Here is a 113,269-nt window from a genome sequence, read left to right as displayed (position 1 = left end):
ACGACGGTCGGCGGACTCAATACGCCGGCCTGGTCGCTGGCCGCGGAGAGTGGGAAAGTAGTAGCCGAACTGCTATACCACTGACCGTTTCGGACTGTTGACCGGCTCAGGCAGTGACACCGAGCCGAGCGGCCAGCGCCCGCGACTCGCGCTCGTTGAGCCGCCCGCCGTGCGTGACCAAGTCGGCCGCCAGCGCGCGCGCCAGCGGATGGCACCTCATAGACTCTTCGCTCACGGCAGTGCCGGTGCGTAGTGCACCGAGCGTGCCGAGCCAATCCCGTTGTTGCGCATACGCGCGGGACAGTTCCAGCCACAGCCGCGACCGGCGGTCGACCGACGGCACCGCATCGGGGTCGACGGCGCTTGCCGCGTCCAACGCGCTGCCGGACTTGCGTAGGTCGACCTGTACCGAAACGGCGCTGATTTCGGTGTTCGCTACACCGAAAAGCGTCCAAGGATGGGCCGATCCGGCGGGCAGTGCGCGCGCCATCCCCATCGCCTGGTCTATGCCGCGTAGCGCGTCACCTTCGCGGCCGATACGGGCGGCTGTGATCGCGCCGTGCAGTTGGCAGGCACCCCAGAGCGCTTGTGCGTCCCGGCCGCCGTCCAGGTGCGGTTCCAGCAGCGCCACCGCATCGCCCGCAAGGCGGTAGGCGTCATCCTCGCGGCCCGTCGAGCGCCAGACGTTGCCCAGTACCCAGGACGCCGACGCGAGCGTTACCGGGTCGTCGGCGACCTCGGCGGCCGACATGCACCGGTCGGCGGCGAGCCACAACAGCGGAGCGTCGGCGACCCAGGCAAGGACTTGTTCGGACAGCGCGTAGGCGCCCGACAGTGCCGCTGCCGCGGCGCGGCGTTCCTGTCCGTCGAGAGTGCGCAGCGCCCGGCGGCCGTCGCGGATCAGTTCGGGCAGCATCGCGCCCGCATCGGCGCGCGGTGTCGCCGATGTGTGCCACATCCGCCAAGCGCGGTCGACCCGCGCGGCGAGTTCGGCGGTGTCGACCGGTGACGGTGCCGGGGTGAGGTCGACACCTTCTATCGCTTCGCGGATGGCGGGCACGACAGGGTGCCCGGCGCGGCGCGAGATGCCGACCAGCAACTCATGGTCACCGGTTATCTCGGTCAGATCCCGTATGCCGAGCGCCTGCCCGATCCGTAGCAACATATCCAGCGCCGGCGGGTGCTGTAGCCGGCCTTTCTCGACATCCCGTAGCCAGTCCTCGGACCGGCCGACCAGACCGGCGACAACGGCACGTGTGCGGCCGGTACGCGTGCGGATGTTCTGGATGCGCTCGCCTATCGCGCGTGTGGCGAGTTCGTCAGGGGTCGGCATAGCGGCCTGCCTTCTTCGCGGAATGGTCCACTTCGCGGATACCCCCGGCCCGTCGGCCGGGGGAGATGTCCTCCGCGAAGAGGTAAACCCAGGATAGGGCCGCCAGTGCGGTCTCACCAGCGTCTCGAGTAGGGGGAATCCCCCTACTCGGCAGAGTGGTTCGCACTCACTGGTCGCGGTCGGGCTGCCGCTGATAATGCTGGTCTGGGCGATCGTCTGGCCGGAACCCACGGACCGCCGCGCGGTCGCGCGGCGCTTACAGATAGGTAAGTACCCCACTGATTAGTGCGTACTTGTCTCAGGGGCAGCGCCCCCGAAGAATCGATCTCGGCGTGTCGCGACGCCACCCGAACAAGAGCAGACGACACAGGAGCACACGCAGTGACAGCCTCTACGCATACGACGGTGACCGTGCTCGGCTTGGGGGCGATGGGCCGGGCGCTGGCTGCGGCGTTCGTCGCCGCCGGACACCCGACCACCATATGGAACCGCAGTCCGGGGAAGGACGCCGAGCTCGTCGCACAGGGCGCTGTCAGCGTCGCGACGGTGGAGGAGGCTGTGCGAGCGAGTGCTCTCGTCGTCGCGTGCCTGTTCGACCACGAGTCGGTGCACGAGGTCCTGGACCCGGTGGGCGGGTTGCTGGCCGATCGTGCGTTGGTGAATCTCACGAGTACGGAACCGGCCGGAGCCAGGGAACTGGCCGAATGGGCGGCAGCGCAAGACATTCCATATCTCGATGGTGGCATCATGGCGGTTCCCGCGATGATCGGGCAGCCGGGGTCGGCACTGCTCTACAGTGGCTCGTCCACCGTCTTCGAGGCTCATCGCGAAGCGCTCGAAACGCTCGGTACCGCCGAATATTTCGGCGCTGACGCTGGTCGCGCCTCGCTGATCGACTTCGCCCTGCTCTCGGGCATGTACGTGATGTTCGCCGGCTATTACCACGGTGCGGCCATGGTCCGCGATATCGGGATGTCGGCCGAGGAGTTCGGCAACCGTTCCGCTTCCTTGCTCGCCGCCATGCTCCCGTCGCTGCCCGCGGCCGGGGCACAGATCGATACCGGGGACTACTCCGAGGTGTTTCAGCCGCTGACGTTCACCAAAGCCGCCTTGGACGCCATTGTCTCGGCCAGCCGTGACGCCGGAGTCGATCTCGATATCATCGGTCCGGTCCGAAATCTCGTGGACCGTCAGATCGCGGCCGGGCACGGCGCGCAAAGCTCCGAACGGGCCTTCGAGAGTCTGAATCCGCGTCCACGTACCGCTATCTGACAGTCGCCACCATCCGGCCGGTAGAAGGAACCGCCCCATGCCGGCGTGGCCGCGCCGGAGTCCGCCGTAGGGGAGACCGGCGGGGCGAAGAACGGTGCGAGTGTGGTGGACGAGGCAGTGCCGGGGCCACCGGCCGCGAGATACTCGGCTTCGGCCCGGTACATACCTTTGAGAACCTGCATGGGTTCAGGAGCCGAAACCGGCGATCGCGTCGAGGATGGCCGCCTGTAGTGCGGGGCTGCCGGTATGCCCCGAATCCTCGATGATCCGTAGTTCGGCGGCCGGCCAGGCACGGGCGAGCTCCCAGGCAGTGCGCAGGGGCGCGGAGAGGTCGAGGCGGCCGTGGATCAACACACCGGGAATCTCCGCGAGGCGGTGTGCGTCCCGCAGGAGTTGTCCGTCGTCGAGCCAGGCGGCGTGGGCGAAATAGTGGGTGCAGATCCGTACCAAGGCCAGGCGATCCGCGTCCGGCTGCGCGCTGTACTGGCCCGGTGCGCCGAGGTTTTCGTGCGCGATCACCGCGTCTTCCCATGCGCACCACTCCCGCGTGGCCGTCTCGCGAATCTCGGGTGCCGGGTCCTCCATCAGCAGCCGGTACGCCTCGACCAGGTTCTTGTCCCGGTGCGCGGTGGGGACGCTGTCGCGGAAACGCTCCCATTCGACCGGCAACAGCGATCGCACGCCGTGGTACAGCCAGGCGATCTCCGCCGGGCGGGTCATGGTGACACCGGCGAGTACGACTCCGGCGACCCGCTCGGGATGGCGCTGCGCGTAGGCGAGGACCAGGGTCGAACCCCACGAGCCGCCGTAGAGGAGCCACTGCTCGATACCGAGATGCTCGCGCAGCGATTCCATATCCGCGAGTAGATGCTCGGTGGTGTTGGTGCGCATATCGACGGCCGGATCGGCGGCGTGTGGCCGGCTCGCACCGCATCCGCGCTGATCGAAGAGCACGATCCGGAACATGTCCGGGTCGAACAGGGTGCGCGCGCCGCGGCGGCCGCCACCACCCGGGCCGCCGTGGACGACCAGGGCGGGCTTGCCGCGTGGGTTACCACTGGTTTCCCAGTAGATCAGGTTGTCATCGCTCACTTCGAGCAGACCCGAATCGTAGGGCTCGATTTCGGGAAACGGTCGCGGTCGGTCAGCGGGGATCACGCGCGCCAAGGGTAATCAGCGGAGCTCGCTGCCGCGAGACCGGATGGCGCGGACCGGCGGCCTGATCGGCTCGATTTCCGTGACCGAAGTCAGCCGATACCGAAGACGATGATTCCGGCGACCCGGTTACCCAGGCGCGCGAGATGCGGCACATCGGTGGTGGCCCGGCGCGGCTCGACGATGCACGGATTACGCACGGCGATCGTGCCGCCGCGACAGTGGATCCGGGCGTACCCCGCGGCGTCCACATTTCTGGCCCAGTCGGTTTCGCCGTGCAGTAGAACGCCGCGAACTGTTCGTCACTGCGGAAAATGGTGGTTGCGACGGTCGTCCGCGCAGGCGCTTCTTGACGGGGCTCTTCCGGCTTAATGTTGAACGATGGTACAAATAGTACAAACGTTCAACTAGATCGGAGAGTGAGATGGGTGCAGAACCGTCGTCGCGTCCCGGGTGGCGGCCGTGGGCCGGCCTCGCGGTGCTGGCGTTGCCGACCGTGCTGTTGGGTCTCGATGTCACGGCGCTCTACCTCGTCGTCCCGAGCCTCGCCGTGGACCTGCATCCCACCGCGACGGAGACGTTGTGGATCATGGACGCCTACGGATTCCTCATCGCGGGGTTCCTGATCACGATGGGAACGCTGGGCGACCGGATCGGCCGCCGGCGTCTGCTGATGATCGGGATGGCGGCATTCGGCGCGGCGTCGGTCCTTGCGGCGTTCGCTCCCAGCGCCCTCTGGCTGATCGCGGCGCGGGCACTGCTCGGCGTGGCCGGAGCGACGCTGATGCCCTCCACCCTGTCCCTGATCAGCAACATGTTCGCCGACGCCCGGCAGCGGGCGTCGGCGATCGGTGTGTGGGCCACGATGTTCGCGCTCGGAATGGCGGCGGGACCCGTCGTGGGCGGAGTCCTGACCGCTCACTTCTGGTGGGGCGCAGTCTTTCTGATCGCGGTACCGATCAGTGTGGTGGTCCTGGTCGCGGCACCAGCGCTACTGCCGGAGTATCGGAGCGATGCCCCGCGGCTCGATCTGCGGAGCGTCGCGCTGTCGCTGGCCGCGATGCTCCCGATCATCTATGCGATCAAGCACGTCGCCACCCACGGTATCGATGCCCAGGCGCTGGCCGCCGTCCTTCTCGGCGGCGGCTCGACGGTGGCCTTCCTCCGTCGCCAACTGCGTCTGCGAGAGCCGCTGCTGGACATCAGACTCTTCACCGACCGGGCCTTCTCCTCCGCCTTGTCCGTCTTGCTGATCGGCCTGGTCGGTTTCGGCGGGGCGATGTACCTGGTCACGCAGTACCTACAGCTCGTCGAGGGGCTCTCTCCGCTGGCGGCCGGGCTGTGGATGGGGCCACCGGCCGTGGCCATGCTGATCGGCGGGATCGGTGCCCCCTTGATAGCCGGTCGTGTCTCGCCGGGCATCGTCATGGCCGCCACCTTGGCCCTGTCACTGATCGGATATGTCTTGCTCGCCTTCGCCGGGACCGACAGCAAGCCGACCGTCGTCGCCGGCTTCGCGTTCGTCTATCTCGGTCTGGGCGTCATCGCTGCACTCGGCACCGATATCGTCGTGAGCGCGGCACCCTCGACGAGATCCGGGTCGGCCGCGGCGCTGTCGGAGACTGTGCAGGAGCTGGGGATCGCGGCCGGGGTGGCGCTGCTGGGAAGCCTCACCACGGCGATCTACCGGACTGCGGTCGAGGCCCCACCCGGGCTGTCCCGATCCGTGGCCGAGTCCTACAGCGACAGCCTCTCCGGTGCGATGTCGGTGCGGGACCAGCTGCCGGTGGCGGCTCTCCACCGCGCGCAGGACGCGTTCACCAGCGGACTCAACACCGCCGCGATCGTCGCGGGCATCGCTGTCGCCGGCGCGGCGATCGTGTGCTTCAGGATGCTGCGCCACATCGGCCCGATCGGCGCCGCCGACCATGAGGAAGAGACGATAGCCTCGACTTCGTAGTAGCGGTGACGATCGGCGAGAGGACCACGATGGTCGAACACGACACTGTCGATGGCCGCAAACTACGCGGTCAACGCCGCCGAGCCCAGATCATCGAGGCAACACTCACGATCGTGCACCGCGACGGTGCCGCCTCCGTGACCCACCGAACCGTCGCCAGAGAGGCCGGCATCACCACCAGCCTGACCCTCTACTACTTCGCCACCTTGGACGAGCTGCTGGTGGCAGCCCTGACCAGCGTCACCGAGGTCTATACCCAGCGAATCCGCCAACTCGCCGACTCCGCGGACGACCCGCTGGACGGTCTCGCCCGGATCATCGCCGAGTCCGCGGGTCCCGGTCGTGAGCGTGCACTCGCCGAACGCGAACTCTCGACCCTGGCGGCTCGCCGGCCCGCACTCCGCCCAGCAGCGCGAAGCTGGCGCGACAGTGTCGCCGAACTCGCCCGGACACGGACCGACGATCCCGACGTCGCCGGAGCCTTCGTCGCACTCTGCGACGGGCTGTGTACGGCCATCCTCCTCGACGACCACGATGCCGATCCGGTTCGTATCCGCGCAGTCCTCGACGGTGCGCTACCGCGCACCGGTCCACAGCCGGGACGAGCCCGCCGCGGGTGACCGGTCCACGGGTCGGGGGCCGCCGCGGGCGGTGGCGCTTACGTCGAAGCACGCCGAACCGGCCGGTGACGATCTGCGGCACCCGTGGCCGGCGGGAGCCCCACGGGCGTGGCTCCGGCGCGCCGCCGTGAGCGATTATCCGGATCACGCTGAGCGCAAGGCTGCCAGATACGGCCGGCAGCGTCCTATCGTCGGCAGGTGGTATCGCGCAGCAGACCTCGACGGCATCTCAAAACGGTCACCGGAGTCAGTGGCGGTACCGATATCTACGCGGCGGCCGTGGATCCGGCCCGCTCGACTCTGGATACCGCGATCACCGTCGCGAAGATCGCGGAGGAGAACAAGATCGACGCGCTCTTCGCGGCCGATCTGCTCAGCTTCGGCGCGCAGGGGGCCATCGGTGCGCAGGAGCCGCTGATCTACCTCTCGGCCTTGAGTGCGGTGACAACGCATATCGGTCTGATCGCCACCGTCACCACCACCTTCCACCATCCCTACAACCTGGCCCGGCTGTTCGGCACCCTCGATCATGTGAGCAACGGCCGCTCGGCCTGGAACGCCGTGACCTCGTCGCTCGGCGAGGAGAACTACAGCGATCAGGAACTGCCGAACCCGGAGCAGCGTTATGCGCGGGCCGCGGAATCGCTGGAAGTGGTGCACGCGCTCTTCGATTCGTGGGGCCGGGGCGCGCTCACCCCGGACGGTCGCGGTGGTGCCGTACTCGACCCGGCCCGGGTCCGGCCGATCGATTACCGGGGCGATCATTTCACCGTGCGCGGACCGTTGAACATTCCGTCGCTGCCGCAGCGGCGGCCGGTGCAGTTCCAGGCGGGGCAGTCGGCGGGCGGGGTGGAACTCGGCGCCCGCTACGCCGAATCGGTGTTCACCTCGCTCACCACACTCGACGACGCGCTCACCTACACCCACCGGATCCGGGCCCGCGCCCGGGAACTGGGCCGTCCCGAGGGGCTGCCGTACATCTTCAGTTCCTTCCATGCCACCTACGGCGCCACCGAAGCCGAAGCCGCGCGGCTGGTCCGCGAACAAGAGGAGTCCTTCGATTTCGAGGCAGGACGCCGGTTGCTCGCGGATATGTTCGGCGGCGGCGTGGATCTCGCCGATCTTCCCCTGGACCGGCCTATCCCGGAAAGCCTGCTGCCCGAACTCGATTCGGTGCACCGGCGTCGCGGTCGGGTGGAGATCTTCGTCCGGCTCGCGGCCTCCGGGCGGACGCTGCGCGAATTGATCCTGGAAGCGCGGCACACCGGGCACTGGTCCGCGGCGGGCACGCCCGAGCAGTTGGCCGACGCCATCGAGGAGCGCTATCGCGCCGGTGTCCTCGATATCGTCACCGTCAGCGGTCTCGACGATCCCCGTACCCGCGATTTCGTCACCAACGGGCTCCTGCCGGAACTGCGCCGCCGCGATATCGTCGGCTCCGACTACCTCGGCGCCACCTTCCGGGAGAATCTGGAGCTGCCGCCGCTACCCGATTCGGTGACCGACCGCGTCGCGGTATAACCGGCGGGTCAGAAATAACGGACCGCCACGTAGATCCAGGCGAGTACACAGCTGAGTGCGGTGACCACGACGCCGTATCTGGTGAACTGCCAGAACGTGATCCGGTGGCCGGCCCGCCGCGCGATATCGAGGGCCACCACATTGGCACTCGCGGCGACCGCGGTGCCGTTACCGCTGAAATCCGCGCCGAAGGCGAAAGCCCACCACAGCGCCCGGCCCTGCCCGGGGTCGGGAGTCTGTTCGACCAGCCCCTCCACCACCGGGGCCATGGTGGTCGTATAGGGGATGTTGTCGATGAACGCCGCCACGACGGCGGATCCGAAGACGAGGACCGCCGAGGCCAGCAGAGGATTGTCACCGAAGGCGGCGACGGCGGCGTCGCCGAGGAGATCGATGACACCGGTGTGTACGAGCCCGGCGACCATCACGAACAGCCCCATGAAGAAGACCAGCGTTCCCCATTCGACCTCGCGCAGGATGTCACCGATATCGAGCCGGGAGATCAGCACCATGGCGCCCGCGCCCAGCAGCGCGATGATCGAGGGCGCCACATGCAGCAGTGAATGCAGGCCGAAACCCACCACGACTCCGGCGAGTACGAGCATCGCGCGGGTGAGCAGGCGCGGGTCGGTGATGGCACGGCGTTCCTGAAGGGCCGCCACTGTCTCGATGTGTTCGGAGCGCTCGCGCAGATGCTTTCGGAACAGCCAGCGGGTGAACAGGACGAACAGGGCGAAGATCACGGCCACGGCCGGGGCCATGTGCAGCAGGAAATCGTTGAAACTCAAGCCGGCCCGGCTGCCGATGATGATATTGGGCGGATCACCCACCAGGGTCGCCGCGCCGCCGATATTGGCGGCCAGTACCTCGGCGATCAGGAACGGCTGCGCGGCGAAACCCAGTCTGCCGCACACCACGATGGTGACCGGCGCGACCAGCATGATGATGGTGACATTGTCGAGGAGCGGCGAGGCGACCGCGGTGATGATCATCAGCATCACCATCAGCCGGAACGGGCTGCCGCGCGACCGTTTCGCGGCCCAGATGGCGAGGAAGTCGAACAGGCCCGTGTGCTTGACGACACCGACGATGATCATCATGCCGAGCAGCAGGAAGATGACGTTCCAGTCGATGCCGACGTGCGGGTTGTAGAAGACCTCCTCGCCGGGCACCAATCCGAGGACGGTCATCAGACCGGCCGCGACCAGGACGACTTTCACCTTGTCCGCGCGTTCGGTGGCGATGAACCAGAACGCCCCGACGAACACCGTGACCGCCAGGACCTGGTTCATCGCCTCACCTCCCCAGCGCCCGTCGGCTCAGTCGTCGGGGCCGGCGACGGCCAGGCTGATCAGCAGCCGTTCGAGGGTGATTCCGCCGATCAGCGTGTACGCGCGATCGACCACCGCGACCAGGGGACTGTGCCGCTGCGCCATCAACGCGGCGATCTCGAGCAGGGTGGCGTCGCGGTGGACCACGGCCGGTCGCGGCGCGTGCGCGGGCAGGCAATCGCCCACGGTCAGGTCGCCGGGTTCGCGCCAGAACAGTTCGGCGTGCAGTTCGTCGATGGTGCGTGCCAGCGCGGGATCGTCCTGATAGGAGCTGGGGATAGCCAGGCGCAGAACCTGGGTGCCGGGCAGCACCGCCACGGGCCGGCCGGCTCCGTCGACCACGATGAGTCCGGGCAACCGGTTGACCACCATCAGGCGCATGGCCTTGGCGACGGGGTCGCCGGTGCGGACGGTCGGCAGCTGGACCGCGATTTCGTGTGCTTGCATCGGATGGTCCCGTCGCGCGTGCGGGGAGAGGGTGGTCACGGCCGCAACCTGTCGCCGGCGAGCTGGTCCATCAGCCGCTCCAGCCGTGCCACCCGGTCCGGGAGGGGGCTGCTGTGCAGCAGTTCGGCGAGTTGATCGGCTTCGTCGCGGCCCAGTGCGATGGATTGGACGGGCTCGTCGCGGGCAGTGCGGTAGACGTGAATGTGCTTCTCACCATCGGTGCCGGTGACCAGCGCGAACCGATCACCGCTGCGGGTCAGCAGATAATGCACGGTGCCCTGGCCCGGTATGGTGCCGCGGTCGATGTCCACGTCGAACGCTCCTCCCGGGCTGGTTGTCTCCGTCCCAGTCTCGGCGTGCGGGCGTGCCGCCGACCATCGGTGCCGATACCCATCTCCGGTGGCCGGGGCTGTGTAGCGGCCCGGTCCGAAAATGGGTGTCACGCCCCATGGACAGCCCGCGCGCGGGCGGCCACACTGAGGTCATGGACCGTCCGGATAGTGGAAACGGCCTGTTCCGGCGGCATACCCGGACTCCGGTCGACGCGCTGTTCCGGCGGATCTTCCTCATCAACGGGCTGGTGTTCACCCTCGGCACCCTGGTGCTGGCGGTATCGCCCGCGACGGTGTCGTCCCGGGTGCGACTCACCGAGATACCGGTATTGGGGGTGGGCCTGGTGGTGATCCTGGCGGCCAATGCCTTCCTGCTGCGATCCAGTCTGGCGCCGCTGGATGAGTTGGTCGTCTCCATGCGCCGGGTGGATCCGCTGCGCCGCAGCGGCCGGCTCGACGACCGGGGCAACGGGGACCTGTCCCGGGTGATCGACTCGTTCAACGCGATGGTCGACCGGCTCGAATCCGAACGGGCGGCGGCCAGTGCGTCCGCCCTGGCCGCGCAGGAGGGCGAACGTCAGCGGATCGCCCGGGAACTGCACGACGAGATCGGCCAGAGCCTGACGGTGGCGCTGCTGTCGATGAAACGTGCCGCCGACCGCGCGCCGGCCGACGTCGTGGACGTATTGCACGGCGCGCAGGAAACCGTGCGCACCAGCCTGGACGAAGTGCGCGGGATCGCGCGGCGGCTACGCCCCGATGTGCTCGACGATCTCGGCCTGTCCAGCGCGCTGAGTGCCCTGTGCAGTGAATTCAGCTCGACGGCCGGAATCGGCGTGACGCGCGATGTCGACCGGAAACTACCGCGGCTGGCGCCCGATATCGAACTCGTCTGCTACCGGGTGGCCCAGGAGAGCTTGACCAATATCGCGCGGCACGCCGACGCGCACCGCGTCGGGCTGAGCCTTCGGGTGCGCGGCGACTCGCTGGTGCTGCGCGTATCCGACGACGGTCGGGGCGGGGTGGCCGCGGACGGTTCCGGTATCCGCGGTATGCGCGAGCGCGCACTGCTGGTCAGCGCGACCCTCACCATCGAATCCCCGCCGAGGCAAGGCACCGAGGTGCGTCTCGAGATTCCGCACCGGGGCGAGCGGAGTTCGCCGTGACGACACCGGCCGTGGCCCGAATCCTGCTCGCCGACGATCACGCACTGGTCCGCTCCGGACTGCGGATGATCCTCGACGCCGAACCCGATCTCACGGTCGTCGCCGAGGCCGCGAACGGTCACGAGGCCGTGCAGCGGATCGGGCATATTCCGGTCGATCTGGCGATCCTGGATATCGCCATGCCGCGGCTGACCGGGATCCAGGCCGCCCGGGAAATCCACCGCGCCGCACCGGAAGTGCGGATCCTGATGCTGTCCATGTACGACAACGAGCAGTACTTCTTCGAATCACTGCGTGTCGGCGCCTCCGGCTACGTACTGAAATCGGTGGCCGACCGCGACCTGCTCGAGGCCTGCCGGGCGACGTTGCGCGGCGAATCGTATCTGTATCCGGGGGCGGTGAATTCGCTGATCCGTGACTGGTTGCAACAAGCCGATCGCGACGAACCCCTGCCGCGCAGCCTGCTCACCCCGCGCGAGGAGGAGATCGTCAAACTCGTCGCCGAGGGGCACTCCTCACGTGAGATCGCCGGAGATCTGTTCATCAGTGTGAAAACCGTGGATCGTCATCGGGCCAACGTCCTGCAGAAGCTGGGGTTACGTGATCGGCTGGCGCTGACCCGCTATGCCATCCGGGCGGGACTCATCGAGCCCTGAAAGTGGCCCGCCCGGGCCGGGACTCAGATCTCGTGCCCGCCAGGGCAGCAGGGCGGAACTGGTGAGCAGCGCAAATGCGGCGACACCGATCGCGACGCGTACTCCGGTAGCGGCCGCGAGAACACCACCGAGGGCGATGAACACCGGTTGAACGCATTTCGCGGAGATCGACCACGCGGTGCCCACGCGCACCATATGGTCGTCGGCGGTGTGGTTCATCCGGCAGGCGGCGAACATCGGATTGAACACACCGGCACAGAAGAGCAGCAGGGTTTCGGCGGCGAGAACGACGGTGAGACCGAGCGCACCGGGTCCGGTGAGAACCAGCGGCGCGAGCCAGCAGGTGCGCAGGGTGCCCGAACCGAGCAGGACCGCCCGTTCACCGAACCGGGCGACGAGCCGCGGTGCGCACCACGCTCCCAGCAGGCCACCGACGCCGGGGATGCCCAGAGCAAGCCCGTACTGCCAGGGCGGGAACCCCAGCTCGCGGAGCATGAGCAGCGCCATCAGTGGCGTGACGAGTACCAGGGAGCCACCGAAGAGCATGGCGTTCCAGAACAGCCGGTGCAGGGTGGAATGCGCGGCGATGTAGGTCCAGCCGGTTCTGATCTCGGACAGGCCGGAACCGCTGCCGCCCTGTCGCGCGGGAATCGCCTCGGGCGTCCGGATTCGGCGGATGCCGAGCGCCGAGATCAGGTGACCGAGGGAGTCGACGATCAGCGTGGTCGTCGTGCCGAATATCGCGATCGCCGCCGCGCCGACGCCGGCGAGTGCCGCCATCAGGGAGACCTGCAGATCGGAGGCGCCGGTGAGCAGGATCGCGACCAGGGGCAGCGCGCCCGCTCCGATGGAGCTCCCTATCTGCCCGGCGGTGAACGCGGCCCAGAGCCGGTGGAAGTCGGGCGGCAGGCGGGTGGCAGTAGCCGGCCTGGGTCCGGCGGGCTCACCGGTGGGCCGGCGGTTCGTGGGGTGCGTCGCCCGACGGCGGGCCCCCACTATCCGAGGTGTCGTTCCTCGACCGGGGTGCTGAGCGAGGTTCCGTTGAGCTCCAGGTAGAGCTGGCGCTCGGTGACCGACACCGTGGCGGTGTTGCGGCGTTCGAGGGCCGCCGCCGCGGCATCCACGAAGGCGCGGTCGAAGGAGACGAGCGGGATGGTCTCGGCGCGATGGACCCGTTTTCCGGTTAGCTGCGCCAGCACTTTGGCGGGGTCGCGATGGGTGTACACCGCGACCCGCTCGGCGAGTTTGCTGCCGCGATGCACGCGGCCGGAATCCGGCGCGCCGACCTCGATCCAGGCGGTGATCCGGCCGGTGAGATCGCGGACCAGTACCGCAGGTTCGTCGGTGGACGAGACGCCGCCGTCGCTGAAGGTGATGCCCTCGGTGTATTCGAGGCAGTAGGCCAGGAGCCGGGTGATCAGGAATTCCGCGGTCTCCGACGGGTGCCGGGCCATCCGCAATTCCAGCTCCTGATAGACGCCTCGGTCGATATCGGACAGGTGCAGGGTGACGGTGTGCAGAGTCGCGCCGGTAGCCATAGGAGGGTCAGCTTAATGAACACCGTCGGATGAAGCCCATCCGCGATCCGCACGGCCGGAGTGGTGGCGCGCTGCCCGTCGCCCGCGAGCCGCGGCGGCGCGGGCCACTGGTGTGGGGCGATCCAGATGTTCTTGTGCAGTGTCACAAACATGCCGGATTCGACGGTGTCGTGGCGCAGAGGTGCCGGTGCCCGATTATCGCGGCCGCATGGGTCGGCGACGCGCATCCGGGCACGGTGGTGGGTGCACGCGCGAGTAGCCCCGGCCGGGTGGCCGGGGCTACCGCTGTCGAACGATTCCGCTGGGGCCGGATCAGCCGATGCTGAAGGGCTGACCCCAGACGCGGAACTCGGAGATGCCCTGCTCGGTGGTCGTCTCGACCCGCACGAAGGAGCGGGCCTGGGCGTAACCGGCGCAACCGTTGAGGCCGATGGTGGAATCGGTCCAGGTCACCGAGCCGTTCTGACCGGTGAACTTGATGGCGAAGGTATGGCCTTCGTTGCCGTACACGTCCGGCTTCTCGATATCGAGCAGCAGGAACGAGGTGGACTGACCCGGGCCGAGGGTCAGGTTGGCGCCGGAGCTGAGGTTGCCGGTCGTATTCTGGCCGGACTGGGTGAGGCCGCCTCCGGCGTTGCCGGCGCCACCGCTGATATCGACCTGGCAGCCCACGACATAGCCGGGGGTGATCTTGGTGCCCTTGTGCGGTCCGTGTACCTCGACCTGCGCACTACCGGAGACCCAGGCGTTGCGGTGCAGTGGGGTCGACCCCAACGACGGATTGATCGTCGCCGACTCGTTGGCGATACGAGCGGTGATGCTCAGCCCGTTGGGCAGTGTGTGGGTCAGCTCGCCGCCCGGCAGTGGGACGAAGGTGTCGGCGTTCGCCGCGCCGGTCGAGAACAGGCCGACGGCGGCGACGGACGCGGCCGCCAGGCCCGCGGCCCGCATTACGCTTTTCTTGATGACAGACATGACATTTTCCCTCTCGGAAAAGAATTCCGTTCAGCGACGGATTTGATCGACCAGATACGACGTGCGTCAGCCGATGCTGAACGGAGCTCCGTACAGGGTGGTCTTCGAATAGTGGTCGCCGATGATTTCGACGACGGCGTAGGACCGGGCCTGGGCATAACCGGCGCAGCCCTCGATCTGGATTTCGACGTCTTTGTAATCGACCCAGTACACGCCGGGCTTCGGAATATCGACGCCTTCGACGTTGACGAATTTGACATCACCTGGGCCGAGCTTGATGCCGAGCGAACCACTGGCACCCAGGCTGGAGGTGCTCACGCTGGCCGATACGCCGGCGGAGATGGCGTCGTCGGCGATACTGACCTGGCAGCCGACGATGTATCCGGCGCTGACGCGCGAAGTGCCGTGGGTGGACGAGTTGTTGGTGCCGGGAGCGTTCGTGGGGCCCCTCCAGGGGCCCGGGGTGCCTTCCGGAGTCTGGCTGACATCCGCGAAGACCCGCCCGCTGAGCCAGGCGACCCGGCCCGCGCCGTTGGCCGACAGCGACGGCGAGATGAGCGCGCTTTCGTCGACCCGGCTCAATTTCACGCCGGGTCCGATCTTTTCGCCGCCGGGGAGCGGTACAAAGGTGTCGGCATTCGCCATGCCTCCGGCGACGCCCAGTCCCGCCGCCGTCATCGCCGCTGTGGCAGCAATCGACTTGATATTCATCGTGGTTCCCTCATGGTTTTTGCGAATTGTCGCCGAATTCGGCCGGGCAGTGCCGCCCGGCGAAACGGCAGCAGTTTTCCCTGGGCCTTCCGCGCACGCGCGTAGGCCACGGTTCGGGGGTGTCTCTGCCCAATCGCAGGTGAAATCCGGCGGTTACGGAAAACCCACCGGCGGTGTCAGATCGTCTTCCTGGGCGATCAGGTGACGAATGGCTGCGTCATCTATTCCCTCATCCCTGTCCATCTTCTTGCAACCCGGCCGGGTTCGACCGGAAACTCTGCGGCGAGGGGGGAGGTGGGTATATGGGCGTCAGCAGCGTCGGAGTCCACATCCCTCACACCTCTCGCTCGTGTGTCGTTGCGCCGAGCGGAGGCTCGCCCCGGTCCGGGGAACGAACACCGCACGCGGACACCGTGGGTGCGGTGTCGGCGCATTCTGTTGCCAGCCAGTCTTCGGTTAGGTTAGCCTTCGCTCACTATAAACGTTTGCTAACAATATTTGTGAGCGATAACAGTGACCTACGTCATACGGGCCGGAAGGGGACGATTCGATGCACAGAAGGTGTGGCACCGCCTCATGACCGCCGGTTCGTCCTATGAATACCACACTCACCCGGGTGTCCGCAGGTGGACTGGATGGTTGCTGGGAGTTGTCGTCCTGGTAATCGCCTGCATACTGAGCCTTGTGGTCGGGGTGAGCCATATTCCGATCACGGAAATCATTAGTGCCCTGTGGGCGCCCGACGGATCGCCGGATGACCTGGTCATCAGCGAATACCGCCTGCCCCGTACGCTGCTCGGATTGCTCGCGGGTAGCGCGCTGGGCGTCGCGGGTTGTCTGATGCAGGGCCTGACCCGCAATCCGCTGGCCGATCCGGGCCTGCTCGGAATCAATGCCGGCGCCGCCTTCGCGATCGCGATCGCCGTCGCCTACCTGGGAGCCGATGGGATCTCCTCCTATGTCTGGTTCGGATTCGCGGGCGCCGCTGTAGTGTCTATAGCGGTGTTTCGGCTGGGAACCGTCGGTCGCGGTGGGACCGATCCGATTCGGCTCACCCTGGCCGGTGTCGCGGTGACCGCCGTACTCACCGGCGTCACCAAGGGGTTGATCCTGCTGAACCCGACCGCCTTCGACCAGATGCGGCAGTGGGACGCCGGTGCGCTGACCGGCCGCGGGTACGACGTGCTCGCCGGAGCGACCCCCTTCATCGTGGCCGGGCTGATCCTGGCCTTCGTAGCCGTCCGTTCGCTCAATGTCGTCGCGCTCGGCGACGATCTCGCCCGCGCGCTGGGCGTGCACGTCAACCGGACCCGGGCCTGCACCGCGCTCGCGTTGATCCTGCTCTGCGGTACCGCGACGGCGGCCGTCGGGCCGATCACCTTCGTGGGCCTGGCCGTCCCGCATATCGCGCGCTGGATCGTCGGACCCGACAATCGCTGGATCGTCGCCTATTCCCTCGTCCTCGCGCCCGCGCTGGTGCTCTTCGCGGATGTGCTCGGCCGGGTCGCGATCCCGCCCGACGAACTGTCCGCGGGTGTGGTGACCGCGTTCCTGGGTGCCCCGGTGCTGATCTGGCTCGCCCGTCGCTCGGAGCTGAGGCAGTCGTGACCACGGTGCGCAAGCCGCCGCGTCTCGGCGTCGCCTCCTCCGTCGACTTCGGCCGTTCGGTCCGGGTGCTGCGCCTGCGCGGTGTCACCGCTCGTTTCGGAATGCGCGGCCTCGTGGTGACCGTCGTACTGCTGGTCATGGCCTGTGTGGTGGCGCTGCTCGCCCTCGGCACCGGAGATTTCGCGATTCCGCCGGACCGGGTGTTGCGGGCGCTGCTCGGCACCGGGGTGGGCGGCGACGAACTCGTCGTGCGGGAATGGCGGTTGCCCCGGGTGCTCATGGCGCTCGTTCTCGGCGCGGCACTCGGGATCAGCGGTGCGATCCTGCAGTCGGTCACCCGTAATCCGCTGGGCAGCCCCGATATCGTCGGGTTCAATTCCGGCGCCTACACCGGAGCGCTGCTGGTCATCCTGTCCGGTGGCGGCTACTACGCCACCGCCGCCGGGGCGGTCGGCGGCGGGCTGGTCACCGCGCTCGCGATCTTCTTGCTCGCATTCCAGCAGAACGTCAAGGGTTTCCGGCTGATCATCGTCGGTATCGGTGTCGGGGCGATGATGGCGGCGATCAACACCTGGCTCATCCTGCGCGCCGATCTCGACGAGGCGATGTCGGCGGCCGCGTGGGGAGTCGGGACGCTGGATGGGCTGACCTGGGACGAGATCGGGCCGGCCCTGATCGTGCTGGCACTTCTGGCGGTGGCGGTGATCCCCGCCGCGTACCGGTTGCAGGTGCTGGAATTGGGCGACGACGCGGCCCGGGCGCTCGGAATCCGAGTGGGACGGGCACGGCTGGCGCTGATCGTGCTCAGTGTCGCGTTCACGGCCGTCGGTACGGCGGTGGCGGGTCCGATCGCGTTCGTCGCGCTCGCGGCACCGCAGCTGGGCCGGCGACTGGCCCGGACTCCGACGACCGCGCTCCTGCCGGCGGCGGCGATGGGGGCGCTGCTGCTGGTGGTCTGTGACTGGATATCGCGGCGGCTGTTCGCACCGACCAGCGTGCCGGTCGGTGTGGTCACCGCATCGATCGGCGGTGCGTATCTGGCCTATCTGCTGGTGGCCGAGGCTCGACGGAACTGAGGGAATCATCGTGGACGAAAAACTTGAGCACAGCACCGTCGAGGTGGCCGCGGACGCGTCGGCCGGCGGATCCGGGGCGCGGCTGCGGGCCGACCGGCTACGGCTCGGCTACCGCAGCAGGGTGATCAGCGACGAACTGACCGTCGATATCCCCGACGGCACCTTCACCGTCATCATCGGCCCGAACGCGTGCGGGAAATCCACCCTGCTGCGGGCGTTGTCGCGACTGCTGGCACCCGAGTCCGGTGCGGTACTGCTCGACGGTAAACAGATCGGCAGCTACCCGGCCAAGGAGGTCGCTCGGCGGATCGGATTACTGCCGCAGACCTCGACCGCGCCGGAGGGGATCCGGGTCGCCGATCTGGTGGCCCGGGGCCGCTATCCGCATCAGTCGCTGATCCGGCAGTGGTCGCGCCGCGACGAGGAGGCCGTGGCCGCGGCCATGGCGGCCACCGGAGTATCCGATCTGTCGGGTCGGCTGGTCGACGAGCTGTCCGGCGGTCAGCGGCAACGGGTGTGGATCGCGATGGTGCTCGCCCAGGAGACGCCGATCGTGCTGCTCGACGAACCGACGACCTTCCTCGACATCGCCCACCAGATCCAGCTACTGGATCTATGCCGTGAATTGAACCGGAAGACCGGGCGGACGGTTGTCGCGGTGCTGCACGATCTGAATCACGCGTTCCGTTACGCCGACCACCTGATCGCCATGCGCGACGGCGCGGTGGTCGCGGCCGGGGCGCCGCGCGAGATCGTCACGGCCGAGCTCGTCCAGCAGGTCTTCGACCTGGGCTGTCGGGTGATAGACGACCCCGAAACAGGCGCCCCGCTGGTGGTTCCGCTGGCCGAGAACGCGGTGCGGACGGCCTGAACGAGACAAACTGGGACAGGTCTACTACAGGATAGATGTTTCGCTTCAGTAAAGGTTAGGCTACCCTCAACTGTGGTCGCGTGTCGTGCCGGTCGATAGGGAACGGGTATCGGCAGCGCACCGGAAGTGCTTCACAGCGAAGGGAGTTGCCGTGCCGGCGGCAGTGCAGGATGCCTCGAAGGCAAGCGATCCCGGGTTACCGCTCACCGGCCCTCAGCTGGGGATTTGGAACGCACAGCTTTTCGATCCGGAATCGGGTCGCTATCTGGTCGGGGAGGTCCTCGAGATCTCCGGCGACACCCCGATCGATGTCGAGGCACTGGCCGAGGCGATCCGCCGGACCGTGGCCGAAGCGGAGAACATGCGGCTGCGCTTCCGCGATACCGAGGCCGGTCCACGACAATTCGTCTGCGACGAACCCGCGGTCCTGCAAGCGATGATCGACCTGCGTGGTGCGGCCGAACCCCATTCGCTCGCCCACGAAGCGGTCGCGCTGGAACGCCATCAGGCGGCGCGGCGGTGCCGCGGCATGGTCGACCGGCGACTCTACAACTACACGCTGATCCGGCTCACCGACTCCGAGGTGTGGTGTGTGCAGCTGTACCACCATCTGATCGTCGACGGCTACAGCGCGGCATTGCTGTCGCGCCGCGTCGCAGCGCATTACACCGCCCTGCGCAAGGTCACCGAGCCACCGAAGGCGACTTTCGGCGCGATCGCCGAGCTGGTGGCCGACGAACAGAATTATCGCGACAGCGAGCAATTCGCGGACGACCAGCGCTACTGGCGTGCACAACTCGATCCCGCGCCCTCGCTCGACGGTCGCGGTACCGCCCTCGGCGGGGCGGTGGAGCGCACCATCCGCGCCGAGGCGATCCTGCCGGCGGAAACGCTGGAGCGGCTGCGCAGTTGCACCGAGCGCTACCGGATCACCTGGGCCGACGGCCTGATCGCCTGCTACGCCGCCTATGTGCAGCGGTTACTGGGCAATTCCGATGTCGTGCTGTCGATGCTGATGATGGGCCGGGTCGGCCGGGTCGCGCTGAGTACACCGGCGATGGCGGTGAACGTCCTGCCGCTGCGGGTGGCCGTGCACGCGCACGACACCGTCGGCGAACTCGGCGTCCGCGTCGCGGAGACATTGCGGGAGATGCGCAAGCATCAGCGCTACAGCGGTGCGGATCTGGCCCGTGACCTCAGTGGTTTCGGGGCGGGTGAACTGCTGCACGGAATCGGGATGAATCTCAAGGTCTTCGATTTCGCGCTGGATTTCGACGGTGCCAGAGGTGTCCTGCGCAATGTGGCCGGCGGACCGCCGGAGGATCTCGGGCTGGTCGTGACCCCGCTGCCCGATAAATCGGTACTCCTGGGTTTCGAATGCGATGCGCGGACCAACGATCCGGAGACCGCCTACCGCCGGGTGGCGGGTCTGGTCCGGGTCGTCGAGGCGTTCACCGAATTGGACAAGGTGGCGGTCGGGACGCTGGAACTGATCGACCGCGCCGACCGGGAGCGCCTGCTGGACGACCGGTCGGGACCTCCGGCCGCAACGGGTGCCGAACTGGTGCCCGCCGCGCTGGACCGGATGGTCGCGGAGTACGCCGACGCCACGGTCCTGGCGGACGGGACCCAGCGCTACACCGGTGGCGAACTGGGTGATCGGGTCCACCGGCTGGTCCGATATCTGCGGGACCGGGGTGTGACTCCGGGCGCGCCGGTCGGCGTCGCCCTGCCGCGCTGCGCCGATCTCGTGGTCGCGCTGCTGGCGGTCTGGCGGGCCGGCGGCATGTATCTGCCGCTCGACCCCGAACATCCGGTGCCCCGGCTACAGGCCGTGATCGACGACGCCCGCCCGATCCTGGTGCTCACCGACTCCGCGCTGGCCGAGGTACTCGACTGCCGGGCAGTGGACCTCGGCAGCGAACCGGTGCGCACCGCGTTGCGTGAGTATCCGGGCACCCCGCCGGTCGCCGCCGAAACCGGGGAGCTCCGCGGCGATCACCCCGCCTATGCGCTCTACACCTCCGGTTCGACGGGCACGCCGAAAGGCGTGGTGATCGACCACGCCGCCCTCGCGCAGCTGGTGGCCGGGCACCGATCCGGGATCTACGCCGAAACCGTGGAGCGGGCCGGCGGGCGCCGCCTGACAGTCGCGCACACCACCTCGTTCGCCTTCGACGCCGCTCTCGATCCGCTGCTGTGGTTGCTCGACGGGCACCGGATCCATCTGTACGACAGCACGATCCGGCGCGACCCGGCGGCCCTGATCGCGGCGTTCCGCGCCGACGGGGTGGAGGTCGTGGACGGTACCCCGACCCTGGCCGCCGCGCTGTTCGCCCACGGCCTGGCCGAACTCGTCCCGCGGCTGCTGGTGCTCGGCGGTGAGGCCTGCCCGCCCGATCTGTGGCAGCGGGTGCAGCGCGCCGGGATCACGGCGGTCAACCTGTACGGCCCGACCGAGGCCACCGTCGACGCCATCGGCGCACCGGTGCGCGGCCCGGACCCGCATATCGGCGTCCCGCTGCCCGGGGTACGGGCCTATCTGCTCGACAACGGCCTACAGGCGGTGGCGGACGGACAGCCCGGCGAGCTCTACCTGGCGGGTGCGGGTATCGCGCAGGGCTATCTGGGCCGGCCGGGATTCAGCGCTCAGAGTTTCGTGGCCGATCCGTTCGGTCCGCCCGGGTCGCGGATGTACCGCACCGGCGACCGCGCCCGCTGGGTGCCCGGTAGCGGTTATTTCTATTCCGGGCGAGCCGATGCCCAGGTGAAGATCCGCGGGCACCGGATCGAGATCGGTGAGGTGGAAGCCGCGCTGAGCGGGCTTCCGGAAGTGGCCGCGGCGGCGGCGGATATCCGAGATATCGCGGGTCGCGCGAGCTTGATCGGCTATATCGTCGCGGCACCCGATTCGCCGGCGCCGACCACCGGACCCGGCGAACTCGGTGCCCGCCTGCGCAACCGGCTGGCCGAATCGCTGCCCGACGCCATGGTCCCGACCCGGATCGTGGTGCTCGACGAATTGCCGTGGACGGTGAACGGCAAGGTGGATCGTGCCGCGCTGCCCGAACCGGCCGAGCCGGCCGGTGGGCGCGCACCGGCCACCGCGGCCGAACGTGCGGTGGCCGAGGTGGTCGCGGAACTGCTCGGTAGCGATACCGTCGATATCGACGACGATTTCTTCGGCGCCGGTGGCGACAGCATCACTGCCATCGGGGTGTGCACCCGATTGCGCGAACGCGGGCTGATCCTCGCCCCACAGGATCTGCTGACCCGGCGTGGTCTCGCCGACCTGGCCGCGTGGGCCGCGACCGCGGATCCCGCAGTGGGTTCCGGCGCCGGACAGACGCCGCACGCCGATACCGTGTCGATCGCCCTTCCACCGGACAGCACCGCCGAACTGGCTGCCGCGTATGGGCCGATTGCCGATGTACTACCGCTGTCGCCACTGCAGGAAGGGCTGCTGTTCCACGCGCTGCGCGACGGCGCGGCCGATGTGTACACGCTGACGGCCCGCTTCGAACTGTCGGGTCCGGTGGACCCGGACCGGCTGGGCGCGGCATTCGCGACAGTACTGCGACGACATCCGAACCTGGGCGCTGCCTTCCGATACGAACAGTTCGATGAACCGGTGCAGGTGATTCCCCGGGCTCCGCGGGTGGCCTGGCGGTTCGAGGATCTGCGCGATCGGGCGGCCGCGGACGCCGAGGAGAGCGCGCTGGCGCTGGAAGTCCGGGCCGGTGCGGAAACCTTCGATATCGCCGAACCGCCGCTGCTGCGGGCGCTGCTGATCCGGCTTTCCGATACCGCGCACCGGCTGGTGCTCACCGCCCACCATCTGCTGGCCGACGGCTGGTCGGTGCCGATCGTACTGCGCGAGATGCTCGCCCACTATCACGGTGAGCAGTTGCCCGAACCGGGTTATTACGGAACCTATCTGGCCTGGCTCGCCGCCCGCGACAGCGATGCGGCCGCCCGCCACTGGGGCGACTATCTGGGCGGGCTGTCCGCGCCCAGCCTGATCGGGGCTCCCGGGCCACGGTCGGCCGCGGTGGGCCTGAACGTGCCGCTGGCCGAGGAGACCGCGGCCGCGCTCGAATCGTTCGGCCGGTCCCACGGGCTGACCATGAACACGCTGCTGCAGGGCGCCTGGGCGCTCGTCCTCGCCGAACAGCTGGGCAGTGATGATGTGGTCTTCGGCGCGGTGGTGTCGGGGCGGCCGAGTGAGCTGCCGGGCGTGGCGGGGATGGTCGGACTGTTCAGCAATACCGTTCCGGTCCGGATGACCCTGGATCCGGGTCGTCCGGTGACCGAGCAATTCGCCGGATTCCAGCGGACCGCACTCGAATTGCAGAACCAGGGCTATCTGGGTCTGGCCACCGTCGAGCGGGTGGCCGGGATCGGCCGGTTGTTCGACACCCTTGTCGTCTATGAGAATTTCCCGAAAACCGGCGTGCAGGGTAATGATTCGCACGAGGTCGCCGTGGCCGGTGTCACCGTGCACAGCCTCACCCACTATCCGGTGACCGTGACGGCACTGCCCGGCGACCGGTTCCGGCTGATGCTGCACCATGATCCGGGTGCGGTGGACGCCGCCACCGCCGAACGTATGGCCGGGCGGCTCGGGTCGGTGCTCACCACCCTCGTGGCCGATCCCGCCGCCACCGCCGGTGCCGTCCGGGCGGCCACCCGGCATCCGGATACCCGCGGCCACACCATGGCCGACTGGGGCCCGAGCAGCGTGCTCGATCCCGAAGCTCCGGCGATCACCGTCGAGGGCGTGACGATCGGTTACCGCGAATTCGAGGCGCGGACCAACCGATTGGCCCGCTGGCTGGTTTCGCGGGATGTCGGACCCGAGACCGTGGTGGTGGTCGCCATGGCGCGCAGTGCCGATTCGGTGATCGCCGCGCACGCGATCTGCCGGGCCGGCGGAGTGTACTTGCCGGTGGATCCGGGGCAGCCGGTCGAACGCGTCGACACCATCCTCGCGACCGCCGCCGCCCCGCTGGTGCTGACCACGAGCGCCGATGCCTTCGAAACCGGCCGAGCGCCTGTCGTCTCCGTCGATACGCTCGACACCGCGGAGTTCGCGGACGCCGCGCTCACCGATGCCGATCGGCGTGCGCCGCTGCGGCCGGACAACGCGGCCTACCTGCTGTTCACCTCCGGCTCCACCGGGGTCCCCAAGGGTGTGACGGTGGCGCACGAGGCGATTGTGAACACCTTCGCCTGGTTGCAGGAGCAGCACCGGTTCGGAGTCGGCGATACCGTGCTGTACCGCACTCCGGCGACCTTCGACGCCTCGCTGCTGGAGATCTTCCTGCCGCTGCTGGTGGGCGCTCGGATCGTGGTGGCCAGACCCAACGGTCACCGCGACCCCTACTACCAGGCCCGGTTGATGGCCGACGAGGGGGTCACCGCGATCCAGATGACCTCGTCCATGCTGACCACGACCGCCGACGAGAGCGATCTGTCCGAATGCGGCGCGCTGCGTTGTGTGTTCACCGGCGGTGAACCGCTTCCGCCGGCGACAGCGCAGCGGTTCCGCACCGCGACCGGAGCCCGGGTGAACAACCTGTACGGGCCGACCGAGGCCGCGGTCTGCATCACCTATCACCGGACCGACGACTCCGACACGGTGACAGTGCCGATCGGACGTCCGCCGGGCGGGGCCGGCGTTCGGGTGCTCGACGACAAGTTGCTGCCGGTGCCGTTCGGCACGGTCGGCGAGCTGTACCTGACCGGGATCCAACTCGCCCGCGGCTATCTGCACCGGCCGGAACTGACCGCGCGCACCTTCGTCGCCGATCCGGCCGGGACCGGCGAGCGCATGTACCGCACCGGCGATCTGGTGCGCTGGGGCGCAGGCGGTGAACTCGAGTACGTGGGCCGCACCGACAGCCAGGTGAAACTGCGCGGGCAGCGGATCGAACTCGGCGATATCGAATCGGCGATCATGCGCCGTCCCGAGATCGCCCAGGTGGCCGTGATCCTGCGCGAGGACAATCCGGGTGATCAGCGCCTGGTGGCTTATCTGCGGACACGCGCCGGCGCGACGGTGGATACCGACGCGGTGCGGGCGACGGTACGCGAAGCCCTGCCGGAGTACATGATTCCGGCGGCCTTCGTGGAACTCGACCAGATCCCCATGACGATCAGCGACAAGCTGGATCGCAAGGCTCTTCCGATTCCGGACTATCCGGTGGAGGTACCGGCGGTCGCCGTCGCCGCGATCGTGGACCCCACGCTGCCCGCGGTCGCCGCAGCGGTGCTCCAGGCGATGGCCGCTGTGCTCGGCGTCGTGGCCATCGGGCCGGACGACGACTTCTTCGCCGCGGGCGGCCATTCCCTCACCGCGGTCCGGCTGGTCGGCCGGTTGCGCCGGGCGGGGCACGGGGCCGTGGTCGACGATATCTTCGAGGCACCCACCGCACGGGCTCTGGCTGCGCGGATCGAGGGCACGGCGATCGACATCGTGCCGGAATCCGCCGGACCGCCGCGGGACTCCGGGATCGACACTCCGTCGGAGGAGATCGCCATGCTGGGCCGGCGCCTCGACCATGTGCTCGAACTACGGACCCGAGGGTCGGCGGAACCACTGTTCTGCGTGCATCCGGTGGGCGGAACGGCATGGCAGTTCACGCCGCTCGCCCGGCGGCTGCGCGCGGACCGGCCGCTGGTCGGACTGCAGTTGCCCACATTGCGCGGGGCGGAATCGGGCGCCGCGACCATCGACGAGCTCGCCGCGCGATATCTCACGACCATCCGGGAGATCCAGCCCGACGGGCCCTATCACCTGCTCGGCTACTCCCTGGGCGGCAATATCGTGCATGCGATCGCCGCCGCCCTCGCCGCGGCCGGCGCGGAGGTCGCGTTCGTCGGACTGGTCGATTCGCATCCGCTCGCGAATCTGGCCGATCAAGCCACCGAGGCGCTGTCGGATCCGGCTCGCCTGGCCGAGCTGCTGCCGGAACTTCCCGAGGACGCACCTGATCTCGCGGCCCTGATCCGGGGTGCGGCCGGTGAACTGCTCCGCATGGTGACCGTTTCCGAGGCTCCGAGTTATTCCGGGCCGATGGCGCTGTACGCGGCCGATCCCGGCGGCTCCGACGATGCCGCGCGGGTCGCCGCCCAGCTGTCGGGCTGGCGCGGTGCCGGAGCCCGGATCACCGCACGCCGGTTGCCCTACACCCACTTCGGGATCGTCTCCGAGCACGGCTGGTCGGAGGTCGCCGCGCTGCTCGATACCGAACCGGCCCTGCGGACCTGATCGCATGACTTCGTCGTGGCACTGTCCGGTGCCCCGGCGGTTCGAGAAAGAAAGTAGAACACCTATGTCGCTGTTATCCCACAGCCGCTTCGCGGTCCGGCTACGCCTCGTCGTCGGTCTGTTCGTCGCGGTCCTCGCGGTCGCGGGCTGTAGCTCCGATACCGAGCCCACCGCCGAATCCGGGACCCGCTCGATACAGACCGAGAAGGGTGCGATCGAGGTGCCCGCGGATCCGCAGCGAATCGTGGTGCTCAACGGTGCGCTGGCCGGTTACCTCTACGACCTTGACGTACCGGTGGCCGCGGCCGATCCGCGGGTCCTCGGGGTCAGCGGCCGCAATGCCGATTTCCCGCAGACCTGGGCCGACGCCGCGAAGGAACAGGGCACTCAGATGGTGCCGGTGGGACAGGCGGTGAATGTGGAGTTCGTCGCCTCGACGCAGCCGGATCTGATCATCGGTGGCGGACAGGGTTTCCCGGCCAAACAATCGGTGGACGCCTACGACCAGCTCAGCGCGATCGCTCCGACGGTGCTGCTGCCCGGCAATGTGACCGGCTGGCAGGATCAGCTGAAGCAGATCGCCGATGTGGTCGGTCGTGGCGACAAGGTCGGTGAACTGATCTCGGCCTACGACGACAAGGTGAAGCAGGTTTCCTCGGCGATCAAGGTTCCCGGACAGCAGATCGGTTACTTCCAGTCCGCCGCCGACGGTCAGCCGAAGATGATCCTGCCGAACGCCGCGCTGCCGACGCTGCTCGCCGAGCTGGGTTTCGAGGCCGACGACAAGGTGCTGGCCAAGGCCGGTAATCCGGAGCTCAACCCGTCCGCCGATTGGTTCGGATTCAGCCCCGAACTGCTGACGAAGGTCGTCGACGCGCCCGTGGTGTTCGTCGTTCCGTTGAGCGGCGCCAAGAGCGCGAGCGATCTCGCCGAGGATCCGCTGTACGCGCAGCTGCCCGCGTTCAAGGGCAAGAAGGTCTACGAACTGCCGGCCACCAGCCTCCGGCCGGATTACCGCGGCGTCATGAACACCCTCGACCTGATCCAGGAGCAGTTCAAGTGAAAGCCCCCGCCGGCCTCCTCATCGACCTCTCGCCGTTGCGGGAGAGCCGGCGGTTTCGCTGCGCGTTCGGTGCGCGACTGGTATCGGTTCTCGGCATCGGCCTCCTGATGGTGGCCCTGCCGGTGCAGGTCTACCAGCTCACCGGATCGAGTTTGCACGTCGCCGGGGTGTCCACGGCGATGGCGGTCGCGCTGTTCGCGGGCAGTCTGGGCGGCGGCGTGATCGCCGACCGATATGACCGGCGCACCGTGATCTCTTTCTCGCGGTCGGCGGCGGGTCTGGCGTTCCTCGCGCTGGGCGTGAACGCGCTGCTGCCCGATCCGTTTCTCGCGGTGATCTACGCCGCGGCCGTGACGGACGGCCTGGCCGGTGGTGTCAGCGGTTCGGCGTTGATGGCGCTGGTGCCGATGCTGGTGTCCCGGGAGAAGGTTCCCGCGGCCGGGGCGCTGACCACCCTCACCTCCGATCTGGGCACCATGATCACCCCGGCCGTCGCCGGTGTGCTGATCGCGAAGATCGGGGTGTCGTTCGCGTTCTTCGCCGCCGCTGCGGCGACCGTGGGAACCGTAACGCTGATCCGGGCGATCGGGCCCGCGCCACCACCGGTTCGCGAGATCCGCAATCCGCTGGTGGAACTGGGTCAGGGCATCACTTTCGCGGTGCGGCACAATATTATTCGCGCGGTACTGGCGAGCGGCCTGCTCGCCATGCTGGTCAGCGGGCCACTGGTATTGCTCCCGGCATTCGCCGATCGGGCACTCGACGCGGGCCCGACCACACTGGGTCTGCTCTACGCCGCGCCCGGCGCGGGTGCCGTTCTGGGTTCGCTCACCAGCGGCTGGATCGGCCGGGCACGCCGCAACGGACCGGTGTTGCTGGCCTCGCTGGCGCTCATGCCGCTCGGTGTCGTCATGGCCGGTATCTGGCCGCAGGCGGCATGGAGTTTCCTCGGGCTGGCCGCGTTCGGTGCGGCCCGGGCGGTGAACGGCATCCTGCGCTACGCGGTGCTCCAGCAGAACGCCCCGGAGGAGATGCGCGGCCGGATGTCGGGGCTGCTCATGGTGCAGTCGGTGGCCGGTACCGCGGTCGGTTCGATGGCGGCCGGTGTGATCGGCAACCTCGTCGAACCGGGTACCGCGCTCGTGGTCTACGGCACGGCGGTCTTGGTGCTGTTCGCCTTCGCGTCGGTGCTGGTGTGGCCGCTGTACCGGCTCACCGCGCCCGCGGGTGGGCCGTCGCAACCGCCCCCGCCGCCGGCGCAGGTCCCGGTCGGCGGGACCGTGGTGGAAGAGAACGTCACCGGAAACGTGGTCGAGCAGAAGAAGGACGGAGTGTGATGGTGGATCGCGGAGCCTACCGTGAGCGGATCGCCGAGGTGCTCGCCGGTTCGCACGGCGCGAAGGTCGGATATCCGATCGGGTTGCGGGAACTGGAGGTGATCCGTACCGCTCCGGTGGGCTCGGGCCTCATCCGGGTCACTCTGGGCGGCCCGGAACTCGACGGGTTCCACAGCTATGTCCCCGACGAGCACATCCGGCTGATATTCCCGGATACCGACGGCACCTTGCGGTTGCCGGTTCGCGACGGTCTGTCGCTGGATTGGCCCGCACCACGACCGGTCTCGCGGGAGTACACGGTGCGCCGCCTCGACACCGACGCCGGTGAGCTCGATATCGATTTCGCATTGCATCCGGGCGGTCTCGCCTCGGACTGGGCGCTGGCCGCCCGCCCGGGTATCCGGATCCACATCGCGGGTCCGCCCGGCGGTGTGGTGGTGCCCACAAGTTACGACAACTATCTGTTCGCCGGTGATATCACGGCGCTGCCCGCGATCGCCCGCTGGCTGGAATGGCTGCCCCGCGAGAAGACGGGCTGGGTGTTCGTCGAGGTGGTCGACGAGAGCCAGGAGATCGAACTGGCCGCACCGGCCGGTGTCGAGGTCCGGTGGCTGCACCGCGGCGACGCGCGTGCGGGAACCGGTGACCTGCTGGAGAAGGCGATCCGCACCGTCACTGTGCCCGAGGGGCAGAAGGTGTACGCGTGGGTCGCCGGTGAGGCCGGGCAGTTGCGGCCGATTCGTAAATGGATTCGCGGCGAACTCGGTGTCCCGGCGAAGGACTGCTTGATCGCGGGCTATTGGAAACACGGAGTCGCGGACTTCGACCGTGAAGAATAAGGAGGACAGAGATGACGAACGAGCCTACGGCGGTGGCCGACCGCGACCACTTCATCCGTGATGTGGCCGACCTGCTGGGCGTGGCGCCGGAGGAACTGTCCACCGATACCAATCTGCTCGACGCCGGACTGGATTCGGTGCGCATCATGCAGCTGGTGGAGAAGTGGCGGTCGGAGGGACATGAGACCGTCGACCCGTTGATGCTGGCCGGTGACCCCGTTCTGGAGTCCTGGCTGGAGGTGCTGTGCCCGTGACCGGGCGCCGCGAACCGCGCGCACGGCGCGTTTCGCGGCGGCGGGGGTCACGACGGGCGATGACCCTCGGCGAGCAGCCGGCGCAGATCGCGGCGGCTGGTCTTGCCTACTCCTGTCTCCGGGAATTCGGCGATGGTGACCACCGCGTCGGGCATTTTCCAGGCCGCGATACCGCGCTCGCGCACGAAGGTGCGCACCGTGGTCAACGTCGGCGGTGCCGCCGGGTCGAGTGGCTGTACGAATGCGCAGATACGTTGTCCGAGTACGGGGTCGGGGGTTCCGACGATCACCGCGTCGCGGATCCCGGGATGTTCCAGCAGGTGGGCCTCGAGCTCTTCGGCCGAGACCTTCTCGCCGCCGCGGTTGACCCAGTCGCCCGCGCGGCCCTTCACCACCAGATTTCCGTCCGGCCGCAGCGAGACGATATCGCCGGTGCGGTACCAGCCCTCCGTGGTGAAGCTGCGCGCATCGGCCTCTGGATTGTCGTAGTAGCCGCGAATGGTGTACGGCCCCTGGGTCATCAGGTTTCCGTCGCTGCCCGGCGCGACTTCGGCGTCCGCGTCGTCGACGATCCTGATCCGGTCGTATTCCGACATCGGCCGGCCCTGGGTGGCGACGACGACATCGATCGGATCGTCGAGCCGGGTGTAACAGACCAGGCCCTCGGCCATGCCGAACACCTGCTGCAGGGTCACCCCCAGCGCGGGGCCGACTCGGCGGGCCAGTTCGTCGGGGCAGCGGGCGCCACCCACCTGGAGCACCTTCAGGCTGGACAGATCCGGCAGCTCGCCGCCCTTCTCGGCGCGTTCGACCCACAGGCGCGCCAGTGGCGGCACCAGGCCGGTGATGGTGACACCGAAACGTTCGATCGCCGCGAACGCGGTCGAGGGAGTCGGATCGGGTGTCATGGCTACCGTGCCGCCCGCGTAGAGCGCACCGAGGATGCCCGGCGAACTCATCGGGAAGTTGTGTGCGATCGGCAGCGTCGCCAGGTAGACGGTGTCGGGACCCAGTTCGGTGATCTCGGCGCTGCGCCGCACGCTGTACAGGTAGTCGTCGTGGGTGCGGGGGATGAGTTTCGGGATTCCGGTGCTGCCGCCGGACAGTTGCAGGAACGCGACATCGCCGGCATCGATCTCGGGGAGGTCGGCGGGTTCGTCCCGGTAATCGGCGAGGTCGGTGGCGCCCTCGGCGAATTCGCGCGCATCGTCGTCGGCGACCAGCAGTACATGCCGCAGGGTCTGGACCTCGCGCCGGACCGTATCCGCCAGTGCGGCATGGTCGAAGCGCTGATGCCGGTCGCAGGTGACCATCGCCACCGCCGCGCTCGCCGCGGCGATGGGAATCAGTTCGGCTTCCCGGTGTGCGGGCAGGCAGAACACCGGCAGCGCGCCCAGCCGGAAGAGCGCGAAGATCACTTCGACGAATTCGGCGCGGTTGGGCAGCTGGACCAGGACGCGATCCTGCGGGCGGATTCCCAGCCGGGCGAATCCGGTGGCCAGCGACCGGGACCGGTGGTCCAGTTCGGCGTAGGTCCAGCGGTTCGCCGCGTCCACCACCGCGATCGCCTCGGGGCTCGCGGTGGCGCGAGCTGTCAGCAGAGCTCCGAATGTCTCACCTGTCCACAGTCTTTCGGCTCGGTAGTGGTCGATCTGGTCCGGCGGCCACGGGGTGAAACCGGGGAGGGCAGGCGATGGCATGAAGCACCTCTTTCCGATCAGCGATCTTGTTCGATGTCACACCGGAATGCTAGCCTTGCGGTGTAACTAGAGGTTAGGCTAACCTAATGGTCACGAAGCAATGGGGCGAAGGGGTCATCGTCACCGGAGCCGCAGGGGGAATCGGCGCGGCGATCGCAGCCGAACTCGCCGGCGATTCCGCGCATATCTCCCTGTGGGACCGGGACTCCCGGGTACACGAGGTCGCCGCACGGCTCGGACGGCAATACGAGGGAACCGATATCACCTCGGTAGAGGTCGACGTCAGTGACGCGGCCGTCGTCGCGGAGGCGTTCGACAAGGAGCTCGCCGAACGCGGCGCACCCCGGGTGGTCGTGCACGCCGCAGGTTCGATGATCGGCGGATCCGCACTGGATACCTCCCCGGCGGAATGGCAGCGCTGTGTAGCCGTCAATACCAACGGCGCGGTGTACGTGGCCCAGCGCGCGGCCCGCGAAATGGTGGCCGCCGGGCGCGGATCCATCGTGGTCGTCTCGTCCAACTCCGCCAGCGTGCCCCGCGTGAATCTCGCCGCCTACGGCGCGGCGAAGGCCGCGGCCTCGGCGTTCACCCGTTCGCTCGCGCTCCAGGTGGCACCGCACGGGGTGCGGGTCAATCTGGTCTCCCCGGGTTCCACCGATACCCCGATGCTGCGCGGAATGTACGCGGACTCCGACGACAACGGTCTCGGCGAGGCCGGGCGGGCAAGCCTGCTCGACGGTGACCCCGAGAACTACCGGCTGGGCATCCCGCTGCGGCGGATCGCCGATCCCACGGATATCGCAGCCGCCGTCCGCTTTCTGGTTTCCGACGCCGCGCGCCACATCACCATGCACGACCTGCGGGTCGACGGCGGCGCAACGCTGGATATGTGACACGAGAGGATGATCATCATCAACGCCGAGAACCCCGCTCATCCCGCGGATCCCGCCTTTGTCCTGTCCCGGCCGCAGCGCACCGTGACCGCGTCCGCCGGAGGGCGTGTCTTCCACAGTGCCGCCGAAGCCGTCGCGCAACTGCGTGCGCGGCGGGTGAGTCATATCGTCGGCGCGCTACCGTTCAAACCGGGTGCGCCCGCGGCATTGTGGGCGCCCGACACGATCTCGTTGACCGACGGCCCCCGGACCGCGGACCCGGTCGCCGCACCCGATATCGCGGTCACCGAACATCTTCCGGAGCCCGAGGAGCATGTGCGCCGGGTGGGCGCCGCGGTGCGCCTGCTTGCCGATCCGGCCCATCCGTTGCGAAAGGTGGTCCTGGCGCGCGCGCTCCGGGCCCGGGCCGATCGCGCCGTCCGCGCGGCCGATCTGCTCGATCTGCTGGTTTCCACCGACCCCGCCGGGAACGGCTACCTGGTGGATCTGACCGCGGCGGGTGGCCTGTTCACCGGCCGCCACCTGGTGGGTTCCAGCCCGGAGATCCTGGTGCGGCGGATCGGTACGGAGGTTACGAGTCATCCGCTGGCCGGTTCGGCTCGGCGGGTACCGGAGAACGCCCTGGCCGACCGGATCGCTGCCGAGACGCTGCTCGGTTCGGCGAAGGATCAGCACGAACACGGCTATGTGGTCGACCATGTGGCCGGGGTGCTGCGGGACCGGTGCACCGATGTGCGCACACCCGCGCGGCCCGATCTCACCGAAACACCTGCCATGTGGCATCTCGGCACCACGCTGAGCGCGACCGTCCCGGCTGCCGGCCCCTCGGCGCTGGAACTGGCCGCGGCGCTACACCCCACTCCGGCGATCTGCGGTACTCCGACGGCGGCCGCCGCCCGGTTGATCGCCGAGCTGGAGGGCGAACGCGGTTTCTACGCGGGTGCCGTGGGCTGGTGTGACGCCGACGGCAACGGTGAGTGGATGGTCAGCATCCGCTGCGCGGAACTCGCTGCCGACAATCGGACCCTGGTGGCCTATGCCGGCGGCGGCATCGTCGCGGAATCCGATCCGGAGGACGAACTGGCCGAGACCACCGGAAAACTTCAGCGGGTCCTCGGACCGCTGGGAGTTGCCGGCCGTCCCGCGGCGGTGCCCTGACCGATCACCTTTTCGCCACTGCGCCCGGGCTCGCAGCCCCTCCAGAAGGTTGTGGGCCACAAGAAGATGAGGAGTTCTGGACATGCCCATGCAGCCGATCGCGCCCTATGCGATGCCGTCGTCGGACGACGAGATCACCAACAGAGTGGCCTGGAGACTCGACCCCGATCGCACCGCCCTGCTGATCCACGACATGCAGAACTACTTCCTCGACGCCTACCAGCTGGATCGTGACCCCGCCCGGACGATGATCGACAATATCGTCCGGCTGCGCGATCGATGCCACGAACTGGGCATTCCGGTGATCTACAGCATGCAGCCGGGAGATCAGCATCCCGACCGCCGCGGGCTGCTCGCCGATTTCTGGGGCACCGGGATGTCGGACGGACCCGATACCGAGGTCATCGCCGCATTGACCCCCGGTGCTCAGGACATTCAGGTCACCAAATGGCGGTATTCGGCGTTCCAGCGCACGGACCTGCGTCAACTGCTCGGTTACCGGAACCGGGACCAGTTGGTGGTCACCGGGGTGTACGCCCATATGGGCTGCATGCTCAGCGCGGCCGAGGCGTTCATGAACGATATACATGCGTTCCTGGCGCACGACGCCGTGGCCGATTTCAGCCGTGAAGAGCATTCGATCGCCCTGAAGTACACCGCCCGTCGCTGCGGCATGGTGCTCAGCACCGACGAGATGCTGGACCAGTTGCAGCCCGCGGTGGTCGCTTCGGGGGCCTGACTCCGCACGCGGCGCCCCGCGTCACCGGCCCCGCAGGGCGTGCGGAGCCGGGCGTTTCACTGTGTCCGGCCCAGTTCGCCGGAGCGGTGCCAGGATTCGCGTTCGGCCGCGAAGGCGGCCGACTGCCGGGACCGGAACGATTCGATCGAATCCGCCTGTTCGGCCAGGAACGTGCGATAGTCGGCCAGACGGAATTCGCCCGGCCCGGTCCGCATTTCGCCGCGGCCGGCGGCGATGTCGGCACGTAGGTCGAGCAGTTCCTCGGCGCTCACCGGATACCAGCGGATTCGGTCGAAGAAGCGCAGCAGCCACGGAGTCCCGGTATCGGCGCGCCGGCTCCAGACCTGGGTGGTGCGGCCGACGAATTGATAACCGCCCGGTCCTTCCATCCCGTAGACGCACAGATACGCTCCGCCGATACCGACCGCGTTCTCCGGTGTCCAGGTACGCGCCGGGTTGTATTTCGTGGTGACCAGGCGGTGCCGGGGGTCGATCGGGGTGGCCAGCGGCGCACCGAGATAGACATCTCCGAGTCCGAGGACCAGATACTCGGCGGCGAAAACGGTATCGAAGACATCGGCGACGGTATCGAGTCCGTTCATCCGCCGGATGAACTCGATATTCCACGGGCACCACGGGGCGTCGGCGCGTACGCCGTGCATGTACCGAGTGATCGCCTCCCGGGTCGCCGGATCGTCCCACGACAGCGGTAGATCCACCGTGCGGCTGGGGACGATCAGATCGTCTGCGGCCGGTAGTTCGGTCTCGATCTCGGTCAGCAGGTCCAGGGCCGAGGCGATTCTGCGGGTACGCGGATCGACCCGGAGCTGGAGCGAACGGACGCCGGGAGTCAGTTCGGTGATACCCCGTTCGCCGCGCGCCCGCAGCCGTTCGTACAGGGCGTGGACCCGGGCACGTAGTTCGAGGTCCAATGTCATGGCACCGTATTCGACGAGGATTCCGTCGTCGCCCGCCCGGCGGTAGGTCACCGGAGTACCGTCCGCGGTCTCCGTCTTCCGCAAGACGCCGTCGTCGCCGTCACCGCCGCGCGACAGCACGATCGGCCAGCCCGCCCGGCGGGCGGGGCCGAGTTCGTACGGCGAGGCGGTCCGGTCCGCGCGCACCGGTACGAAGCGCACCCGGTCGCCGGGGCACAGCTGGCCGAGTTTCCACAGGTCGGCGGCGGTCACCGTCACCGGGCACACGAAACCGCCGAGACTGGGGCCGTCGGGTCCGAGCAGGATCGGCGTGTCACCGGTGAAATCGAGGGCGCCGACACTGTATGCGGTGTCGTGGATATTCGACGGATGCAGACCCGCCTCACCGCCGTCGGGGCGGGCCCAGCGCGGTTTGGGCCCGATGAGCCGCACACCGGTGCGGTCGGAGTTGAAATGCACCTCGTAGGAGGTTTTCAGCAGCGTATCGATATCTTCGCGGGTGAAGAACTCGGGCGCTCCGTGCGGACCTTCGGTGACCGCGATCTCCCAATCGTGGGTGAGGACCGGCTGTTCCCCGCCGGGAACGGCCCCGGCCGGTGGGCCAGGTATGGGCTCGACCGGCAGTACATCGCCGGCCGCCAGGGCACGCCCGTCCACCCCGCCGAACCGGCCCAGGGTGAATGTGGCGGTGCTTCCGAGGTACGCCGGTAGCCGCAGGCCGCCGGAGACCAGGACGTAGCAGCGCATCCCCGGCCCGCTGATCGCTCCGATATCGAGAAGTTCACCGGCGGGTACGAGAACCGGTCGCCATAGCGGCACCGGGCGTCCGGCCACCGTCACCGTGACGGGCGCTCCGGTCACACATGCCCACGTCGGTTCGGCGAACCGCAGTGCCGGGCCGGCCATGGTGCATTCCAATCCGGCCGCGGTCTCGGCGTTGCCCAGTGCGCGGTTGCCGAGCCGGAAGGACAGATCGTCCATCGGGCCCGACGGCGGTACCCCGACATGCCAGTATCCGGTCCGGCCGGGCCAGTCCTGCACGGTGGTGAGCAGACCGGGGCGTTCGACCACCGCGCCGCGAGGTTCGGCCACCGGCTCGGCGGCCGGAGTGAGCGCCACCGGGGCGGTCACCGGGTCACCACCATGCGAACGGGGGTGGGATCGAAGCCGTTGCAGGGGTTGTTGATCTGCGGGCAGTTGGATACCAGGACCAGGGTGTCGATCTCGGCGCGCAGCGATACGGTTTTACCCGGTGCCGACAGGCCGTCGACGATCCCCAGCGTGCCGTCGGATTCCACCGGAACATTCATGAACCAGTTGATATTGGATACCAGATCCCGTTTGCCCATACCCCATTTCGCCGCCTCGGCCAGGAAGTTCTCCACGCACGCGTGCTGATGGCGGGTGTGCTGGCCGTAGCGCAGCGTATTGGACTCCTGGGAGCAGGCGCCGGCGATGGTGTCGTGGTTGCCGACCTCGTCGGCGATCACCGTCATCAGCGCGGTACCCGCGTCGGTGCGTAGCACGCTCCCGGTGGTGAGGAAGATATTGCGCTGCGCGGTCACCGTGGCCTGGGCGCTGTAGCGTTCGGTGTGGTCGGCGGCGGAGTAGAGCAGGCAGTCGACGGCCTGGTTGCCGTGCAGATCGACGATGTCGAGACGTTCACCCGCGCCTACGATCGCCGACCACGGCGCGCACGCCGGGACGGTCTCGTCGAGTACGACTGTCGCTGTCGCGGTGTTCATATCCACTCCTGTCGGGTGCGGGCGGCCGACCAGGCCTGTTCGGTGTTCTCGACGGCACGCCGGTATTCCGGGTCGTCGTTCGCGGTATCCGCTGTGAGGCGCTCGCCCGGCCAGGCGACCAGATCGACATCGGTGACGGGGGAATCGTCGAGGGGGTGCGCGGTGGCTGCCACCAGCACAGTCACCGGCAGCTGGACGATCAGGTCGACGTAGGCTCCGGCGCCGGCGGATCCCGTCGCGGTGAGGGCACCGTCTCCGCCCACCCGCACCCCGCGGAAGAACGAGAGCGTCGGGCCGATATCCCGCGGTGACAGACCGTGTTTGGTCGCCGCGCGTTCCAGCAGCAGCCGGCCTTCGCGAGTGGAACCGCAGAGCGTGTCGTGGCGGCCCGAGGTATCGGCGACCACAGTGGCCAGTAGTCGGCCTTGATCGGACAACAGCGGATGGCCGGTCCCCAGGTAGGCCTGCCAGGGCACCTTCACGGTGTCGGCGACATTGAGCCGTTCCCAGGGGGATTCCGCGCGCAGCAGGAACAGATGCGCGCAGGCCGCACCGTGCGGATCGGCGAGCCGGAGCCGAGTTCCGCGGCCCAGCACCGTGCTGGTGTAGCCACCGGGTGGCAGCCGGACGGTCCAGGTGGTGTCATCGAGCGGAACGCCTTCGGGCAGCGCGGGAGCAGCTGTGGTCGCGGTCGCCTGGGCGCGGGCGTGTGCACGGGCGGCGGTCGTCGAGGCAGTGTTCGTCGAGGCAGGAGATGTCGAGGCAGGGTGTGTCGAGGCAGGGTGTGTCATAGCTTTCCTTGCTCGTCGGGTCCGGAGGCGAGATCAGCCGTGCTGGACGACGGGTTCGGGGACGGGCCGCGATGTGGGTCGCGGTTCGACGGAGGGCTTCTCGGCCGGAGTACGCGCACGCTGTACGGCGAGCGTGCCGAGGAAGGCCAGCAGCGAGGAGAGGAAGCCGAAGAAAGTGGGCCACCCGTCGAATCCCGGTCCGATCAGTGAATTGTCGATATGGAGAACCGTGTTCGGTACCCCGTACATCGTGGGGGTGAGTACGAACAGGACCAGCCGGACGCCGAGCCCGCCCACCATGGCCGCCACCGCGGCCGCGGTGGTGATCCGGGTGCTGAGGTGAGCGGCGACGAACGGGACGATCAGCCCGGCGAGCATCAGATCGAAGGCCAGGGTGAGCAGGATGCCGGTCTGCGGTACCTGTACCGCGAAGAAGATCGCCACCGCGACGACCGGGATCATGGTGATCCGCACATCCCGCAGCAGGGTGTCGCGGCCGGCGGCATCGGTGCGTTCGGTCCGTCCGGCGACATTGCGGGTCGCCACCGATGCCGTGCCGAGGATGGCGCCGTTGGCCGTGGAGCACGAGGCCGCGACGATCGCCGACAGCACCAGGATCGCCAGACCCGCCGGAGCGTGTTCGTCCAGCAGGGCCAGCAGTCGCGGGCCGCCGCCGTCACCGGTGAGATCGGTGGTGGCGAGCGCGACCAGGGCGTACGGGATACCGACCACGGCGGTGCCGGCGGCGCCCACGAAGCAGGCGCGGCGGGCGATCTCGGGGGAGCGGGCCGAGAAGATGCGTTGCATGAAGTCGATGGCGACGATGTCGCCGATACCGAGCGCGATCAGCGTCGCCCAGTTCACCACCGCGCCCTGGGAGCTGTCACCGAGCTGCCCGAGGTCGAACGGGCCCATACCGTCCGGGATATGGATCCCGTAGGTCGATCCCACCCAGATCAGCAGTGCGAGCGATCCGATCACGGTGATCACCATCTGGGCGAGCGCGGTGTAGGCGTCGCTGAACATCCCGCCGGTCACCGTGTAGGTCATCACGATCGCCACGATGAGCAGGACTCCGGCGGTGTAGGGGATACCGAGAAATCGTTCGAACAGGTAGCCACCGGCGACGAGATTGCCCGCGAGCAGAATGCAGAAGCTGAAGATCATCAGGATCGAGGCGCAGAGCTCGACCCCGCGCCCGTACTTGATCCGATAGAAGTCCGGCAGGGTCAGCAGGCCCATGCGGTTCATCGGTTTCGCGAAGAAGAGTCCGGTGAGCAGGAGGCACAGGCCGAGTCCGAGCGGTAGCGAGGCGCCGGCCCAGAAGCCGAGCGAACCGGCCAGATCGGTGTTTCCGAGGGTGGCGTTGGAGTCGACGGCCTGGCCCATCAGGCCCGCCGCGACCAGTGGTAGGCCCAGCGACCGTCCGGCGACGAGGAAGTTGACGCTGTCGCCGTCCACCTTCCGGGCGACCAGCAGGCCGATGCCGATTACCGCGAACACGCTGATCGCGATTCCGAGAATGATCATGGCCGGGGGCCCTTCATCCGACACGAATATCTATCGCTCGAAAGTTTTCCCCGGGCGCGCGACGTGGTGGTGACGGCGATGTATCTGTATCGGCACCGCGCGTAACGTCTGCGTTGCCGATATTTCTGTCAAATGACAGGAATAGGTTCGCGGGGCCGGTTCCGTCGGTCGGCCACAATGGATCCATGACCCAACTCGGTCCGGGCCGCCCACGCCTGGCGCCACGCCGCCGCCAGGGGCAGACCCCGCGCGCCGAAATCCTCGACGCCGCGGCCGAACTGTTCACCACCAACGGGTACGGCAGCACCTCGACCCGGGCCATCGCCGAAGCCGTCGGTATCCGGCAGGCCTCGCTGTATCACCATTTCGCGGCCAAGGACGATATTCTCGACGCGCTGCTCGGCGAGACCATCGCGGCGGCAGCCGAACTCGCCGAACTACTCGCGGAGCGGCCCGAACCGGCCACCGTCCGGTTGTACACCCTGGCCCGCTTCGATATCGGCCAGCTCTGTGACGCCCGCTGGAATATCGGTGCCCTGTACTTCCTGCCCGAACTGCGTGGTGAACGGTTCGCGCGGTTCCGTTCCCGGCGCGACGCGCTGCGAACGAGCTACGAGCGGCTGGCCGCGCAGGTGGTCTCCGGGGTCGGTGCGGGCGGCGTGTCCGAGGCGCGGACCCTGCCGTTCCGGTTGGTGGAGACGGTGATCAACATCCGCTCCGATTCCGGTGGGGTGTCCGAGGAAACGCGGCAGGCGATCGCCGAGGCTGTCCTGCGGGTGCTCGGCTGCCGGGACGAACCCGCCCGCGTCCGGACGGCGGCCGACGTTCTGGCCCGGGAGCTGCTGGTATGAACGGGCCGCTACTCATGTGTGACCGGGGGCCGCCGGGATCGGCTCTATCGACTCCGATGTCACCCTGACGCCGGCGCGGGTCCCGGTGGGGCCGGGTATCGGGGTGCCGGCCCAGGATAAGGTCGCCTACGCGGGTGTCGGTCGATATGCGCCGCTAGCGATGACCGGAGGGTCTGCGGAGCCCCGACCGCGACTCGGTACGGGACCGCGACTCGGTAGGTGAGGGCCGAGGCCAGGGACGCGCCTCCCGGGCCTCGAGATCGGTGTTGAACCGTTCGAGATAGGTGGCGAAGGTCCGCACATCTTCTGCGCTCCAGTCGCCCAGCAGCCGGTCGAGGGCGTTGATGTTGTAGTCACGGTCGGCCAGGACCCGGCGCTCGCCCTCCTCGGTGATCCGGAATTTGCGCGCCACCCCACCCTCGGGGTCGGGGATACGTTCGAGCAGTCCGGCCTTGAGCATGGCCGCGGTCTGCCGATGCACGGTCGAGGTGTCCAGGCCGAAGGCCTCGCTGAGTTCGCCGATGGACATCGGACCTTCGATCCGCAACCGGCGCAGGACCAGATAGGCGCTGCGCTCGAGGTGGTCCGGGCGGCGCAGATGGGCGTTGAGGCTGTGCCGGCCCAGGATCATGGTCTCGAATTCGATCAGATGCGTAGGTTTTTCCATGGCGGGTGTCCTGCTCGGTCTCGGATGCCGCGGCGGCTCGGAGGGCGTCCCGCCGGTCGTTATATCACGCGGCTGGGAGTGTGTTGCATCCTACACATCGTATGTACGGTGCAACTCGTATGCGCCGGGCATCCGGGTCGGCTGTCTGGCTGGACGCTTTTATGGATAAGTGTCCGAAGTTCCTGGATCCCGGGCTCGCCGGATCGACGTACACGACTCCCGGATCCGGCCCGCCACCGGTCCGTTACGTGTTCGGCGCAGGTGCCGCCGGTGGGGCGGGTACGGTTTTTCCCGGTACACCCTGTTCGGCGATGCGGTCGCGGTGTGCGGAGAAGCCGAGTCCCGGCCGGTCCGCGTAGCGCTCGTGGTCCGCCGCCGGACGCAAGTTCGATCTGAAAGGACTCGTCCATGGCGATCGACACCGGCGGGAAACCCGCTATGCACGACGGCGGCGTGCCGGGCTCGCGCAGACGCGGACCGGCGGGGCGCCACCTCGACTGGTTGGTCTTCGGAATCACCTCGATCGGGTCGGTGGCCTTCGTACTCTGGGGGATCATCGATCAGGACAGTCTGGCCACCGTCGCCTCGAACGCCCAGAGCTGGGTCATCACCAATACCGGCTGGATGTTCGTTCTGGTGGCGACGTCCTTCGTCGTCTATGTGATCTGGCTGGCGCTGAGCCGCTACGGCAAGATCCCGCTCGGCGCCGACGACGAACAGCCGGAGTTCCGGACGGTTTCCTGGATCGCCATGATGTTCAGCGCCGGAATGGGAATCGGCCTCATGTTCTGGGGTGTCGCCGAGCCGCTGACCCATTTCACCTCCCCGCCGCCGGGGACCGCCGAAGCCGGGAGCCCGAAGGCCGCCGAGGTCGCGATGGCCACCACGCTGTTCCATTGGACATTGCATCCGTGGGCCATCTACGCCGTCGCCGGTCTCGCCATCGCCTACGGCACCTTCCGGCGCGGACGTTCGCAGCTGTTCTCCTCGGTGTTCCGCCCGCTGCTCGGCCGGTACGCGGACAGCTGGGGCGGCAAAGCCATCGATATCATGGCGATCTTCGCGACCCTGTTCGGTTCGGCTGCCTCGCTCGGGCTCGGTGCGTTGCAGATCGGCGCCGGACTCGAGTTCAACGGCTGGATCGACGCCGTGGGCAAGGTCGGGCTGGTGGTGGTCATCGCCGTCCTCACCGTCGCGTTCATCGTCTCCGCGGTTTCCGGTGTCGCGCGCGGTATCCAATGGTTGTCGAATATCAATATGGTGCTCGCGGTGAGCCTGGCGCTTTTCGTCTTCATCGCCGGACCCACCCTGTTCATGCTGAACTTCCTGCCCACCGCGGTCGGTGACTACATCGCCGAACTGCCGACCATGGCCTCGCGCACCGGAATAGCCGGCGGTTCGGACATGGAGGCGTGGCTGTCGAGCTGGACCATCTTCTATTGGGCGTGGTGGATCTCGTGGACCCCCTTCGTCGGTATGTTCATCGCGCGGATCAGCCGGGGCCGCACCATCCGGCAGTTCGTGGCCGGTGTGCTGCTGGTGCCCAGCCTGGTGAGCCTGGTGTGGTTCGTGATCTTCGGTGGTGCCGCGATCCGGCAGCAGACCGATACCCAGGACCTCACCGAGGCCGACGGCAGCGTGAACCCCGATTTCGCGCTGTTCCACCTGCTCGAGGAGTATCCGCTCACCGCGGTCACCACGGTGCTGGTGATGATCCTGGTGGGTATCTTCTTCGTCTCCGGTGCGGACGCGGCCTCGATCGTGATGGGCACCCTGTCGGAGCGGGGCCGTATCGAACCGTCTCGGCTCACCGTGATCTTCTGGGGTACCGCCACCGGTGCGGTAGCCGCGATCATGCTGGTGATCGCCGATTCCGACGATCTCGGCGGGGCGCTGACCGGTTTGCAGGCGCTGACGACGGTGGTATCGCTGCCGTTCATGATCGTGATGGTGATGATGTGCGTCTCGCTCTACCGAGATGTGCGCAGCGATCCGATCATCGTGCGGGCGAATCTGGGCGTCGAACTGGTGGAGGGCGCGGTGCTGCAGGGTGCGGTCAAGCATGACGGCGAGTTCGAACTCGTCACCTCGCCCATCGAGATCGTGGACGGTGAACCGGTCGACGGCAACCGATGACGCGGTAGCGGCGGTGTTCCCGGGCTCGCTCTGGGCGCGAGCCGGGTTTCAGCGCAGGTGTCCGCGGAAGTCCAGGCACGCCCGGCCGAGTACGGCCGGGCGGGGGGTGTTTGGTGCGCGGTTCTGCGTCGCCTCGATGTAGATGCTCAGGCCGGTGCTGAGCTTATCGGCCAGCGCCTCGAGCTGATCGGGGGAGAGGTCCTCGCCGAAGGCTGCCGCGGCGAGGAGTCGTTCCCGTACCTGTTCGAGGTTGAGCCGGGCGAACGGGATGGGGGCGAGTTCGGGCATGCGGGTAACCGTACCGGAATTCGAACATATTTTCGATATATCCGGTGCCCTCCCCGCTGTCGCACGGACGGCGCGGCGCCGACGGCCGGCTCGGTCGATCACCCGGCAGCGGCCGTCTGGATAGCGCCCTTTCGTCCCGGCGGGGCGGTCGACCGGCTCCCTCGGTCAGCCGGCGCTCGTCGGCTGTGGTGCGGCGAACGCGCCGGACCGCGCGGCCAGCGCGGCCGCGGCGGCCGATCGGTCGGGCAGGCGTGGATCCGGTGGGCTCCGCAGTAGGGCCAATTGGTGGTAGACCGGCGCGGTGGCGGCGATGAGCACGGCCCGCGCATCGACATCGGGTGCGAGTTCGCCACGGCGCACGGCTCGTTCGACGACGACCTCGGACTGTGCGTACCGGTTCTCCCATAGTTCCCGCAGGGCCCGGGCGGCTTCCTCCGAGCGGAACGAGACCGCGATGAGCGCGGCCGCGATGGACGGCTCCTCGGTCAGGGAGTCCTGGATCTCCTGGTTGAGGGCCGCCAGGTCGCCGTGCAGGGAACCGGTGTCGCGGGGGTGCCAGTCGATATCGGCCGCCGCGGCGAAGACATCGCCGAGCAGGCCGCCGACATCGCGCCAACGGCGATAGACCGTGGTGCGGTGCACGCCGGCGCGGGCGGCAACCGTGTCCACGGTGAGGGCGTCGTAGCCGTGCTCGGTCAGCTCCGCGTGTACCGCTTCGAGTACCTGGGTGCGGATTCGCGCGGTCCGGCCACCCGGCCGTGCCGCCGGGGCGGGGGTATCGCGCGTGGAGGGTGAGGAAGTCATATCGGTGATCCGATTGCTCGGTGGGACGGTCTGTGGCACCATGCTAATGCAACATCCGTCGCACTAGTGAGGTAGCCGATGCTCATTCGAAGCGTTCATCCTGTCCTGTGGTCCCCGGTGGCCGCGTCGTACACGAATGCTTCGGAGTGTGTCCATGCCAACCCAGATCACCGCGCTCGCGGTCACCAAATCCTTCCTCGGCAGCCGAGTTCTCGATGAGGTGACCTGCTCGCTCACCGCGGGTGAGCGCACCGGGATCATCGGCGAGAACGGGTCGGGTAAGTCCACCCTGCTGCGCCTGTTCGCCGGCCGCGAGCGACCCGACAGCGGTGAGGTCGTCGTCCACGCCGACGGTGGTATCGGGTACCTTGCCCAGGACGAACAGCTGCCGCCCGGTACCACCGTCCAGCAGGTTATCGACCGGGCCCTGCGCGAGCTGCGCGTCCTCGAGAACCGGATACGCCGGCTCGAGGCCGGAATGGCGGCCGGAGACGAGTCCGGAATGGCCGAATACGGCGACCTGACCACGGTTTTCGAACTCCGGGGCGGCTACGAAGCCGATGCTCGGGTCGAACGTGCCCTGCACGGCCTGGGGCTGGGCCTGGTCGACCGCGACCGCGCGGCGGGCGAACTGTCCGGCGGCGAACAGGTCCGGCTGCGGCTGGCCGCGGTGCTGGCCGCCGGGTCCGAGGTCCTGCTGCTCGACGAGCCCACCAACCATCTCGACGACGACGCCCTGACCTGGCTGGAAGACCATCTGCGCACCCGGCGCGGGACCACGGTGACGGTTTCCCACGACCGCGTGTTCCTCGAACGAGTCGCGACCTCGCTGCTCGAGGTCGACGCGGATCGGCGCAGCGTCGTCCGATACGGCAACGGCTACGCGGGTTTCCGTGCCGAGAAGGCCGCAGCGCGGCGGCGCTGGGTCGAAGCCCATACGCAATGGCAGGCCGATATCGACCGGCTCCGCGAGGCCGCCGCCACCACTGCCCGCCGCGTCGCTCCGGGCCGGGCGATGAAGGACAACAACAAGATGGCCTACGACCGCGCGGGCGGCCGGGTGCAGCAGTCGCTGGCCGGCCGGGTCCGCAATGCCGAGGAGCGGCTACGCCGCCGGCTCGCCGATCCGGTGCCTCCGCCGCCGGAGCCGCTGCGTTTCGTGCCGGCCCTGCGGACCGGGGGCCCGCACGGCACCGTGCTCGAGGCCATCGATATCACGGTCGAGGCGCGGCTCGAGCGCACGAGCGTCACCGTGGCTGAGGGGGATCGCCTGCTGGTGACCGGACCGAACGGCGCCGGGAAGTCCACCATGCTCCAGGTGCTCGCCGGCGTGCTCGCACCGGACGAGGGCACCGTCATCCGCCGCGGCCGGGTCGGGTATCTCGCGCAGGAACCGCCGTCCGCCCGGCCCGGGGAAACCCTGCTGGCAGCCTTCGCCCGCGGCCGGGCGGGGGAAGCCGAGCAACACACCGAACGACTGCTCGCGCTGGGTTTGTTCGACCGGTCCCGGCTCTCGGCACGCGTCGAGAATCTGTCGACCGGGCAGCGGCAGCGGCTGGCTCTGGCGCGGCTGGTCGTGGACCCCGTCGATGTGTTGCTGCTCGACGAGCCCACCAATCACCTGTCACCGGGCCTGGTCGAGGAGTTGGAAACCGCGCTGGCCGGCTATCCGGGTGCTGTCGTGATCGTCAGCCACGACCGCCGGCTGCGGGCGCGCTGGGACGGCGCCCACCTCGCCCTGCGGGCGCCGGTCACCGTCTGACCGGTCCGGATTCACCCCACTTACCGAAGGAGTTCCGCTGTGCCCGAAGGATCCGAACCGCTGCCCACCGACCCGGCTGTACTCCACCCCATGCCCGGGCAGCCGCGCGTGGTGCTGTTGAAACCGCTGCTCACCTCACCGCTGATAGAGGTGGGGGTGTTCTCCTACTACGACGACCCGGACGACCCCACCGCGTTCGAAAGCCGCAATGTGCTCTACCACTACGGTCCGGAGAAACTGATCATCGGGAAGTTCTGCGCGCTGGGCACCGGCGTGCGGTTCATCATGAACGGCGCCAACCACCGGATGGACGGCCCCTCGACGTTCCCGTTCCCCACCATGGGTGGTGCGTGGGCGCGCCATATCGACCTGCTCGTCGATCTGCCCGACCGCGGTGACACCGTCGTCGGCAACGATGTCTGGTTCGGTAACGGCGCGACGGTCCTTCCCGGAGTGCGGATCGGTGACGGCGCGATCATCGGCGCCGGCGCCGTGGTCACTCACGATGTCCCGGACTACGGGATCGTCGGCGGTAATCCGGCCCGGCTCATCCGAACCCGCTACGACGAGTTCGATATCACCCGGCTGCTGGCCGTGGCCTGGTGGGACTGGCCCGTCGACCACATCACCGAACATGTGCGGGCGATCATGTCCGGCTCTGTCGCCGACCTCGAAGCCGCCGCCGAAGACCTGAAATGAGTGGAGCTCTGATCACCGCCACCGGCGCCGAATTCGTCCCCTGCGCCTCCGCCCTGCCGGTCGCCGACAACAACTGGCCCGACGACCCCATCGCCGCCATGAACCTCTTCCTCGACGACGCCGTTGCCGCTCTTCCGCAGTTGTCCGCCACCTATGGGGCCGATCCGGCCGACCTGTACATGTACGACATCGGCGCGTACGCCGCGCGCGCTCTCGCCGAGAAACAGGGTCGTCCCGTACTGCAGTTGTCCCCGACATTCGTGGGCTGGGACGGCTACGAGCAGGAGGTCGCGGCACCCCTGCGGCAGCTCCCGGGTGCCGCGGCCCACCGGGCGGAATTCGCCCGGTGGCTCGCGGAGTGCGGTGCGGTGACAACCGATGTGGACGCTTTTTCGGGCCTGCCGGATCGGGCGTTGGCTCTGATACCCCGGGCGATCCAACCGCATGCCGACCGGGTCGACACCGAAAAAGTGACTTTCGTCGGGCCGTGCTTCGGCCCGGGCGGGGTCGAGGGCAGCTGGACGCGCCCGGACACCGCGGACAAGGTTCTGCTGATCTCCCTGGGCTCGGCATACACCCACCGGCCGGAGTTCTACCGGAAGTGTCTGCGCGCCTACGGTGACCTGCCCGGCTGGCATATCGTCCTGCAGATCGGAAAGCACACCGCTGTGGAAGAACTCGGCGATATCCCCGCCGATGTCGAAGTGCATTCCTGGGTCCCGCAGCGGGCGATCCTGGAACAGGCGGATGCCTTCCTCACCCACGCCGGCATGGGTGGGTGCGCCGAGGGGCTGCTGGCCGGTGTCCCGATGATCGCGGTGCCGCAGGCCGCCGAACAGTTCCGCAACGCCGACCGGCTCGTGGAACTGGGTGTGGCCCGCCGTATCGATACCGACGCCGCCACGCCCGAGGATCTGCGGGCGGTCCTGACCGACCTCGTCGACGACGCCGCGGTGGCCGGTCGGTCGGCGCGATTGCGTGCCGATGCGCGCACAGAGGGCGGCACGATGCGCGCCGTCGATCTGATCGAGGCCATGCTGCGCTGAACTCCGCCCGCCGCCCGTCAGGGGCTGCGTGCGGTCATCGATGCGAGCGTGCTCTCGCCGGTCGAACCCGCTACAGCCCGCTGGAGCTGAGCGCGCCACCCCGCGTCAGCCGATAACGGCGTTCATGATGGTGCCCGCGCTGGTGGCGATGACACCGCCGATCATGGCTCCGGCCACCATCTTCGGGGATTCCAGACCGCCGCCGGACCATTTCTCCCAGGCGAACTTGCCGCCGGCGTAGATGATCGCGACGATTCCGGCGAGCAACACGAACCAGGTGAGATACCTGACCAGTTGCAGGAATTTGTCCGAGATGGGGGGTGCTTCGGGTGTGGGGTTACCGATTTGCGCAAGCGTATCGGTTACAGCGGCCAGTATCATCTCGCAGCTCACTCTTGTTTCGGGGTGGGCGGGAACGCTAACGCATCGTAACCGCTCGCCGGGTCGGTCGCAGTAATCCCAGGTCCGGATAGGTGTTCGGGTCACCAGCGGTTATAGCCTGAAAGCGGCTGCGCGGCAAAAACTTGCGCCGCACCGGTACCGGTCTGGATGATGGAGGCGGGGCCGTGGGTCCCGCACAGTATCGGCGAGGGAGCAGACGGTGAGCAGCATCGCGGCGTCGTTTTTCGACACAGTATCGGTATACGCACAGGTCACCGACCCCGCCCCGGAGCGGCCACCATTGGCGGACAAGATCGATCAATTCCTCCGGTACGCTACCTGGCTGGCCATCCTGTCGGGCACGGTCAGCATTATTGTCGCGGGCGCCAAATTCGCCTGGGAGAAGTGGTCGGGCGGTGGAATGGAATCCCCGAAGATGGTGGCCGGAGCGATGATCGGCGGTGTCGTCGCCACCAGCGCGGGCACCATCATGAATACGGTCCTGTCCATCTGAGTACGGCCGCGCCGCGCGCATCCGCTACGTTTCAGCTATCTCCGCGTATCCTGCTGGCAGTCTTTCCGACAGCGATGAGCAGGGAGAATGCGAATGCGCGAAGTGCCCGCCGCGGTAGCTTCGGACAGCACGGGCCCACCGATGGCCGACCGGTCGCGGATCACCCGGCGTTCGCTGCTCGGTCTGATCGCGGTCACCGGCCTGACCGCCTGCGGGGGCGGCGAACCCGAGAGCCGGATCGAGCCGTCGGGCACTCCCGCTTCGCGGCGTGAGGTGGCCACCGACGCGTATGTCTTCGGCTACCCGATGGTTCTCATCGATAACATCCGTACACGCGTCCGGGCCTCGGCGCCGGTCAATCGCCTCCAGCACAGCTCGGGAATACCCGACGCCGGGCAGCGCGCCGTCGTCCAGGTCGACCTGGATAATCTGTACTCGGTAGCGTGGCTGGATCTGCGCAAGGAACCGGTGCTCTTCGCGGTGCCCGAGATCCAGGACCGGCGCTGGGTGATGCAGGTGATCGACGCATGGTCCAATACGGCGCATACACCGCGTAACCGGCAGCCGGAGGCCCCGCCCGATGCGATACCGCCGTACACCTACGCGGTGACCGGCCCCGGGTGGAGCGGGACCCTGCCGCCGGGTGTGGTGGAACTACCGGTCCCCACGTCCGACGCCTGGCTGTACGGACGGATCGAGGTGAGGGGGTCGGCGGATGTGCGGGCGGTCCGCGATATCCAGGCCCAGCTGCGGCTCGCTCCGCTGAGCGCGTGGAACACGCGTGCGGCCACCGAATCCGAATCGATTCCGGATCCGGGGGACTGGTCGGAAGCGGTGGGGCAGGATCCGGTCGCGCAGATGTCGGCTCGGGCATTCTTCGAGCAACTCTGTGCGCTGATGGTGGACAACCCGCCGACACCCGATGACGAACCCGCCATGCGCCGGTTCGGCACCATCGGGATTCGTCCCGGCGGCTCGCCCGAGGGGGTCAGCACCGGTGAACTCGACGCGGGCATCGATGCGGCGGAAAAGCAGATGGCCGCCTATGTCGACCCCGGCAGCGTGCTGCGCGACGGCTGGGTGCTCGATATGCGTACCGGCCGGTACGGCACCAATTACCTGTTGCGCGCCGCGACCGCTGAGCGGGGTCTCGGAGCGAACCTGGCCGAGGCGGTGGTGTATCCGGCACTGTTCGAGCAGGCCGACGACGACGGCGTACCCGTGGCGTATACGCTGCGGTTTCCGCCGGGGCAAGCGCCACCGACACAGACCTTCTGGTCGCTCACCGCTTACGGGGCCGAAGGCTATCTCGTGCAGAACCCGGCGGGTATCCAGAGCGTGGGCCACACTGTGGCACCGGAATTCGGGGCCGACGGAGCCCTGGAGATCGCGGTCCAGGCTGCCGATCCCGGTCCACAGGTGCCGCGTTCCAATTGGCTGCCGATCCCGGAGCAGGGGCAGTTCTCCCTGGTGCTGCGAGTGTACGACCCGGAACCGCGGGTGTTGGAAGGCAATTGGTTTCCGCCACCGTTGGTGCCGTAGAACGGCTGGGGGCACCGCCGGTGATTCCGGCCGGTGACCGAAGTCAGATATTTGCGCCTTTGGTGCGATTACAGCCGCGGCACAGGATCTGCAGATTCGCCGCGCTGGTGGCGCCGCCGCGGCTGAGCGGGATCACATGATCGAATTCCAGATAGTGGCTGTCCCCGCATTCCACGCAGCGGCCGCCGTCGCGTTGCCACACCTCCGCTTTGACTTCCTGGGAGATACTGCGCGAATCACGCTGGCCCGGTGCCAGAACGAGCCGTTTGGCGATGCGCAGCGCGCCTTCCAGCGCGGCCGCGAGGTACTCCGGGTCGGTCACGGCGAAGATCGCGCCCCCGCGCGCCGAGGTGGCCGCGACCACCACGGTGTCGTATTCGGCGGACACCGAGACGATCCGGGACCACGGCAACTCGATCCCCGCGCCCGCACCCACGAACCGCAACTTCTTGGTGCTCACGATCAGCCGGCCGTCGGTGTGTTTGGGCCCGCGGGCCAGCTCCCGGATATTGGTGGCGGCGATATCCAGGTAGACCAGTTCCTCCGCGTCCAGATGCAGATCCGGGGTGGCGATAGCGGGTAGATCGCCTTCCCGGAGCCGGGACAGCGCCCGGCCCCGCCCCATCCGCGACCGCAGTTCGTCGATCAGCGGACCGGCCAGCCCGAGATCGGTGATCGTGTACTCCACATCGTCGTATTCCTCGGCCGAGATCTGTCCGTCGGCGAAGGCGAACGCGACCCGCCGTTCCACGTACTGCCGCGCCGCCGGTTCCAGTGCGGCGCGGGCCGCGGCCGCGTCGATGCGCTGGTAACGCAGCGAGGCCCACAACTCCTCCCACTCCGGGCCGCGTGGCCCGGACGAGGTGAGCAACCGGGCGGCCCGAGTGTGCCAGTGGATGAGGAATTCCTCGGTCTCGGCCGCACAGGACGAGCACGGATGGTGCCCGCCGAAGACCCGGCGGCGACGTCGTACGCCGCAGCGGTCGCATTCGTGGGCGTGCGGCCGGGCGACCGGGCGCCGGTCGGTGGTCCAGCGCTCGCCGTCCCACCAGCGCAGCCGCGCCGGATCCTCGGGGTCGCGATACCAGTCGGCGCGGGCGGGATCCGGGGGTGCGGGCAGGCGCACGGGTTCGGTGGTGGAGAGCCGGCGCAGGGTTACTGTGCCCGGGACCTGTCGAGTGGGCTGTGGTTCGGTGAAGCGGTCCCAGGGCGCGGCGGGAGCCGCGCCGGACGGAGTCTCGTCGACCCGGTAGTGGGCGTTGCCGGGATGTGTTCCCGATGGTGCGCGGGTCGCGCCGTTCCGACGTGCCGCGGTCCGTTCCGGGGTGTTGCGGGAGGCCGGTACCGGGTTCTCGCCGTGCGGCGGGTGGTCGGTCGCTGTCCCGTTGCGGCGGTTCCCGGCGTCGGCCGGCCGGTCCAGGATCGCCGTCCTCGCGTCCCCGGACACCGGCGCGGCCGACGGCCGTCCCGGCCGGTCCGTGCTCTCCCCTGCGGGTCCGCGCGGCGAACTCCCCTCGGAATCGAGGACGCGTGGTGTGGGCGCGGCCGCCGCACGGCCCCCGGCCGGGCCGTCGTCGACCTGGATACCGAACTCGGTCACCAGACCGGCCATCCCGGAGGCCCAGCCCTGTCCGACGGCCCGGAACCGCCAGCTGCCGTCGCGGCGGTAGAACTCGCCGAACATCAGGGTCGATACCGATTCCGGTTCGTCGACGGTGAACACGGCGACCGGGCCGTCGACCGCGAACACGGTGAGAGTGAGCCCGTGCAGATCGGGAAAGGTCGCGCCCTCCAGCGAGCCCGATATCACGATGCGATCCACCTCGGCCTCGGTACGCGGTAGCGATACGCTCAGCCGCGCCGTGCCGGGATCCGGGTCCTGGTCGAGGGTGACGGCCTGGGAGATATGACGGGGCGCGTTGTAGAAGACCAGATCCCGATCGCCACGCACCGACCCGTCGCTGCCCAGCAGTAGGGCGTGCGCGTCCACCACATGGTCCGACCGCCAGGAGATCACCACGGCCAGAAGGGATGTCGGTATCGGCGTATTGGCGCCCTTGCTCAGTTCCATCGCCGTCGAACTATGCCATGTGGTGCCGACACGCCCGCAGGTGTGCAGGTCGTGGCTGTTCTCGAGCCGGATGCGGCAGAGTTGTGCCATGGTGCGATACCTCCGCCTTCGCGGCGGCCTCCGCGGACCGCATGGACAAGCTCGGAAGATGGCGCCGTGACCGATCCGGGGCAGCCGGGGGAGAAGAGGCCGGGGGCCCGGCGGGTGCCCACGCCCGCCGATGTACTCGCGGCCGCGCAATCGGCGGTGGACGCCGCGCAGTCCGCGGCCGGCCAGGCTCTCGAAGCTGCCCAGCTGACCGCCGGGCAGGCCTTCGATGCGGCGGTACGGCTGCCACCGGCCTCGGCGCAGCTCGCGGCGCAACTACCCGATGTGATCGACAACCTGTCCACCGCCGTCGACCGACTCAATGCCACCATCGACCGGCTCGACCGCACCCTGGCCCTCGCCGACCCCGCGTTCGCCGCCTACGACCGGCTGCTGCCGCGATTGGAGGCGATGATCGCGCTGGGCGAGGATCTGTTCGGCGCGCTGTCACGACTGCCCGGTGTCGGCCGGCTCGGCCGGATGGCCGGCCTCGGCGCGCCCGAACCCCCGGAGCCCGAACCGGAACCGAAGAAACGGTCCCGGCGCAGGTCCTGATTCATCAGGCCGTATCGAGTGCCCGGCCGTTGTAGGGGGTGTCGTGGCCCGTGCGATCGTGCACGGGCCGGACCTGGACTTCTTCGTCGTCGAACATGATCTGCGCGTTCTTGTTCGCGCTGAGCAGGATCAGCACCAGTTGATCGGCGATCCGTTCGGCGGTCTCCTCGCTGGGATATCGGCCCAGCACCCGGATACTGGGCCCGACGGCGCCGCTGCCCCGGTCGTAGTCCCATTGCCCGCTGCCGGTCGCCACCGCCAGCCGGGCTACCACCTCGACGGCGCCCGCATCGTCGTGCGGACCGCGTTCTCGCACCGATTCGGTGCCGATCTCGATGATCTGGTCGGCCCGAAGCCAGTCCCCACCATGTGTTTTCACCCAGAGCTGTGCCATCGCTCCATTGTCGCGCTGTTCGCGGCTTCGGGTCGCGCGTTTCTCGTGGGCCGCAGTACTTCTCATTCCGCCGCGATCCTCAGCCTGCCGCCGGGACCTCCAGGACCCGTGCGGCCGCACCGGCCGGTTCCATGGCCAGCGCCCGGTACACCGCGGCGGCCTTGAGCAGCATCTCCTCGTACTCGGCCGCGGCCACCGAATCCAGCACGATCGCCCCGCCCGCGCCGATCTGCCAGTTCCCGGCGTAGCGCACGGCGGTCCGGATGACGATATTGAGATCGGCGGTGCCGCCGAGCCCCAGGAAGCCGATCGTCCCCGAGTACACCCCACGCGCCCGGGTCTCGAGCGCGTCGATGATCTGCATGGTGCGGATCTTCGGCGCCCCCGTCATGGAGCCTCCGGGGAAGCAGGCGCGCAGACAGTCGATCACGCCGGTATCCGCGCGCAGCGTGCCACGGACGGTCGAGACCAGCTGGTGCAGCGTCGAATACGTTTCGGTGGCCAGCAGTTCGTGCACCCGGACACTGCCGATCTCGCAGACCCGGCCCAGATCGTTGCGCAGCAGGTCCACGATCATCACGTTCTCGGCCCGGGTCTTCGGGTCCTCGGTCAGTGCCCGGCGCAGCCGCTCGTCGACGATCGGATCGGGGTCGCGGCGAGCGGTGCCCTTGATCGGTTTCGTCTCGACGACGCGGTTCCGGTCGATCTTCAGGAAACGTTCGGGGGAGGAGCAGGCGATCTCGAGTTCGTCGAACCGCAGGTAGGCCGAATAGGGGGCGGGGTTGGCCCGGCGCAGCATCCGGTAGACGTCGAGTCCGCTCGTGACGGCGGGAAAGGTGAGCTGATCGGTGAGGGTGATCTCGTAGGATTCGCCGGACCGTAGCGCGCTCTGGCAGTCGGCGATATCGCGCAGATAGCGGGTCCGTCCGCGCACCAGATGTTTCTCGAGACCGGTGGTGTCCGGTGTTCCGCCGATCGGGGGCGGGTTCGACCAGGCGGGCAGTGTTTCCAGGATCGCCGCGGTGGTGTGCAGCCAGGAGCCGGCGGATTCGCCGGTCATGTCACCGCCGGATTCTTCAGCCGGGTCGCTCACGGATTTCCCGGCCAGCGCCAGCAGATGTGTGCGTCCGGCCAGATGATCGACCACCACCACCCGGTCGGCGAAGAGCCACTGGGCGTCGGGAGCGGGGGCCCGGTGCGTGGCGGACCCGCCGCAGTCCGCTTTGACCTCGTAGCCCAGGTATCCGACGTAGCCGCCCGCGAAATCGAAGGGCAGGGCCTCCGGTAGCGGGACGTACCGCGTTCGCAGAGCTTCGGCCAGATAGTCCAGGATCGTGCCCGGTTCTTCGCGGACCCGTCCGTCGCCGGTGCGTACGGTGACCGTGCCGCTGCCGACCCGGTAGCGCACCACCTCGGCCAGCGGCCCGGCGGCGTCGCCGAGGAAGGAGAACCGATCCAGCCCCGGTTCCACATGCTCGCTGTCGAGCCAGAACGCGGTCGCCGAGGTGCCGTACAGCCGCAGGAAGGCCGCTTCGGTGTCCACGGCCCACTCGAGTACGCGGTGCTGGAGGGTCATAGCGGAAGACATCGTGGCCCGAACCCTACGCCGCGCCCGGACATCGAACTGTTGTCGGTTGCCTGCAGTTTGTCCGGGTGGGTGGGGCACAATGTCAGGCATGTCTGTTGCACAGCCGGTAGGCGTGGATCGTGAGCACGTCGACTTCACCGTGGTCGGAGATTGGATGGACGAGCGGGGGCTCACCGGTGGTGAGTTCCAGGAGGTGAAGGCGCTCGGCGGCGGAACGCAGAACATCATGCTGCGTTTCACCCGGGGCGGGCGCGACTATGTGCTGCGCCGTGGTCCGGCGTTTCTGCGACCCAAGAGCAACGAGGTGATCCGCCGCGAGGCGCGACTGCTCGGCGCGCTGGCCGATACCGATGTCCGGGCGCCGCGGGTGATCGCTGCCGAACTCGACGAGTCGGTTCTGGGCGCGGTCTTCTACCTGATGGAGCCGATCGAGGGTTTCAACCCGCAGACCGAACTGCCCGCGCCCTTCGCCGAGGACGCGGCGGCTCGGCGGCAGATGGGACTGTCCGCGGTCGAGGCCATCGCCCGGCTCGGCGCACTGGACTACCGGGCGCTGGGCCTGGACGACTACGGCAAGCCGGAGGGCTTTCTAGAACGCCAGGTCGGCCGCTGGATGCACGAACTCGAGTCGTATTCGGCGAACGAGGGATACCCCGGCCCGCGGATTCCCGGACTGGAAGCGGTGGCGGACTGGCTGGAGCGGCAGCGTCCGGCCGACTGGACCCCCGGAATCCTGCACGGCGACTGCCATCTCGCGAACATCATGTTCTCCTACGAGCGGCCCGAGGTCGCGGCCCTGGTCGACTGGGAGATGTCGACCATCGGCGATCCGCTGCTGGACCTCGGCTGGCAGATCGCCACCCGGCCGGAACCGGGCACCTCCGGGGCGGTGCTGATCGGCAAGCTGGGTGAGGCGGGATCGCTGCCGACGAGTGCGGAGATGATCGAGCACTACGGCAAGTTCTCCGACCGCGATCTGAGTGCGGTCACCTGGTATACCGTGCTGGCCTGTTTCAAGCTCGGCATCGTGCTGGAGGGCACCTACGCGCGGTCTTTCGCGGGTAAGGCGCCGAAGAAGGTCGGTGAATTCCTGCACGCGAACACGCTGGAACTGTTCGCGCGGGCGCGCGGACTCATGGAGTGAGAACAGGTTTCACTATTTCGGCCGCCTTTCCGAACTCGCCACGTCCACGGACCTGAGCCCGGGCTCCGCCTGCCGATCGCCCGGCATTGGACGGTGTCGGGAGTATCGGCGGTGGAAGTGGACGCTCCGGCGCTCTGTGGGAGGCGGCCGGCGTGGTTGTCCACCCTCGGCCGCGCTTCATGGTCGGCCGACCAGTTCTCTCGGAAATTCTTCATCAACCCACTAGAACGTGTTCCAGTTCGTATCGTAGTGTGGAGGCTGTCACATGAAAGCCCGCGCATGCGAGAGGTCGGACACGAATGAAGACGAAGGGCGCGATCCTGTGGGGGATCGACGAACCGTGGTCGGTCGAGGAAATCGAACTCGGTGACCCCCGCGCCGGTGAGGTGCAGATCCAGCTGGAAACCGCCGGGATGTGCCATTCGGACCACCATATGGTCACCGGTGCCACCCCGATGCCGTCGTTCCCGGCCATGGGCGGCCACGAAGGCGCGGGCATCATCACGAAACTGGGCCCCAACACCCCGGCCGATCTCGCCGTCGGCGATCACGTGGTGCTGTCGTTCATCCCCGCCTGTGGCCGCTGTCCGGCCTGTGTGTCGGGGCATATGGCGCTCTGCGATCTCGGGATGGGCCTGCTGTCCGGGCAGTCCATCAGCGACGGCAGCTACCGCATCCAGGCCCGCGGTAAGGACGTCATCCCGATGTGCCTGCTCGGCACGTTCTCTCCGTATATGACGGTGCACCACAGCTCGGTGGTCAAGATCGACCCCGAGATCCCGTTCGAGGTCGCCTGCCTGGTCGGCTGCGGCGTGCCCACGGGTTTCGGCTCCGCCACCCATGTGGGCAATGTGGTACCCGGGGATACGGCGGCCATCGTCGGCATCGGCGGTGTCGGCATGAGCGCACTGCAGGGCGCGCTGCTCGCCGGCGCGCAGAAGGTCGTCGCGATCGACCCGAACCCGTGGAAGCGGGAACAGGCCGAGAAGTTCGGCGCCACCCACACCTACAGCAGCATGGCAGAGGCCATCGTGCCGCTGATGGAGGCCACCGAGGGCCGGATGGCCGACAAGGTCATCCTCACCATGGGTGAGATGCAGGGTGAGTACATCGAAGAAGGCCTGATCCTCACCGCGAAGGCCGGAACGCTGGTCGTCACCTCGATGGGCCGGATGGATGCTTTCGACGTGAAGCTGAACAGCTTCCTGCTCTCCATGCTGCAGAAGACGGTCAAGGGCTGCATCTTCGGCGGCGGCAACGCCCGCCAGGACATCCCACGGCTGCTCTCCTTGTACAAGGCCGGCCAGTTGAACCTGGACGATATGGTCACCCGCAGCTACTCCCTGGAGGACGTGAACCAGGGTTACAAGGACATGCTCGACGGCAAGAACATCCGCGGCATCATCAAGTACACGGACGCGGATCGCTGATATCACTCCGCCGGGGTGAACGGCGGATATGTGGTGTGCCCCGGGGGCCGGACACTGTCCGGCCCCCGGGCCGCGTGCTGGTGAATCGGCCTGCCGTAACCGCTCGGGTGGATTCCGCCGACGCGATAGCGTCTCGTAACCTCGGGGTGTGCGCGCACTCGAACAGATCCAGCAATGGCCGGTCCGGCATGCGTCGGCGGGTGTGGTCACCCGGGACGGCCGGTGGTCGGCCGGTGAGGCGGATCGGGTCTACCGGCTCGCGTCGGTCACCAAACCCCTGGTCGCTTATGCGGTGCTCGTGGCCGTGGAAGAAGGGGCGATCGAACTCGATCAGCCTGCCGGACCGCCCGGTTCGACCGTCCGCCACCTGCTCGCCCACACCTCCGGCGTCGCCTTCGATACCGCCGATATCCTCGCTCGTCCCGGCACCAAGCGGATCTATTCGAGCGCGGGATTCGAACTACTGGCCGACGCGGTCACCGAGCACGCCGGTATCCCGTTCCCGGAGTACCTGCGTGAGGCCGTATTCCAACCGCTGGGCATGTCCGATTCGGAGTTGACGGGGTCGGCCGGGCACGGGGCGCAATCCACCCTCGCCGACCTGTTGCGTTTCGCCGCCGAGCTTCTCGAGCCACGGCTGATCTCGGCGCAGACTCTCGCCGAGGCCACCACCGTCCAGTTTCCGGGCAGCAACGGTGTTCTGCCCGGCTTCGGCTCACAACGGCCCAACGACTGGGGTCTGGGTTTCGAGATCCGAGACGGTAAGTCGCCGCACTGGACCGGTGCCACCAACTCGCCCGCCACCTTCGGTCATTTCGGCCAGTCGGGGACGTTTCTGTGGGTGGACCCGCGCTACGACGTGGCCTGTGTGGCCTTGAGCGACGAGAATTTCGGCGATTGGTCGCGCGAAGTATGGCCCCCGTTCAGCGATTCGGTCCTCGCCGAGACCACACTCGCGCGCAACACGGCCGTGAAGTAACACGTGCAACACCGGGCACTCGAGTACACTCGGGCAACGCCTTTTCGACGGACCGTTGGGGAAGACGAGAATCGTCGAAACCGGAGGTGTACGTGGTGCGCGCATCAACCCGATACGCGGAGGCAACGGCGGGTGTGGTGTACATCCACTCGTCGCCCACCGCGCTGTGCCCACATATCGAATGGGCACTCGCGGCCGCTCTCGGTGTTCCCGCGTGTCTGCGCTGGACCGCGCAGCCCGCGGCCTCGGGGCAACTCCGGGCAACGACCGATTGGGTGGGCCCGGCCGGTACCGCGTCCCGGATCGCGCAGTCACTACGTTCTTGGCCGGTCCTGCGGTTCGAGGTGACCGAGGACCCCAGTGAGGGTGTCGACGGCGAGCGTTACAGCTTCGTACCCGCGCTGGGTCTGTGGCACGGTTCCACCAGCGCCAACGGGGATGTGATGGTCGGCGAGATGCGGATGCGGGTCCTGCTGCAGGCCGATCGTGAGCTGGGCAGGCGCTCCGGTTTCGATCTGGCCACCGAACTCGACAGGGCCCTGGGCACTGCTTGGGACGAAGACCTCGAGGCCTACCGGACCGGCAGCGAGGGCGCCGAGGTCACCTGGTTGCGCCGCGACGTCGGCTGAGTCCTGTCCGCTCGTCACGCCCGGTTCGGGCCCGCCCATCTGGCTGGTCATCGATCCCACCGGGGAAACGAAATTATGGACAGTTCGTTACATAACCGGTTAGGGTGGGCCCATGGCGCGCCCCCGGAGTTTCGACCGAGAGCAGGTCGTCGATGCCGCGACTGTCCAGTTCCGGCGGGCCGGGCTCCATGCCACGAGTGCCGAAGACCTCTGCCGGGTGACCGGTCTGGGGCGGAGCAGCCTGTACAACACCTTCGGTAGCAAGGACGAGCTCTTCGCGCAGTGTCTCGACGCGTATCTGGATCGGACGCTGGCCCGAGCCGAGGAGATCATCGACGATGCTGCCCGGGGGACTGTCGAGCGTATCGAGGAACTGCTCCGATCGGTCGTGGCCGAGGAAGCGCGGCGGGCCGAGTCCGGGGCGCCCCGGGGCTGCCTCGCGGTGAACACCGTGACCGAGCTGGCCGACGATCCCGGGCATGTGGCGAGTATCGAAAGGGTGGGCCGGGACACTGCCGCGCGGCTGGCCATGCTCGCCGCCTTGCTCCGGGCGGGTCAGGCGGCGGGGGAGGTGACGACGAGTTCGTCCGCGGAAGGGCTTGCGGCCTTCGTGAATTCAACGGTAGCGGGTCTGCGGGTCTCGTCTCAGGGGCGGGTCGCGGCCGGGTGGTGCGATGAGATCGTCGCGGCGACGCTACGCGCCCTGCGGCCGGAGCGCTCGGGCGGCTGAGCCGGGATGAGCCGATACGACTATCTGCTCGGGGATATTTTGAACTATTCGTTACAGAAAGTCTCGGGGAGCTCTCGGTCCCCAGCGGAAGCCGGGTGTGCTGGGTCTGGGGACTTTGCTCGCGGACCGCCCGGATATGCGTGCGGCACGGCCGGTTCGGCTCGGGTGTCGCGTCCGATCGTCGACGTCTCCGGCCGCTTTCGCGCTGTTTCGTCGCCCGGCGGTCGGTCCCGGAGTGGGTGTGCCGTTGTCCGGGTCGCTCGTGACTCTTTTCTGGAACGTTCGTTACATATTGGGAGATTCTCTTGATCGCTACCTCGCCACCCGCCCGAACCTCCTCGGTGCCCGCAGCGGTGTACGTACTCGCGGTAGGTATTTTCGCCATGGTCACCAGCGAATTCGCGGTGGCCGGTCTCATGCCGCAACTGGCCGATAGCCTGCACACCGGTATCGCGCAGATCGGTTATCTCGTCACGGTTTTCGCCGTGGCCATGGCGCTGGGCGGCCCCCTTCTCATCCTGGTCCTGCTGCGGATACCGCCCAAGTCCGCGATCATGATCGTCTTCGCGATCTTCTTCGCCGGAAATCTGCTCGCCGCACTGGCCCCTTCGTACCCGGTGATGGTCGTGGCCCGGGTGGTGACCGGTATCGCCGCGCAGGCGTTCTTCGGCCTGGCCGTCTCGCTGGTCCTGCGGCTCGTGGACGAGCAGATCCGCGGCCGGGCGGTATCGGTGGCGATAAGCGGGCTCATGCTCGGCACACTGCTGGGCCTGCCGCTGGCCACCTTCGTCGGTGACCGGCTGGGCTGGCAGGCGGCGTTCTGGACGGTGGCCGTCCTGACCGCGGTGGCGGCGGCGCTCACCCTCGCCTTCGTACAGGAACCCGACCGGCCGGCCGGAGCCGAGGACGCCCCGGCTCCCTCGGTGGCTACCGAACTGCGTGTGTTCCGCCGTCCTCAACTGATCCTCGCGCTGCTCTCCAGTACCCTGATCATCGGCGCGACCTTCTCCGTCTTCAGCTTTCTCGCTCCGATCCTCACTCGCATCACCGGATTCGGCGAAGGCGCGGTTCCCCTGCTGCTGCTCGCCTACGGTGCCGCGACCGTGGTCGGTAACGCGGTCGTCGGGCGTCTCGCGGATCGGCATACCGTCGCCACACTCCTGATCGGCACCTCGCTCAATATCGTGTTCCTCACCGGCTTCGCCGTCTACACCGGCTCCCGGCCGCTCGCGGTGATGTTCCTGCTCGGCATCGGGCTGGTGGGCGTGACGATGAACCCGGCCATGGCGGTACGGGTCCAGCGCGCGGGCGGCATCGGAGTGATCGTGAACACGGTGCACACGTCCTTCATCACGCTGGGGGTCGTCGTCGGCTCGGCCGTCGGCTCCAGCCTGATACCCGCTTTCGGACTGCGGGCACCGCTCGTTCTGGGTGTCGTCCTCGCGGTCTCGGCGGTCGCCGTGATCGCACCCGCGCTGCGCTCGCCGTACCTGCGATACGGCTCGAGCCCGACGGCTCCGGCGAAACCCGCGACCGAACCCCGGTACGCCGATGTATAGGCCGGTAGCCGCACTCGATACGACGCGCTCGGGTTACGGCGGATGAGCCGTTGTGCGCGAGTATGTCTCGGAAGCCGATGGCATACTCGGCACCGCTGGGCGGGTCGACTGCCGGTCGGGCGAGTACCGGTCCGTCGGCAGTTCGTACTCCACCCGTCACCGGACACGACCTCGCCGCCGCGCCGCCGCGGCCGGCGCCGCGGAGAGGGAGGCAATGACGACATCGGAAGCCACCGAGATCACCGAACTCGGCATGGTCGGCACGACACGGTTCTCGTTGGCGTTGACCGACCGCCCCTGGGAGCTGGATATCGATACGATCGCTGTATCGGTCGGTGCCGGAGTCGGTTCGCTGGGACACGCGCTGCGCGAGGTGTATCCGGACGCGGCGTGGAATCTCATCGAATACGAGTTGATCGACGCGCACCACCCGCGCTTCTTCGCGCTCTCGTCCACCCGGCCCGAGCATGCGCTCCTGGTCAACCCCCGGGAGATCGGTGGCGACGGTGGCGAGCTGTCCGACGATACCTTGCGGCTGGCCACCGAGGAAGCGATCCGGGCCGCGGTGGGCGGCGGCACGAGAATCCTCGGTCTACCGCTTTTCACCGCCGGTATCCTGAATCGACCAGAGGGCGAAGCCGCGGCGATGGTGGTCTCCACCGCAGTGGATTCCGCGTTGAACACCTCTGGGCACCGGTTGGACGGTCTCGTCTTCTTCTGCCGCCACGAGAGCGACGCGGCGGCGATCGCGGCGGAATTCGCCCGGGCGGCACCCGATCTGTCCGGGGGACTGGCCGGTAGCCTGTCCGCGGACCTGGTCGACCCGAGCATCGGCATCCCACTGAACCGCGACCAGCTCGGTGTCGCCCCGTATGTCTCCATGCTGGCGACTGTCATCGCCGACCGCGAGACCCCGCTGCCGTTGTCGATCGGCGTTTTCGGGGCGTGGGGTTCGGGCAAGAGCTATTTCATGGCGATGCTGCGGGACCGAATCGACCGGCTCGCCGGGACCGATGCGCGGTACTGCACCGAGATCGTGCAGATCGGTTTCAACGCGTGGCATTACACCGACAGCAATCTGTGGGCCAGCCTCGGGGACGAGATCTTCCGGCAGCTCGCCGGTTCCGAACCCGGCACCCGGGAACGGGCCGAGCAGATCCGCCGAGAACTGGCCCAGCGGGTCGATCAGCGCCGGCAACTCGAGTCGGCCACCCGGGAGGCCGGGGATACCGCGGCGGCGCTGCGCGCGGAGATCGAAGAGGCCACGGCGACGCGCGAAGCGACCGCCGGTGACCTACTGGTCGCGTTGCGGAACTCCGATGAGTTCCGGCGGCGCGTCGACGGTCTGTGGCATCGGCTGGGCATCGCGGACGAGACGGCTCAGGCCAGACTGCTGGCCGAGGAGATGCACGGCACCCTGACCGAGGCCGAGGCGCTGCGGCGGGTGCCGGCCGATCGGCGCGGCCGGATCGCACTGGCGGCAGCGGCCGTCCTGTTGTTCACCGGGCTACTGGGGGCGGTCCTGGCTCCGGCGCTGCGGGACTGGCTCGCTGCGACGATCGCACTCTTCGGCGCGTGCGCCGGCACTGGAGTCGCCCTGCTCGTCCGGGCGCGAACCGGACTGCAGACGCTGCGGGAGGTCGCCGGGGAACTGCACACCGGTATGCGCGGCGTGGCCGATGCGGCGGTGGCCGAGCAGATGTCGGGCACCCTGGACCGGCTGCGGGCCGCCGAAGCGCAGCAGAGTGTGGCCCAAGCCCAATTGGACGAGGTCGTCGCCCATGTGGGCGAACTGGGCCGGCAACTGGCCCAGCTCGCGCCGGGTCGGCGGCTGCACGGTTTCATCGCCGACCGGGCCCGCAGCGACGACTACTCGGGAAATCTCGGCCTGGTCTCCACCGTTCGCAAGGATTTCGAACAACTCGTCGAGCTGATGGTGGAATGGCGGGCGAGCGATCAGGAGTGGGATCGCCCCCGGCGTCCGGTCGACCGGATCGTCCTCTATATCGATGATCTGGACCGGTGCCGGCCGGCGCAGGTTGTCGAGGTGTTGCAGGCCGTGCACCTGTTGCTGGCCTTCGAACTGTTCGTGGTCGTGGTCGGTGTGGACCCGAGATGGTTGCTGCGTTCGCTGCGCAGCAGCTACTCGGATCTCCTGTCGATGGGCGTCGATGACGATCCGGACGCGTTCGGGCGCACCCCGGAGGACTACCTGGAGAAGATCCTCAACATTCCGCTGGTACTGCCGGCCATGTCGTCGGACAGCCTGGGGCGGTTGCTCCGGTCTGTCGCCGGGCCCGATTCCGCACCCCTCCCGGTCGCGGAACCGGTCGCGGCTCCGCGACCGCCTGCCCCGGTGCCGGCGGTGATCGCGCCCGCACCCCCCGGCGTGATCACGGTCGAGCCCGGATCCGAGGTCGACCGGCAACAGCGGGAAGACCCGGGTACGCCACCGCCCCCACCGCAACCGATGACCGAAGCCGAGATCACCATGCTCGCGGCGTTGGACACCTTGATCGAGACGCCGCGCGAGGCGAAACGTCTGGTCAACCTGTACCGGATGGTCCGGGCCACCCGCGACCTGTCCGCGGCCTCCCGCTTCCTCGGATTCGACGGCCGGCCGGGTGAGTATCAGGCCGTCGTCGTTCTGCTGGGTCTGCTCACCGCCGGTAGTCGACTGCTCGGCGTCGTTCTCGACGCACCGCCGGTCACCGGAGAGGACATCGACGGTGGTCTGGCGCATCGCCCGCCGGCTACCCCGCTGGACCGATTCATCGCCGATCTGGAACCGCGGCCACGCGACGACGGATGGGTCAACCGCATCTCCGGAGTCCTGCCACCGGACCGGGTCACCCAATGGCGTCGCCTGCACCGGGGTCTCGCCCGGGTGGTGCGCGACACCGATCTGACCGACCTCACCGAATTGCAGCTGTGGCTGCCGCGAGTCCGCCGCTTCTCCTACGTGCTGCCGACCTCCGATACCGGGGGAGTCGCGCGGTAGTGGACGACCACCCCGGCCTACTACGACAAGAAAATCGCCCAGGGCAAGCACCACACCAGGCAGGACTATGCCTCGCGAGACGACGAGCCGATGTCTCTATTCGAGCCGATCGATCCACTGCCGACACACGTCGACGGTGACCGGCTCGAACAGCTCCGGCGTCGAAATCTCGAAGAGGAACTGCGTCAGTAGATCGATGTCCTGTTCGTCGACCTCTGTCCGATCCAGAAGATGTACAGCGCCGGCCCACCTGGGCAACTCCCGGAAATCCAGTTCTCCGGATATGCACCTCTGCAGGACACTCCTCACAGCTGGGCGGTCCAGAATCACCGAAGGCCCTGCGCTGGAATCGCACCGATAGGCGGCTCGAACTGCCCTGTCCAGTGGCTCCGCCGAAAGAATCAGGCCGGTAAGCGCGTCGCACGCCGCTGATTCCATGGGATGTCACCCTACAGCGGCCGCGATCCTGCTGGACTCCGGGAAATACACCGGTCCGGATCTGGGTAATTCCTTGGTGGGCGCAGAGGGGTTCGAACCCCCGACCGCTGGTGTGTAAAACCAGAGCTCTACCACTGAGCTATACGCCCGTATCCCCCGGAGCGTATGTCCGGGGGAACGGTCTATGAATCTAGCGCGCTGAGCGCTTTCTCCCAAGCCGCCTGGTCACGGGGCTCTCCGGGGCCGTTCATCTCCGCGAAACGGATGATTCCCTCCCGGTCCACGACGAAGGTGCCGCGGTTGGCGAAGCCCGTGGTGTCGTTGAAGACGCCGTACTCCTGGGCCACCGCGCCGTGCGGCCAGAAATCCGACAGCAGCGGGAAGGTGTAGCCCTGTTCGGCCGCCCAGATCTTGTGCGTGGGTGGCGGACCCACCGAGATCGCGAGGATCTCGGTGTTGTCGTTCTGGAACCGGGGCAACTCGTCGCGGACCTTGCACAGCTCGCCCTGGCAGATGCCGGTGAAGGCGAGCGGGTAGAACACGATCAGGATGTTCTTGTCGCCGCGGTAGTTCGACAGCGAGACTTCCTGATTGTTCTGGTCCTTGAGGGTGAACTCCGGCGCCTTGGTGCCGACCTCGATGGGCATGGCGATCCTCCGAATCTCGGGCCGCACACCCCGAAGCCGGGGTGTGCGGACAGCTGTGGGCGGCTCAGCGCTGTTTGGTGGGGGCCTTGGGCTGCACCAGACGGCTGGCCGACCATTCGCCGAGTTTGATGGCCGAGGTCTGGGTGAGACCGGCGGTGGGGGCGGCCTCGGCGATCTCACTGGGATCGACATGGCCGTCGTTACCGGTCTTGGGGGTGAGCACCCAGATGAAGCCGTCGTCGGCGAGTGGGCCGATCGCCTCCATCAACTCGTCGACCAGGTCCCCGTCACCCTCCCGCCACCACAGCAGGACGACATCGATGACCTCGTCGGATTCCTCCTCCAGCAGCTCACTGCCGGAGGTCTCCTCGACGTCGGCCCGGAGGTCGTCGTTGGTGTCCTCGTCCCAACCCAGCTCCTGGACAACCATGCCGTGGGTGATGCCAAGCTTCTGCGCGAAATTCTGATCCTCCGCCGCGGCGACCACGGTGGCGTCCTCCTCAACTCCCGACTACAGATATGTGCAAGCGAACATGGTTATCGGCCCTAACGCAAGCCGATCGGGTAGATCGAATTTTCGATGTCGCGGGAAACCCCTGGTGACGGGCGATCCGGGTCAGCTGGGGCAAGCATCGCGCACCGCGTTGCGCGCGTCGTTCACGCGCTTGCTCGCATCGTTGAGCGGTCCCACCGGAGAGGTGTAGACCATGTCCCGGGTGGCTCGAGCGAGGGCGCGGGCTGCGTCCACGTAGGCGACGAGTTTCGTTTTCAACTCTTCGGGCAGCTGAGCGCCCGCGGTGTTCACTCCGCCTTCGACCTGTTTCGCGGCATCCTCGAGCGCGGTGACCGCGCCGTCCTTCACGGCGTCGTACTCCGGCGCGTTGTTGTCGTGCGCGTCGACGAACTCGTTGTACTTGCTCACCCCGACGCCGGTGGTGCCGGGGAAGAGGGTGCAGTTGTCGGAGATGGCCTTGTCGCGGGATGCCGCGATCTGCGAAGACGTGGCCGCGGCGGACGAGGACGACGCGTATGCCCGATACGAGGTCGCCTCGGCCGCGTTCGGTGTCGCGATGCCTTCGACCTGCTGAGCGCAGCCGGCCACGGTCGCCCCGGCGACCAGGGCCGCCGCGGCGCAGATCAGCCCGAAACGGCGCGGGTCCAGCCCTTCCATCGTCCTCCCGACTCCTCGGTAACCGCTGCCTGTCGCACGGTACTGGATCGGCGGCTGACATGATGATGTGGGACGCGCCACGCGAGGATGCGGGCGCGCCCGGAAAAGTCGTCACGAGTGATCCGCACACCAGCGGGCCGCTCGGGGTCACCGCAGCCATCAGCTCGACCACCCCCTGTACGAGGAGCAGTTTTGACCGATCTGATCCACTCTGGCGTCCCGGCGGAATCCGCTGTGCCGGGTTCCGCTCCCACCCCTCGCGACGCCGACGGCGTACCGCCCGGTGGCCGAGTCCGCGTGATTCGTGAAGGAGTGGCGTCCTACCTACCGGATATCGATCCGGAGGAAACCAGCGAATGGCTCGAGTCCTTCGACGAGATGCTCGAGCGTGAGGGCCCCGGCCGGGCCCGCTACCTGATGCTCCGGATGCTGGAACGCGCCGGTGAGCGGCGGGTGTCCATTCCTGCGCTGACGTCCACCGATTACGTCAACACCATTCCGACCGAGAACGAGCCCTGGTTCCCCGGCGACGAGGAGACCGAGCGGCGCTTCCGGGCCTGGATCCGCTGGAACGCGGCCATCATGGTGCACCGCGCGCAGCGTCCGGGTATCGGTGTCGGCGGCCATATCTCGACCTATGCGTCCTCGGCGGCGCTCTACGAGGTCGGCTTCAACCATTTCTTCCGTGGTAAAGACCATTCCGGCGGCGGCGATTCGATCTTCATCCAGGGTCACGCGTCGCCCGGGATCTACGCTCGCGCCTTCCTCGAGGGCCGGTTGAGCACCGATCAGCTCGACGGTTTCCGCCAGGAGTACAGCCATGGCGGCCTCGGTAAGGGTCTGCCCTCGTATCCGCATCCGCGACTGCTGAGCGATTTCTGGGAATTCCCGACGGTGTCGATGGGCCTGGGCCCGATGAACGCGATCTACCAGGCGCGGTTCAACCACTACCTGCACGATCGCGGTATCAAGGACACCTCCGATCAGCACGTGTGGGCGTTCCTGGGCGACGGCGAGATGGACGAACCCGAATCGCGCGGTCTCGCCCAGGTGGCGGCCATGGAAGGTCTGGACAATCTGACCTTCGTGGTGAACTGCAACCTGCAGCGACTGGACGGTCCGGTTCGCGGTAACGGCAAGATCATCCAGGAACTGGAGTCGTTCTTCCGTGGTGCCGGCTGGAATGTCATCAAGGTGATCTGGGGCCGGGAGTGGGACGCACTGCTCGGTGCCGACCGCGACGGCGCACTGGTGAATTTGATGAACACCACCCCCGACGGCGACTACCAGACCTACAAGGCCAATGACGGCGCCTACGTGCGCGACCACTTCTTCGGCCGCGACCCGCGGACCAAGGCGCTGGTGCAGGATCTGTCGGATCAGGAGATCTGGAACCTCAAGCGCGGCGGTCACGACTACCGCAAGGTGTACGCGGCGTACGCGGCGGCGCTGGCGCACAAGGGGCAGCCGACGGTGATCCTGGCCAAGACCATCAAGGGCTACACCCTCGGTAAGCATTTCGAGGGCCGTAACGCGACCCACCAGATGAAGAAGCTGACCCTGCAGGATCTCAAGGACTTCCGCGATCTGCAGCGCATCCCGATCAGCGATGCCGAGCTGGAGAAGGATCCGTATCTGCCCCCGTACTACCACCCGGGCGCGGAGACCAAGGAGATCCAGTACATGCTGGATCGCCGTAAGGCGCTCGGCGGGTACCTGCCGGAACGGCGTACGAACATCGAACCGCTGAAACTACCCGGCGACGAAGCGTACAAATCGGTGCGCAAGGGTTCCGGGAAGCAGAACGTGGCGACCACGATGGCGCTGGTGCGGCTCATGAAAGAGCTGCTGCGCGACAAGGAGATCGGCAAGCGCATCGTGCCGATCATCCCGGACGAGGCTCGCACCTTCGGGATGGACTCCTGGTTCCCTTCGCTGAAGATCTACAACCGCAACGGCCAGCTCTACACCTCGGTCGACGCGGAACTGATGCTCGCCTACAAGGAGAGCTCGGTCGGGCAGATCCTGCACGAGGGCATCAACGAGGCCGGTTCCACCGCATCGTTCACCGCGGTCGGTACGTCGTACGCCACCCACGGTGAGCCGATGATCCCGCTCTACATCTTCTATTCGATGTTCGGGTTCCAGCGCACCGGTGACGGACTGTGGGCCGCGGCGGATCAACTCGCCCGTGGTTTCGTGCTCGGCGCGACGGCCGGCCGGACCACCCTCACCGGTGAGGGTCTGCAGCACAACGACGGCCATTCGCTGCTGCTGGCTTCCACCAATCCGGCGGTGGTGTCCTACGATCCGGCGTTCTCCTTCGAAATCGCCCATATCGTGCGTGACGGCCTGCGCCGGATGTACGGCGGGACACCGGGCGTGGACGGGTTCGGCGGGGAGAACATCTTCTACTACATCACCCTGTACAACGAGCCCTATCAGCAACCGGCCGAGCCCGAGGGTCTCGACGTCGACGGGCTGCTCAAGGGGCTGTACCTGTACAAGAAGGGTGGCGCGGGAGATGTCCGGGCCCAGATCCTGGTCTCCGGGGTCACCGTGCCCGACGGTCTGCGAGCCCAGCAGTTGCTGGCCGACCACTGGGGTGTGGCCGCCGACGTCTGGTCGGTGACCTCCTGGGGTCAGCTGCGCCGCGAGGCTCTCGAACTCGAGATCGAGGCGCTGCACCATCCGGGTGAGGACGCGGGGCAGCCGTACGTGGCTCGGGCGCTGGCCGACGCACAGGGGCCGTTCGTGGCCGCCACGGACTGGATGCGCGCGGTTCCGGACCAGATCCGCAAATGGGTACCCGGCGATTTCACCACGCTGGGCACCGATGGATTCGGGTTCTCCGATACCCGGCCCGCCGCGCGCCGGGTATTCAATGTCGACGCCGAATCCATCGTGGTCGCCGCGCTGGCGGGGCTGGGCCGGATCGGCAAGCTGGATCCGGCGAAGGCCGCCGAGGCCGCCGCCCGGTACCGGATAGACGATGTTTCCGCCGCTCCGGCGTTCACTGCCGGCGGTGCCGGAGACGCGGAGTGACGGCGGTTCGATGATCGAACGCAGACCACCGCGTCCCCGCCGGGTCACCGAGGGCTCCAACGAGCACGAGGTGTTTCTGCCGACCGGCGCGCTGTCGCCGAATCGGCAGAACCGCGATCCCTTGCCGGACACACTGCTCAAGCGTGTCAAGCAATTCTCCGGCCGGTTGTCCACCGAGGCCGTGGGGTCGATGCAGGACCGGTTGCCGTTCTTCGCCGATCTGGACGCCGCGCAGCGCGCCGGCGTCCAGATGCTGGTGCAGACCGCGGTGGTCACCTTCCTGGAGTGGCTACAGGATCCGGACAGTGATATCCGGTTCAGCCTGGACGCTTTCCAGGTGTTTCCGCAGGATCTGGCGCGGCGGCTGACGCTGCGCCAGACCGTGGACATGGTGCGGGTCGCCATGGATTTCTTCGAACAATGGCTGCCCGCACTGGCGCGCAACGACCGCCAGCTGGTGGCGCTCACCGAGGCGGTACTGCGATACGGGCGTGAGCTCGGTTTCGCGGCCGCCTCGGTGTATGCCAGCGCGGCCGAATCCCGGGGCGCCTGGGATACCCGCCTGGAAGCGCTTGTGGTGGACGCGGTGGTGCGGGGTGACACCGGTCCCGACATGCTGTCGCGGGCGGCCACCTTGAACTGGGACGCCACCGCGCCTGCCACGGTGCTGGTGGGGACCCCGCCGCGGGATCAGGGCGTCTCGGTGGTCGGCGCGGTGCATACGATCGCGGCCCGGCACGGACGGGCCGCACTGGCGGTGGTCCAGGGCGCGCGGCTGGTGATGGTGGTGAGCGGCCCGCTGGGCGACACCCTGCACACCTCACCGTTCATGGCGGATCTGCTCATCGAGGCGTTTTCCGACGGTCCGGTGGTGATCGGACCGACCACCCGCACGCTGGGTGCCGCGCACAGCAGCGCCCTGGAGGCGCTGGCGGGCATGGAGGCGGTGATCGGTTGGCGGGAGGCACCGCGCCCGGTCCACGCCATCGAACTACTGCCGGAACGGGCGTTGCTCGGCGACCGAGCTGCGGTCGACGCTCTCGTCGAGTACCTTGTCCTTCCGTTGGCTTCTGCCGGTTCTGCCCTGGCGGACACCCTGGATGCCTACCTGGAATGCGGCGGCGCGGTCGAGATGTGCGCCCGTCAACTGTACGTTCATCCAAATACTGTGCGCTATCGCCTGAAGCGGATCGGGGAAGTCACCGGTCGCGATCCGCTCAACGCCCGGGACGCGTATGTGTTACGAATCGCCGCCTCAGTAGGTCGATTGACACGAACGCGTAACGAATCATCCACTTCAGCCCCAGATGACTCTTTTGTCCCAGCAGACAAAGACGGGCTGTAACGCCGACCCCAATTCGGTCGATCCGGACACCCCACGCGGGCTTTTGTGGAGATCATACAAAAGCTGTCCGAAAGCTCTATTCACGTCGACATCTCGCGAATGCGGTCTCACAGTGTTTTCTTAGGTACGTGATCGCGTTGTTCGCCCCTGGACAGGGCTCTCAGACACCCGGCATGCTCGCGCCCTGGCTCGACCTGCCGGGCGCTCGTGACCGGCTCGCACTGTGGTCGAAGGAATCGGGCCTGGATCTGATCCGGCTCGGCACCGAAGCGACCGCCGAAGAGATCACCGACACCGCGGTGACCCAGCCACTCGTGGTCGCTGCCGCGCTGCTCGCCTTCGCCGAGATCGGTGAGAAGCGGGTACCGGCCGACACCATCGTGGCCGGCCACTCGGTGGGTGAACTCGCCGCCGCGGCGGTCGCCGGCGTGATCTCCGCCGACCAAGCGGTTACGCTGGCAGCCATCCGCGGAACCGAAATGGCGAAAGCGTGCGCGCTCGAGCCGACCGGGATGTCCGCGGTGCTGGGCGGCGACGAGGCCGCTGTGCTGGCACGGCTCGAAGAACTGGAACTGGTCCCGGCCAACCGCAACGCCACCGGACAGATCGTGGCGGCGGGACGCCTGGACGCACTGGCCGAACTGGCCGCGAACCCGCCGGAGAAGGCCCGGGTACGGGCGCTTCCGGTAGCGGGCGCGTTCCACACCGAGTTCATGGCTCCTGCTCAGAAGGCGGTAGCGGCGGCGATCGCGGAGATCACCCCGCACGAGCCGATTCGTCCGTTGCTGTCGAACGCCGACGGCAAGCCGGTCGAGTCCGGCGCGGACGCGGTGGCTAAGCTCGCCGCGCAGGTCACCCGGCCCGTTCGGTGGGACCTGTGCACCGAAACCGTCCGGCAGTCCGGCGTCTCGGCGGTGGCGGAGTTGCCACCTGCGGGAACACTCGTCGGGATTGCCAAACGGGAGCTCAAAGGCACCCCCAACCTGGCGCTGAAGACCCCCGAGGACATCCCCGCGCTGGCCGAGCTCACGAGCTCCGGCTAGCTTGCCTACGGCCGTGTTTCCACGAACCCTCGCGGGAGCCCGGCACCGAAGCGGCGTAACCATACGCCGTCTCGGCCCGAAGAAATATGTAAGCCCTACACGAGAAAACAAGAAGGGAGCCACGAAGTGGCCGCTCTGACCCAGGAACAAATCGTCGAGGAACTCGGCAAGATCATCGAAGAGGTTACGGGTATCGAACCGTCCGAGGTGACCGTCGAGAAGTCCTTCGTCGATGACCTGGACATCGACTCGCTGTCCATGGTCGAGATCGCGGTGCAGACCGAGGACAAGTACGGCGTGAAGATCCCCGACGAGGATCTGGCCAGCCTGAAGACGGTCGGCGACGCCGTCAACTACATCCAGAAGCTCGAGGCGGAGAACTCCGACGCCGCCGCAGAGCTCAAGGCCAAATTCGACAACGCCGAGTAGGGCCGACACCGTGACCACTCCTGCTGCGTTCTGTCCCTCGACCTTGAACGGGAACTTCCCGAACGTCGTCGTCACGAGCCTGGCGGCGTCCACGTCGATCGCGGGTGACGTCGATGCGACGTGGAAGGGTCTCCTCAACGGCGAGAGCGGTATCGACGTTCTCGAGGATTCCTTCATCGAGGAATACGACCTACCGGTCCGTATCGGCGGCCACCTGAAGGTTCGCCCCGAAACTCTGCTGAGCCGGGTCGAGATCCGCCGGATGGCCTACGTCGAGCAGCTCGCGACCGTGCTCGGCCGCGAAGTCTGGCGCAACGCGGGCAGCCCGGAGGTCGATCCGGACCGGCTGGGTGTGGCCATCGGCACTGGACTAGGTGGCGGTGACGCGCTCATCGATTCGGTCGACAAACTGAAGAACGGGGGCTATCGCAAGATCTCGCCGCTCGCTGTTCAGATGGTCATGCCGAACGGGCCGTCTGCCGTCGTCGGCTTGGAGCTGAAGGCCAGGGCAGGAGTGGTCACTCCGGTCTCGGCGTGCTCGTCGGGCTCCGAAGGCATCGCCAACGCATGGCGCATGATCGTCATGGGTGACGCCGATATGGTCGTCACCGGCGGTGTCGAAGGCTTCATCGACGCCGTGCCGATCGCCGCGTTCACCATGATGCGCGCGATGAGCACCCGCAACGACGATCCGAAGGCCGCCTCGCGGCCCTTCGACAAAGATCGCGACGGATTCGTCTTCGGCGAGGCCGGTGCGCTCATGGTCATCGAGACCGAAGAGCATGCCAAAGCCCGCGGTGCCACCATCCACGCCCGTCTGCTGGGCGCCGGTATCACCTCCGACGGCTTCCACCTGGTCGCACCGGACCCCGAGGGCACGGGCGCCGCCCGCGCCATGACCCGGGCCATGCAGACCGCGGGTCTGTCCAAGAAGGACATCACCCATATCAACGCGCACGCCACCGCCACTCCGATCGGCGATACTGCCGAGGCACGGGCGATCAACAAGGCCGTCGGCAATCATGCGTCGATCTACGCGCCCAAATCGGCGCTCGGGCATTCCATCGGCGCCGTCGGCGCGCTGGAGTCCGTGCTCACCGTGATGGCCATCCGGGACGGTATCGTGCCGCCCACCCTGAACCTGGAGAACCAGGATCCAGAGATCGACCTCGATATCGTCGCCGGCGAAGCACGGCGCCAAGAGATCGAGTACGCGATCAACAATTCGTTCGGTTTCGGTGGGCACAACGTCGCGCTCGCCTTCGGTCGGGCCTGATAGGTCCCTGCCGAATAGTTCGACGACCCACAGACGGGGCCGCCGGGTACATCCGGGCGGCCCCGTCTGGGCTCTCGGCCACCCGCGGCCGGTGTCTCGGTCACACATCATCGAGGAGAGAACGCGATGACGATTATCGCCCCGGCCCGCCATCAGGAAACCGTGACGGATCCGCGCGATCCACTCGGGCGGCTGAACCGCTTCTTCGACCCCGGGACCGTCCTGCCGCTGCACCCGCGCGACAAATCGGGAGTGCTCGCGGCGGTCGGCGAGGTAGACGGGGTTCGAACGGTCGCGTACTGCTCCGATGCCACCGTGATGGGTGGCGCGATGGGTGTGGAGGGCTGCAAGCACATCGTCGACGCGATCGACACCGCGATCGATTCCGGTGCCCCGGTCGTCGGTCTCTGGCATTCCGGTGGTGCTCGGCTGGCCGAGGGCGTGGAGGCCCTGCACGCGGTCGGCCAGGTCTTCGAGGCCATGGTCCGCGCCTCCGGTCAGGTGCCCCAGATCTCGGTGGTACTCGGCTTCGCCGCCGGCGGTGCCGCCTACGGACCCGCCCTCACCGATATCGTGATCATGGCCCCGGAGGGCCGGGTCTTCGTCACCGGACCCGACGTGGTGCGCAGCGTGACCGGCGAACAGGTGGACATGGTCACCCTCGGTGGACCGGAAACCCACGGCAAGAAGTCGGGCGTCACCCATATCGTCGCCGACGACGAAGCCGACGCCGTACACCGCGCCCGCCGACTGGTATCGATGTTCGCCGAACAAGGCGAATTCGACCTCCGCGCCGCCGAACACGGAGACGTCGACCTGCTGGCCCTACTGCCCGCCTCGGCCAAACGCGCCTACGACGTCAAACCGCTGGTCCACGAACTGCTCGACAATGTCGACGGCGAATCCAGTTTCGAAGAACTACAGGGCGGCTACGCCCGCTCCATGGTGACCGGCCTCGGCCGGCTCGGCGGCCGTACCGTCGGTGTTCTCGCCAACAACCCGTTGCGGCTGGGCGGCTGCCTGGACTCCAAGAGCGCCGAGAAAGCGGCCCGGTTCGTCCGGCTCTGCGACGCCTTCGGTATCCCACTGGTCGTGATCACCGACGTCCCCGGCTACCTGCCCGGCGTCGGCCAGGAATGGGACGGCGTAGTCCGGCGCGGCGCCAAACTGCTGCACGCGTTCGCCGAAGCCCAGGTCCCGCGGGTCACCCTGGTCACCCGCAAGATCTACGGCGGCGCCTATATCGCGATGAACGCCCGCTCGCTCGGCGCGACCGCGGTCTATGCCTGGCCGGGCTCGGAAGTCGCGGTGATGGGCGCGAAAGCCGCCGTCGGCATCCTGCACAAGAAAGCCCTCGCCGCCGCGCCGGAAGAAGAGCGCGAAGCTCTGCATGAACGACTGACCGCCGAACACGAAGCCATCGCCGGCGGCGTGGAGCGGGCGGTGACGATCGGTGTAGTCGACGAGATCATCGACCCGGCCCACACGCGCAGCAAGATCGCCGGAGCCTTGGCTGCGGCACCCTGCCGGGCCAGCCATCACAAGAACATTCCGCTGTGAGTCGGCCGGTCCGCGTGGCGGGCCGCTGAGCGGACCGCCGGAGGAGGGGCAGGACCGATAAAAGCGAAATGATCCGTCGACACCCCTCTGTCGACAACAATGCGCAGATGGGACGCGATGGAGCGGGGGCTCGCGAGCGCAAACGTCACGGGCGGCACTACACACCTGCCACGCTTGCGGGTTTCCTGGCGGGCCGGGTGGTGGCGCGGATCGGGACGCCCGGGCGGGTGCGGGTCCTGGACCCGGCGTGTGGGTCCGGGGAGTTGTTGTTCGCGATCAAGGATGCGCTGGCCGATCGTCTGCCGGGGGTTCCGGTCGAGCTGACGGGTTACGACCTGGATCCGGCCGGGTTGGTGCTGGCTCGGCGGCGGGCCGCGGAGTCGGGGGTCGGCGCCGAATGGCGGCAGCGGGACTTTCTGGCCGATTGTGCGGGGTTGCCTGCGGAATCGTTCGATGCGGTGATCGCGAATCCGCCGTACGTCCGGACCCAGCAGTTGGGTGGGGAGGCGGCGCAGGCTCTGCGTGGGCAGTTCGGGTTGCGGGGGCGGATCGATCTCACCCATCCGTTCGTCGCGGCGCTGCCGCGGTTGATGGCCCCAGGCGCGGTGCTGGGTCTGCTGTGCGCGAATCGTTTTCTCACCACGAAGGCGGGGTCGAATCTGCGCGGGTTGCTGCTGGCCGATCTGACGCCGGTGGAACTGTACGACCTGGGGGATACCAAACTGTTCGAGGCGGCGGTTCTGCCGGCGGTGACGATTGCCGTGCGCGGTGCGACACGGGGGACCTGCCGGTATGTGTCGGTCTACGAGGAGGAGGCCCGAGCCGTATCGGATACGGGAACCGCGGGCTCGGTCGGCGCGATACCGGCAGAGGGGGCGCGGCGTTCGGACCGGCTCGCCGAGTACGGTCCGGTCGGCTCGATTCCGGCGAGGCGGGGACCTGGAGCGGGGCTCTCCGGCGGAAGGTCGCAGGGAGACGCCGGCGAGCCCACGAGGGGTTCGGAGACCGCGGGGGCCTCGGGCGGGGACCGGGAACTGTTCGTGGCTCTGGGTGGCGCCGCCGATACGACCGTGTCGCGGCAGGGCCGCCGATTCGCGGTGACGGTGGGGGAGCTGGCGACCGAACCCGGCCCCGCGGCGGCGTCGGTGGGGTGGCGGATGTCCCGGATGGGGCACGACGACTGGTTGCGCGGGGTTTCCGACCGGATGTGGCGGACTTTCGGTGATCTGGGGCGTATCCGGGTGGGGATCAAGACCAATGCGGACAAGGTGTTCATCGCGGTGCACTGGGGTGATCCGGCTGCCGAACCGGAACTGCTGCGGGATCTCATCACCCATCACGATCTGCGCCCGTGGCGCATCGATCGGATACGCGAGACGCGGGTGCTGTACCCCTACGACCTCACCCGGACCCGACGGGTGCCGGTGGATCTGGCGCGGTATCCGCGGACCGCGGCCTACCTGGAGCAGCATCGGGAGGTGCTGACCGCCCGGGACTACCTCACCGGTGCGGGCCGGAAATGGTTCGAGCATTGGGTGCCGCAGCGACCACATCTGTGGCGTATCCCGAAGGTGGTGTTCCCGGATATCAGCGACCGGCCGCGGTTTGCGCTGGATCGCTCCGGGGCGGTGGTCAACGGCGACTGCTACTGGATCTCGCTGGCGGACCTGGGCGGTGGCGCCGGTGCCGAGGATCTGGCCTGTTTGATGATGGGCGTCGCGAACTCGTCGCTGGGGCTGCGGTATTACGACGCCGTCTGCGGTAACCGGCTCTACTCCGGGCGGCGGCGCTGGATCACCCAGTACGTGTCCCGGCTACCGCTACCGGATCCGGGAACTCCGGCGGCGACCGCGATCGTGTGCCGGGTGCGCGCGCTGGCCGAGGAACCGGAGACCGGCGCGGCGGGGCAGGAAGAACTGGACGAGCTGGTCCACCGCGCGTTCGCCCTGTGAGACCAGTCGGTTCGACAGGGCCCCGACGCGACGCCGAAGGCAGGCGCCATCCACACAGTCGGGTCACGAGGCCCCCGGCCCCCCGCCGAAGGCGGGGCCACCAGACACAGTCGGGGCCCGCCCCGGTTCTGGAGCGACAGAGCGAAGGAGCGCAGCGACTGAGCGCCGGAGTGAAGAACCGGGGTTAATAGGGCCCCGACCCGCCCCGCCGAAGGCGGGGCCATATACACAGCTTTCAGTTCGGGTTGTGGCCGGAGACCATGGGCAGCAGGGTGCGGCGGGCGAATTCGCGGCCGGCGGCCTCGTCCTGGATGGGGATGAGACCGTCAGGGGTGAGTGCCAACGACAGGGCCAGGCGGGCCATGATCTCGGCGATCAGGTCGGGATCGAAATCGGTACCGCTGTCGTTCAGTTCTCGCAGTTTCGCTGCCAGATAGGTGCGGCCGACGGCCAGGATCGGTCCTGCCTCGGTGGTGAGCCTGGGTAGTACGAGATCCGGTTCGGTACGCAGCAGCCGGATCAGCAGTGGGTTACCGGCGATGGCGGAGATGAAGGCCACGAAGATCTCCACCAGTTGATCTTCGGAGCCGGTTACCGTGCGGACCCGATTGTCGATCTTGGTGACGAATCGCTGTGCTTCCCGCACTGTGACGGCTTCGACCAGGTCGTTCTTCGATTCGAAGCGACGGTAGAGGGTGGCGGGGCTGATGCCGGCCCGGCGGGCGATCTCGCCCATGCTGGTGCGTTTGATCCCGAAATCCAGGAACGCCGATAACGCGCTGTCGAGGACTTTCCCGCTGTCGGCGGGGGGCTCGGCAAGGATGCGTTGCAGAATCGGCGGTACGGGTGGCATGGTTTCCACACCCTATCCGACGGCCGTCGCGCCGGGTGACCTGTGCGTTGGTTTCGTGCTGGGCGTCACTCCCGCGGCAGATCCAGTTCGGCCATCTCGTGTTCGATTGCGTTGGCCGCGAAATCCACTCCTCTGGAACGTAGTTCGTGGACCCGGCGCTGCAGCGCCTCGATTCCTCCTGGTTGCGCGGCGATATCTGCCACGCTGACCCGTCCTGTCGGCCGACGCGTCCCGGACTGCTCGCACGCCACCCGTCATACCTCCTGCCGGCACATCGCCGTGCCCACGTGTACGGGTCGCCCGAAACGCCGACGCCTTGCAGGACAGTGGGTTTCGGGCCGAACCGTCTCCCCGGATACGTTGTTCCATCCTAGCAGCCACCTACTGGACGCTTGTCCAATAGTGTGTCCGGGCAGTCGGTGGAGTCGGCTCAGATCTCCTTCGCCGACCGATGCTCGGACATGTGGTGCAGATAGACCATGGCATTCAATTCCACGCCGCGCTGCTGCTCGGCGGTGAGTTCACGGCGCACCTTGCCCGGGACACCGGCGACCAGCGACCCCGGCGGGATCTGCGCGCCCTCCGGAATCAGCGCGTTTGCGGCGATCAGGCTGCCCCGGCCGATCACCGCGCCGTTGAGTACGGTCGCGCCCATCCCGATCAGGCAGTCGTCCTCGATCGTGCAGCCGTGCAGGATCGCGTTGTGCCCGACCGACACCCCGGCACCCACGGTGGCCGGGAAACCCGGGTCGGCGTGCAGTACACAGCCGTCCTGGATATTGCTGCGTTCTCCGACGGTGATCAGTTCGGTGTCACCGCGCAACACCGCGTTGTACCAGATACTGACCTGGGCCCCGAGCTTCACCCGGCCGATCACATTCGCGGTGGGCGCGATCCAGGCGGTGGCGTCGACCTCGGGCTGGTGTCCGCTGACTTCGATCCTCATGTACGCAACCTAACCCGCGGCGATTCGCCGCCGTGGAGGCAGTCGCCCGCGACCGCGCCCGGTCCGGTGGGCCATATCAACTGTTCCCCGGTGCGCGCAGCGGCCGTGCGGACCCGTCGTCGAGTGGGAGGTCGCGCATCTTGTCGGGATTGCGCACCACGTGGATGGCGGTGATCCGTCCCTCGTCGACAGTGAAGGAGAAGATCCCGTGGTGCCGTCCGTCGAAGACCAGCAGGCCCGGCATCCCGTTGACCTCGATCATCCGCAGCCAGCCGTTTTCCGCCATCGGCGCGCGATGCCAGACGACCAGCATCTCGGCGATGAAATCGGCGCCCCGCACCGGCTTGCGGACGGCCGATACCTTGCCGCCGCCGTCGGCGGTGAAGGACACCTTGCTGTCGAGCACCCCCAGCAGCGCGCTCATATCACCGGACCGCCAGGCCGCCGAGAACGCCGAGACGACCTTCTCCTGTTCATCCGGTGACGCCGGGAAACGCGGGGTCCCGTCCTCGACCCGTTTACGGGCGCGCGAGGCCAGCTGCCGGACCGCGGCCGGGGTGCGGCCCACCACTTCGGCGACCTCGGGTCCCGACATCCCGAACACATCCTGCAGGACGAACGCGGTGCGCTCGGCCGGTGACAGCGATTCCAGCACCACCAGCAGCGCCATGGTGACCCGTTCGTCCTGGGAGATCCGGTCGGCGGGATCCTCCCAGTCCGAGACCGCGGGTTCGGGCAGCCATTCGCCGACGTACTGTTCGCGCCGCATCCGCGCCGAACCGAGCTGATCCAGAGCCAGGCGTCCGGTCACCGTGGTCAGCCACGCCTGCAGATTGTCGATGGGTGCGCCGCCGGACTCCTGCTGTCGCTGCAACCGCAGCCACGCCTCCTGCACCACATCGTCGGCGTCGGCGAGGCTGCCGAGAGTGCTGTAGGCGAGACGACGCAGGTACGGGCGCAGTTCCTCGAAATGCCGGGCCAGGTCGGTGGCTCCATCTCGGTCGGTCACTGCGGTTCCCCGTTCGGTCGTGGCCCGCGGTCGGGCGATGGTGTCACCGAGTCGACGACGCGCGCACCCGCTGTGTGACATCGGGCGGTCGCCGACCGTGGCCAGGTCGTGGCGGTATCGGCCCCGCCGGGTCGATCCTGCCAACACCGGTACCGGTCGCGGGAATTCCTCGGCCTGTCGTCCCCGGCCCGGACAGGACTCCGGCGCTGGATACGCTCACCCGGTGCGCAGAGGTGTTTCGACCGCGGCGGGTCTGCTGATCGGCTTCGCCATCGATCGGGTGGTCGGGGACCCTCGGCGCGGGCATCCGGTGGCGGGGTTCGGGATGCTGGCCGCGTCGCTGGAATCGGTGAGCTATGCCGATCACCGGCGGGCGGGGGTGGTTCACGAACTGGTGCTGGTGGGGTCGGTTGTGGGCTTGGGCGCCGCGCTGCGGCGGGGTGGTACGACAGCGGTGGCTGCGGCGACCTGGACGGTCCTGGGTGGACGGAGCTTGGCACGGACCGGGCGGATGATGGCCGATCGGCTGGACGCCGGCGATGTGGCGGCCGCCCGGGAAATGCTGCCCGCGCTGTGCGGGCGGGACCCGGAGTCACTCGACGCCGACGGGCTGGCCCGGGCGGCACTGGAGTCGATCGCCGAGAACACCTCCGACGCCGCCGTCGCGCCACTGCTGTGGGGCGCGGTGGCCGGCGTTCCCGGACTGCTGGGCTATCGGGCGGTCAACACCCTCGACGCCATGATCGGCTACCGCAACCAGCGGTATCGGAATTTCGGATGGGCGGCCGCCCGCGTCGACGATCTGGCGAATCTGCTTCCGGCCAGGGCGACCGGATTGCTCACCGCGGTGGTGGCACCACTTGTCGGCGGCCGTCCCGGCACGGTGCTGCGGACTTGGCGCCGGGATGCGCGCCGGCACCCCAGCCCGAACGCCGGAGTGGTGGAAGCCGCGGCGGCCGGGGCGCTCGGTGTCCGGCTCGGCGGGCGTACCGAATACCGGCACGGGGTCGAGCAGCGGCCGGAACTGGGTGTGGGACCGGCGCCCGCGGCGGGTGATCTGCGGCGGGCCGTCCGGCTGTCGGAACTGGTGCAATACGCGGCGGTGGTTTCGGCCGTGCTGGCCGCGCCGCTGAGCGCGATGCTGTGGGACCGGATACGCGCCCGGCCCACACGTGGCTGAGATCGGGTATCGGCTACACCGGTGGATCCCGATATCGGTGCCGGTCTTGTATCAGTGCCGGTCCCGGCCGTATCGATCGGCCAGGCGGGCCTCGATGGTGACGGGTTCGGGTTCGGGGGTACTCGGCGCGGCGGGGTCGGATCCGGCTTTCGCCGCGGGGCGTTGTCTGCGCCGTTCGCGGATCTCGGCCCACGCGAAATAGCCCAGTCCCAGCGGCGCCATGATGCCGAAAGCCAGCCATTGCAACCCGTAGGACAGATAGGGACCGGCATCGAGCTGGGGTAGCGGGACCGGCGTGAAGGCGCCGGGCTGGCCGTCGGACAGCTGGAGATAGGAGCCCCGGTCACCGACCGGGATCGGGGTCAGCGGGATACCGAGAACCGTGGTCTCCTGCGGGATATCGATCGAGTAGACGTGCGGGATACCGTTCTGGACCGCGGGCGTGCGCTGCGGGTCGACGTTCTCCGAGACCCTGATCCGGCCCTCGACCCGCTGCACGCCCGCGGGCGGTGGATCGATCGGCGGCGGCTGCGACCCGTCGACCGCCGCCACCAGCCCGCGATCCACGAGCAGGGTGCGGCCGTCGGTGAGAGTGAACGCGGACAGCACCCCGAAACCGGGTGCGCCGTCGAGATGCCGCAGCCGGACCAGCACGGTCGAATCCGGGACGTAGCTGCCTTCGGCGTACACCTTCCGCCATTCGGTGGCCGCACCCACCGCATCGCCGTCGAGGATATCGGTGACGGCCACCGGATCGGCGTGGACCGAATCGGCGATCAGCTGGTTGCGGTCGGAGGTGGTCTCGTTCTTGCCGAGCTGCCAGGGCGCGAGCACGGTGAAACACATGTAGGCGAAGCCGGCGACCACTACGGCCAGGATCAGCCAGCCGGGACGCAGCAGGAAGGCCAGGCGGCGCATCAGGCCGCACCGCCGGTGACCGGGGCTCGCGCGGGGAGCGCTGCGTGGACCCAATCCAGCAGGCCCGGGACCGCGGCCTCGATCTGCGTACGCACCAGTTCGAATTCCTCGGTCCCGCCGTAGTACGGATCGGGTACGTCGATCCCGTCGGCGTCCGGATCGAAACTGCGCAGCAACCGGCGGCGGGCCGGCGGGATACCGCGCATCGCGAGGTCGCGGTCGTGTTCGGTGGTCATCGCGACGACCAGGTCGGCGTCGGTGTGCTCGGTGCCGAACCCGGTGGCCCGGTGGCCGGTGGGGTAGCCGTGGCGGCGCAGAGTGGCGGTGGTGCGGGGATCGGCTTCGGCCCCGGCGTGCCAATCGTGGGTGCCGGCACTGCTCACCCGGACCCGGTCGGCCAGCCCGGCCCGGGACAGATGGCCCAGCAGGATCTTCTCCGCCATCGGCGACCGGCAGATGTTGCCGGTACAGACGAACGATATGTGCAGCTCACCCACGACAGCCATTCTGGCGGGTCGATCGGGCCCGGCGCCACGTAGGGTGCGTCTCATGCTCACCGATCATGTCGATTTCGCCGGGCTGCGTCATCACGGTGACGTAGATGCCCAGCCGGGTCTGCTCGATTTCGCGGTGAACGTCCAGGGCGCCGCGCCACCACGCTGGCTACGGGACCGGCTGGTCGCCGCCCTGGACTCGCTGGCCCGATATCCGGCCGCCGCGGACGAGCGGCACGCCCGGGAAGCCGTGGCCGCCCGGCACGTGGTCGCACCCGACCACGTCCTGCCGCTGGCCGGTGGAGCGGAGGGTTTCGCCCTGCTTCCGCGGTTGGCACCGCGGCTCGCGGCGGTGGTGCACCCGTCGTTCACCGAGCCCGAACTCGCCCTGCGCGAGGCCGGTGTCCCGGTGCACCGGGTGCTGCTGGAACCTCCCTACACCCTCGATCCGGCCGTGGTTCCCGAGGAAGCGGATCTGGTGGTGATCGGCAACCCCACCAACCCCACCTCGGTACTGCATCCGGCCGCACTCGTCCGCGCGCTGCTGCGTCCGGGGCGGATCGTGGTGGTGGACGAGGCCTTCATGGACGCGGTGCCCGGTGAGCCGGAGTCGCTGGCCGCGCAGGCAGGGGAGGGGCTGCTGGTGTTGCGCAGTCTCACCAAGACCTGGGCGCTGGCCGGGCTGCGTTGCGGGTATCTGCTCGGGGCGCCGGAGGTGCTTCGGCAGCTGGTCCGGGGCCGGGCGCACTGGCCGGTGGGCACCCTGCAGCTCGCCGCGATCGCCGCCACCGCCTCGCCGCGCGCGCTCGCCGAGACCGCGGCGCGAGCACTGGAGATCGGTGAGCACCGTGCGGCGATGGCCGCGCGGCTGACCGGCGCCGGTGTCGCGGTGCGGACCCCCGCGGCCGCGCCCTTCCTGCTGCTGGAGGTGGAACGCGGCGAGATACTGCGCGAATATCTGCGCCGGCACGGCATAGCGGTACGGCGCTGCGACACGTTCCCCGGCCTGGGGCCGGGGCATGTGCGGGTCGCGGTCCGGCCGCCGGAGGATGTCGAGCGGCTGGTGGCGGCGCTGGGTAACGCCGGACGGCTGGTCTAGCCGGTATCACCGCCGGTGGGCGGACCGTCCGCGCCGGACCGCCGTTCACGCGACATCATTGTCGCCGACGAAACCCTGTCGCCGACGAAACCCTGTCGCCGACGAAACCCTGTCGCCGACGAAACCCTGTCGCCGACGAAACCTGAGAGCTCCCGAGAGGAAGGTGTGCCGTGGCCACCCTTGCCGAACTCGTCGCGACGCTGGAGGCGGCCTACCCGCCGCGGCTGGCCGAACCGTGGGATTCGGTCGGTCTGGTGTGCGGGGACCCCGCCGAGACCGTACGGCGCGTGCTGTTCGCCGTGGATGTCACCGCGGCCGTCGTGGACGAGGCGGTGCGGTGGGAGGCCCAGGCTGTGGTGGCCCATCATCCGCTGTTGCTGCGGGGCGTGGACAGCGTTTCGGCCGACCGCCCCAAGGGGTCTCTGGTGCACCGGCTGATCCGCTCGGGTTGTGCGCTGTTCACTGCGCATACGAACGCCGATTCCGCCGACCCCGGCGTATCCGATGCCCTGGCCGAGGCGCTCGGATTGACGGTCACGGGCCCGCTGGACCCGAAACCTGTACCCGCCGTGGACAAATGGACGGTTCAGGTGCCGCCGGGACATGCCGATGCGGTGCTGGCGGCGCTGTTCGACGCGGGAGCGGGCAGTGCCGGGGACTATCGGGAAGCGGCATGGCGGGTCGCCGGGACGGGTCAGTTCCGGCCACTGGACGGCGCGAACCCGGCGACCGGGGTGGTGGGCGAGCTGGTCCGGCCGGCCGAGGACCGGCTCGAGGTGGTCGCGCCACCGCGATCGCGGGCGGCGGTGCTCGCGGCGCTGCGGGCGGCGCATCCCTACGAGGAACCCGCGTACCACGTGACCGAACGGGCCGCGCTGAGCGGAAACCAGGGGCTGGGCCGGATCGGTACCCTCGCCGAACCGCTGACGTTGCGCGATTTCACCGCCCGAGCCGCCACCGTCCTGCCGGAAACGGCTTGGGGTGTGCGTGCCGCGGGCGACCCGGACCTGCTGCTGCGCACGGTCGCCGTCTGCGGTGGCGCGGGTGATTCGCTGCTCGATATCGCCACCCGCCGCGGGGTCGACGCCTATCTCACCGCCGACCTGCGCCATCATCCGGCCGACGAACATCTACGCCGTTCGGGGCCCGCGTTGATCGATGCGGCCCACTGGGCTACCGAGTTCCCCTGGTGCGCGCAGGCAGCCGCTGTGGTCCGGGACGGGCTTCCGGAGCTGGAGACACGGGTCTGCACCGTTCGTACCGACCCGTGGACGGTCGGCTGCGGCGGCTGACCGCCGCGCGGACGCCCGGGCACGTGGCTTCGGACCGGTCGGCGCCGCCGCCCCCACCCCCCGGAGTACGGTGGACCTTCTTATCCGTCCACAGTGTGCAGGGAGTTCGTTCGCGTTGAATGTCGAACCATCGATTCAGGCCCAACTGCTGCGTCTCGCCGCGGTCGACGCCGAGCTGACCCGGATCGCGCACCGGCGCAGCGTTCTTCCCGAACAGCAGGAGGTCGACCGGTTCGAGGCCGAACGCAACGCGCACAAGGACGCTGCGGTGGCCGTCGAGATCGTGCTCGACGATCTCGACCGCGATATCCGCAAACTCGAGGGCGAGATCGAAGCGGTCCGCAAGCGTGAGGATCGCGACCGCGGCGTGCTGGAAGCGGGCTCGGTCGGCGCGAAACAGCTGTCGGAACTGCAGCACGAGCTGGCCAGTCTGGAACGGCGCCGCTCGGTGCTCGAGGACGATCTGCTCGAGGTGATGGAACGCCGTGAAGCTTCCGCCGCCGATCACGAACATGCCGGTGCCCGCCTCGATCGGACCGAAGCCGAGCTCACCACCGCGCGCGACCGCCGCGACGAGGCACTCGCCGACCTGGATGTGGCCCAGCAGCGCTGCGAAACCGACCGGGCGAAGCTGGTCGGCGTGTTCCCCGAGGAACTGCTTAGCATCTACGACCGGCAGCGCATCGGCCACGGTATCGGTGCGGCGTTGTTGCAGGCCCGGCGCTGCGGGGCGTGCCGGATCGAACTGGACCGCGGTGAGATCGCACGTATCGCGAAAACCGCGCCCGACCTGGTGGTGCGGTGTCCGGAATGCGGTGCGGTGCTGGTGCGGACCAAGGAATCCGGATTGTGAGGTCGCACCGGACAGCGGGTTCGGAGTAGCGGGAGCGGGAGGACGATGTGAGCGTGCGCGAGGTCGTTGTCGAGGCCGACGGCGGATCCCGGGGTAATCCGGGACCGGCGGGTTACGGGGCGGTGGTATTCGACGCGGACCGCGTGGGAGTGCTCGCGGAGCGGCGGGAGGCCCTCGGCGTCACCACCAACAATGTCGCGGAATACCGGGGGCTGATCGCCGGGCTGGAGGCGGCCGCCGAACTCGGTGCGCGAGTGGTCTCGGTGCGGATGGACTCCAAACTCGTCGTCGAGCAGATGTCGGGTCGCTGGAAGATCAAGCACCCTGCTCTGATCCCGCTCGCCGACCGGGCGCGGCGGCTGGCCGCGGATTTCGACCGGGTGAGCTATCGCTGGATACCGCGCGCGGAGAACTCCCATGCCGACCGGCTGGCGAACGAGGCCATGGACGACGGCAAGCTGGTCGAGGAGATCCACGCGGCCGAACCGGCCCCGGCCCCGGCCCGGCCCGCCCCCGCCGCCGAGGTCGCCGATACGGCGGCCGATTCACGCAGTGCGTCGGCGCGGCTGTCCGGGCCGGGCCCGGGCTGGACCGGGGCGGTCGGCCGCCCCACCAGGTTGCTGCTCTTACGTCACGGGCAGACCGAATTATCGGTGCAGCGTCGCTATTCCGGTCGCGGTAATCCGCCGCTGACCGCCGTCGGGCGGGAACAGGCCGCCGGGGCAGCGAAGATGCTGGCCGCCAAGGGCGATATCTCCGCGATCGTGACCTCACCGCTGGGCCGGGCCCGGGAAACCGCCGAGGCGGCCGGAGCGGCGCTCGGTATCGAGGTACGGGTGGTCGAGGGGCTCACCGAAACCGATTTCGGCGAGTGGGAGGGGCTGACGTTCGGCGAGGCCGCCGACCGTGACCCGGACCTGCACGCTCGCTGGCTGGGGGATCCGTCGCTGCCCGCCCCCGGCGGCGAGAGTTTCGACGAGGTCCGGGAACGGGTGGAGGCGGTGCGCCGCGATCTGGTCACCCGGTATTCGGGCGCGAATATCGTTGTGGTCAGCCATGTCACGCCGATCAAGACGCTGCTGCAACTGGCGTTGGGGGTCGGGCCGTCACTGCTCTACCGCTTGCACCTGGACCTGGCGTCGCTCTCGCTCGCGGAGTTCTACCCCGACGGTGGGTCGTCGGTCCGGCTGGTCAACGATACGAGCTACCTCTGAACGAAAGTGTCCGGATAACGTGGGCGGCTCCAGCCTCGGTGCCCGGGACGCCGGCCGGTTCCGACGGTCCCGGGTCAGCCGGGGGCGGCCGCGGCGAGGGCCTCGGCCCGGGTCCGCAGGAACCGTGCTGTGAACTCGTCGAGCGGGTAGAAGAACTCGACCGCTAGCTCCGACAGTGTCACATCCGCGGGTGCGCCGAAGGTGGCCATGGTGCCGAACAGCGAGAGTTCGCCATGGGGCGTACGTACCCGGATCGGTACCTGGAACGGGCCCGGTTCGGTGGGTCCGGCCTCCTCTGCCTCCGTATCGAGGGCCGGATAACCGCTGACCTCGTCGTAGAGCTCGCGCAATCGGGGATCACCGGTGGCGCCGGCCTGGCGCGCCAGCCGGTCGAGCAGTTGTTCGCGCACCTGACGGGGGTTGGCGAGCCGGCCGGCGAGACCTTCCGGGTGCAGCACCAGCCGATAGACATTGGGCCGGTCGGCCAGCAGTCCTACGGGGACGCCGTCGGTGAGTACAGTCAATGCCGAATTGGCGGAAATCACATTCCACCACCGGTCGACCGCGACCGCCGGATAGGGCTCGTGCGCGGCGAGCATATGGTCCAGTGCCGCCCGGGCCGATGCGAGATGCTCGTCGTCGAGGCTGCTCTCGTGGTAGGCGGGCGCGTACCCGGCGGCCACCAGCAGCGTATTGCGTTCCCGTAGCGGCACATCCAGCGTCCGCGACAGGCGCAGCACCATATCCCGGCTCGGCGCCGAACGCCCGGTCTCCACGCACGACAGATGCCGGGCCGAGGTGTCCGCGGCCAGCGCCAGATCCAGCTGGCTCAGCCGCCGCCGTTGCCGCCATTCTCGTAGCAGGCCACCGATCCGCGCCGGGTTCCCGTCTGCACGCTGCTCCATACCGTGAGCGTATCGGCGGCCGGTGCGCGGCCGCCATGACCTCCGAGGTCATTGAAACGCTGACCGAGCGACGGCACAGTCGGTGCCGGAACCACCAGTGCCGATCCGAGAGGCAGACCATCATGAGCACCGTCACCCTGTCCGCGCCCGCCGCCGACGACCTGCTGCGCCGTACTCTGCGCCTCGACGGCTGGGGCACGGGTGCCTTCGGCATCCTGATGCTCGCCGGTGCCGTGCCGCTGCGGGATCCGCTGGGGATGCCGGTCTCGTGGTCGGTCCCATTCGGTGTCGCCATGCTCGGGGGTGCGCTGGTTCTGCTGCTCATCGCCGGCTATCCGATTATCTCGCCCCGGCACGCGGCGGGAGTCGTCGCGGTCAACTCGGTCTGTGTTCTGGGCCTGCTGGCGCTACCGTTCGCCGGTCTGCTCGATCTCACCGGCTTCGGCGTCGTCTTCTTCCTCATCGGCGCCGCTGTCGTCGCGGTGTTCGCGGCTCTGGAATACGCGGGCCTGCGCCGGATGGTCGCGGATCAGGCCGGATAGCAGTGGATCTCGGTGGCCTTGAGCGCCGCCCACAGCTGCGAGCCGGGCCGGATCCGCAGATCCGCCACCGTGGCCGCAGTGATATCCGCCAGCGCCGGGACCGCCCCGTCGAGCCGGACCCGCACGGTGTGGGCGTGCTGTTCGAGACCGGCCACCGTCACCGGCCAGGTGTTGCGCGGACTGCCGGTGGGGCACTCCGGATGCAGGCCCACCGCCGACGGCGCGAAGGTGAGATGCACCGGGCCGGTGGCGGGTTCGGCGACGGTGAGCTCGCCACCACCGTCGAGCCGGATCACCGTGCCCGACGCGGTCCCGCGGAAGAGATTGAGCCCCACCAGGTCCGCGACGTAATCGGACCGGGGCCGGCGTGCGACCTCACCGGGCGGACCCTGCTGGACCAGCACTCCGTCCTCCACGATGACGAGCCGGTCGGCGAGGACCATGGCATCGAGTGGATCGTGGGTGACCAGCAGCGTATGCCCGGGATAATCGCCGAGATGACGGTCGAGTTCGGAACGCACCCGGACCCGGGTCGCCGCGTCCAGTGCCGCGAGGGGCTCGTCCAGCAGCAGAAGTTCCGGTTCGACGGCGAGGGCCCGGGCCAGTGCGACCCGCTGAGCCTGTCCGCCGGAGAGTGCGCGCGGCCGGGTATGCGTGTGGTCGGCCAGGCCTACTCGCTCCAGCCAGCGAGCAGCCCGCTCGCGAGCGGCGGCCCGGCGTAGCCCGCGAGCGCGCAGCCCGAAGGCCACGTTGTCGAGTGCGTCGAGATGGGCGAAGAGCAGATAGTCCTGGAACACGACCCCGGCCGAACGGCGTTCGGGGGGGACGAACTCTCGTGGCGGCGCATCCCACACCCGGTCACCGAGTCGGATCGACCCCGCCGTGAGCGGGGTGAGTCCGGCCAGGGCGCGCAGTGCGGTGGTCTTACCGGCGCCGTTGGGACCCAGCAGCGCGACGACTTCACCGGGCGCGAGGTCGAGGTCCAGGTCGAGGGAGAAATCACCACGGGTCAACCGCAGTTCGGCGGTCAGGGTCACAGCACCCCCCGCAGCCAGCGTTCGCGGAGCGCGGCCAGCACGACCACCGAGACCAGCAACAGCACCAGGCTCAGCACGATCGCCGCGGCCGGATCGGTTTCCAGCGCCAGGTAGACCGCCAGCGGCATGGTGGTGGTCTTGCCCGGAAAGTTACCGGCGAAGGTGATCGTGGCACCGAATTCGCCGAGCGCCCGCGCCCAGCAGAGCACCGTCCCGGCGACCACTCCCGGCAGGATCGAGGGCAGGGTCACCCGCCGGAACGTCAGCCAGCGCGACGCCCCGAGGGTCGCCGCTGCCTCCTCGTAGCGCGGGTCGGCACCGCGCAGCGCGCCCTCCACCGATATCACCAGGAACGGCATCGCCACGAAGGCCTCGGCCACGACCACCCCCGCGGTAGTGAACGGTAAGGCGATACCGAACCAGTCGTACAGATAGCGCCCCACCAGGCCACGCCTGCCCAGTACCAGCAGTAATGCCACACCGCCGACCACGGGGGGCAGTACCAGCGGCACGGTGACCAGTGCCCGCACCAGCCCGCGCCCCGGCAGTTCGCCGCGGGCGAGCAGCCAGGCCAGTGGAATACCCAGTACCAGGCACAGCGCCGTGGCGAGACTCGCGCATACCAGTGAGAGCCGCAGCGCCTGACCGACTTCCGCGCTGAACAATCGTTCCGGCAGATCCCGCCAGGGCGCCCGGACCAGGAGCCCGGCCAAGGGGATCAGCAGGAACAGCAGACCCAGTAACGCGGGGACGACCAGCACGAGCGGTCGCCGGCCGCGTACTGCCCGGCGCCGGCGCAGTGCCGTCGTCCGGCGCCGCACCGAGCCCGTGGTCACGGGGTGTCGAAACCGGCCATGGTGAACACCGATCGAGCCTGCGGCGACATCACGAAGTCGACGAACGCCGTGGCGGCGGCCGGGTTGGGCGCTGTCGCCACCGGCGCGATCGGATAGTCGTTGATGGCCTTGTCCGATTCGGGGAACTCGATTCCGGTGACCTTGTCGCCCGCGGCCCGGACATCTGTCCGGTACACCAGCGCGGCGTCGACCTCGCCGAGGGTGACCTTGGTCAGTACCGCTTTCACGTCGGGTTCCCGGGTATCGGGTTGCGGGGTCACCCCGACTGCGGCGAAGACTTCGTCGGCCGTCGCGCCGCACGGCACCTGTTCGGCGCACAACGCGATCCGCGGTTCGGGGCGGCCGAAATCGGCCAGGCCGCTGATACTGCCCGGGTTGCCGGTGGGCACCGCGACCTCGAGGCGGTTGCGGACGAAGGTGACCGGCCCGGCGGTGACCTCACCCGACTCCATCACCTGCTCCATATTGCGCGGTGCCGCCGAGGCGAACACATCGGCCGGTGCACCCTGCCCGATCTGTTCGGCCAGCGCCGAACTGCCGCCGAAGCTGAACACCACATCGACCCCGGGATGAGCCTGCTCGAACTGCTCGCCGAGCGTGGTGAAGGTTTCGGTCAGCGAGGCCGCGGCGAAAACGGTGACCGTCCCGTTGATCCCGTCGGCCGAAATGTTGCCGGAGTCGTCGCCGGAATCCTCACCGGCACAGCCCGCCAGCACGGTGACCAGCACGGCCGCCGGGACCGAGCAGCGCAGAATCCGTCCTACCACTGTTCTCATCGTCAGCTCTCCGGTATCTCGACCACCACATGCGTCGATTTGACCGACGCGACCGTCACACTGCCCACTTCGATCCCGAGTTCGTCCACCGATTCCCGGCTCAGCAGGGAGACCAGCCGGAACGGCCCGGCCTGCATCTCCACCTGCGCCATCACCGTATCGGTGACCACCCGCGTCACGATGCCGCGCATCCGGTTGCGGGCCGATGCCGCCACGGTCACCCCGGGTTCGGGCGCCTCGGCGTTCTGCCGGGCGAATTCGGCCAGATCCCGGCCGCGCACACCTTTGCGCCCGTTCTCCAGCTGGATCGACGGGAGCCGCCCCTGATCTATCCAGCGCCGCACGGTGTCATCACTGACACCGAGCAGCCCGGCGGCTTCCTTGATCCGCAGATACGTCACAGATCGGATTATATATCCGAGTATGCGGAGTAAAAGTGGGAAAAGTGGCGTACTTCCCAACCAGCCGATAGCGGATGCGGTATCGACTGGAACCTGCAACGACCCGAGAGACATTCAGCAGCCGGGACTGCGGCCCGTCAACCCGGGTCGGTGGTCCGGGCGAGCACGATACCGCCGACGATCATCGACAGTGCCAGCACTCGGCCCGCGGTGAGCGGGTCTTTGTGGACGATCACGCCGAGGCCGATAGCGCCGAGTGCGCCGATACCGGTGAAGACGGCGTAGGCGGTGCCGACGGGCAGGGTTTGCATCGCATACGAAAGCAGGTATACCGCGACTGCGGCGAGTACGAAGCAGAGCAGGGTGGGCAAGGGCCGGGTGAAGTTCTGCGTCGGTTTGATGCTCTGGGACCAGGCGATCTCGACCGCGCCGGCCAGGATCAGTACGAGCCAGCTCATTTCAGTACCTCTTACCGAGTTCGCGGGCGGTGTCGAGGGCGAGCGCATACGACGCGTCGTGCCGGCCGCGCAATGCCGCCAGCGCCGGGTCCTGGCGCGAGTTGGCCAGCTCGGTATTGATGAAAACCGTATCGGTCACGGTGAAATGACCCGCGAAGAAATCGCGGAGATAGCGCTCCTGATAGTCGTAGGCGGCCTTGGGTGTACCGGGCGAGTAGGCGCCCCCGCGGGCGGTGGCGACCACGAAGCGGCGTGGTGCCAGCGATATGCGCGGAAAGGTCACCTGGTCGAGCCACGCCTTGAGTGCCGCGGGAACAGAATAGTTGTACATCGGCGTGCCGATGAGCACGATATCGGCGGCGAGCAGTTCGGTCAGCAATGGTTCGACGATCCGCCAGCTGGCGGCCTGGGCGGGTGTGCGCACCAGCGCGGCGAAGTGGTCGGGGTCGGTGGTGCCCGCGGCGAGAGCTGCGTCGCAGATCTCGGTCCACCCGGCATCGATGAACGGCACCGGATCGGCCGCCAGATCCCGGTACACATAGCCCGCGCCGGGATGGTCGACGCGCCAGGACTCGGCGAACGCGGCGCTCACCGCCCTGCTGATCGAATGGGTACGTGCGCTCGCATCCAGGTGCAACAACGTCGGCATGAGTAAACCTCCAAATAAGTGGACGCGGTGTCCACTTATTTGAGCGTAAGGCTAAACGGACGCGGTGTCCACTTATTGCGGTTAGGGTGTCGGTATGGATATTCGCGCGGACCTGCTCGCGGCGCCGGCGACCGGTGGCACCGAACGGGCAGACGCGGCACGGAATCGAGCCAAGATTCTCGCCGCGGCGGCCGAACTGTTCACCACCCGTGATCCGCGTACGGTGACCATGGACGACATCGCGAAGGCCGCCGGGGTGGGCCGCGGCACGCTGTATCGCCGCTACCCCGATACCGGCGCCGTCGCGGTGGCATTGCTGGACGACCACGAACGGGCGCTCCAGCGACAGTTGCTCGGCGGGGCGCCGCCCTTGGGTCCGGGCGCGCCCCCGGCGGAGCGGCTGGCCGCCTTCTACACGGCCATGGTCGAACTACTCGACGCGCATGCCGATCTCGTCCTGGGCGCGGAGAGCGGGGGAGCGCGGTTCGCCACCGGCGCCTATGGGTTCTGGTCGGCACACGTCCGGTCGCTGCTGGTGGAAGCCGGGGTGACACAACCCGATTCGCTCGTCGATATCCTGCTCGCCCCGGTGGCGGTGGAGGTCTACCGGCATCAGCGCGAGCAGGGCATCGGGTCCCCACAGATCGCCCGTGCGCTCGCCGCCCTCGCCCACGCCGTCATCGCGTTCGCTACCGATTGACCTTCGCGGCGGGAGAGGCGCGAATCCCGCTCGGCACGCACCCGCACTCGCGCGTCGAGCAATCCGAGCTCGGCGGGGTGATTCCGCGAATCAGTGGGAGCTGATCGCCGGAAGCGGCAGGACCACACGGTTGCCGAACGTAGCCGCGGAGTCGGCGGGCCTGGTGGCCGTGAACAGCGAGGCGATGTCGTCGACGCTGAGATTGTCGCCAGAGACCGGTGGTGCGCCGCAGACCGGGGTGCGGGAGCCAGCAGTCCTGGTGTCCGAGCCCAGCGCGGACGGTGGCGCGGTGAAGTCCGGTACCGCTGCGGGCCGTTCGGTCCGGTGGCGCCTCGGACGGCAACCTGACCGCCGTGATCGGTGTGCCCACGCTGGACGGGCTCGGCGCGGTGGGTGGGCACTCACACGCCCGCACCGAACATGTCGACGTGAACGCCATGCCCGAACGGGTCGCCCTGCTCGCTGTCCTCTTGGAGCGGTTGCGGCACCATCGGCCGAACGCATGACCGGCGGAGGTGCGGGGGCCGGCATGAGCGGGCCGAGGAACTCGGGACCTGAGGTGTGCGGCCCGGTCAGCGATGGTCGCTGATCGGGCCGGGTGCGGGTGGGCCATATCTGTGCTGATCCGCCGACTCGTCACGGTAAGGAAGCGTCGGTGGAGCCTTCCGATGCGACTGTCGGCCGGAGCAGCCCGGCGGCCACGACAGCAAGCGCTGCTGTGATCGCCGCACACACCAGGGCCGCGACGGTGAGCCCGTCCGTGAACGCCGCACGGGCCGCGATCAGCACGGTCTCGCCGAGTTGTGGCGCAAGTTCCGCCGCGGCGGCATCGGCGGCAGCGAGCGAATCCGCGGCCGCCTCACGCGCCTCCACGGGCATCGTGGGTATCGGGGCGGCAGCGATATCGGCGCGGTAGATCGCCGTGCCGAGAACGCCGAGGACTGCGATGCCCGTCGCGACGCCGAACTCCATACTGGTTTCCGATATCGCTGCCGCGGCGCCCGCTTTCTCCGGCGGCGCCGTGCCGATGATCAGATCGGTGCCGAGCACCATGAGGGGGCTGATTCCGATATAGACAAGCGTGAAACCCGATACCAGCAGTGGCAGCCCGCCGACGGCATCGACGAACGCGAGCGTGAGGTAGCCGAGCGTCGCGACAGCCAGCGCGCCGGCGATGAGGAATCTCGGCTCGACCCGGCGCGCGATGATCGGCGTCAGCGTCGACGCGACGATCAGCGCGCCGGCCGGGGGCAGGAGCCACAGGCCGGCGCTCAGCGGTGACAGGCCGCGCACCAGCTGGAGATACTGCGTGATGAACAGATAGATCCCGCCGACCGTGCCGAGGGCCAGGAGCAGAATCAGCAGCGCCGCGCGGAAAGTCGGGTTGCCGAACATGCGCAGATCGAGCAGCGGGTCGGTGAGTGCGGCCTGCCTCCGGACGAACAGCAGACCGAAGCAGCCGCCGATCACCAACGCCGCGGCAGACCCCACGGAAGGACCGTGTTCGGCCAGCTTCTTGATGCCGTAGATCACCGGCAGAATCGTGAACAGCGACATCGACACGCTCGGCAGGTCGATCCGGCCCGCTGCCGGGTCTCGATATTCCGGCAGCAGCACCGGAGCGGTGACGAGCAACAGCGCCATCACCGGCACTGCGAGCAGGAAGACCGACCCCCACCAGAACGATTCCAGCATCAGGCCCCCGATGATCGGACCGGCCGCCATACCCGCCGACATGCAGGTGGCCCACACCCCGATCGCTGTCGCGCGTTGCCCGGCGTCACGGAACATGTTGCTGATCAACGCGAGTGTCGAAGGCATCAGGGTGGCGCCCGCGATCCCGAGCAGCGCGCGGGCGATGATCAGCAGCAGCGGTTCGGTGGCGAACGCGGCGAGCACGGACGCCCCGCCGAACGCGCTCGCGCCGAGCATCAGCAGTTTGCGCCGACCGACACGGTCGCCGACCGTGCCCATGGTGATGAGGAATCCGGCGATCATGAAGCCGTAGATATCGGCGATCCACAGCTGTTCGATTCCGGTCGGCCGCAGATCCGCGGTCAGGTGCGGTACGGCGAGGTAGAGAACGGTGACGTCCATCGCGAGCAGCAGGGTGGGCAGGGCGAGAACGGCGAGGCCGAGCCATTCGCGTGGGCCGGCGGACAACGGCCTGGGTCGGTCTTCGCGCAATAGATCTGAATCGGACATGCGGCTACGCTAAAGTCTCACATCAATGTGAGAGTCAAGGTCGTTCTGGAGGTTGTGATGCGAATCGGGACGTTGCAGCGGCGAACCGGGGTCAGTCAGCGACTGCTGCGCTACTACGAGGAACAGGGGTTGCTGCGGCCGCACCGACAACCGTCGGGGTATCGGGAGTACAGCGAATCCGACGTCGAGACCGTGCTGAACGTCCGCAGTCTGCTCGCCGCGGGTTTGTCCACGACCACCATCGCCGACCTGCTGCCCTGCCTCACCGTCGGCGACGGGCGGCTCATCGCCGAGTGCCCGGAACTATTGGTCGACCTGTACCGGGAACGCGACCGCATCGACTCCAACATTCGCGATCTCGAAACGGCACGCCGTGCCCTGGACGACGTCATCGCGACCGCGCCACCGGACGTGGTCCGCGCCGTCGCCGAGCTCAGCGCGAACGGCTGACGCCTGATACGCACTTTCCGGTCTGCCGAGTGGACCGGTCATACCGGTGTTCGCTGAACGTGATTCTCGATCCGCCGCCGACGAACGGCCCCCTCGGGTGGGGCCGTTCGGAGTTCATCGGCGCACTGTGGACAGGAATTCGAGGATCGCGTCGGCCCATTCCGCAGGCCGCTCGGCGGCCAGCGCGTGACCCGAATCCAGCACCACCAGTCCGGCTCCGGGGATACCGTTTGCGAGCTGTTCGGTCAGATTCTGTGAGATCACCTGATCGTGCGCCCCGGCGACAACCAGCACCGGGACGGTGATCTCGGCGAGGTCGGCGCGGATGTCGACCCTGCTGAGCAGGTCGAGTTGGGCATCGGCGCCCGGCGGCAGATTCGGCGGAATCTCATCGGCGAGTTCGGTGAGTTCCGATGCGGAGAGGTCTTCGAGCCAGGCCGCGCTCCAGCCGATGAGGACCAGGTAGGCGGCGAGGGCGCGCTGATCGCCGGCTCGGGCGAGCTGCCGCCATGTGTCGACGATCAAGCGCAGTCGAGGGTTGGGGCGGACCAGTCCGGCGGAGAGGATGAGCGCGCTGACCCGCTCCGGGTGCCGAGTCGCGGCGCGCACCGCGACCGGCGATCCAGTGGAGAAACCGAGGATTGCGACCTTGTCCCGGCCGGATCCGATCGCGCTGCGCACGAGCTGGTCGGCCAGGCCGTCCAGGGTGAGCGGCTCCGGGTCGGGCGGTGTCTCGCCCGAACCCGGATAGTCGGGGGCGATAACGGTGTTCGTGTCCGCCAAGCGGTCGATGAGCGGGCCGAAACTGTCCTGTATGTCGCTGCTCGCACCGTGTGCGAGCAATAAGCCCGGCCCACTGCCGTAGATGAAGCCGGTCAAGGGAGTGTCGGTGAGCCGGGTACTCGAGTGCGATGGCATGCGGACAGCCTAAAAGGCTCACATCAACGTGAAGGTCAAATCACCCCGCCCGCCACGGTTGTCAGTCCCGCGGACCACCCGCGACATAGATGACCTGACCCGACACGAACCCCGCCCCCTCGCTCACCAGGAACGAGGCGGTATGCGCGATATCCTCCGGGTAGCCGACCCGGTTCACCGGGATCTGCGCTGCGGCACCCTTCTGGAAGTCCTCGAAATCGACCCCGACCCGCGCGGCGGTGGCCGCGGTCATATCGGTGACGATGAAGCCGGGTGCGATCGCGTTGGCCGTGACCCCGTACTTACCCAGTTCGAAGGCCAGAGTTTTGGTGAAGCCCTGCATACCGGCCTTCGCGGCGGAGTAGTTCACCTGGCCGCGATTGCCCAGCGCCGAGGTGCTGGACATATTGACGATACGGCCCCATTTCTGTTCGACCATGTACTTCTGGGCGGCCCGGGTCAGCAGGAAGGCACCACGCAGATGGACGCCCAGGACGGTGTCCCAGTCGTCGACGCTCATCTTGAACAGCAGATTGTCGCGCAGTACCCCGGCGTTGTTCACCACGACCGTGGGCGCGCCGAGTTCCCCGGCCAGCCGCTCCACCGCGGCGTTCACCGAGTCCTCTTTACTGACATCCGCGCCGAGCGCGATCGCCTTCCCGCCGGCACTCTCGATCGCCGAGACGGTTTCGGCGCAGGCGGATTCGTCGAGGTCGAGCACCCCGACCTGCAGTCCGTCGGACGCCAGACGTTTGGCGATGGCCGCCCCGATTCCGCGGGCGGCGCCGGATACTACTGCGATCCTCTCGGTCATCAGTTCGAAGTCCTCTCGTGTGGTCGACTGTTCTCACGCCATCTAACAGCGTGTGGGGCCACGGATCGAGAGGGCGGCCGGACAAGATCGGCGATCGGCTGCTGTGCGTACCGGACAGTGCGGGCCAGGGCTGGACCGGCGCCCCCTGCTCGCTCGTCGCAGTTCGACTAGGCCGCTGCGGGGGCGAGGTTCCGCCTGCTGATCCAGCCGCCGGTGCCGATGGCGAGGGGGAGCAGAACCGTGAGGAAACCGGATACCGGCTCGAAGGCGAGGCCGAAGGCGGTCAGTGCCGCGGTCGCCGCGAGCACGGGAGCAGTGACGTAACCGCGGGACCGCTCCATTTCGGCAACGGCGATACCCAGGGCGATCGCGGCGACACCGAACGCGGTGAACCAGAACGAGAGTTCGGTGTCCTGGTCTTTCGTTACCCAGACGACGATGCCCAGCACAGTATGGGCCGCCCCGATGAAGATGAGCAGGCTGCCGGTCAGCGGGAACCGAGTTTTCGAATTCATATTCTAAAACTATGTCCTAGGCTGTCCCGGTGGCAAGACCCCGGCTCTTCACCGAAGATCACATCCTCGACGCGGCCCGCGACCTGCTGGTCGACCCGGCGATCACCCGACCGGCGATAGCTGCGATCAGTGGGGTCGCCGGAATTCCGACCGGATCGATCTACGTGCGGTTCGCTTCCCGCGACGAGTTGCTCGCGCGGCTGTGGCTGCGCTCGATCCGCCGTTTCCATGCCGGTTTCATCGAGGCGCTGTCCGGACCCGGCCCGCTGCTCGCCGCCGCGGCGTACCTGCCTCGATATTGCCGTGATCACCCCACCGAGGCTCGGGCGATGAAGATGTTCCACCGCGACGAGTTGCTCGATATCGGGCCCGCCGATCTGCGGGCCGCGATCGACACCGTCAACGACGATATGAACGCCGCGCTACGCGATGCCGTCGGCGTGCAACTGGGCGTCGCCGATGAACGCGCGATGGCAATCGCGGGCGCTGCGGTCAAGGCCATCCCGTACGGCCTGGTCCGGGACTTCATCGCCCGGGCGGCCCCGATTCCCGAATGGGTCGACGATGTCGTCGCCACCGCCTCGGGTGCTGTCGTGCGCGAATTCGCGTCCGGAGCCGCCGCTCGCCCGGCATCGCGCTGATTCGGCGTGGTCCCTATACCCCGACCCGGGCACCATCACTCACCGAACACACTCACCCTAGGTGTGGATCTTATGCACTCCCCAAATGGCCGACCCGCCATCTATTCTCGAATTGCCCTACTCGCCAGGCAGTTTGGAATGTGATGACCACACCTCAGTCTCCGTATGATCCGACGACAGGCAAACCCTATCCCTCGCAGCCCGCCGCCGGTGCCCAACCGGTCTACGGGCCCGGCCGGCAACCCTACGGCGCACCGAATCAGCCGCCGGTTTCACCTTCCGATGCCAAGACCTGGGCCATGCTGGCTCATTTCGGCGGTATCGTGCTCGGTTTCGTCGCACCGCTCATCGTCTGGGTGATGTACAAGGACCGTGACGAGTTCGTGCGCCGGCATGCGGTGGACGCGTTGAACTTCCAGATCTTGCTGGCCATCGCCTACGTGGTGTCGGCGGCACTGATGATCGTGCTGATCGGGCTGCTGCTGTTCCCGATCGTCTGGATCGCGGGCATCGTGTTCTCGGTGCTCGCCGGGATCGCGGCCAACAACGGCCGCGAGTACAAGTACCCGTTCAATCTCTCGCTCGTGAAGTAACAACAAGTGTTCCCGGGCCGGCGCTCGAACCGCCGGCCCGGGAACATTCGTGTGGTACCGGATGGGTGCAGTGGTATCCGGTACGCACGGTCAGGGACGCACGGTCAGGGACGCACGGTCAGGGACGCAGTACCGAGGTGAGGAATTCGGTCTGGTCGTAGACGGTCTGCTCGAACAGGTCGTCGAAGTACAGGTCGAAATGGCCTGCCGGATACCGTTTCACCACCGCGTGTTTGGTTTTCGCGGCGGCCCGCAGCGCCGGCTTCACCGGGGTGATCGAATCGTTGTCGCACAGCGCGTACAGCACCGGCATCTTCAATTCCTTCACATGCCGGGCCGGGCGGTCGAACAGGATCGAGAAGGCGGCCCGGGCCGCGATCTTCGGCCGATAGCTCGGACTGTCCTCGGCCAGCCGCCCGAATCCGCCCGGTACATCCGAACCGGTCAACATGGCCGTGGCGCGTTTACGACCGGCCAGCCGGATCTGGACCTGTTTGCGCAGAATCGTGCCGAACACCAGGTCGGATGCCGCCAGGAAGCCCACCTTGACGAAACTCAGCGGTCCCTTCGCCAGTGCCGAGGAGAATCCGCTGACGAACGGAACCTGTGCCACCACCGCCGCGATATAGGCATCGTCCGGGGCCACCGACAGGGCATGCCCGCCGCCCAGCGAGGTGCCCCACAGTGCGATACGGGTGGCATCGAAACCGCGTAGCGTGCGGGCGTAGGCCACGGCGGCGGTCCAATCCTCGCGCTGCCGTGCGATATTGACCACCTGCCGGGGGTCGCCGTCGCTGCCCCCGAAGTGCCGGTAGTCGAAGATCAGCACCCCCATCCCCGCCGCGGCGAAGCGCCGCGCGAATCGATCCAGACCCATCTCCCTGTTGGCCCCCAACCCGTGCCCCATCACTACGATGGGGCGAGGCTTGGGTGGGCCGGCCGGTAGATATAACCAGCCGGCACATTTCTGACCTCCCGATGGGAAGCCGACCTCGACACGCTCCATGAGCATCGACCGTACCGAGTTGTCATCGGCGGTGAGCTATCCGCCCGGCTGGACAGACAGTGGTGCCGGTGGATTCGTGCGGTTCCGCCGGACCAGCGCGACGCCGTACGCGAGCAATCACGCGACCCACAGCAAGCCGGCCGGCCGAGCCGATCGGTCCGAGAGCCGCGCCGCCGTCGATGATCACCGGCGCAGCGCGGCGGAAGGGAACCGCAGTGCCGCGGTGACCCGGCCGAGCAGAAGTCCGCCGGCACGCCCGTCGCGGCGGCCGGTGGGTTCGGTTCGTGGCGTGCGCGGTGGACCGCCGCCGATCGGGACCGAGTATTCTGTTGCGGCGGATGAGTCGGCCGGGCGGTCGCGACGCCGGGAACGGGCACCGGAGTGGTGCCACGCTCGGTGTCGAGGAAAGTCCGGACTCCACAGAGCAGGGCGGTTGCTAACGGCAACCCGGGGTGACCCGCGGGACAGTGCCACAGAAAACAGACCGCCCACGGTCCGCGAGGGCCGTGCGGTAAGGGTGAAACGGTGCGGTAAGAGCGCACCAGCGCCCCGGGTGACCGGGGCGGCTCGGTAAACCCCGCCCGGAGCAAGGTCGAAGATCGCACCTCGCGGTGCGGTTGCGCAGGCGTTCGAGGGCTGCTCGCCCGAGCCTGCGGGTGGACCGCTCGAGGTACCCGGCGACGGTGTGCCCAGATGGATGGCCGCCCCCCGGTGCGAACCGGGGACAGGATCCGGCTTACTGGCCGGCTCATCCGCCCGGCGGCCGGTCGCGCTGCGACCGGCGCCGGCGTCGTATCGGGGAGGATTCGGGAGGAAAGTGGATATGACTGTTCTGGTCACCGGCGCCACCGGCAATATCGGCCGCAAGGTCGTCGATCAGCTGCTGGCACGGGGTGCGACCGATATCCGCGCGCTCACCGTCGATCCGGAGAAGGCGGCACTGCCGGTCGGGGTCGAGGCGGTTCGCGGGTATCTCCGCAGACCCGAGACGTTGCCCGCGGCGTTCGAGGGGGTGGATCGGATGTATCTGGCGTCCATCGGGGAGGGGGCGCAGGAGGTGGTGGACCTGGCTCGGGCGGCCGGGGTGCGCCATATCGTCGATCTGTCCGGTGAGCCGGACAGTTGGTGGGGCGCGATCGCGACAGCGGTCGAAGGCAGCGGGATCGCCTGGACTCATTTGTGGCCCGGGGATTTCATGGAGAACACCGGGATGTGGGCACAGCAGATCCGGGAGACCGGTGTGGTACGCGAACCCGACCCCGACGCAGCCAGTACACCGATCGCCATGGACGATATCGCGGCGGTGGCGGCCGTCGCGCTGACCGAGGACGGGCATCTGGGCCGGGCGTACGCGCTGACCGGTCCGGAGAAGCTGAGCCGAGCCCAGCTTTCGCGCGAGATCGCTGTCGCGCTGGGCCGCGAGATCGGATTCGTGAGCGCCACCCGCGAGGAGACCGTGCGAGCGTTGAGTCCGGCGATGGGCGATACCGCGCAATGGTATGTCGACAATGTCCTCATCGGGCTCGACGAGCACACTCTGCCACCGAATCGGGTGGCCGAAGAAATTCTGGGTCGTCCGGCGACGACGTTCGCGCAATGGGCGGTGCGGTACGCCGCCGAATTCTTCGGTGCGGCAGTCGAGGGCGGCTGATCGGAAAATCCGCCGTTTCGCCCGAGCGATTCGTGCCGATGATCATTTACCGGGAATTCCACGGCGGTTGCCGCACCACGGAATTCACCGGGCCACGGATGTTTCGGTGAAGATCGCGGTGAGTGCGGTGAGTAAGGACAGAGGTCTGTTCACGGCCGGATGGTTACTCCGCGAGATGGACACCGTCCCCCGCCGGGGCGGGAGACGACGTTCATCCAGCGGCTGCTCAGGCCGAGGGACCGATCACGAGCATCTGTGCCAGCGTCATGGCCTGCTGGGGGCCGATCAGGGGGAGCAGATAGTCATAGATGAGAGTTGACATACGTGAGGAAACTCCAGCTCGGGATGTAGTCGGACGCTTACGGTTCGCCACAGTATCAGTTGCCCGGTGGGCGCGATCTTTTCCGGCGGGATTCGTGTACAACTGGCATAAATGGTGATCGCCGTCATAAAGTGGGCGGGGTCGGCAGGCTCGTTCGGTCCCCTGGAGTTCACGAACGGGCCGATCCATACCTATCGGAAGACAGGTCACAACACATATGCGGGTAGCACGTACCTTGGCAACCGGAGCTTTGATGGCCGGGGCCGCATCTGTTCTCGCTACCGTGGGCGCCGGCTCGGCCGGTGCCGTCGCGGTGACACCGCTGCCCGGTGGAGTGCGGGTGGACCTCAGCCCGGCGGACACTCGCTGGGTGGATCAGAACAATGTCGGGCAGATGGTGGCGGGTATTCCGCATCCGTCGGCTCCGTCGTTCGGTCAGGCGCTGGACTCGGCCGCGGCCGTCTCCTCGACCTATCCGAACGGCCGAGTGGTATTCACGATGTTCGGGCCGTTGCACGAACTGAGCGGCTCGATGCTGGCATTGCAGTAGTTCATACGGAATTTCCGTACCATCGGGCCGGTACCGGGGCGACCCGGTACCGGCCCGGATCTTTCCGGCCTCGCCGAGGCGGACCGAAAATTGTTGTGCCACATCGGTTTACGAAGTTGTGATTCAGGCTGTGTCGATGGCGGCCGCGGCCGCGGGATACTGCGCCAGGCAGCGGCCGGCAGCGGTGTCCTCGGCATCGGCGAGTGTTTCGAACAGGGCGGTGTCCTCGCCGACGGTATGTGCCTCGGCGGCCCGGATGCGCAGCGCGTCGTACGATTCGACCGCGTCGCGGTGATCGCCCAGCACCGTCTGCAGATGTTTCGCACGTTTACCCAGATCCGCGGCGGGATCGCCGAGAACCGCGGTGGCGGCCTCGCACGAATACCGTAAACGTTTGGCGCTCTTACGGATATCGTGCAGCAGCTCGACCCGTTCGACGGGCGCCACGGTAGGCTCGGATCGCACCAGCCGGCGCACCCGCTTACGGTCCTTGCGCAGCACCGTCTCGAACATCTCACCCGCCGGTGTGCCGGCCACCGAATCGCGCAGTGGCGGGGCCTTACGCCATTTCTTCAACTCTCGCCGCATCGCGCGATAACGGTCGCTGTCCAATGCCGTGAGCACCTCACCGTGCGCGGCGGCGTACCGGTCGCGCTCGGCGCGGACCAGGCGATCCCGGGTGGACTCCAGGGCGGCGGAATCGGGGGCGGCGTACCGGTCGAGCAGCGCGGCGAACCGTTCCGCGCGAACCTCCGCATCGCGGGCCACGCCCAGTATCCCGGCCAGCCAGGCGAGTTCGGTGCGGATCCGGTTGTCCGCGTCCGATTCGAGCAGGGCTTTGTAGGAGCGCAGCACACTGCGCAACCGCCGGGTCGCCACCCGCATCTGGTGTACCGAATCGTCGGCGTCGGCCCGCACGTCCGGTTCGGCGGTGAGCAGGCGTTCGATATCGGCACGCAGGGCTTCGGTGAGCGCGGGGCCCGACTCGATCGGCTTGTCACCCATGACTTTCCACCGCCGCGAACATATCGGTCGCCTCGACCAGATGATGAACGATCCCGGGTTCGGCCGCGGAATGCCCGGCATCGTCGACGATGTGCAGGCGGGAGCCGGACCAGGCCCGATGTAGGTCCCACGCGCTGACCGCGGGGCAGACGATATCGTGGCGACCCTGCACGATCACGGCGGGAATATGGGTGATCGCACCGATATCGCGCAGCAATTGGGCCTCGTCGAGAAAACCGCCGTGCCGGAAATAGTGGTTCTCGATCCGCGCGAAGGCGAGCGCGAAACGGGAGTCGGAGGTCTCGGCCACCCGGGCCGGGTCGGGACGAAGCGAACTGGTCGAGCTCTCCCAGGTGGTCCAGGCGAGCGCCGCCGCGGTGGCGATCTCCGAGTCGGCGGAGTTCAGCAGCCGGTGGTAGGCCTCCACCAGATCACCGCCGCGTTCGGCTTCCGGAACCGGGGCCAGGAATTTCTCCCACTCGTCCGGATAGACGTAGCCGGCGCTGCCGTTGTAGTACCAGTCGATTTCCTTGCGGCGCAGCAGGAAGATACCCCGCAGCACCAGTTCGGTGACCCGCTCCGGGTGCAGCTGGGCGTAGGCCAACGCCAGGGTCGAACCCCAGGATCCACCGAACACCAGCCACCGCTCGATATCGAGTTTCCGGCGCAGCTCTTCGATATCGGCGATCAGGTGCGCGGTCGTGTTGACCGACAGGTCGGCGCCGTCGGCGATATGCGGGGTCGAGCGGCCGCAGCCGCGCTGATCCAGCAGCACGATCCGGTAGTGGTCCGGATCGAAGTACCGGCGGTTCAGCGGGGAGGTGCCACCGCCCGGCCCGCCGTGCAGGAACACCGCGGGCTTGCCGTCCGGATTGCCGCTGGTCTCCCAATACACCGCCTGGCCGTCGCCGACCTCGAGCATGCCGTGATCGTAGGGTTCGATCGGTGGGTACAGCGGGCGCATCAGAACGCCAGGCCGGAGGCCAGATCGGGGAGTTCCAGCGCCCGGATGGCCTCACTGTGCACATCGGAACAGCTCTCGATGGTCACCCGGTCCACCACGGTCTTGTCGGCCAGGACCTGGGCGTTGATACCGCCGTTGGTGAGCGCCCATTCGTGGACCATGGCGTTGAGGCCGATCCGCCCCAGCGTCGGGCCCTGGACTCGCCAGTTCGGCAGCTCCGGACGCATCATGTCGCACAGGTTCCGGGCGGCTTTGTCCGGGACCTCGAGCGGGGTGGCGGGCGCGGCGCTGCTCTCGGTCCCCGAGGTGGTCGCGGATGTGGTGGAGGCGCCGGAAGCGGCGGGAGAAGACTCCGGCGAACCGATCAGCTCACCGCCGCAACCGGTGAGCAGCACCGCCCCGCACACTCCCGCCACCGTGAGGGCACCCCGTGTTGTCCAAGCGCGTCGCCGCATCAGTACCTCTGACCTCGAGTCGAAACCGTCGACACCGAGTTTGCCATCCCGCGCCGGGGTGGGGGGCAGCTCCGAGTCCGGCTCCGGGTCAGAAACTGTGTTCCGGACCCGGGAATGTTCCTCGGCGTACCTCGTCGGCGTAGGTGGCGGCCGCCCCGCGCAGTTCGTCGCCGACCGCGGCGAAACGCTTCACGAACTTCGCGGTCTTCCCACTGGTGAACCCGGCCATGTCCTGCCAGACGAGCACCTGGGCGTCACAGTCGGCGCCGGCCCCGATGCCGACGGTGGGAATGGTGAGTTTGCTGGTGACCTGGCCCGCGACCTCGGCCGGCACCATCTCCATCACCACCGAGAAAGCACCCGCGGCCTGCACCGCGATCGCGTCGGCGAGCAGCCCTTCCGCGCCCGCGCCGCGACCTTGGACGCGATAACCGCCCAGTGTGTTGACGCTCTGCGGAGTGAATCCGATATGGGCCATCACCGGGATACCGGCGGCGGTGAGCAACCGGATCTGGTCGGCTACGCGTTCACCGCCCTCGAGTTTCACCGCGTGCGCGCCGCCCTCCTTCATGAACCGGGTCGCCGTGGCGAGTGCCTGTTCCGGCGAGCCCTCGTAGCTGCCGAACGGCAGATCCGCCACCACCAGCGCGTGCGGGGCGCCGCGTACCACGCCGCGGACCAGCGGGATCAGCTCGTCGGTTGTGATGGGCACGGTGGTCTCGTACCCGTACACCACATTGGCGGCGGAGTCGCCGATCAGGAGTACCGGGATGCCGGCCTCATCGAAGAGGCGGGCGCTGGAGTAGTCGTAGGCGGTGAGCATGGCCCAGCGTTCGCCCGTCGCCTTCATCTGCTGTAGATGCTGGACGCGGGTGGGTCGCCGGGCTGGTTTCGATACAGCGGCGGTGCCGCTCTCGGATACAGCGGTGTCGCTGTCTTGCCTGGTGGCGGCGCCGTAGACGGGCGTTTCCGCGGTGGAATCGGGCATGCTGGATGATACGGACATCATCGTCCCTTTCGTCTCCTCGAGGCCCTGACCGGGTCCCCGGGTGTGGTTGACGCCTTCCAGTGTGCACCCGAGCCCGAGCCCGAATTAAGCCCACGACCAGGTGCGATTCGTCACATCCCCGAGGTGGGGATCGCCTCCCGCTAGCATTGCGGCGGTGCGGAGCGGGTGTGGAGTGCTGGCGGGTGTGCTGGCGGCGGCGATGCTTGTCGCGGGGTGTGCGGACGAGGTCCGGGAGCAACCGGCCCCGCCCGCGCCGGTCCCCGCCGAGCTGAGTCGTTTCTATTCCCAGACACCGTCCTGGGAGCCCTGTGCCGGCTACACCGATCCCGGGGAGGCGCTGCCACCCGCCGCGCAGTGCGCCCGGGTCGAGGTTCCAATCGATTATGCCGACCCCGACGGTCCGACCGCGCAACTGGCCGTGTCCAGGACGCGTGCCTCCGGCGCGAAGATCGGGTCGCTGCTGATCAACCCCGGCGGTCCGGGAATGTCCGGGCTGTCCACCGTGATGCTCGGCGGCGGGACCGAACTGGCCGAACGGTTCGACCGGGTGGGATTCGATCCGCGCGGAGTGGGTGCCTCCACGCCTGCGGTCGACTGCCTGACGCCGCCGGAAGCCGATGCGGAACGAGCCGAACTCCCCGCGCCGAATACTCCGGAGGGCATCGCCGAAGCCGAGACCGAGAACCGGGATTACGCGGACCGCTGCGTGGTCCGCACCGGCACGGATTTTCTCGCCCATGTCGGGACCCGGGAGGTGATCCAGGACATGGATATCCTCCGGGCGGTCCTGGGTGATCCGAAGCTGACCTATCTGGGCTACTCCTACGGCACCCGGCTCGGCTCTGCGTACGCGGAGAAGTATCCGGGCAACGTGCGTGCCATGGTGCTCGACGGCGCCATCGACCCCTCACAGGACCCGGTCGCCGAATCGCTGCGGCAGGCCGCGGGTTTCCAGAAGGCTTTCGACGCCTACGCCGCGGACTGTGCGCAATCCCGGGAATGCCCGCTGGGAACCGACCCGGCCCAGGCGGTGCCGCGGTTCCGTGCGCTGGTCGACCCTCTCTGGGACGCTCCGGCGGCCACCACCGATCCTCGCGGCCTCAGCTACGACGACGCGATCACCGGTGTGCAGCAGACTCTGTACGGCGCCGATTTCTGGCCGGTGCTCACGGTCGGGCTCACCGAACTGTCCGAGGGGCGCGGCGATACGTTGCTGCAACTCGCCGATATGTACAACGGCCGCCGCGACGACGGCACCTACAGCAATCTCACCGATGCCTTCGACGCGATCCGCTGTGTGGACGATCCGCGGGTCACGGATCGGGCGGTCGCCGGGCGCCAGGACACCGAATATCGGCGGGCCGCTCCCTTCCTGGACGACGGACAGGGCACCGGTGCGGCGCCGCTGGAGCTGTGCACCGACTGGCCGGTGCCCAACACCAGCCGACCGCACGACATCTCCGTACAGGGACTACCCGAGATCGTGGTGGTGTCGACCACCGGTGACCCGGCCACCCCTTACCAGGCCGGGGTCGATCTCGCCGACCAGCTCGGTGCGGCGCTGATCACCCATGAGGGCGACAGCCATACGGTGGTCCTCACCGGCGGCGCGGCCTGCGTGGACGACGCGGTCGTGAGTTATCTGGTGGACCTGCGGACTCCGGCGGAGGGACTGCGCTGTTGACCCGACACACAGCGCAGCCCGTCATGTAACACGGATTTAACGCCAGGTGCCTACTCTCGCGGTCATGGATCGCCAGAAGGAATTCGTGCTGCGGACGCTCGAAGAGCGGGATATCCGCTTCGTACGTCTCTGGTTCACCGACGTACTGGGCTATCTGAAGTCCGTCGCCATCGCGCCCGCCGAACTCGAGGGGGCGTTCGAAGAGGGCATCGGCTTCGACGGATCCGCCATCGAAGGGTTCGCCCGGATCTCCGAGGCCGATATGGTAGCCCGGCCCGATCCATCGACCTTCCAGGTGCTGCCGTGGTCCTCCAGTAAGGGCCATCAGCATTCCGCCCGGATGTTCTGCGATATCACCATGCCCGACGGTTCACCGTCGTGGGCCGACCCCCGCCATGTGCTGCGGCGTCAGCTCAACAAGGCCGGAGATGTCGGGTTCAGCTGCTACGTGCACCCGGAGATCGAGTTCTTTCTGCTGAAGAACCAGCCCGACGGCGTCGACCCGATCCCCGCCGATACCGGTGGATTCTTCGACCAGGCGGTCCACGACTCCGCGCCGAATTTCCGGCGCCACGCCATCGATGCCCTCGAATCCATGGGTATCTCGGTGGAGTTCAGTCATCACGAGGGCGCGCCCGGCCAGCAGGAGATCGACCTGCGCTACGCCGACGCACTGTCGATGGCCGATAACGTGATGACCTTCCGTTACCTGATCAAGGAAGTCGCGATCGACGAGGGTGTGCGCGCTACGTTCATGCCCAAACCGTTCGCCCAGTACCCGGGTTCGGCCATGCACACGCATATGAGCCTGTTCGAGGGCGAGGCGAACGCGTTCTCCGATCCCGACGACCCGGACAACCTCTCCTCCACTGCCCGGGCCTTCATCGCGGGCATTCTCGAACACGCCCACGAGATCAGTGCCATCACCAACCAGTGGGTGAACTCGTACAAGCGCCTCATCCACGGCGGCGAGGCGCCGACCGCGGCGTCGTGGGGCCGGTCCAACCGGTCGGCGCTGGTCCGGGTGCCCATGTACACCCCGAACAAATCGTCGTCACGGCGCGTCGAGATCCGCAGCCCCGATTCCGCCTGCAACCCCTACCTGTCCTTCGCGGTACTGCTGGCCGCCGGTCTGCGCGGTGTCGAGAAGGGTTACACCCTGCCGGCGGAGGCCGAGGACGATGTCTGGTCGCTCACCGCGGCCGAACGGCGCGCCATGGGCTTCAAGGAACTGCCCGGCACGCTGGACGAGGCGCTGCACGCCATGGAGCGGTCCGAACTGGTCGCCGAAACACTCGGTGAGCACGTATTCGACTTCTTCCTGCGCAACAAGCGTCGGGAGTGGGCGGATTACCGGGCCCAGGTGACCCCGTTCGAACTGCGCGAATATCTGGGACTCTGACCTGCGGCTCGTACCGAGCCGGTAACCGTGCGTCGCGGGTCGTCTGCCGGTCCGCGACGCGTGACAGCTCCACGACCTCGAGCGGCCGAGGGGTCCGGCGCACTCGGGGCCCTTTTGTGGGTACCTTGAGCTCATGGTCCGCCCACCGTCCGCCCGGTCCGCCGTCCCCGGTGCCGGCCGCCTCGGATTGCTCGAGCCGACAGCGGCCGCATCGCTGAAATCCCTCGGCTGGGACAACGTCGAGAGCATTCCGGTCCTGTGGTCGCTGTCGAGGTCCCCGGATGCCGACCTAGCACTGAACACCCTGGTCAGATTGTCCGAGGCGCTCGGAAACGACTGGTCCGAACTGGATTCGGCGATCCGCACCGAACGGATGCTGCGCGGCCGGCTGTTCGCGCTGCTGGGTGCCTCGACCGCACTCGGCGATCATCTGGTCGCCGATCCCGGATCGTGGACGTTGCTGCGCCGGGAGGAGCTGCCCGGGCGCGACGAGTTGATCACGGATCTGCTCGCGGTGGTGGCGGCCGAACCGGAGTCCGGGCCCCATGCCGCGCCGATGCTGTTCCGGGCCACCGAATCCGGCCCGGAAACGGTCGCGCACCTTCGCAAACGTTACCGCGATCAGCTCATGCTGCTGGCCGCCGTGGATCTGGCCGCGACCGTCGAGGACGAGCCGGTGATCCCGTACGAGCAGATCGGTCGCCAGCTCACCGCGCTCGCCGATGCCGCGCTCACCGCCGCGCTGGCGGTGGCGGTGGCCCGGGTGTGCCGGGATGAGCCGTGCCCGGTCCGGCTGGCGGTCATCGCCATGGGCAAGAGCGGGGCGTGCGAACTCAATTACGTCAGCGATGTCGATATCGTGTTCGTCGCCGAACCCGCCGACGCGATCGCCACCCGGCTGGCCGCCGAATTGATGACCGTGGGCTCCTCGGCGTTCTTCGATGTGGATGCGGCGCTGCGTCCGGAAGGTAAGGCCGGCGCGCTGGTGCGCACGCTCGACTCCCATCTGGCCTACTACCAGCGCTGGGCGCGGACCTGGGAGTTCCAGGCGCTGCTCAAGGCGCGGCCGATGACCGGGGACCTGGAACTGGGCGAGCAGTACCGGTCGGCCACCGACGCACTGGTGTGGACCGCCTCCGAACGTCCGGATTTCGTGCCCGATGTGCAGGCGATGCGCCGCCGGGTGGAGAATCTGGTGCCCGCCGAACTGCGCGACCGCGAACTCAAGCTCGGCAGCGGCAGCCTGCGCGATGTGGAGTTCGCCGTCCAGCTGCTGCAACTCGTGCACGGCCGGGTCGATCCGAAGCTGCATGTCCAGGGCACTGTGGAAGCCCTCGCGGCGTTGGCCGCACGCGGTTACGTCGGCCGCGAGGACGCCGCCAACCTCACGGCCTCCTACGAATTCCTGCGCCTGCTCGAACACCGATTGCAGTTGCAACGGCTCAAACGCACCCATACGCTGCCCGCGGCCGACGACGAGGAGGGGATGCGGTGGCTGGCCCGGGCCGCCCATATCCGCCCGGACGGTAAACGCGACGCCGCGGGTGTGTTGCAGGCCGAGCTGCGCCGGCAGACCGGTCGCATCCGCCGACTGCACACCAAACTCTTCTACCGGCCGCTGCTGGAATCGGTGGCCCGGTTGGACTCGGACGCGCTGCGGCTGAGCCCTGATGCCGCCGTCCGCCAGCTCGCCGCCCTCGGCTACGCCTCGCCCGAACACGCGCTGGGACATCTGCGTGCGCTCACCAGCGGCGTCTCGCGTAAAGGCCGGATCCAGGCGCTGCTGTTGCCGACCCTGCTGGAATGGCTCGGCGAAACCCCCGACCCGGACGCCGGTCTGCTCGCCTACCGGCGGGTGTCGGAAGGGCTGGTGGACCAGGACTGGTATCTGCGGGTACTGCGCGACGAAGGTGCGGTAGGGCAGCGGCTGATGATGGTGCTGGGCTCCTCGGCGTATCTGCCGGACCTGCTGATCAACGCTCCCGAGACCATCCGCATGTATGCCGACGGCCCGCACGGGCCGCTGCTGCTGCGCACCCAGCCGGTCGAGGTGGCAGGCGGAATCCTCACCGCCGCCGACCGATACACCGATCCCAAGCGCGCGGTGGCGACCGCCCGGTCGCTGCGTCGGCACGAACTCGCCCGGGTGGCGTCGGCGGATCTGCTGGGTCTGCTCGATGTTCCGAAGGTCTGCGCCGCGCTGTCCGCGGTATGGGTGGCGGTGCTCGAGGCCTCACTGCGCGCGGTGATCCGGGCCAGTGTCGCCGAGCGGGGCGCGCCCGCGCCCGCCGATTTCGCCGTGATCGGGATGGGTCGGCTGGGCGGTATGGAGCTCGGGTACGGATCCGACGCCGATGTGTTGTTCGTCTGCGATCCGCGTCCCGGCGAAGAAGAGCACGTCGCCGTGAAATGGGCCAACAGTATCGCCGAACAGGTGCAGAAACTGCTCGGCGCCCCCAGCACCGATCCGCCGCTGCAGGTCGATGCCGGCTTGCGGCCGGAGGGGCGCAGTGGTCCGCTCGTGCGCACTCTGGCCGCCTATGACGCCTATTACCGCCAGTGGGCGCAGCCGTGGGAGGTGCAGGCCCTGCTGCGCGCCCATCAGGTCGCCGGCGACCAGCAGCTCGGCCTGCGTTTCCTGCATACGATCGACGGAGTGCGTTACCCGGCCGGTGGCGTCTCCGCTGAATCGGTCCGCGAGATCCGCCGGATCAAGGCCCGTGTCGATTCCGAACGGCTGCCGCGCGGCGCGGACCCCGCCACCCACACCAAACTCGGTCGCGGCGGCCTGGCCGATATCGAATGGACCGTGCAGTTGCTGCAATTACGGCACGCCCACGAGATCCCGGCCCTGCACAACACCTCGACGCTGGAATCGCTCGACGTCATCGAACAGTCGGAACTGTTGGACCCGGTCGATACCGATCTGCTGCGTCAGTCCTGGATCACCGCGACGGCGGCCCGCAACGCGCTGGTCCTGGTGCGTGGTAAGCCCTCGGATCAGTTGCCCGGTCCGGGGACGACGCTGTCGGCGGTGGCCCGGGTGGCGGGCTGGCCGACCGACGACGGCGGTGAGTTCCTCGACAATTACCTGCGGATCACCCGGCGGGCGCGGGCAGTGGTGGAGCGGGTTTTCGGTGTTTGACGAGCGCGGTCGGGTAAGCGATCCGAGGGAGTGACAGCCCAGCGGCGCGGTCTGCGCGTCGGCCCCCGTTACTCGCCGCCCCCGGCAGTGCCGACGGCGGCGAGGGTCGTGTCATCCGACGGCGGTGCCCTCGAGTTCGACCATCTGGCCGGGGATCGCCAAGCGGGTGACCCCGAGCATCGTGGTGGCCGGTGCCACCCCGGAAGCGCCCAGGCGAGCCGCCAGCACGCCGTAGTGCTGGAAGAGCAGGTCGACGTCGGTGGTGTAGACGTTGAGTCGGACGAGGTTCGTGAGGGACATGGTGGCCGCGCCGAGCACCGCCTCCAGGTTGTCGAGGCTCAGCGCCAACTGCGCCGCCATGTCACCGGCATGCCGGGGTTTGCCGTCGCCGCTCATCGCGGTCTGTCCGGAGCAGTACAGGGTCCGGGTATGCCCGGAGACGAGCTCGCCCTGGTTGAATCCCAGCTCCATCGACCACGTCACCGGGTTGACCGCCGTTCGTTCCACTACCACATCAGCTCCATTCGGTTCGTCGAAGTACGGACGCCCATCGGCCGGGTAGCCGAGTTCTATGACGCCGTGGCGGCAAGCCTTCCCGTAAATCACGACACCCTGTGTCGTGTATTCGGGGTAGATTTTTCGCGTGCGGGCCGACCGGTTGGTGGCGATGGTGCTGTTGCTGCGCCAGCGCGGTCGGCTGACCGCGGCCGAGCTGGCCGACGAGCTGGAGGTATCCACCCGCACCGTATTGCGCGATATCGAAGCGTTGTCCGCGGCGGGCATCCCGGTCTTCGCCGAACGCGGCCGATACGGCGGTTTCGCGCTGCTACCCGGATTTCGGACCGAGCTCACCGGACTGAACCACGACGAGGCGCTTGCCCTGCTGGTCGCCGGATCGCGGCGTGGTGCGCAGGCATTCGGCCTCGGCTCGGCGCTTGCTTCGGCGATGCTCAAGGTGGTCGACGCGTTACCCGAGAACTATCGGAATACCGCAGCCGATGTGGCCGAGCGATTGCTCATCGACCCGGAGGCCGATCTGTTGTCGCGCCGGTCGGTCGCCGAGGAGGTGTCCGGCGCCGTACTGGCCGAGGTCCGGCGCGCGGTGCTCGCCGGAAACAAGCTGCGTATCCACTACGCGGCAATCGGCCGGCCCCCGAAGTGG

106 protein-coding genes, 1 tRNA gene and 1 other RNA gene (2 of these 108 only partly in view) are annotated in these 113,269 nt (G+C 68.1%); 58 read left to right on the top strand and 50 right to left on the bottom strand.

What is annotated here, in order from left to right:
• Nucleotides 1-84, top strand: partial view of a hypothetical protein gene (locus OG405_RS18925; protein ID WP_327147801.1) — the final stretch only. The gene continues 129 nt to the left of window position 1, outside the view; the window shows 84 of its 213 coding nt (coding positions 130-213); its start codon lies beyond the left edge, outside the window; the stop codon is at nucleotides 82-84.
• Nucleotides 85-106: 22 nt separating this feature from the next.
• Here the strand turns inward: OG405_RS18925 and OG405_RS18920 are convergent, their stop codons facing one another.
• Nucleotides 107-1,333 (bottom strand): helix-turn-helix transcriptional regulator, encoded by a 1,227-nt coding sequence (locus OG405_RS18920; RefSeq protein WP_327147800.1) that lies wholly within the window; start codon nucleotides 1,331-1,333, stop codon nucleotides 107-109.
• A gap of 381 nt (nucleotides 1,334-1,714) precedes the next feature.
• Between OG405_RS18920 and OG405_RS18915 the strand changes: the two genes are divergently transcribed.
• On the top strand, nucleotides 1,715-2,605 hold the full coding sequence (locus tag OG405_RS18915; protein ID WP_327147799.1) for an NAD(P)-dependent oxidoreductase: 891 nt from the start codon (nucleotides 1,715-1,717) through the stop codon (nucleotides 2,603-2,605).
• Nucleotides 2,606-2,791: 186 nt separating this feature from the next.
• On the opposite strand, the gene pip (OG405_RS18910) is transcribed toward OG405_RS18915, so the two are convergent.
• A complete protein-coding gene (gene pip, locus OG405_RS18910) occupies nucleotides 2,792-3,763 on the bottom strand; it encodes a prolyl aminopeptidase (RefSeq protein ID WP_327147798.1) in 972 nt (323 codons plus the stop codon).
• Between the two features lie 89 nt (nucleotides 3,764-3,852).
• Entirely contained in the window at nucleotides 3,853-4,011 is a 159-nt protein-coding gene (locus tag OG405_RS18905; RefSeq protein WP_327147797.1) for a hypothetical protein, read from the bottom strand.
• A 173-nt stretch (nucleotides 4,012-4,184) separates the two neighbouring features.
• On the opposite strand from OG405_RS18905, the gene OG405_RS18900 reads away from it, so the two are divergent.
• From OG405_RS18900 to OG405_RS18890, 3 genes are all read left to right on the top strand, one after another.
• Complete coding sequence (locus tag OG405_RS18900; protein ID WP_327147796.1) at nucleotides 4,185-5,720, top strand: MFS transporter; 1,536 nt, start codon at nucleotides 4,185-4,187, stop codon at nucleotides 5,718-5,720.
• 29 nt (nucleotides 5,721-5,749) lie between these two features.
• On the top strand, nucleotides 5,750-6,340 hold the full coding sequence (locus tag OG405_RS18895; protein WP_327147795.1) for a TetR/AcrR family transcriptional regulator: 591 nt from the start codon (nucleotides 5,750-5,752) through the stop codon (nucleotides 6,338-6,340).
• A gap of 198 nt (nucleotides 6,341-6,538) precedes the next feature.
• Nucleotides 6,539-7,861, top strand: coding sequence for an NtaA/DmoA family FMN-dependent monooxygenase (locus OG405_RS18890; protein WP_327147794.1), 1,323 nt, complete (start codon nucleotides 6,539-6,541; stop codon nucleotides 7,859-7,861).
• Nucleotides 7,862-7,869: 8 nt separating this feature from the next.
• Here the strand turns inward: OG405_RS18890 and OG405_RS18885 are convergent, their stop codons facing one another.
• From OG405_RS18885 to OG405_RS18875, 3 genes are read right to left on the bottom strand one after another with little or no spacing between them, the layout of a single operon-like run.
• Nucleotides 7,870-9,153, bottom strand: a complete 1,284-nt coding sequence (locus tag OG405_RS18885; protein WP_327147793.1) for an ArsB/NhaD family transporter — start codon at nucleotides 9,151-9,153, stop codon at nucleotides 7,870-7,872.
• A gap of 27 nt (nucleotides 9,154-9,180) precedes the next feature.
• A complete protein-coding gene (locus OG405_RS18880; protein ID WP_327147792.1) occupies nucleotides 9,181-9,678 on the bottom strand; it encodes a CBS domain-containing protein in 498 nt (165 codons plus the stop codon).
• Nucleotides 9,675-9,950 (bottom strand): hypothetical protein, encoded by a 276-nt coding sequence (locus tag OG405_RS18875; protein WP_327147791.1) that lies wholly within the window; start codon nucleotides 9,948-9,950, stop codon nucleotides 9,675-9,677. The genes OG405_RS18880 and OG405_RS18875 overlap by 4 nt, the downstream gene beginning before the upstream one ends.
• A gap of 173 nt (nucleotides 9,951-10,123) precedes the next feature.
• On the opposite strand from OG405_RS18875, the gene OG405_RS18870 reads away from it, so the two are divergent.
• Both OG405_RS18870 and OG405_RS18865 read left to right on the top strand, forming a co-directional pair.
• On the top strand, nucleotides 10,124-11,137 hold the full coding sequence (locus OG405_RS18870; RefSeq protein ID WP_327147790.1) for a sensor histidine kinase: 1,014 nt from the start codon (nucleotides 10,124-10,126) through the stop codon (nucleotides 11,135-11,137).
• Between the two features lie 65 nt (nucleotides 11,138-11,202).
• Nucleotides 11,203-11,793, top strand: coding sequence for a response regulator transcription factor (locus OG405_RS18865; protein ID WP_327152404.1), 591 nt, complete (start codon nucleotides 11,203-11,205; stop codon nucleotides 11,791-11,793).
• Here the strand turns inward: OG405_RS18865 and OG405_RS18860 are convergent.
• The 4 genes from OG405_RS18860 to OG405_RS18845 form a co-directional block, all read right to left on the bottom strand.
• The gene (locus OG405_RS18860) at nucleotides 11,734-12,789 is read right to left on the bottom strand and encodes an MFS transporter (protein WP_327147789.1); all 1,056 of its coding nucleotides are present in this window, start codon (nucleotides 12,787-12,789) and stop codon (nucleotides 11,734-11,736) included. The two genes, OG405_RS18865 and OG405_RS18860, sit on opposite strands and share 60 nt — an antisense overlap.
• Entirely contained in the window at nucleotides 12,789-13,331 is a 543-nt protein-coding gene (locus OG405_RS18855) for a YaeQ family protein (RefSeq protein WP_327147788.1), read from the bottom strand. Before OG405_RS18855 ends, OG405_RS18860 begins: the two co-directional genes overlap by 1 nt.
• 312 nt (nucleotides 13,332-13,643) lie before the next feature.
• Entirely contained in the window at nucleotides 13,644-14,306 is a 663-nt protein-coding gene (locus tag OG405_RS18850; protein WP_327147787.1) for an MspA family porin, read from the bottom strand.
• A 66-nt stretch (nucleotides 14,307-14,372) separates the two neighbouring features.
• The gene (locus tag OG405_RS18845) at nucleotides 14,373-15,017 is read right to left on the bottom strand and encodes an MspA family porin (RefSeq protein WP_327147786.1); all 645 of its coding nucleotides are present in this window, start codon (nucleotides 15,015-15,017) and stop codon (nucleotides 14,373-14,375) included.
• A gap of 576 nt (nucleotides 15,018-15,593) precedes the next feature.
• On the opposite strand from OG405_RS18845, the gene OG405_RS18840 reads away from it, so the two are divergent.
• The 8 genes from OG405_RS18840 to OG405_RS18805 all read left to right on the top strand — a co-directional run bounded on the left by OG405_RS18840 (nucleotide 15,594) and on the right by OG405_RS18805 (nucleotide 29,338).
• On the top strand, nucleotides 15,594-16,625 hold the full coding sequence (locus OG405_RS18840) for a FecCD family ABC transporter permease (protein ID WP_327147785.1): 1,032 nt from the start codon (nucleotides 15,594-15,596) through the stop codon (nucleotides 16,623-16,625).
• Nucleotides 16,622-17,701: a FecCD family ABC transporter permease gene (locus tag OG405_RS18835; RefSeq protein ID WP_327147784.1), complete on the top strand. Its 1,080-nt coding sequence runs from the start codon at nucleotides 16,622-16,624 to the stop codon at nucleotides 17,699-17,701. Before OG405_RS18840 ends, OG405_RS18835 begins: the two co-directional genes overlap by 4 nt.
• Before the next feature lie 43 nt (nucleotides 17,702-17,744).
• Nucleotides 17,745-18,572, top strand: coding sequence for an ABC transporter ATP-binding protein (locus tag OG405_RS18830; protein ID WP_327152403.1), 828 nt, complete (start codon nucleotides 17,745-17,747; stop codon nucleotides 18,570-18,572).
• A gap of 151 nt (nucleotides 18,573-18,723) precedes the next feature.
• A complete protein-coding gene (locus tag OG405_RS18825) occupies nucleotides 18,724-25,845 on the top strand; it encodes a non-ribosomal peptide synthetase (protein ID WP_327147783.1) in 7,122 nt (2,373 codons plus the stop codon).
• 64 nt (nucleotides 25,846-25,909) lie between these two features.
• Entirely contained in the window at nucleotides 25,910-26,908 is a 999-nt protein-coding gene (locus OG405_RS18820) for an ABC transporter substrate-binding protein (protein ID WP_327147782.1), read from the top strand.
• Nucleotides 26,905-28,245 (top strand): enterobactin transporter EntS, encoded by a 1,341-nt coding sequence (entS, locus tag OG405_RS18815; protein ID WP_327147781.1) that lies wholly within the window; start codon nucleotides 26,905-26,907, stop codon nucleotides 28,243-28,245. Before OG405_RS18820 ends, entS begins: the two co-directional genes overlap by 4 nt.
• A complete protein-coding gene (locus tag OG405_RS18810; RefSeq protein ID WP_442790583.1) occupies nucleotides 28,245-29,084 on the top strand; it encodes a siderophore-interacting protein in 840 nt (279 codons plus the stop codon). The genes entS and OG405_RS18810 overlap by 1 nt, the downstream gene beginning before the upstream one ends.
• Nucleotides 29,085-29,095: 11 nt before the next feature.
• Complete coding sequence (locus OG405_RS18805) at nucleotides 29,096-29,338, top strand: phosphopantetheine-binding protein (protein WP_030524085.1); 243 nt, start codon at nucleotides 29,096-29,098, stop codon at nucleotides 29,336-29,338.
• A 47-nt stretch (nucleotides 29,339-29,385) separates the two neighbouring features.
• On the opposite strand, the gene OG405_RS18800 is transcribed toward OG405_RS18805, so the two are convergent.
• Complete coding sequence (locus tag OG405_RS18800) at nucleotides 29,386-31,038, bottom strand: (2,3-dihydroxybenzoyl)adenylate synthase (protein ID WP_327147780.1); 1,653 nt, start codon at nucleotides 31,036-31,038, stop codon at nucleotides 29,386-29,388.
• Nucleotides 31,039-31,124: 86 nt separating this feature from the next.
• Between OG405_RS18800 and OG405_RS18795 the strand changes: the two genes are divergently transcribed.
• From OG405_RS18795 to OG405_RS18785, 3 genes are all read left to right on the top strand, one after another.
• Nucleotides 31,125-31,931 carry an SDR family oxidoreductase gene (locus OG405_RS18795; protein WP_327147779.1) on the top strand — a complete coding sequence of 269 codons (807 nt, stop codon included), beginning with the start codon at nucleotides 31,125-31,127 and terminating at the stop codon, nucleotides 31,929-31,931.
• Between the two features lie 9 nt (nucleotides 31,932-31,940).
• Entirely contained in the window at nucleotides 31,941-33,089 is a 1,149-nt protein-coding gene (locus tag OG405_RS18790) for an isochorismate synthase (protein ID WP_327147778.1), read from the top strand.
• An 82-nt stretch (nucleotides 33,090-33,171) separates the two neighbouring features.
• Nucleotides 33,172-33,828 (top strand): isochorismatase family protein, encoded by a 657-nt coding sequence (locus tag OG405_RS18785; RefSeq protein WP_327147777.1) that lies wholly within the window; start codon nucleotides 33,172-33,174, stop codon nucleotides 33,826-33,828.
• A gap of 56 nt (nucleotides 33,829-33,884) precedes the next feature.
• On the opposite strand, the gene OG405_RS18780 is transcribed toward OG405_RS18785, so the two are convergent.
• From OG405_RS18780 to OG405_RS18765, 4 genes are read right to left on the bottom strand one after another with little or no spacing between them, the layout of a single operon-like run.
• On the bottom strand, nucleotides 33,885-35,885 hold the full coding sequence (locus tag OG405_RS18780; protein ID WP_327152401.1) for a 5-oxoprolinase/urea amidolyase family protein: 2,001 nt from the start codon (nucleotides 35,883-35,885) through the stop codon (nucleotides 33,885-33,887).
• An 8-nt stretch (nucleotides 35,886-35,893) separates the two neighbouring features.
• Nucleotides 35,894-36,511 (bottom strand): urea amidolyase associated protein UAAP2, encoded by a 618-nt coding sequence (locus OG405_RS18775; protein ID WP_327147776.1) that lies wholly within the window; start codon nucleotides 36,509-36,511, stop codon nucleotides 35,894-35,896.
• The gene (locus OG405_RS18770; protein ID WP_327147775.1) at nucleotides 36,508-37,302 is read right to left on the bottom strand and encodes a DUF1989 domain-containing protein; all 795 of its coding nucleotides are present in this window, start codon (nucleotides 37,300-37,302) and stop codon (nucleotides 36,508-36,510) included. Before OG405_RS18770 ends, OG405_RS18775 begins: the two co-directional genes overlap by 4 nt.
• A gap of 33 nt (nucleotides 37,303-37,335) precedes the next feature.
• Nucleotides 37,336-38,832 carry a sodium:solute symporter family protein gene (locus tag OG405_RS18765; protein WP_327147774.1) on the bottom strand — a complete coding sequence of 499 codons (1,497 nt, stop codon included), beginning with the start codon at nucleotides 38,830-38,832 and terminating at the stop codon, nucleotides 37,336-37,338.
• Between the two features lie 185 nt (nucleotides 38,833-39,017).
• Here OG405_RS18765 and OG405_RS18760 point away from each other — a divergent pair, with 185 nt between their 5' ends.
• Nucleotides 39,018-39,683: a TetR/AcrR family transcriptional regulator gene (locus OG405_RS18760; RefSeq protein WP_327147773.1), complete on the top strand. Its 666-nt coding sequence runs from the start codon at nucleotides 39,018-39,020 to the stop codon at nucleotides 39,681-39,683.
• 154 nt (nucleotides 39,684-39,837) lie between these two features.
• Here OG405_RS18760 and OG405_RS18755 read toward each other — a convergent pair whose 3' ends face one another.
• Entirely contained in the window at nucleotides 39,838-40,350 is a 513-nt protein-coding gene (locus OG405_RS18755) for a MarR family winged helix-turn-helix transcriptional regulator (RefSeq protein WP_327147772.1), read from the bottom strand.
• Nucleotides 40,351-40,758: 408 nt separating this feature from the next.
• Between OG405_RS18755 and OG405_RS18750 the strand changes: the two genes are divergently transcribed.
• Complete coding sequence (locus OG405_RS18750; RefSeq protein ID WP_442790582.1) at nucleotides 40,759-42,486, top strand: BCCT family transporter; 1,728 nt, start codon at nucleotides 40,759-40,761, stop codon at nucleotides 42,484-42,486.
• Nucleotides 42,487-42,534: 48 nt separating this feature from the next.
• On the opposite strand, the gene OG405_RS18745 is transcribed toward OG405_RS18750, so the two are convergent.
• Together OG405_RS18745 and OG405_RS18740 are read right to left on the bottom strand one after the other, a co-directional pair.
• Nucleotides 42,535-42,774 carry a DUF6374 family protein gene (locus OG405_RS18745; RefSeq protein WP_327147771.1) on the bottom strand — a complete coding sequence of 80 codons (240 nt, stop codon included), beginning with the start codon at nucleotides 42,772-42,774 and terminating at the stop codon, nucleotides 42,535-42,537.
• A 165-nt stretch (nucleotides 42,775-42,939) separates the two neighbouring features.
• Nucleotides 42,940-43,578: a TetR/AcrR family transcriptional regulator gene (locus OG405_RS18740; RefSeq protein ID WP_327147770.1), complete on the bottom strand. Its 639-nt coding sequence runs from the start codon at nucleotides 43,576-43,578 to the stop codon at nucleotides 42,940-42,942.
• A 154-nt stretch (nucleotides 43,579-43,732) separates the two neighbouring features.
• On the opposite strand from OG405_RS18740, the gene abc-f reads away from it, so the two are divergent.
• The 3 genes from abc-f to OG405_RS18725 all read left to right on the top strand — a co-directional run bounded on the left by abc-f (nucleotide 43,733) and on the right by OG405_RS18725 (nucleotide 47,085).
• Nucleotides 43,733-45,340: a ribosomal protection-like ABC-F family protein gene (gene abc-f / locus OG405_RS18735; protein WP_327147769.1), complete on the top strand. Its 1,608-nt coding sequence runs from the start codon at nucleotides 43,733-43,735 to the stop codon at nucleotides 45,338-45,340.
• A gap of 90 nt (nucleotides 45,341-45,430) precedes the next feature.
• Nucleotides 45,431-46,039 (top strand): CatB-related O-acetyltransferase, encoded by a 609-nt coding sequence (locus OG405_RS18730; RefSeq protein WP_327152399.1) that lies wholly within the window; start codon nucleotides 45,431-45,433, stop codon nucleotides 46,037-46,039.
• Complete coding sequence (locus OG405_RS18725; protein ID WP_327147768.1) at nucleotides 46,036-47,085, top strand: macrolide family glycosyltransferase; 1,050 nt, start codon at nucleotides 46,036-46,038, stop codon at nucleotides 47,083-47,085. The genes OG405_RS18730 and OG405_RS18725 overlap by 4 nt, the downstream gene beginning before the upstream one ends.
• 105 nt (nucleotides 47,086-47,190) lie before the next feature.
• On the opposite strand, the gene OG405_RS18720 is transcribed toward OG405_RS18725, so the two are convergent.
• Entirely contained in the window at nucleotides 47,191-47,466 is a 276-nt protein-coding gene (locus OG405_RS18720) for a hypothetical protein (RefSeq protein WP_327147767.1), read from the bottom strand.
• A gap of 220 nt (nucleotides 47,467-47,686) precedes the next feature.
• On the opposite strand from OG405_RS18720, the gene OG405_RS18715 reads away from it, so the two are divergent.
• The gene (locus OG405_RS18715; RefSeq protein ID WP_327147766.1) at nucleotides 47,687-47,980 is read left to right on the top strand and encodes a hypothetical protein; all 294 of its coding nucleotides are present in this window, start codon (nucleotides 47,687-47,689) and stop codon (nucleotides 47,978-47,980) included.
• 93 nt (nucleotides 47,981-48,073) lie between these two features.
• Entirely contained in the window at nucleotides 48,074-49,522 is a 1,449-nt protein-coding gene (locus OG405_RS18710) for a DUF1254 domain-containing protein (protein WP_327147765.1), read from the top strand.
• Between the two features lie 43 nt (nucleotides 49,523-49,565).
• Here the strand turns inward: OG405_RS18710 and OG405_RS18705 are convergent, their stop codons facing one another.
• A complete protein-coding gene (locus OG405_RS18705) occupies nucleotides 49,566-51,593 on the bottom strand; it encodes a TerD family protein (RefSeq protein WP_327147764.1) in 2,028 nt (675 codons plus the stop codon).
• 156 nt (nucleotides 51,594-51,749) lie between these two features.
• On the opposite strand from OG405_RS18705, the gene OG405_RS18700 reads away from it, so the two are divergent.
• On the top strand, nucleotides 51,750-52,235 hold the full coding sequence (locus OG405_RS18700) for a hypothetical protein (protein WP_327147763.1): 486 nt from the start codon (nucleotides 51,750-51,752) through the stop codon (nucleotides 52,233-52,235).
• Between the two features lie 4 nt (nucleotides 52,236-52,239).
• Here OG405_RS18700 and OG405_RS18695 read toward each other — a convergent pair whose 3' ends face one another.
• Nucleotides 52,240-52,629, bottom strand: a complete 390-nt coding sequence (locus OG405_RS18695) for a hypothetical protein (protein ID WP_327147762.1) — start codon at nucleotides 52,627-52,629, stop codon at nucleotides 52,240-52,242.
• A gap of 79 nt (nucleotides 52,630-52,708) precedes the next feature.
• Nucleotides 52,709-54,205, bottom strand: coding sequence for an aminodeoxychorismate synthase component I (gene pabB / locus OG405_RS18690; protein ID WP_327147761.1), 1,497 nt, complete (start codon nucleotides 54,203-54,205; stop codon nucleotides 52,709-52,711).
• 91 nt (nucleotides 54,206-54,296) lie between these two features.
• Here pabB and OG405_RS18685 point away from each other — a divergent pair, with 91 nt between their 5' ends.
• The 7 genes from OG405_RS18685 (at nucleotide 54,297) to OG405_RS18655 (ending at nucleotide 63,689) form a co-directional block, all read left to right on the top strand.
• Nucleotides 54,297-55,361, top strand: a complete 1,065-nt coding sequence (locus OG405_RS18685) for a phosphotransferase family protein (RefSeq protein WP_327147760.1) — start codon at nucleotides 54,297-54,299, stop codon at nucleotides 55,359-55,361.
• Between the two features lie 299 nt (nucleotides 55,362-55,660).
• Entirely contained in the window at nucleotides 55,661-56,791 is a 1,131-nt protein-coding gene (locus tag OG405_RS18680; RefSeq protein ID WP_327147759.1) for an NDMA-dependent alcohol dehydrogenase, read from the top strand.
• A 148-nt stretch (nucleotides 56,792-56,939) separates the two neighbouring features.
• A complete protein-coding gene (locus OG405_RS18675; RefSeq protein ID WP_327147758.1) occupies nucleotides 56,940-57,770 on the top strand; it encodes a serine hydrolase domain-containing protein in 831 nt (276 codons plus the stop codon).
• Between the two features lie 95 nt (nucleotides 57,771-57,865).
• Nucleotides 57,866-58,399, top strand: coding sequence for a DUF3145 domain-containing protein (locus tag OG405_RS18670; RefSeq protein WP_327147757.1), 534 nt, complete (start codon nucleotides 57,866-57,868; stop codon nucleotides 58,397-58,399).
• A 112-nt stretch (nucleotides 58,400-58,511) separates the two neighbouring features.
• Entirely contained in the window at nucleotides 58,512-59,129 is a 618-nt protein-coding gene (locus tag OG405_RS18665; RefSeq protein WP_327147756.1) for a TetR/AcrR family transcriptional regulator, read from the top strand.
• 305 nt (nucleotides 59,130-59,434) lie between these two features.
• Complete coding sequence (locus OG405_RS18660; RefSeq protein WP_327147755.1) at nucleotides 59,435-60,688, top strand: MFS transporter; 1,254 nt, start codon at nucleotides 59,435-59,437, stop codon at nucleotides 60,686-60,688.
• A 214-nt stretch (nucleotides 60,689-60,902) separates the two neighbouring features.
• Nucleotides 60,903-63,689, top strand: a complete 2,787-nt coding sequence (locus OG405_RS18655; protein WP_327147754.1) for a P-loop NTPase fold protein — start codon at nucleotides 60,903-60,905, stop codon at nucleotides 63,687-63,689.
• Between the two features lie 96 nt (nucleotides 63,690-63,785).
• Here the strand turns inward: OG405_RS18655 and OG405_RS18650 are convergent, their stop codons facing one another.
• From OG405_RS18650 to OG405_RS18630, 5 genes are all read right to left on the bottom strand, one after another.
• Entirely contained in the window at nucleotides 63,786-64,127 is a 342-nt protein-coding gene (locus OG405_RS18650; protein ID WP_327147753.1) for a hypothetical protein, read from the bottom strand.
• A 74-nt stretch (nucleotides 64,128-64,201) separates the two neighbouring features.
• A tRNA-Val gene (locus OG405_RS18645) sits at nucleotides 64,202-64,276 on the bottom strand.
• Nucleotides 64,277-64,309: 33 nt separating this feature from the next.
• On the bottom strand, nucleotides 64,310-64,774 hold the full coding sequence (locus OG405_RS18640) for a peroxiredoxin (protein ID WP_327147752.1): 465 nt from the start codon (nucleotides 64,772-64,774) through the stop codon (nucleotides 64,310-64,312).
• 64 nt (nucleotides 64,775-64,838) lie between these two features.
• Complete coding sequence (locus OG405_RS18635; RefSeq protein WP_327147751.1) at nucleotides 64,839-65,261, bottom strand: DUF3052 domain-containing protein; 423 nt, start codon at nucleotides 65,259-65,261, stop codon at nucleotides 64,839-64,841.
• 129 nt (nucleotides 65,262-65,390) lie between these two features.
• Nucleotides 65,391-65,945 carry a hypothetical protein gene (locus OG405_RS18630; RefSeq protein ID WP_327147750.1) on the bottom strand — a complete coding sequence of 185 codons (555 nt, stop codon included), beginning with the start codon at nucleotides 65,943-65,945 and terminating at the stop codon, nucleotides 65,391-65,393.
• A 234-nt stretch (nucleotides 65,946-66,179) separates the two neighbouring features.
• On the opposite strand from OG405_RS18630, the gene aceE reads away from it, so the two are divergent.
• From aceE to OG405_RS18595, 7 genes are all read left to right on the top strand, one after another.
• Complete coding sequence (gene aceE, locus OG405_RS18625) at nucleotides 66,180-68,990, top strand: pyruvate dehydrogenase (acetyl-transferring), homodimeric type (protein ID WP_327152398.1); 2,811 nt, start codon at nucleotides 66,180-66,182, stop codon at nucleotides 68,988-68,990.
• Nucleotides 68,991-69,000: 10 nt separating this feature from the next.
• On the top strand, nucleotides 69,001-70,335 hold the full coding sequence (locus OG405_RS18620; RefSeq protein ID WP_327152397.1) for a PucR family transcriptional regulator: 1,335 nt from the start codon (nucleotides 69,001-69,003) through the stop codon (nucleotides 70,333-70,335).
• 128 nt (nucleotides 70,336-70,463) lie between these two features.
• The gene (locus tag OG405_RS18615; protein WP_327147749.1) at nucleotides 70,464-71,378 is read left to right on the top strand and encodes an ACP S-malonyltransferase; all 915 of its coding nucleotides are present in this window, start codon (nucleotides 70,464-70,466) and stop codon (nucleotides 71,376-71,378) included.
• Between the two features lie 126 nt (nucleotides 71,379-71,504).
• Nucleotides 71,505-71,807: a meromycolate extension acyl carrier protein AcpM gene (gene acpM, locus OG405_RS18610; RefSeq protein WP_327147748.1), complete on the top strand. Its 303-nt coding sequence runs from the start codon at nucleotides 71,505-71,507 to the stop codon at nucleotides 71,805-71,807.
• A 10-nt stretch (nucleotides 71,808-71,817) separates the two neighbouring features.
• A complete protein-coding gene (locus tag OG405_RS18605) occupies nucleotides 71,818-73,083 on the top strand; it encodes a KasA/KasB family beta-ketoacyl-ACP synthase (RefSeq protein WP_327147747.1) in 1,266 nt (421 codons plus the stop codon).
• Between the two features lie 126 nt (nucleotides 73,084-73,209).
• Nucleotides 73,210-74,643, top strand: coding sequence for an acyl-CoA carboxylase subunit beta (locus OG405_RS18600; RefSeq protein ID WP_327147746.1), 1,434 nt, complete (start codon nucleotides 73,210-73,212; stop codon nucleotides 74,641-74,643).
• 107 nt (nucleotides 74,644-74,750) lie between these two features.
• Complete coding sequence (locus OG405_RS18595; protein WP_327147745.1) at nucleotides 74,751-76,595, top strand: Eco57I restriction-modification methylase domain-containing protein; 1,845 nt, start codon at nucleotides 74,751-74,753, stop codon at nucleotides 76,593-76,595.
• A 235-nt stretch (nucleotides 76,596-76,830) separates the two neighbouring features.
• On the opposite strand, the gene OG405_RS18590 is transcribed toward OG405_RS18595, so the two are convergent.
• The 4 genes from OG405_RS18590 to sigJ all read right to left on the bottom strand — a co-directional run bounded on the left by OG405_RS18590 (nucleotide 76,831) and on the right by sigJ (nucleotide 79,403).
• Complete coding sequence (locus OG405_RS18590; protein ID WP_327147744.1) at nucleotides 76,831-77,448, bottom strand: TetR/AcrR family transcriptional regulator; 618 nt, start codon at nucleotides 77,446-77,448, stop codon at nucleotides 76,831-76,833.
• 65 nt (nucleotides 77,449-77,513) lie between these two features.
• Complete coding sequence (locus tag OG405_RS18585; RefSeq protein WP_327147743.1) at nucleotides 77,514-77,651, bottom strand: hypothetical protein; 138 nt, start codon at nucleotides 77,649-77,651, stop codon at nucleotides 77,514-77,516.
• A 227-nt stretch (nucleotides 77,652-77,878) separates the two neighbouring features.
• Entirely contained in the window at nucleotides 77,879-78,394 is a 516-nt protein-coding gene (locus OG405_RS18580; RefSeq protein WP_327147742.1) for a gamma carbonic anhydrase family protein, read from the bottom strand.
• Between the two features lie 76 nt (nucleotides 78,395-78,470).
• Nucleotides 78,471-79,403: an RNA polymerase sigma factor SigJ gene (sigJ, locus tag OG405_RS18575; RefSeq protein ID WP_327147741.1), complete on the bottom strand. Its 933-nt coding sequence runs from the start codon at nucleotides 79,401-79,403 to the stop codon at nucleotides 78,471-78,473.
• A gap of 223 nt (nucleotides 79,404-79,626) precedes the next feature.
• Between sigJ and OG405_RS18570 the strand changes: the two genes are divergently transcribed.
• On the top strand, nucleotides 79,627-80,583 hold the full coding sequence (locus tag OG405_RS18570; protein ID WP_327147740.1) for a cobalamin biosynthesis protein: 957 nt from the start codon (nucleotides 79,627-79,629) through the stop codon (nucleotides 80,581-80,583).
• Nucleotides 80,584-80,634: 51 nt separating this feature from the next.
• On the opposite strand, the gene OG405_RS18565 is transcribed toward OG405_RS18570, so the two are convergent.
• Both OG405_RS18565 and OG405_RS18560 read right to left on the bottom strand, forming a co-directional pair.
• Nucleotides 80,635-81,501: an SURF1 family cytochrome oxidase biogenesis protein gene (locus OG405_RS18565; protein ID WP_327147739.1), complete on the bottom strand. Its 867-nt coding sequence runs from the start codon at nucleotides 81,499-81,501 to the stop codon at nucleotides 80,635-80,637.
• Entirely contained in the window at nucleotides 81,501-82,007 is a 507-nt protein-coding gene (locus OG405_RS18560; RefSeq protein ID WP_327152396.1) for a low molecular weight protein-tyrosine-phosphatase, read from the bottom strand. The genes OG405_RS18565 and OG405_RS18560 overlap by 1 nt, the downstream gene beginning before the upstream one ends.
• 43 nt (nucleotides 82,008-82,050) lie before the next feature.
• Between OG405_RS18560 and cobC the strand changes: the two genes are divergently transcribed.
• The 4 genes from cobC to OG405_RS18540 all read left to right on the top strand — a co-directional run bounded on the left by cobC (nucleotide 82,051) and on the right by OG405_RS18540 (nucleotide 86,453).
• Nucleotides 82,051-83,094 carry an Rv2231c family pyridoxal phosphate-dependent protein CobC gene (gene cobC / locus OG405_RS18555; RefSeq protein ID WP_327147738.1) on the top strand — a complete coding sequence of 348 codons (1,044 nt, stop codon included), beginning with the start codon at nucleotides 82,051-82,053 and terminating at the stop codon, nucleotides 83,092-83,094.
• A 170-nt stretch (nucleotides 83,095-83,264) separates the two neighbouring features.
• Complete coding sequence (locus OG405_RS18550) at nucleotides 83,265-84,386, top strand: Nif3-like dinuclear metal center hexameric protein (protein WP_327147737.1); 1,122 nt, start codon at nucleotides 83,265-83,267, stop codon at nucleotides 84,384-84,386.
• 115 nt (nucleotides 84,387-84,501) lie between these two features.
• A complete protein-coding gene (locus tag OG405_RS18545) occupies nucleotides 84,502-85,239 on the top strand; it encodes a zinc ribbon domain-containing protein (protein ID WP_327147736.1) in 738 nt (245 codons plus the stop codon).
• Nucleotides 85,240-85,292: 53 nt separating this feature from the next.
• Nucleotides 85,293-86,453 carry a bifunctional RNase H/acid phosphatase gene (locus OG405_RS18540; protein WP_442790769.1) on the top strand — a complete coding sequence of 387 codons (1,161 nt, stop codon included), beginning with the start codon at nucleotides 85,293-85,295 and terminating at the stop codon, nucleotides 86,451-86,453.
• Between the two features lie 74 nt (nucleotides 86,454-86,527).
• On the opposite strand, the gene OG405_RS18535 is transcribed toward OG405_RS18540, so the two are convergent.
• Nucleotides 86,528-87,358: a helix-turn-helix domain-containing protein gene (locus tag OG405_RS18535; protein WP_327147734.1), complete on the bottom strand. Its 831-nt coding sequence runs from the start codon at nucleotides 87,356-87,358 to the stop codon at nucleotides 86,528-86,530.
• Between the two features lie 122 nt (nucleotides 87,359-87,480).
• Here OG405_RS18535 and OG405_RS18530 point away from each other — a divergent pair, with 122 nt between their 5' ends.
• Nucleotides 87,481-87,900 (top strand): hypothetical protein, encoded by a 420-nt coding sequence (locus tag OG405_RS18530; protein ID WP_327147733.1) that lies wholly within the window; start codon nucleotides 87,481-87,483, stop codon nucleotides 87,898-87,900.
• Here the strand turns inward: OG405_RS18530 and OG405_RS18525 are convergent.
• From OG405_RS18525 to OG405_RS18500, 6 genes are all read right to left on the bottom strand, one after another.
• Complete coding sequence (locus OG405_RS18525) at nucleotides 87,888-88,937, bottom strand: ABC transporter ATP-binding protein (RefSeq protein ID WP_327147732.1); 1,050 nt, start codon at nucleotides 88,935-88,937, stop codon at nucleotides 87,888-87,890. The genes OG405_RS18530 and OG405_RS18525 overlap by 13 nt on opposite strands.
• Entirely contained in the window at nucleotides 88,934-89,737 is an 804-nt protein-coding gene (modB, locus tag OG405_RS18520) for a molybdate ABC transporter permease subunit (protein ID WP_327152395.1), read from the bottom strand. Before modB ends, OG405_RS18525 begins: the two co-directional genes overlap by 4 nt.
• 32 nt (nucleotides 89,738-89,769) lie before the next feature.
• The gene (gene modA / locus OG405_RS18515) at nucleotides 89,770-90,570 is read right to left on the bottom strand and encodes a molybdate ABC transporter substrate-binding protein (RefSeq protein WP_327147731.1); all 801 of its coding nucleotides are present in this window, start codon (nucleotides 90,568-90,570) and stop codon (nucleotides 89,770-89,772) included.
• A 2-nt stretch (nucleotides 90,571-90,572) separates the two neighbouring features.
• Nucleotides 90,573-90,971: a TOBE domain-containing protein gene (locus OG405_RS18510; protein WP_327147730.1), complete on the bottom strand. Its 399-nt coding sequence runs from the start codon at nucleotides 90,969-90,971 to the stop codon at nucleotides 90,573-90,575.
• 137 nt (nucleotides 90,972-91,108) lie between these two features.
• Complete coding sequence (locus OG405_RS18505) at nucleotides 91,109-91,429, bottom strand: DMT family transporter (RefSeq protein WP_327147729.1); 321 nt, start codon at nucleotides 91,427-91,429, stop codon at nucleotides 91,109-91,111.
• A 1-nt stretch (nucleotide 91,430) separates the two neighbouring features.
• Nucleotides 91,431-92,078, bottom strand: coding sequence for an FMN-dependent NADH-azoreductase (locus tag OG405_RS18500; RefSeq protein WP_327147728.1), 648 nt, complete (start codon nucleotides 92,076-92,078; stop codon nucleotides 91,431-91,433).
• Between the two features lie 94 nt (nucleotides 92,079-92,172).
• Here OG405_RS18500 and OG405_RS18495 point away from each other — a divergent pair, with 94 nt between their 5' ends.
• Nucleotides 92,173-92,778, top strand: coding sequence for a TetR/AcrR family transcriptional regulator (locus OG405_RS18495; RefSeq protein ID WP_327147727.1), 606 nt, complete (start codon nucleotides 92,173-92,175; stop codon nucleotides 92,776-92,778).
• 353 nt (nucleotides 92,779-93,131) lie between these two features.
• Nucleotides 93,132-93,284 carry a hypothetical protein gene (locus tag OG405_RS18490; RefSeq protein WP_327147726.1) on the top strand — a complete coding sequence of 51 codons (153 nt, stop codon included), beginning with the start codon at nucleotides 93,132-93,134 and terminating at the stop codon, nucleotides 93,282-93,284.
• Nucleotides 93,285-93,414: 130 nt separating this feature from the next.
• Here the strand turns inward: OG405_RS18490 and OG405_RS18485 are convergent, their stop codons facing one another.
• Nucleotides 93,415-94,983, bottom strand: a complete 1,569-nt coding sequence (locus tag OG405_RS18485) for an MFS transporter (RefSeq protein ID WP_327147725.1) — start codon at nucleotides 94,981-94,983, stop codon at nucleotides 93,415-93,417.
• A 57-nt stretch (nucleotides 94,984-95,040) separates the two neighbouring features.
• Between OG405_RS18485 and OG405_RS18480 the strand changes: the two genes are divergently transcribed.
• Nucleotides 95,041-95,433, top strand: a complete 393-nt coding sequence (locus OG405_RS18480) for a MerR family transcriptional regulator (RefSeq protein ID WP_327147724.1) — start codon at nucleotides 95,041-95,043, stop codon at nucleotides 95,431-95,433.
• A gap of 114 nt (nucleotides 95,434-95,547) precedes the next feature.
• Here the strand turns inward: OG405_RS18480 and OG405_RS18475 are convergent, their stop codons facing one another.
• The 3 genes from OG405_RS18475 to OG405_RS18465 all read right to left on the bottom strand — a co-directional run bounded on the left by OG405_RS18475 (nucleotide 95,548) and on the right by OG405_RS18465 (nucleotide 97,680).
• Nucleotides 95,548-96,351 carry an alpha/beta fold hydrolase gene (locus tag OG405_RS18475; protein WP_327147723.1) on the bottom strand — a complete coding sequence of 268 codons (804 nt, stop codon included), beginning with the start codon at nucleotides 96,349-96,351 and terminating at the stop codon, nucleotides 95,548-95,550.
• A gap of 61 nt (nucleotides 96,352-96,412) precedes the next feature.
• Nucleotides 96,413-97,165, bottom strand: coding sequence for a 3-oxoacyl-ACP reductase FabG (gene fabG, locus OG405_RS18470; protein WP_327147722.1), 753 nt, complete (start codon nucleotides 97,163-97,165; stop codon nucleotides 96,413-96,415).
• Between the two features lie 167 nt (nucleotides 97,166-97,332).
• Nucleotides 97,333-97,680 carry a DUF6463 family protein gene (locus OG405_RS18465; RefSeq protein ID WP_327147721.1) on the bottom strand — a complete coding sequence of 116 codons (348 nt, stop codon included), beginning with the start codon at nucleotides 97,678-97,680 and terminating at the stop codon, nucleotides 97,333-97,335.
• 29 nt (nucleotides 97,681-97,709) lie between these two features.
• Between OG405_RS18465 and OG405_RS18460 the strand changes: the two genes are divergently transcribed.
• A complete protein-coding gene (locus OG405_RS18460; protein ID WP_327147720.1) occupies nucleotides 97,710-98,321 on the top strand; it encodes a TetR/AcrR family transcriptional regulator in 612 nt (203 codons plus the stop codon).
• Nucleotides 98,322-98,464: 143 nt separating this feature from the next.
• Nucleotides 98,465-98,914, top strand: coding sequence for a DUF4870 domain-containing protein (locus OG405_RS18455; protein WP_327147719.1), 450 nt, complete (start codon nucleotides 98,465-98,467; stop codon nucleotides 98,912-98,914).
• Between the two features lie 118 nt (nucleotides 98,915-99,032).
• Here the strand turns inward: OG405_RS18455 and OG405_RS18450 are convergent, their stop codons facing one another.
• Entirely contained in the window at nucleotides 99,033-99,920 is an 888-nt protein-coding gene (locus OG405_RS18450; protein WP_327147718.1) for an alpha/beta hydrolase, read from the bottom strand.
• 339 nt (nucleotides 99,921-100,259) lie between these two features.
• Between OG405_RS18450 and rnpB the strand changes: the two genes are divergently transcribed.
• The 3 genes from rnpB to OG405_RS18435 all read left to right on the top strand — a co-directional run bounded on the left by rnpB (nucleotide 100,260) and on the right by OG405_RS18435 (nucleotide 102,443).
• An RNA gene (rnpB, locus tag OG405_RS18445) (RNase P RNA component class A) lies at nucleotides 100,260-100,675 on the top strand.
• Between the two features lie 68 nt (nucleotides 100,676-100,743).
• Nucleotides 100,744-101,571, top strand: a complete 828-nt coding sequence (locus OG405_RS18440) for an NAD(P)H-binding protein (protein WP_327147717.1) — start codon at nucleotides 100,744-100,746, stop codon at nucleotides 101,569-101,571.
• A gap of 575 nt (nucleotides 101,572-102,146) precedes the next feature.
• Nucleotides 102,147-102,443 carry a hypothetical protein gene (locus tag OG405_RS18435; protein ID WP_327147716.1) on the top strand — a complete coding sequence of 99 codons (297 nt, stop codon included), beginning with the start codon at nucleotides 102,147-102,149 and terminating at the stop codon, nucleotides 102,441-102,443.
• Between the two features lie 123 nt (nucleotides 102,444-102,566).
• Here OG405_RS18435 and OG405_RS18430 read toward each other — a convergent pair whose 3' ends face one another.
• The 4 genes from OG405_RS18430 to panB all read right to left on the bottom strand — a co-directional run bounded on the left by OG405_RS18430 (nucleotide 102,567) and on the right by panB (nucleotide 105,855).
• Entirely contained in the window at nucleotides 102,567-103,448 is an 882-nt protein-coding gene (locus OG405_RS18430) for a CHAD domain-containing protein (protein ID WP_327147715.1), read from the bottom strand.
• Entirely contained in the window at nucleotides 103,441-104,412 is a 972-nt protein-coding gene (gene pip / locus OG405_RS18425; protein WP_327147714.1) for a prolyl aminopeptidase, read from the bottom strand. Before pip (OG405_RS18425) ends, OG405_RS18430 begins: the two co-directional genes overlap by 8 nt.
• On the bottom strand, nucleotides 104,412-104,867 hold the full coding sequence (locus OG405_RS18420; protein ID WP_327147713.1) for a hypothetical protein: 456 nt from the start codon (nucleotides 104,865-104,867) through the stop codon (nucleotides 104,412-104,414). The genes pip (OG405_RS18425) and OG405_RS18420 overlap by 1 nt, the downstream gene beginning before the upstream one ends.
• An 88-nt stretch (nucleotides 104,868-104,955) precedes the next feature.
• A complete protein-coding gene (panB, locus tag OG405_RS18415; protein ID WP_442790581.1) occupies nucleotides 104,956-105,855 on the bottom strand; it encodes a 3-methyl-2-oxobutanoate hydroxymethyltransferase in 900 nt (299 codons plus the stop codon).
• 220 nt (nucleotides 105,856-106,075) lie between these two features.
• On the opposite strand from panB, the gene OG405_RS18410 reads away from it, so the two are divergent.
• From OG405_RS18410 to OG405_RS18400, 3 genes are all read left to right on the top strand, one after another.
• Entirely contained in the window at nucleotides 106,076-107,560 is a 1,485-nt protein-coding gene (locus OG405_RS18410) for an alpha/beta hydrolase (protein WP_327152393.1), read from the top strand.
• Nucleotides 107,561-107,624: 64 nt separating this feature from the next.
• On the top strand, nucleotides 107,625-108,962 hold the full coding sequence (gene glnA / locus OG405_RS18405; protein ID WP_327147712.1) for a type I glutamate--ammonia ligase: 1,338 nt from the start codon (nucleotides 107,625-107,627) through the stop codon (nucleotides 108,960-108,962).
• A gap of 133 nt (nucleotides 108,963-109,095) precedes the next feature.
• Nucleotides 109,096-112,107 carry a bifunctional [glutamine synthetase] adenylyltransferase/[glutamine synthetase]-adenylyl-L-tyrosine phosphorylase gene (locus OG405_RS18400; protein ID WP_327147711.1) on the top strand — a complete coding sequence of 1,004 codons (3,012 nt, stop codon included), beginning with the start codon at nucleotides 109,096-109,098 and terminating at the stop codon, nucleotides 112,105-112,107.
• Between the two features lie 111 nt (nucleotides 112,108-112,218).
• Here OG405_RS18400 and OG405_RS18395 read toward each other — a convergent pair whose 3' ends face one another.
• Entirely contained in the window at nucleotides 112,219-112,614 is a 396-nt protein-coding gene (locus OG405_RS18395) for a RidA family protein (protein WP_327152392.1), read from the bottom strand.
• Between the two features lie 136 nt (nucleotides 112,615-112,750).
• Here OG405_RS18395 and OG405_RS18390 point away from each other — a divergent pair, with 136 nt between their 5' ends.
• On the top strand, nucleotides 112,751-113,269 hold the 5' portion of the coding sequence (locus OG405_RS18390; protein ID WP_327147710.1) for a helix-turn-helix transcriptional regulator. 471 nt of this gene lie beyond the right edge of the window; the window shows 519 of its 990 coding nt (coding positions 1-519); its start codon is at nucleotides 112,751-112,753; the stop codon falls past the right edge of the window.

This window comes from Nocardia sp. NBC_01329 (assembly GCF_035956715.1).
In the GTDB taxonomy this organism is placed as follows: Bacteria; Actinomycetota; Actinomycetes; order Mycobacteriales; family Mycobacteriaceae; genus Nocardia.
This window is presented reverse-complemented; position numbering and strand designations above follow the sequence as displayed.

What these genes read in the sequence shown, in the direction of transcription:
- OG405_RS18920 (WP_327147800.1), bottom strand. Translation starts at nt 1,333, where the DNA reads ATGCCGACCCCTGACGAACTCGCCACACGCGCGATAGGCGAGCGCATC.
- OG405_RS18900 (WP_327147796.1), top strand. Translation starts at nt 4,185, where the DNA reads ATGGGTGCAGAACCGTCGTCGCGTCCCGGGTGGCGGCCGTGGGCCGGC.
- OG405_RS18895 (WP_327147795.1), top strand. Translation starts at nt 5,750, where the DNA reads ATGGTCGAACACGACACTGTCGATGGCCGCAAACTACGCGGTCAACGC.
- OG405_RS18885 (WP_327147793.1), bottom strand. Translation starts at nt 9,153, where the DNA reads ATGAACCAGGTCCTGGCGGTCACGGTGTTCGTCGGGGCGTTCTGGTTC.
- OG405_RS18870 (WP_327147790.1), top strand. Translation starts at nt 10,124, where the DNA reads ATGGACCGTCCGGATAGTGGAAACGGCCTGTTCCGGCGGCATACCCGG.
- OG405_RS18865 (WP_327152404.1), top strand. Translation starts at nt 11,203, where the DNA reads ATGATCCTCGACGCCGAACCCGATCTCACGGTCGTCGCCGAGGCCGCG.
- OG405_RS18855 (WP_327147788.1), bottom strand. Translation starts at nt 13,331, where the DNA reads ATGGCTACCGGCGCGACTCTGCACACCGTCACCCTGCACCTGTCCGAT.
- OG405_RS18850 (WP_327147787.1), bottom strand. Translation starts at nt 14,306, where the DNA reads ATGTCTGTCATCAAGAAAAGCGTAATGCGGGCCGCGGGCCTGGCGGCC.
- OG405_RS18845 (WP_327147786.1), bottom strand. Translation starts at nt 15,017, where the DNA reads ATGAATATCAAGTCGATTGCTGCCACAGCGGCGATGACGGCGGCGGGA.
- OG405_RS18840 (WP_327147785.1), top strand. Translation starts at nt 15,594, where the DNA reads ATGACCGCCGGTTCGTCCTATGAATACCACACTCACCCGGGTGTCCGC.
- OG405_RS18820 (WP_327147782.1), top strand. Translation starts at nt 25,910, where the DNA reads ATGTCGCTGTTATCCCACAGCCGCTTCGCGGTCCGGCTACGCCTCGTC.
- OG405_RS18810 (WP_442790583.1), top strand. Translation starts at nt 28,245, where the DNA reads ATGGTGGATCGCGGAGCCTACCGTGAGCGGATCGCCGAGGTGCTCGCC.
- OG405_RS18805 (WP_030524085.1), top strand. Translation starts at nt 29,096, where the DNA reads ATGACGAACGAGCCTACGGCGGTGGCCGACCGCGACCACTTCATCCGT.
- OG405_RS18800 (WP_327147780.1), bottom strand. Translation starts at nt 31,038, where the DNA reads ATGCCATCGCCTGCCCTCCCCGGTTTCACCCCGTGGCCGCCGGACCAG.
- OG405_RS18795 (WP_327147779.1), top strand. Translation starts at nt 31,125, where the DNA reads ATGGTCACGAAGCAATGGGGCGAAGGGGTCATCGTCACCGGAGCCGCA.
- OG405_RS18790 (WP_327147778.1), top strand. Translation starts at nt 31,941, where the DNA reads ATGATCATCATCAACGCCGAGAACCCCGCTCATCCCGCGGATCCCGCC.
- OG405_RS18785 (WP_327147777.1), top strand. Translation starts at nt 33,172, where the DNA reads ATGCCCATGCAGCCGATCGCGCCCTATGCGATGCCGTCGTCGGACGAC.
- OG405_RS18775 (WP_327147776.1), bottom strand. Translation starts at nt 36,511, where the DNA reads ATGAACACCGCGACAGCGACAGTCGTACTCGACGAGACCGTCCCGGCG.
- OG405_RS18770 (WP_327147775.1), bottom strand. Translation starts at nt 37,302, where the DNA reads ATGACACACCCTGCCTCGACACACCCTGCCTCGACATCTCCTGCCTCG.
- OG405_RS18765 (WP_327147774.1), bottom strand. Translation starts at nt 38,832, where the DNA reads ATGATCATTCTCGGAATCGCGATCAGCGTGTTCGCGGTAATCGGCATC.
- OG405_RS18760 (WP_327147773.1), top strand. Translation starts at nt 39,018, where the DNA reads ATGACCCAACTCGGTCCGGGCCGCCCACGCCTGGCGCCACGCCGCCGC.
- OG405_RS18755 (WP_327147772.1), bottom strand. Translation starts at nt 40,350, where the DNA reads ATGGAAAAACCTACGCATCTGATCGAATTCGAGACCATGATCCTGGGC.
- OG405_RS18750 (WP_442790582.1), top strand. Translation starts at nt 40,759, where the DNA reads ATGGCGATCGACACCGGCGGGAAACCCGCTATGCACGACGGCGGCGTG.
- OG405_RS18745 (WP_327147771.1), bottom strand. Translation starts at nt 42,774, where the DNA reads ATGCCCGAACTCGCCCCCATCCCGTTCGCCCGGCTCAACCTCGAACAG.
- OG405_RS18740 (WP_327147770.1), bottom strand. Translation starts at nt 43,578, where the DNA reads ATGACTTCCTCACCCTCCACGCGCGATACCCCCGCCCCGGCGGCACGG.
- abc-f (WP_327147769.1), top strand. Translation starts at nt 43,733, where the DNA reads ATGCCAACCCAGATCACCGCGCTCGCGGTCACCAAATCCTTCCTCGGC.
- OG405_RS18730 (WP_327152399.1), top strand. Translation starts at nt 45,431, where the DNA reads ATGCCCGGGCAGCCGCGCGTGGTGCTGTTGAAACCGCTGCTCACCTCA.
- OG405_RS18725 (WP_327147768.1), top strand. Translation starts at nt 46,036, where the DNA reads ATGAGTGGAGCTCTGATCACCGCCACCGGCGCCGAATTCGTCCCCTGC.
- OG405_RS18720 (WP_327147767.1), bottom strand. Translation starts at nt 47,466, where the DNA reads ATGATACTGGCCGCTGTAACCGATACGCTTGCGCAAATCGGTAACCCC.
- OG405_RS18710 (WP_327147765.1), top strand. Translation starts at nt 48,074, where the DNA reads ATGCGCGAAGTGCCCGCCGCGGTAGCTTCGGACAGCACGGGCCCACCG.
- OG405_RS18705 (WP_327147764.1), bottom strand. Translation starts at nt 51,593, where the DNA reads ATGGAACTGAGCAAGGGCGCCAATACGCCGATACCGACATCCCTTCTG.
- OG405_RS18695 (WP_327147762.1), bottom strand. Translation starts at nt 52,629, where the DNA reads ATGGCACAGCTCTGGGTGAAAACACATGGTGGGGACTGGCTTCGGGCC.
- pabB (WP_327147761.1), bottom strand. Translation starts at nt 54,205, where the DNA reads ATGACCCTCCAGCACCGCGTACTCGAGTGGGCCGTGGACACCGAAGCG.
- OG405_RS18685 (WP_327147760.1), top strand. Translation starts at nt 54,297, where the DNA reads ATGTCAGGCATGTCTGTTGCACAGCCGGTAGGCGTGGATCGTGAGCAC.
- OG405_RS18680 (WP_327147759.1), top strand. Translation starts at nt 55,661, where the DNA reads ATGAAGACGAAGGGCGCGATCCTGTGGGGGATCGACGAACCGTGGTCG.
- OG405_RS18665 (WP_327147756.1), top strand. Translation starts at nt 58,512, where the DNA reads ATGGCGCGCCCCCGGAGTTTCGACCGAGAGCAGGTCGTCGATGCCGCG.
- OG405_RS18655 (WP_327147754.1), top strand. Translation starts at nt 60,903, where the DNA reads ATGACGACATCGGAAGCCACCGAGATCACCGAACTCGGCATGGTCGGC.
- OG405_RS18650 (WP_327147753.1), bottom strand. Translation starts at nt 64,127, where the DNA reads ATGGAATCAGCGGCGTGCGACGCGCTTACCGGCCTGATTCTTTCGGCG.
- OG405_RS18640 (WP_327147752.1), bottom strand. Translation starts at nt 64,774, where the DNA reads ATGCCCATCGAGGTCGGCACCAAGGCGCCGGAGTTCACCCTCAAGGAC.
- OG405_RS18630 (WP_327147750.1), bottom strand. Translation starts at nt 65,945, where the DNA reads ATGGAAGGGCTGGACCCGCGCCGTTTCGGGCTGATCTGCGCCGCGGCG.
- OG405_RS18620 (WP_327152397.1), top strand. Translation starts at nt 69,001, where the DNA reads ATGATCGAACGCAGACCACCGCGTCCCCGCCGGGTCACCGAGGGCTCC.
- OG405_RS18600 (WP_327147746.1), top strand. Translation starts at nt 73,210, where the DNA reads ATGACGATTATCGCCCCGGCCCGCCATCAGGAAACCGTGACGGATCCG.
- OG405_RS18595 (WP_327147745.1), top strand. Translation starts at nt 74,751, where the DNA reads ATGGGACGCGATGGAGCGGGGGCTCGCGAGCGCAAACGTCACGGGCGG.
- OG405_RS18590 (WP_327147744.1), bottom strand. Translation starts at nt 77,448, where the DNA reads ATGCCACCCGTACCGCCGATTCTGCAACGCATCCTTGCCGAGCCCCCC.
- OG405_RS18580 (WP_327147742.1), bottom strand. Translation starts at nt 78,394, where the DNA reads ATGAGGATCGAAGTCAGCGGACACCAGCCCGAGGTCGACGCCACCGCC.
- OG405_RS18565 (WP_327147739.1), bottom strand. Translation starts at nt 81,501, where the DNA reads ATGCGCCGCCTGGCCTTCCTGCTGCGTCCCGGCTGGCTGATCCTGGCC.
- OG405_RS18560 (WP_327152396.1), bottom strand. Translation starts at nt 82,007, where the DNA reads ATGGCTGTCGTGGGTGAGCTGCACATATCGTTCGTCTGTACCGGCAAC.
- cobC (WP_327147738.1), top strand. Translation starts at nt 82,051, where the DNA reads ATGCTCACCGATCATGTCGATTTCGCCGGGCTGCGTCATCACGGTGAC.
- OG405_RS18535 (WP_327147734.1), bottom strand. Translation starts at nt 87,358, where the DNA reads ATGGAGCAGCGTGCAGACGGGAACCCGGCGCGGATCGGTGGCCTGCTA.
- OG405_RS18530 (WP_327147733.1), top strand. Translation starts at nt 87,481, where the DNA reads ATGAGCACCGTCACCCTGTCCGCGCCCGCCGCCGACGACCTGCTGCGC.
- modA (WP_327147731.1), bottom strand. Translation starts at nt 90,570, where the DNA reads ATGAGAACAGTGGTAGGACGGATTCTGCGCTGCTCGGTCCCGGCGGCC.
- OG405_RS18505 (WP_327147729.1), bottom strand. Translation starts at nt 91,429, where the DNA reads ATGAGCTGGCTCGTACTGATCCTGGCCGGCGCGGTCGAGATCGCCTGG.
- OG405_RS18500 (WP_327147728.1), bottom strand. Translation starts at nt 92,078, where the DNA reads ATGCCGACGTTGTTGCACCTGGATGCGAGCGCACGTACCCATTCGATC.
- OG405_RS18495 (WP_327147727.1), top strand. Translation starts at nt 92,173, where the DNA reads ATGGATATTCGCGCGGACCTGCTCGCGGCGCCGGCGACCGGTGGCACC.
- OG405_RS18485 (WP_327147725.1), bottom strand. Translation starts at nt 94,983, where the DNA reads ATGTCCGATTCAGATCTATTGCGCGAAGACCGACCCAGGCCGTTGTCC.
- OG405_RS18480 (WP_327147724.1), top strand. Translation starts at nt 95,041, where the DNA reads ATGCGAATCGGGACGTTGCAGCGGCGAACCGGGGTCAGTCAGCGACTG.
- OG405_RS18475 (WP_327147723.1), bottom strand. Translation starts at nt 96,351, where the DNA reads ATGCCATCGCACTCGAGTACCCGGCTCACCGACACTCCCTTGACCGGC.
- fabG (WP_327147722.1), bottom strand. Translation starts at nt 97,165, where the DNA reads ATGACCGAGAGGATCGCAGTAGTATCCGGCGCCGCCCGCGGAATCGGG.
- OG405_RS18465 (WP_327147721.1), bottom strand. Translation starts at nt 97,680, where the DNA reads ATGAATTCGAAAACTCGGTTCCCGCTGACCGGCAGCCTGCTCATCTTC.
- OG405_RS18455 (WP_327147719.1), top strand. Translation starts at nt 98,465, where the DNA reads ATGACCACACCTCAGTCTCCGTATGATCCGACGACAGGCAAACCCTAT.
- OG405_RS18450 (WP_327147718.1), bottom strand. Translation starts at nt 99,920, where the DNA reads ATGGAGCGTGTCGAGGTCGGCTTCCCATCGGGAGGTCAGAAATGTGCC.
- OG405_RS18440 (WP_327147717.1), top strand. Translation starts at nt 100,744, where the DNA reads ATGACTGTTCTGGTCACCGGCGCCACCGGCAATATCGGCCGCAAGGTC.
- OG405_RS18435 (WP_327147716.1), top strand. Translation starts at nt 102,147, where the DNA reads ATGGCCGGGGCCGCATCTGTTCTCGCTACCGTGGGCGCCGGCTCGGCC.
- OG405_RS18430 (WP_327147715.1), bottom strand. Translation starts at nt 103,448, where the DNA reads ATGGGTGACAAGCCGATCGAGTCGGGCCCCGCGCTCACCGAAGCCCTG.
- pip (WP_327147714.1), bottom strand. Translation starts at nt 104,412, where the DNA reads ATGCGCCCGCTGTACCCACCGATCGAACCCTACGATCACGGCATGCTC.
- OG405_RS18420 (WP_327147713.1), bottom strand. Translation starts at nt 104,867, where the DNA reads ATGCGGCGACGCGCTTGGACAACACGGGGTGCCCTCACGGTGGCGGGA.
- panB (WP_442790581.1), bottom strand. Translation starts at nt 105,855, where the DNA reads ATGCCCGATTCCACCGCGGAAACGCCCGTCTACGGCGCCGCCACCAGG.
- OG405_RS18410 (WP_327152393.1), top strand. Translation starts at nt 106,076, where the DNA reads ATGCTTGTCGCGGGGTGTGCGGACGAGGTCCGGGAGCAACCGGCCCCG.
- glnA (WP_327147712.1), top strand. Translation starts at nt 107,625, where the DNA reads ATGGATCGCCAGAAGGAATTCGTGCTGCGGACGCTCGAAGAGCGGGAT.
- OG405_RS18400 (WP_327147711.1), top strand. Translation starts at nt 109,096, where the DNA reads ATGGTCCGCCCACCGTCCGCCCGGTCCGCCGTCCCCGGTGCCGGCCGC.